General features: G+C 60.0%; 113 protein-coding genes, 4 tRNA genes and 1 other annotated feature (1 of these 118 only partly in view). Of the genes, 51 read left to right on the forward strand and 66 right to left on the reverse strand.

Features of this window, described 5'->3' with window-relative positions:
* Window positions 1-77 (reverse strand) — tRNA-Asp (locus AAIH70_RS02040).
* Between the two features lie 64 nt (window positions 78-141).
* Window positions 142-218, reverse strand: a tRNA-Asp gene (locus AAIH70_RS02045).
* A 272-nt stretch (window positions 219-490) separates the two neighbouring features.
* Here AAIH70_RS02045 and AAIH70_RS02050 point away from each other — a divergent pair.
* Together AAIH70_RS02050 and AAIH70_RS02055 are read left to right on the forward strand one after the other, a co-directional pair.
* A tRNA-Val gene (locus AAIH70_RS02050) sits at window positions 491-566 on the forward strand.
* Window positions 567-753: 187 nt separating this feature from the next.
* A complete protein-coding gene (locus tag AAIH70_RS02055; RefSeq protein WP_165931984.1) occupies window positions 754-1,125 on the forward strand; it encodes a hypothetical protein in 372 nt (123 codons plus the stop codon).
* Window positions 1,126-1,188: 63 nt separating this feature from the next.
* Here the strand turns inward: AAIH70_RS02055 and AAIH70_RS02060 are convergent, their stop codons facing one another.
* The 5 genes from AAIH70_RS02060 to clpP all read right to left on the reverse strand — a co-directional run bounded on the left by AAIH70_RS02060 (window position 1,189) and on the right by clpP (window position 9,171).
* Window positions 1,189-3,378 (reverse strand): esterase-like activity of phytase family protein, encoded by a 2,190-nt coding sequence (locus tag AAIH70_RS02060; protein ID WP_132273197.1) that lies wholly within the window; start codon window positions 3,376-3,378, stop codon window positions 1,189-1,191.
* A gap of 170 nt (window positions 3,379-3,548) precedes the next feature.
* Entirely contained in the window at window positions 3,549-3,827 is a 279-nt protein-coding gene (gene hupB, locus AAIH70_RS02065; RefSeq protein ID WP_132273196.1) for a DNA-binding protein HupB, read from the reverse strand.
* A gap of 306 nt (window positions 3,828-4,133) precedes the next feature.
* Entirely contained in the window at window positions 4,134-6,554 is a 2,421-nt protein-coding gene (lon, locus tag AAIH70_RS02070; protein ID WP_132273195.1) for an endopeptidase La, read from the reverse strand.
* Between the two features lie 414 nt (window positions 6,555-6,968).
* Window positions 6,969-8,246 carry an ATP-dependent Clp protease ATP-binding subunit ClpX gene (gene clpX / locus AAIH70_RS02075; protein ID WP_132273194.1) on the reverse strand — a complete coding sequence of 426 codons (1,278 nt, stop codon included), beginning with the start codon at window positions 8,244-8,246 and terminating at the stop codon, window positions 6,969-6,971.
* A gap of 292 nt (window positions 8,247-8,538) precedes the next feature.
* A complete protein-coding gene (clpP, locus tag AAIH70_RS02080; RefSeq protein WP_132273193.1) occupies window positions 8,539-9,171 on the reverse strand; it encodes an ATP-dependent Clp endopeptidase proteolytic subunit ClpP in 633 nt (210 codons plus the stop codon).
* Between the two features lie 382 nt (window positions 9,172-9,553).
* Here clpP and ggt point away from each other — a divergent pair, with 382 nt between their 5' ends.
* From ggt to AAIH70_RS02100, 4 genes are all read left to right on the forward strand, one after another.
* Complete coding sequence (gene ggt, locus AAIH70_RS02085) at window positions 9,554-11,278, forward strand: gamma-glutamyltransferase (RefSeq protein ID WP_132273735.1); 1,725 nt, start codon at window positions 9,554-9,556, stop codon at window positions 11,276-11,278.
* 55 nt (window positions 11,279-11,333) lie between these two features.
* Window positions 11,334-12,581, forward strand: a complete 1,248-nt coding sequence (locus tag AAIH70_RS02090) for a cytochrome P450 (protein ID WP_132273192.1) — start codon at window positions 11,334-11,336, stop codon at window positions 12,579-12,581.
* 125 nt (window positions 12,582-12,706) lie between these two features.
* Window positions 12,707-13,126, forward strand: a complete 420-nt coding sequence (locus tag AAIH70_RS02095; RefSeq protein ID WP_132273191.1) for a CidA/LrgA family protein — start codon at window positions 12,707-12,709, stop codon at window positions 13,124-13,126.
* Entirely contained in the window at window positions 13,113-13,811 is a 699-nt protein-coding gene (locus AAIH70_RS02100) for an LrgB family protein (protein WP_132273190.1), read from the forward strand. Before AAIH70_RS02095 ends, AAIH70_RS02100 begins: the two co-directional genes overlap by 14 nt.
* On the opposite strand, the gene AAIH70_RS02105 is transcribed toward AAIH70_RS02100, so the two are convergent.
* Complete coding sequence (locus tag AAIH70_RS02105; protein WP_132273189.1) at window positions 13,808-14,605, reverse strand: SDR family NAD(P)-dependent oxidoreductase; 798 nt, start codon at window positions 14,603-14,605, stop codon at window positions 13,808-13,810. The two genes, AAIH70_RS02100 and AAIH70_RS02105, sit on opposite strands and share 4 nt — an antisense overlap.
* 176 nt (window positions 14,606-14,781) lie before the next feature.
* On the opposite strand from AAIH70_RS02105, the gene AAIH70_RS02110 reads away from it, so the two are divergent.
* Window positions 14,782-15,255 carry a MarR family winged helix-turn-helix transcriptional regulator gene (locus tag AAIH70_RS02110; RefSeq protein ID WP_245519111.1) on the forward strand — a complete coding sequence of 158 codons (474 nt, stop codon included), beginning with the start codon at window positions 14,782-14,784 and terminating at the stop codon, window positions 15,253-15,255.
* 49 nt (window positions 15,256-15,304) lie between these two features.
* On the opposite strand, the gene AAIH70_RS02115 is transcribed toward AAIH70_RS02110, so the two are convergent.
* Genes AAIH70_RS02115 through AAIH70_RS02125 form a run of 3 tightly spaced genes read right to left on the reverse strand, consistent with a single transcriptional unit; the run spans window position 15,305 to window position 16,540 of the window.
* Window positions 15,305-15,601 (reverse strand): hypothetical protein, encoded by a 297-nt coding sequence (locus tag AAIH70_RS02115; RefSeq protein WP_245519110.1) that lies wholly within the window; start codon window positions 15,599-15,601, stop codon window positions 15,305-15,307.
* A gap of 37 nt (window positions 15,602-15,638) precedes the next feature.
* Window positions 15,639-15,992 carry a cupin domain-containing protein gene (locus AAIH70_RS02120; RefSeq protein WP_132273188.1) on the reverse strand — a complete coding sequence of 118 codons (354 nt, stop codon included), beginning with the start codon at window positions 15,990-15,992 and terminating at the stop codon, window positions 15,639-15,641.
* Window positions 15,993-15,994: 2 nt separating this feature from the next.
* Window positions 15,995-16,540, reverse strand: a complete 546-nt coding sequence (locus AAIH70_RS02125; RefSeq protein ID WP_245519109.1) for a TetR/AcrR family transcriptional regulator — start codon at window positions 16,538-16,540, stop codon at window positions 15,995-15,997.
* 134 nt (window positions 16,541-16,674) lie between these two features.
* Here AAIH70_RS02125 and bdcA point away from each other — a divergent pair, with 134 nt between their 5' ends.
* Both bdcA and AAIH70_RS02135 read left to right on the forward strand, forming a co-directional pair.
* Entirely contained in the window at window positions 16,675-17,388 is a 714-nt protein-coding gene (gene bdcA, locus AAIH70_RS02130; RefSeq protein ID WP_132273186.1) for an SDR family oxidoreductase, read from the forward strand.
* A gap of 382 nt (window positions 17,389-17,770) precedes the next feature.
* Window positions 17,771-19,354 (forward strand): TerC family protein, encoded by a 1,584-nt coding sequence (locus AAIH70_RS02135; RefSeq protein ID WP_132273185.1) that lies wholly within the window; start codon window positions 17,771-17,773, stop codon window positions 19,352-19,354.
* A 7-nt stretch (window positions 19,355-19,361) separates the two neighbouring features.
* Here the strand turns inward: AAIH70_RS02135 and AAIH70_RS02140 are convergent, their stop codons facing one another.
* The 3 genes from AAIH70_RS02140 to AAIH70_RS02150 all read right to left on the reverse strand — a co-directional run bounded on the left by AAIH70_RS02140 (window position 19,362) and on the right by AAIH70_RS02150 (window position 22,276).
* Window positions 19,362-19,769, reverse strand: coding sequence for a response regulator (locus AAIH70_RS02140; protein WP_132273184.1), 408 nt, complete (start codon window positions 19,767-19,769; stop codon window positions 19,362-19,364).
* A gap of 152 nt (window positions 19,770-19,921) precedes the next feature.
* Window positions 19,922-20,842: a cation diffusion facilitator family transporter gene (locus AAIH70_RS02145; RefSeq protein WP_132273183.1), complete on the reverse strand. Its 921-nt coding sequence runs from the start codon at window positions 20,840-20,842 to the stop codon at window positions 19,922-19,924.
* A gap of 147 nt (window positions 20,843-20,989) precedes the next feature.
* Window positions 20,990-22,276, reverse strand: a complete 1,287-nt coding sequence (locus AAIH70_RS02150) for an O-acetylhomoserine aminocarboxypropyltransferase (protein ID WP_132273182.1) — start codon at window positions 22,274-22,276, stop codon at window positions 20,990-20,992.
* A 161-nt stretch (window positions 22,277-22,437) separates the two neighbouring features.
* On the opposite strand from AAIH70_RS02150, the gene AAIH70_RS02155 reads away from it, so the two are divergent.
* Window positions 22,438-22,887, forward strand: coding sequence for a DUF6455 family protein (locus AAIH70_RS02155; protein ID WP_245519108.1), 450 nt, complete (start codon window positions 22,438-22,440; stop codon window positions 22,885-22,887).
* 65 nt (window positions 22,888-22,952) lie between these two features.
* On the opposite strand, the gene AAIH70_RS02160 is transcribed toward AAIH70_RS02155, so the two are convergent.
* Together AAIH70_RS02160 and AAIH70_RS02165 are read right to left on the reverse strand one after the other, a co-directional pair.
* Window positions 22,953-23,492, reverse strand: coding sequence for a glyoxalase superfamily protein (locus AAIH70_RS02160; RefSeq protein WP_430032944.1), 540 nt, complete (start codon window positions 23,490-23,492; stop codon window positions 22,953-22,955).
* A 191-nt stretch (window positions 23,493-23,683) separates the two neighbouring features.
* Window positions 23,684-24,112 (reverse strand): CoA-binding protein, encoded by a 429-nt coding sequence (locus AAIH70_RS02165; RefSeq protein ID WP_132273180.1) that lies wholly within the window; start codon window positions 24,110-24,112, stop codon window positions 23,684-23,686.
* A 315-nt stretch (window positions 24,113-24,427) separates the two neighbouring features.
* Here AAIH70_RS02165 and rplM point away from each other — a divergent pair, with 315 nt between their 5' ends.
* The 4 genes from rplM (at window position 24,428) to argC (ending at window position 27,441) form a co-directional block, all read left to right on the forward strand.
* Window positions 24,428-24,892: a 50S ribosomal protein L13 gene (rplM, locus tag AAIH70_RS02170; protein ID WP_132273179.1), complete on the forward strand. Its 465-nt coding sequence runs from the start codon at window positions 24,428-24,430 to the stop codon at window positions 24,890-24,892.
* A 2-nt stretch (window positions 24,893-24,894) separates the two neighbouring features.
* On the forward strand, window positions 24,895-25,365 hold the full coding sequence (rpsI, locus tag AAIH70_RS02175) for a 30S ribosomal protein S9 (protein ID WP_132273178.1): 471 nt from the start codon (window positions 24,895-24,897) through the stop codon (window positions 25,363-25,365).
* A 118-nt stretch (window positions 25,366-25,483) separates the two neighbouring features.
* Window positions 25,484-26,434 carry an agmatinase gene (gene speB / locus AAIH70_RS02180; RefSeq protein WP_132273177.1) on the forward strand — a complete coding sequence of 317 codons (951 nt, stop codon included), beginning with the start codon at window positions 25,484-25,486 and terminating at the stop codon, window positions 26,432-26,434.
* Window positions 26,435-26,508: 74 nt separating this feature from the next.
* Entirely contained in the window at window positions 26,509-27,441 is a 933-nt protein-coding gene (gene argC / locus AAIH70_RS02185; RefSeq protein WP_132273176.1) for an N-acetyl-gamma-glutamyl-phosphate reductase, read from the forward strand.
* Between the two features lie 37 nt (window positions 27,442-27,478).
* On the opposite strand, the gene AAIH70_RS02190 is transcribed toward argC, so the two are convergent.
* Entirely contained in the window at window positions 27,479-28,570 is a 1,092-nt protein-coding gene (locus tag AAIH70_RS02190) for a COX15/CtaA family protein (protein WP_430033515.1), read from the reverse strand.
* A gap of 151 nt (window positions 28,571-28,721) precedes the next feature.
* Here AAIH70_RS02190 and AAIH70_RS02195 point away from each other — a divergent pair, with 151 nt between their 5' ends.
* Both AAIH70_RS02195 and AAIH70_RS02200 read left to right on the forward strand, forming a co-directional pair.
* Entirely contained in the window at window positions 28,722-28,937 is a 216-nt protein-coding gene (locus tag AAIH70_RS02195; RefSeq protein WP_430033518.1) for a DUF2842 domain-containing protein, read from the forward strand.
* 123 nt (window positions 28,938-29,060) lie between these two features.
* Complete coding sequence (locus AAIH70_RS02200; protein ID WP_245519107.1) at window positions 29,061-30,311, forward strand: GNAT family N-acetyltransferase; 1,251 nt, start codon at window positions 29,061-29,063, stop codon at window positions 30,309-30,311.
* A gap of 4 nt (window positions 30,312-30,315) precedes the next feature.
* Here AAIH70_RS02200 and AAIH70_RS02205 read toward each other — a convergent pair whose 3' ends face one another.
* Window positions 30,316-32,508 carry a GumC family protein gene (locus tag AAIH70_RS02205; protein ID WP_132273173.1) on the reverse strand — a complete coding sequence of 731 codons (2,193 nt, stop codon included), beginning with the start codon at window positions 32,506-32,508 and terminating at the stop codon, window positions 30,316-30,318.
* A 212-nt stretch (window positions 32,509-32,720) separates the two neighbouring features.
* Between AAIH70_RS02205 and AAIH70_RS02210 the strand changes: the two genes are divergently transcribed.
* From AAIH70_RS02210 to AAIH70_RS02245, 8 genes are all read left to right on the forward strand, one after another.
* A complete protein-coding gene (locus AAIH70_RS02210; RefSeq protein ID WP_132273172.1) occupies window positions 32,721-33,299 on the forward strand; it encodes a polysaccharide biosynthesis/export family protein in 579 nt (192 codons plus the stop codon).
* Between the two features lie 9 nt (window positions 33,300-33,308).
* The gene (locus tag AAIH70_RS02215; protein WP_132273171.1) at window positions 33,309-34,463 is read left to right on the forward strand and encodes a glycosyltransferase family 4 protein; all 1,155 of its coding nucleotides are present in this window, start codon (window positions 33,309-33,311) and stop codon (window positions 34,461-34,463) included.
* 59 nt (window positions 34,464-34,522) lie between these two features.
* On the forward strand, window positions 34,523-36,064 hold the full coding sequence (locus AAIH70_RS02220) for an undecaprenyl-phosphate glucose phosphotransferase (RefSeq protein ID WP_430033521.1): 1,542 nt from the start codon (window positions 34,523-34,525) through the stop codon (window positions 36,062-36,064).
* Complete coding sequence (locus AAIH70_RS02225; RefSeq protein WP_132273170.1) at window positions 36,061-37,356, forward strand: O-antigen ligase family protein; 1,296 nt, start codon at window positions 36,061-36,063, stop codon at window positions 37,354-37,356. Before AAIH70_RS02220 ends, AAIH70_RS02225 begins: the two co-directional genes overlap by 4 nt.
* 53 nt (window positions 37,357-37,409) lie before the next feature.
* Complete coding sequence (locus AAIH70_RS02230) at window positions 37,410-37,703, forward strand: DNA-binding protein (RefSeq protein WP_132273169.1); 294 nt, start codon at window positions 37,410-37,412, stop codon at window positions 37,701-37,703.
* A 123-nt stretch (window positions 37,704-37,826) separates the two neighbouring features.
* Window positions 37,827-37,976, forward strand: a complete 150-nt coding sequence (locus tag AAIH70_RS02235; protein ID WP_165931982.1) for a hypothetical protein — start codon at window positions 37,827-37,829, stop codon at window positions 37,974-37,976.
* Between the two features lie 111 nt (window positions 37,977-38,087).
* Entirely contained in the window at window positions 38,088-38,276 is a 189-nt protein-coding gene (locus AAIH70_RS02240; protein ID WP_132273168.1) for a hypothetical protein, read from the forward strand.
* A gap of 80 nt (window positions 38,277-38,356) precedes the next feature.
* Window positions 38,357-38,433, forward strand: a tRNA-Pro gene (locus AAIH70_RS02245).
* 151 nt (window positions 38,434-38,584) lie between these two features.
* Here the strand turns inward: AAIH70_RS02245 and AAIH70_RS02250 are convergent.
* The 7 genes from AAIH70_RS02250 to AAIH70_RS02280 all read right to left on the reverse strand — a co-directional run bounded on the left by AAIH70_RS02250 (window position 38,585) and on the right by AAIH70_RS02280 (window position 43,629).
* Window positions 38,585-39,067, reverse strand: a complete 483-nt coding sequence (locus AAIH70_RS02250) for a BA14K family protein (protein ID WP_132273167.1) — start codon at window positions 39,065-39,067, stop codon at window positions 38,585-38,587.
* A 143-nt stretch (window positions 39,068-39,210) separates the two neighbouring features.
* Window positions 39,211-39,747 (reverse strand): MerR family transcriptional regulator, encoded by a 537-nt coding sequence (locus AAIH70_RS02255; protein WP_132273166.1) that lies wholly within the window; start codon window positions 39,745-39,747, stop codon window positions 39,211-39,213.
* 130 nt (window positions 39,748-39,877) lie between these two features.
* Window positions 39,878-40,216, reverse strand: a complete 339-nt coding sequence (locus AAIH70_RS02260; protein ID WP_112728403.1) for an integration host factor subunit alpha — start codon at window positions 40,214-40,216, stop codon at window positions 39,878-39,880.
* A 152-nt stretch (window positions 40,217-40,368) separates the two neighbouring features.
* A complete protein-coding gene (locus tag AAIH70_RS02265; RefSeq protein ID WP_132273165.1) occupies window positions 40,369-41,340 on the reverse strand; it encodes a beta-ketoacyl-ACP synthase III in 972 nt (323 codons plus the stop codon).
* Window positions 41,341-41,356: 16 nt separating this feature from the next.
* Entirely contained in the window at window positions 41,357-42,406 is a 1,050-nt protein-coding gene (gene plsX / locus AAIH70_RS02270; RefSeq protein WP_132273164.1) for a phosphate acyltransferase PlsX, read from the reverse strand.
* Window positions 42,407-42,502: 96 nt separating this feature from the next.
* The gene (locus tag AAIH70_RS02275) at window positions 42,503-43,069 is read right to left on the reverse strand and encodes a YceD family protein (RefSeq protein ID WP_132273723.1); all 567 of its coding nucleotides are present in this window, start codon (window positions 43,067-43,069) and stop codon (window positions 42,503-42,505) included.
* Window positions 43,069-43,629 carry a ubiquinol-cytochrome C chaperone family protein gene (locus AAIH70_RS02280; protein WP_132273163.1) on the reverse strand — a complete coding sequence of 187 codons (561 nt, stop codon included), beginning with the start codon at window positions 43,627-43,629 and terminating at the stop codon, window positions 43,069-43,071. Before AAIH70_RS02280 ends, AAIH70_RS02275 begins: the two co-directional genes overlap by 1 nt.
* A 229-nt stretch (window positions 43,630-43,858) precedes the next feature.
* Between AAIH70_RS02280 and AAIH70_RS02285 the strand changes: the two genes are divergently transcribed.
* Complete coding sequence (locus AAIH70_RS02285) at window positions 43,859-44,383, forward strand: outer membrane protein assembly factor BamE (protein ID WP_132273162.1); 525 nt, start codon at window positions 43,859-43,861, stop codon at window positions 44,381-44,383.
* A gap of 76 nt (window positions 44,384-44,459) precedes the next feature.
* Here the strand turns inward: AAIH70_RS02285 and AAIH70_RS02290 are convergent, their stop codons facing one another.
* The 4 genes from AAIH70_RS02290 to ribH all read right to left on the reverse strand — a co-directional run bounded on the left by AAIH70_RS02290 (window position 44,460) and on the right by ribH (window position 49,031).
* Window positions 44,460-46,598, reverse strand: coding sequence for a sodium-translocating pyrophosphatase (locus AAIH70_RS02290; RefSeq protein WP_132273161.1), 2,139 nt, complete (start codon window positions 46,596-46,598; stop codon window positions 44,460-44,462).
* A gap of 246 nt (window positions 46,599-46,844) precedes the next feature.
* Window positions 46,845-48,080, reverse strand: a complete 1,236-nt coding sequence (locus AAIH70_RS02295; protein ID WP_132273160.1) for an MFS transporter — start codon at window positions 48,078-48,080, stop codon at window positions 46,845-46,847.
* 14 nt (window positions 48,081-48,094) lie between these two features.
* A complete protein-coding gene (nusB, locus tag AAIH70_RS02300; protein ID WP_132273159.1) occupies window positions 48,095-48,574 on the reverse strand; it encodes a transcription antitermination factor NusB in 480 nt (159 codons plus the stop codon).
* A gap of 4 nt (window positions 48,575-48,578) precedes the next feature.
* Window positions 48,579-49,031: a 6,7-dimethyl-8-ribityllumazine synthase gene (ribH, locus tag AAIH70_RS02305; RefSeq protein ID WP_132273158.1), complete on the reverse strand. Its 453-nt coding sequence runs from the start codon at window positions 49,029-49,031 to the stop codon at window positions 48,579-48,581.
* Window positions 49,032-49,309: 278 nt separating this feature from the next.
* On the opposite strand from ribH, the gene AAIH70_RS02310 reads away from it, so the two are divergent.
* Together AAIH70_RS02310 and AAIH70_RS02315 are read left to right on the forward strand one after the other, a co-directional pair.
* Window positions 49,310-50,611 (forward strand): PQQ-dependent sugar dehydrogenase, encoded by a 1,302-nt coding sequence (locus AAIH70_RS02310; protein ID WP_132273157.1) that lies wholly within the window; start codon window positions 49,310-49,312, stop codon window positions 50,609-50,611.
* 214 nt (window positions 50,612-50,825) lie between these two features.
* A complete protein-coding gene (locus tag AAIH70_RS02315) occupies window positions 50,826-51,119 on the forward strand; it encodes a hypothetical protein (protein ID WP_132273156.1) in 294 nt (97 codons plus the stop codon).
* A 12-nt stretch (window positions 51,120-51,131) separates the two neighbouring features.
* Here AAIH70_RS02315 and AAIH70_RS02320 read toward each other — a convergent pair whose 3' ends face one another.
* Window positions 51,132-51,713, reverse strand: coding sequence for a thymidine kinase (locus AAIH70_RS02320; RefSeq protein WP_132273155.1), 582 nt, complete (start codon window positions 51,711-51,713; stop codon window positions 51,132-51,134).
* Between the two features lie 86 nt (window positions 51,714-51,799).
* On the reverse strand, window positions 51,800-52,717 hold the full coding sequence (locus AAIH70_RS02325) for a DMT family transporter (protein WP_132273154.1): 918 nt from the start codon (window positions 52,715-52,717) through the stop codon (window positions 51,800-51,802).
* Window positions 52,718-52,965: 248 nt separating this feature from the next.
* On the opposite strand from AAIH70_RS02325, the gene AAIH70_RS02330 reads away from it, so the two are divergent.
* Both AAIH70_RS02330 and AAIH70_RS02335 read left to right on the forward strand, forming a co-directional pair.
* The gene (locus tag AAIH70_RS02330; RefSeq protein WP_132273153.1) at window positions 52,966-53,256 is read left to right on the forward strand and encodes a hypothetical protein; all 291 of its coding nucleotides are present in this window, start codon (window positions 52,966-52,968) and stop codon (window positions 53,254-53,256) included.
* Window positions 53,257-53,394: 138 nt separating this feature from the next.
* Window positions 53,395-53,805, forward strand: coding sequence for a hypothetical protein (locus AAIH70_RS02335; protein WP_132273152.1), 411 nt, complete (start codon window positions 53,395-53,397; stop codon window positions 53,803-53,805).
* Window positions 53,806-53,893: 88 nt separating this feature from the next.
* On the opposite strand, the gene AAIH70_RS02340 is transcribed toward AAIH70_RS02335, so the two are convergent.
* The 9 genes from AAIH70_RS02340 to AAIH70_RS02380 form a co-directional block, all read right to left on the reverse strand.
* On the reverse strand, window positions 53,894-55,837 hold the full coding sequence (locus AAIH70_RS02340; RefSeq protein ID WP_281033568.1) for a methyl-accepting chemotaxis protein: 1,944 nt from the start codon (window positions 55,835-55,837) through the stop codon (window positions 53,894-53,896).
* A gap of 317 nt (window positions 55,838-56,154) precedes the next feature.
* Complete coding sequence (locus AAIH70_RS02345) at window positions 56,155-56,295, reverse strand: hypothetical protein (RefSeq protein WP_165931980.1); 141 nt, start codon at window positions 56,293-56,295, stop codon at window positions 56,155-56,157.
* A 76-nt stretch (window positions 56,296-56,371) separates the two neighbouring features.
* Window positions 56,372-56,995, reverse strand: a complete 624-nt coding sequence (locus AAIH70_RS02350; RefSeq protein ID WP_132273151.1) for a riboflavin synthase — start codon at window positions 56,993-56,995, stop codon at window positions 56,372-56,374.
* Complete coding sequence (gene ribD, locus AAIH70_RS02355; RefSeq protein WP_132273719.1) at window positions 56,995-58,257, reverse strand: bifunctional diaminohydroxyphosphoribosylaminopyrimidine deaminase/5-amino-6-(5-phosphoribosylamino)uracil reductase RibD; 1,263 nt, start codon at window positions 58,255-58,257, stop codon at window positions 56,995-56,997. Before ribD ends, AAIH70_RS02350 begins: the two co-directional genes overlap by 1 nt.
* 59 nt (window positions 58,258-58,316) lie before the next feature.
* Window positions 58,317-58,796 (reverse strand): transcriptional regulator NrdR, encoded by a 480-nt coding sequence (gene nrdR, locus AAIH70_RS02360; RefSeq protein ID WP_132273150.1) that lies wholly within the window; start codon window positions 58,794-58,796, stop codon window positions 58,317-58,319.
* Between the two features lie 19 nt (window positions 58,797-58,815).
* Complete coding sequence (gene glyA, locus AAIH70_RS02365) at window positions 58,816-60,105, reverse strand: serine hydroxymethyltransferase (RefSeq protein WP_132273149.1); 1,290 nt, start codon at window positions 60,103-60,105, stop codon at window positions 58,816-58,818.
* Window positions 60,106-60,306: 201 nt separating this feature from the next.
* Window positions 60,307-61,632, reverse strand: a complete 1,326-nt coding sequence (locus tag AAIH70_RS02370; protein WP_132273148.1) for a L,D-transpeptidase family protein — start codon at window positions 61,630-61,632, stop codon at window positions 60,307-60,309.
* Between the two features lie 260 nt (window positions 61,633-61,892).
* Window positions 61,893-62,945, reverse strand: coding sequence for a DUF6630 family protein (locus AAIH70_RS02375; protein WP_430032970.1), 1,053 nt, complete (start codon window positions 62,943-62,945; stop codon window positions 61,893-61,895).
* A gap of 142 nt (window positions 62,946-63,087) precedes the next feature.
* The gene (locus AAIH70_RS02380; protein WP_132273146.1) at window positions 63,088-63,441 is read right to left on the reverse strand and encodes a hypothetical protein; all 354 of its coding nucleotides are present in this window, start codon (window positions 63,439-63,441) and stop codon (window positions 63,088-63,090) included.
* A 310-nt stretch (window positions 63,442-63,751) separates the two neighbouring features.
* Here AAIH70_RS02380 and AAIH70_RS02385 point away from each other — a divergent pair, with 310 nt between their 5' ends.
* On the forward strand, window positions 63,752-64,717 hold the full coding sequence (locus tag AAIH70_RS02385; RefSeq protein ID WP_132273145.1) for a Bug family tripartite tricarboxylate transporter substrate binding protein: 966 nt from the start codon (window positions 63,752-63,754) through the stop codon (window positions 64,715-64,717).
* A 42-nt stretch (window positions 64,718-64,759) separates the two neighbouring features.
* On the forward strand, window positions 64,760-65,257 hold the full coding sequence (locus AAIH70_RS02390) for a GNAT family N-acetyltransferase (RefSeq protein ID WP_348639716.1): 498 nt from the start codon (window positions 64,760-64,762) through the stop codon (window positions 65,255-65,257).
* 220 nt (window positions 65,258-65,477) lie between these two features.
* Here AAIH70_RS02390 and AAIH70_RS02395 read toward each other — a convergent pair whose 3' ends face one another.
* Window positions 65,478-66,734: a serine hydrolase domain-containing protein gene (locus tag AAIH70_RS02395; protein WP_132273144.1), complete on the reverse strand. Its 1,257-nt coding sequence runs from the start codon at window positions 66,732-66,734 to the stop codon at window positions 65,478-65,480.
* 191 nt (window positions 66,735-66,925) lie between these two features.
* Here AAIH70_RS02395 and AAIH70_RS02400 point away from each other — a divergent pair, with 191 nt between their 5' ends.
* Window positions 66,926-67,333, forward strand: coding sequence for a DUF5086 family protein (locus AAIH70_RS02400; protein ID WP_245519106.1), 408 nt, complete (start codon window positions 66,926-66,928; stop codon window positions 67,331-67,333).
* A 5-nt stretch (window positions 67,334-67,338) separates the two neighbouring features.
* Here AAIH70_RS02400 and AAIH70_RS02405 read toward each other — a convergent pair whose 3' ends face one another.
* Window positions 67,339-67,479 (reverse strand): hypothetical protein, encoded by a 141-nt coding sequence (locus tag AAIH70_RS02405; protein ID WP_165931979.1) that lies wholly within the window; start codon window positions 67,477-67,479, stop codon window positions 67,339-67,341.
* Window positions 67,480-67,610: 131 nt separating this feature from the next.
* Between AAIH70_RS02405 and AAIH70_RS02410 the strand changes: the two genes are divergently transcribed.
* Complete coding sequence (locus AAIH70_RS02410; protein ID WP_132273142.1) at window positions 67,611-68,501, forward strand: LysR family transcriptional regulator; 891 nt, start codon at window positions 67,611-67,613, stop codon at window positions 68,499-68,501.
* Between the two features lie 114 nt (window positions 68,502-68,615).
* Window positions 68,616-69,218: a DUF4274 domain-containing protein gene (locus AAIH70_RS02415; RefSeq protein WP_132273141.1), complete on the forward strand. Its 603-nt coding sequence runs from the start codon at window positions 68,616-68,618 to the stop codon at window positions 69,216-69,218.
* A 104-nt stretch (window positions 69,219-69,322) separates the two neighbouring features.
* Here the strand turns inward: AAIH70_RS02415 and AAIH70_RS02420 are convergent, their stop codons facing one another.
* The 5 genes from AAIH70_RS02420 to AAIH70_RS02440 form a co-directional block, all read right to left on the reverse strand.
* The gene (locus tag AAIH70_RS02420) at window positions 69,323-70,102 is read right to left on the reverse strand and encodes a hypothetical protein (protein WP_132273140.1); all 780 of its coding nucleotides are present in this window, start codon (window positions 70,100-70,102) and stop codon (window positions 69,323-69,325) included.
* A gap of 246 nt (window positions 70,103-70,348) precedes the next feature.
* The gene (locus tag AAIH70_RS02425; protein ID WP_132273139.1) at window positions 70,349-70,729 is read right to left on the reverse strand and encodes a type II toxin-antitoxin system VapC family toxin; all 381 of its coding nucleotides are present in this window, start codon (window positions 70,727-70,729) and stop codon (window positions 70,349-70,351) included.
* Complete coding sequence (locus tag AAIH70_RS02430; protein WP_132273138.1) at window positions 70,726-70,926, reverse strand: type II toxin-antitoxin system VapB family antitoxin; 201 nt, start codon at window positions 70,924-70,926, stop codon at window positions 70,726-70,728. Before AAIH70_RS02430 ends, AAIH70_RS02425 begins: the two co-directional genes overlap by 4 nt.
* 205 nt (window positions 70,927-71,131) lie before the next feature.
* A complete protein-coding gene (gene ldtR / locus AAIH70_RS02435; protein ID WP_207908245.1) occupies window positions 71,132-71,644 on the reverse strand; it encodes a transcriptional regulator LdtR in 513 nt (170 codons plus the stop codon).
* Window positions 71,645-71,884: 240 nt separating this feature from the next.
* The gene (locus tag AAIH70_RS02440; RefSeq protein WP_132273136.1) at window positions 71,885-72,316 is read right to left on the reverse strand and encodes a DUF6163 family protein; all 432 of its coding nucleotides are present in this window, start codon (window positions 72,314-72,316) and stop codon (window positions 71,885-71,887) included.
* Window positions 72,317-72,473: 157 nt separating this feature from the next.
* On the opposite strand from AAIH70_RS02440, the gene hemB reads away from it, so the two are divergent.
* From hemB to AAIH70_RS02455, 3 genes are all read left to right on the forward strand, one after another.
* On the forward strand, window positions 72,474-73,487 hold the full coding sequence (gene hemB, locus AAIH70_RS02445; protein WP_132273135.1) for a porphobilinogen synthase: 1,014 nt from the start codon (window positions 72,474-72,476) through the stop codon (window positions 73,485-73,487).
* A 114-nt stretch (window positions 73,488-73,601) separates the two neighbouring features.
* Window positions 73,602-74,060, forward strand: coding sequence for an RDD family protein (locus AAIH70_RS02450; RefSeq protein WP_132273134.1), 459 nt, complete (start codon window positions 73,602-73,604; stop codon window positions 74,058-74,060).
* 142 nt (window positions 74,061-74,202) lie between these two features.
* A complete protein-coding gene (locus AAIH70_RS02455; RefSeq protein ID WP_132273133.1) occupies window positions 74,203-74,958 on the forward strand; it encodes an arginyltransferase in 756 nt (251 codons plus the stop codon).
* 333 nt (window positions 74,959-75,291) lie between these two features.
* Here the strand turns inward: AAIH70_RS02455 and parC are convergent, their stop codons facing one another.
* Window positions 75,292-77,550 carry a DNA topoisomerase IV subunit A gene (gene parC / locus AAIH70_RS02460; protein ID WP_132273132.1) on the reverse strand — a complete coding sequence of 753 codons (2,259 nt, stop codon included), beginning with the start codon at window positions 77,548-77,550 and terminating at the stop codon, window positions 75,292-75,294.
* Window positions 77,551-77,757: 207 nt separating this feature from the next.
* Between parC and AAIH70_RS02465 the strand changes: the two genes are divergently transcribed.
* Window positions 77,758-78,948, forward strand: coding sequence for a hypothetical protein (locus AAIH70_RS02465; protein WP_132273131.1), 1,191 nt, complete (start codon window positions 77,758-77,760; stop codon window positions 78,946-78,948).
* A gap of 57 nt (window positions 78,949-79,005) precedes the next feature.
* Here the strand turns inward: AAIH70_RS02465 and AAIH70_RS02470 are convergent, their stop codons facing one another.
* Complete coding sequence (locus tag AAIH70_RS02470) at window positions 79,006-80,490, reverse strand: SulP family inorganic anion transporter (protein WP_430032980.1); 1,485 nt, start codon at window positions 80,488-80,490, stop codon at window positions 79,006-79,008.
* A gap of 86 nt (window positions 80,491-80,576) precedes the next feature.
* Window positions 80,577-80,634: a sequence feature (sul1 is cis-regulatory element that is thought to sense ions involved in sulfur or methionine metabolism; They are found in Alphaproteobacteria), on the reverse strand.
* 113 nt (window positions 80,635-80,747) lie between these two features.
* On the opposite strand from AAIH70_RS02470, the gene AAIH70_RS02475 reads away from it, so the two are divergent.
* The gene (locus AAIH70_RS02475; RefSeq protein WP_132273129.1) at window positions 80,748-80,987 is read left to right on the forward strand and encodes an amino acid transporter; all 240 of its coding nucleotides are present in this window, start codon (window positions 80,748-80,750) and stop codon (window positions 80,985-80,987) included.
* 307 nt (window positions 80,988-81,294) lie between these two features.
* Here AAIH70_RS02475 and AAIH70_RS02480 read toward each other — a convergent pair whose 3' ends face one another.
* The 4 genes from AAIH70_RS02480 to AAIH70_RS02495 all read right to left on the reverse strand — a co-directional run bounded on the left by AAIH70_RS02480 (window position 81,295) and on the right by AAIH70_RS02495 (window position 86,994).
* Complete coding sequence (locus AAIH70_RS02480; RefSeq protein WP_132273128.1) at window positions 81,295-81,633, reverse strand: DUF1236 domain-containing protein; 339 nt, start codon at window positions 81,631-81,633, stop codon at window positions 81,295-81,297.
* A 166-nt stretch (window positions 81,634-81,799) separates the two neighbouring features.
* Complete coding sequence (locus AAIH70_RS02485; protein WP_132273715.1) at window positions 81,800-83,863, reverse strand: methyl-accepting chemotaxis protein; 2,064 nt, start codon at window positions 83,861-83,863, stop codon at window positions 81,800-81,802.
* Window positions 83,864-84,089: 226 nt separating this feature from the next.
* Window positions 84,090-85,880 carry an aspartate--tRNA ligase gene (aspS, locus tag AAIH70_RS02490; protein WP_132273127.1) on the reverse strand — a complete coding sequence of 597 codons (1,791 nt, stop codon included), beginning with the start codon at window positions 85,878-85,880 and terminating at the stop codon, window positions 84,090-84,092.
* 214 nt (window positions 85,881-86,094) lie between these two features.
* Window positions 86,095-86,994 carry a bestrophin family protein gene (locus AAIH70_RS02495; protein ID WP_132273126.1) on the reverse strand — a complete coding sequence of 300 codons (900 nt, stop codon included), beginning with the start codon at window positions 86,992-86,994 and terminating at the stop codon, window positions 86,095-86,097.
* 292 nt (window positions 86,995-87,286) lie between these two features.
* On the opposite strand from AAIH70_RS02495, the gene rnd reads away from it, so the two are divergent.
* On the forward strand, window positions 87,287-88,432 hold the full coding sequence (gene rnd / locus AAIH70_RS02500; protein ID WP_132273125.1) for a ribonuclease D: 1,146 nt from the start codon (window positions 87,287-87,289) through the stop codon (window positions 88,430-88,432).
* Between the two features lie 6 nt (window positions 88,433-88,438).
* On the opposite strand, the gene AAIH70_RS02505 is transcribed toward rnd, so the two are convergent.
* The 3 genes from AAIH70_RS02505 to AAIH70_RS02515 form a co-directional block, all read right to left on the reverse strand.
* On the reverse strand, window positions 88,439-88,858 hold the full coding sequence (locus AAIH70_RS02505) for a type II toxin-antitoxin system VapC family toxin (RefSeq protein ID WP_132273124.1): 420 nt from the start codon (window positions 88,856-88,858) through the stop codon (window positions 88,439-88,441).
* On the reverse strand, window positions 88,855-89,118 hold the full coding sequence (locus AAIH70_RS02510; RefSeq protein ID WP_132273123.1) for a FitA-like ribbon-helix-helix domain-containing protein: 264 nt from the start codon (window positions 89,116-89,118) through the stop codon (window positions 88,855-88,857). The genes AAIH70_RS02505 and AAIH70_RS02510 overlap by 4 nt, the downstream gene beginning before the upstream one ends.
* Window positions 89,119-89,211: 93 nt before the next feature.
* A complete protein-coding gene (locus AAIH70_RS02515) occupies window positions 89,212-89,619 on the reverse strand; it encodes a DUF2000 family protein (RefSeq protein ID WP_132273122.1) in 408 nt (135 codons plus the stop codon).
* Here AAIH70_RS02515 and AAIH70_RS02520 point away from each other — a divergent pair.
* The 4 genes from AAIH70_RS02520 to AAIH70_RS02535 all read left to right on the forward strand — a co-directional run bounded on the left by AAIH70_RS02520 (window position 89,618) and on the right by AAIH70_RS02535 (window position 93,880).
* The gene (locus tag AAIH70_RS02520; protein WP_132273121.1) at window positions 89,618-90,511 is read left to right on the forward strand and encodes an AraC family transcriptional regulator; all 894 of its coding nucleotides are present in this window, start codon (window positions 89,618-89,620) and stop codon (window positions 90,509-90,511) included. The genes AAIH70_RS02515 and AAIH70_RS02520 overlap by 2 nt on opposite strands.
* Window positions 90,512-90,668: 157 nt before the next feature.
* On the forward strand, window positions 90,669-92,024 hold the full coding sequence (locus AAIH70_RS02525; RefSeq protein WP_132273120.1) for an esterase-like activity of phytase family protein: 1,356 nt from the start codon (window positions 90,669-90,671) through the stop codon (window positions 92,022-92,024).
* A gap of 147 nt (window positions 92,025-92,171) precedes the next feature.
* The gene (locus AAIH70_RS02530) at window positions 92,172-92,615 is read left to right on the forward strand and encodes an SRPBCC family protein (protein WP_132273119.1); all 444 of its coding nucleotides are present in this window, start codon (window positions 92,172-92,174) and stop codon (window positions 92,613-92,615) included.
* Between the two features lie 257 nt (window positions 92,616-92,872).
* Window positions 92,873-93,880, forward strand: coding sequence for an aldo/keto reductase (locus AAIH70_RS02535; protein ID WP_132273118.1), 1,008 nt, complete (start codon window positions 92,873-92,875; stop codon window positions 93,878-93,880).
* Window positions 93,881-93,953: 73 nt separating this feature from the next.
* On the opposite strand, the gene AAIH70_RS02540 is transcribed toward AAIH70_RS02535, so the two are convergent.
* The 6 genes from AAIH70_RS02540 to AAIH70_RS02565 form a co-directional block, all read right to left on the reverse strand.
* Window positions 93,954-94,451, reverse strand: coding sequence for a hypothetical protein (locus tag AAIH70_RS02540; RefSeq protein ID WP_132273117.1), 498 nt, complete (start codon window positions 94,449-94,451; stop codon window positions 93,954-93,956).
* Between the two features lie 161 nt (window positions 94,452-94,612).
* Window positions 94,613-95,347: a glycoside hydrolase family 19 protein gene (locus AAIH70_RS02545; protein WP_132273116.1), complete on the reverse strand. Its 735-nt coding sequence runs from the start codon at window positions 95,345-95,347 to the stop codon at window positions 94,613-94,615.
* Window positions 95,348-95,454: 107 nt separating this feature from the next.
* On the reverse strand, window positions 95,455-96,975 hold the full coding sequence (ppx, locus tag AAIH70_RS02550; RefSeq protein ID WP_132273115.1) for an exopolyphosphatase: 1,521 nt from the start codon (window positions 96,973-96,975) through the stop codon (window positions 95,455-95,457).
* A gap of 20 nt (window positions 96,976-96,995) precedes the next feature.
* Window positions 96,996-99,188, reverse strand: a complete 2,193-nt coding sequence (locus AAIH70_RS02555; RefSeq protein WP_132273114.1) for an RNA degradosome polyphosphate kinase — start codon at window positions 99,186-99,188, stop codon at window positions 96,996-96,998.
* A gap of 63 nt (window positions 99,189-99,251) precedes the next feature.
* Window positions 99,252-99,971 (reverse strand): DnaA regulatory inactivator HdaA, encoded by a 720-nt coding sequence (gene hdaA / locus AAIH70_RS02560; protein WP_132273113.1) that lies wholly within the window; start codon window positions 99,969-99,971, stop codon window positions 99,252-99,254.
* Window positions 99,968-101,131 (reverse strand): AI-2E family transporter, encoded by a 1,164-nt coding sequence (locus AAIH70_RS02565; protein WP_132273112.1) that lies wholly within the window; start codon window positions 101,129-101,131, stop codon window positions 99,968-99,970. Before AAIH70_RS02565 ends, hdaA begins: the two co-directional genes overlap by 4 nt.
* Before the next feature lie 279 nt (window positions 101,132-101,410).
* Here AAIH70_RS02565 and purM point away from each other — a divergent pair, with 279 nt between their 5' ends.
* Genes purM through AAIH70_RS02580 form a run of 3 tightly spaced genes read left to right on the forward strand, consistent with a single transcriptional unit; the run spans window position 101,411 to window position 103,466 of the window.
* Window positions 101,411-102,484, forward strand: coding sequence for a phosphoribosylformylglycinamidine cyclo-ligase (purM, locus tag AAIH70_RS02570; protein WP_132273111.1), 1,074 nt, complete (start codon window positions 101,411-101,413; stop codon window positions 102,482-102,484).
* On the forward strand, window positions 102,481-103,161 hold the full coding sequence (gene purN / locus AAIH70_RS02575) for a phosphoribosylglycinamide formyltransferase (RefSeq protein WP_132273110.1): 681 nt from the start codon (window positions 102,481-102,483) through the stop codon (window positions 103,159-103,161). The genes purM and purN overlap by 4 nt, the downstream gene beginning before the upstream one ends.
* 59 nt (window positions 103,162-103,220) lie before the next feature.
* Complete coding sequence (locus AAIH70_RS02580; protein WP_132273109.1) at window positions 103,221-103,466, forward strand: type II toxin-antitoxin system Phd/YefM family antitoxin; 246 nt, start codon at window positions 103,221-103,223, stop codon at window positions 103,464-103,466.
* 450 nt (window positions 103,467-103,916) lie between these two features.
* Here AAIH70_RS02580 and AAIH70_RS02585 read toward each other — a convergent pair whose 3' ends face one another.
* Complete coding sequence (locus tag AAIH70_RS02585; RefSeq protein ID WP_430032995.1) at window positions 103,917-104,537, reverse strand: NUDIX domain-containing protein; 621 nt, start codon at window positions 104,535-104,537, stop codon at window positions 103,917-103,919.
* A 40-nt stretch (window positions 104,538-104,577) separates the two neighbouring features.
* Window positions 104,578-106,710: a molybdopterin-containing oxidoreductase family protein gene (locus tag AAIH70_RS02590; protein ID WP_430032998.1), complete on the reverse strand. Its 2,133-nt coding sequence runs from the start codon at window positions 106,708-106,710 to the stop codon at window positions 104,578-104,580.
* A gap of 77 nt (window positions 106,711-106,787) precedes the next feature.
* Here AAIH70_RS02590 and AAIH70_RS02595 point away from each other — a divergent pair, with 77 nt between their 5' ends.
* Window positions 106,788-107,672, forward strand: a complete 885-nt coding sequence (locus tag AAIH70_RS02595) for a 23S rRNA (adenine(2030)-N(6))-methyltransferase RlmJ (protein ID WP_430033001.1) — start codon at window positions 106,788-106,790, stop codon at window positions 107,670-107,672.
* A 34-nt stretch (window positions 107,673-107,706) separates the two neighbouring features.
* On the opposite strand, the gene AAIH70_RS02600 is transcribed toward AAIH70_RS02595, so the two are convergent.
* Window positions 107,707-108,672: a lysylphosphatidylglycerol synthase domain-containing protein gene (locus tag AAIH70_RS02600; RefSeq protein WP_132273105.1), complete on the reverse strand. Its 966-nt coding sequence runs from the start codon at window positions 108,670-108,672 to the stop codon at window positions 107,707-107,709.
* A gap of 135 nt (window positions 108,673-108,807) precedes the next feature.
* Between AAIH70_RS02600 and AAIH70_RS02605 the strand changes: the two genes are divergently transcribed.
* The 3 genes from AAIH70_RS02605 to AAIH70_RS02615 all read left to right on the forward strand — a co-directional run bounded on the left by AAIH70_RS02605 (window position 108,808) and on the right by AAIH70_RS02615 (window position 111,244).
* Window positions 108,808-109,500, forward strand: a complete 693-nt coding sequence (locus AAIH70_RS02605) for a ribonuclease T2 family protein (RefSeq protein ID WP_132273104.1) — start codon at window positions 108,808-108,810, stop codon at window positions 109,498-109,500.
* Window positions 109,501-109,530: 30 nt separating this feature from the next.
* Entirely contained in the window at window positions 109,531-110,127 is a 597-nt protein-coding gene (locus AAIH70_RS02610) for a glutathione S-transferase (RefSeq protein WP_132273103.1), read from the forward strand.
* A gap of 127 nt (window positions 110,128-110,254) precedes the next feature.
* On the forward strand, window positions 110,255-111,244 hold the full coding sequence (locus AAIH70_RS02615; RefSeq protein ID WP_132273102.1) for a Bug family tripartite tricarboxylate transporter substrate binding protein: 990 nt from the start codon (window positions 110,255-110,257) through the stop codon (window positions 111,242-111,244).
* Window positions 111,245-111,430: 186 nt separating this feature from the next.
* Here the strand turns inward: AAIH70_RS02615 and AAIH70_RS02620 are convergent, their stop codons facing one another.
* On the reverse strand, window positions 111,431-112,069 hold the 3' portion of the coding sequence (locus AAIH70_RS02620; protein ID WP_132273101.1) for an outer membrane protein. The gene runs 9 nt beyond the window's last position; only the last 639 of its 648 coding nucleotides appear in the window; its start codon lies beyond the right edge, outside the window; the stop codon is at window positions 111,431-111,433.

Below are 112,069 nucleotides of genomic sequence, written 5' to 3' on the forward strand. Positions count from 1 at the left end.
TGGCGCGAGTGACGGGGCTCGAACCCGCGACCTCCGGCGTGACAGGCCGGCACTCTAACCAACTGAGCTACACCCGCGCATATTTTCTTCGCCTTGCGGCAACTTCTGCATGAGGCAGAAGGTAGACTGAGGAAGAGATAGTGGCGCGAGTGACGGGGCTCGAACCCGCGACCTCCGGCGTGACAGGCCGGCACTCTAACCAACTGAGCTACACCCGCACTTATCTCGAAACGAAGCATCTTTTGGAGAAGCTTCCCTTCATCCGGCGGCCTCAACCGTTCGGATGAGCGCTCACTAAGAGGTTCGCGGACGGGTGTCAACAAGTTTTGACGACAAAAGAATGACGAAATGAACTTTCCCCAGCGAGACAAGGATTTCCCCATATCTGTCGCAAATTTTTCAAAAAAATGGAAAAAGGCTCTTGCGGATTTCCCCGGTTCCGCATATCTCACGGCCACCGACGCGGCGGACATGATCCGGTTGACGCGAAGGGCGATTAGCTCAGTTGGTAGAGCGCCTCGTTTACACCGAGGATGTCGGCGGTTCGAGTCCGTCATCGCCCACCATTCTTTCCCAATTATTCAAGTGACACTTTATAGCATTGAACGGCAATTCTTTTTGCCTGTCGACATGCTGTGAAACACGGTTTGTTTCTAGCTTGCGCTTCGGATAACCCGCTCCTAGGCTTCCAGCCTTTAGGGTGACGGGAATGTATCTTGAGGAAACGCTGATCCGAGCATCTGACCGATCAGCATGGTGGTCGGCTTGGCTCTCGCGATATATCTGTTCCGGCAGGAGGCTGCGCGCCCGCGACAGCACCGCTGGCTGGCCTTTCTGGCCATATATATTTTCACCGTCATATTCTTCATTGCCGCGGCGCGTGGTGTACAGGCCTACCTGAACTGGCGGGTCGATTCGTTTGACCTCAATGGTAACGGTATGATGGAGCCTACGGAGCCATTCGGCACGTATAGCTACCTGCCGTACCATATGATCGCCGACACCGGCAGGGCGATGGTTTTTATCACCGCGCCAATCCTTGCACCCTTCTTCGTGGTGTTCAGCTATGCCCTGTATCGGCTGCTGCGCTTCATGAGCGGCCTTGTTAAAAAACTTGGAGCCTGACAGCAAAAAAAGACCGGGCACGCTCCCGCGCACCCGCCCCCCCCTTCAGGTCCGTGAAGTCGATCAGTTGGTGACCTTGATGTTCACCGGCAGGAACAGCGTCTCGCCTGACGAATCATCCACACCATCGTTATCCGTCACCATGAAGGCCTTGCCGGACTTGTCGAAGGCAAAACCTTCCAGCTTGTCGACGACATAACCGTTGGTGGCGTTCTTCAGGTCCGGCAGGAAGTCGTGGACCTCTTCCTTGGTGACGACCGGCAACTCGCCGCCCAGCTTGGCGGGCTTCAGATCCTTCAGCGAGACGCGGTAGAGCTTCTTAAGCTTGGCGGCGTCGCCGATCAGGTTGTCGCGCTCGACGATATAGAGATGATCGCCGCGAGCGGTGATTTCCGAGAGACCGACCCAACCCTTTTCAGCCTTTTCGAGCGGATAACGGACGGCTGCCCATTCCTTCGATTTCGGCTTGTAGGTGAGAAGCTTGGTCTGGCCCTTCGGGTCATCCTTCCATTCGCGCTGCACGGCCATCCACAGGGTCAGGTCGTCGCCCTTGCCGGTGGTGGTGATGCCTTCCAGGCCAAAGCGGGTTTCGCCGGCCAGCAGTTCGGCCGGGAGACCGATCTCGGTCTTGATCTCGCCCTTGGCGTTGACGTTGTAGAGGCCGTGGCCGACCAGCTTGGAGCTATCCCCTTCCGATGCAAGCCAGAAGCCGCCCTTGCCATCCAGAGCGATGCCCTCGATGTCGAGTTTCTGGGCAGGCTGGCCGTTGCGGGTGATGCGCAGCACGTTGGTGATTTCGGCCGGCTTCTTCGTTGCGTCGATGGTGAAGATCGACGGCTGCATGGCATAGACCGAATCAGACACGGCGTAGAACGTGCCGTCCTTCTCCGCATCGCCGACGAGGCCCGACAGAGCGCCCCAGCCGACAACCTTGCCGTCGATGTCGTTGGACTTCAGCGTCGGATAGGCCTTTTCGCCTTCCGCCAGCTCATAAATCATCACATGCGAGCGGGCGCCGCCGTCTTCGCCGAGGTCGGCTTCGTTGGCGGAAGCAAGCAGGTTGCGGCCCGGAATGGCGACAGCGCCTTCAGGAGAGATGCCCGACGGCAGAAGCTGCACGAGTTCAGGCGTGGCGCCAGTGTCCTTGTAAACGGCGATCATCGAGCCGCGCTCGGACAGCACGAAGAAATACTGCTGGCCATTGAAGACGGCGGCTTCCATGCCTTCCGGCTCGATGCCCTTGTTCTTGGCACGCTTTTCCGGGAAATGGCCGAGGCGGGCGATTTCGTGCTCCAGCGTCATGCCGGCATCGAAAAGAACCTTGCCGGAACGGTCAAAGATGGTGAAGCCGCGCGAACCGCCCTTGTAGTCGCCTTCGTTGGCGATCACGAGACGATCGGTGCCGAGCCACTTGACGGCGTCAGGCTCGCGCGGGACGGCGGTTAGCTTGCCGGTGAAATTCAGCGAACCATCGGTCTTGGTGTCGACATTTTCCAGATCGACGGTGCCGGCAGTAAAGTGGCTGGTGACCTTGGCGGTCTTCGAATCGATGATGATGACGTGGTTGTTTTCCTGCAGCGTCAGGGCAATTTCGCCATTGGCGTTGATGTTGACGAATTCCGGCTCCGGATCTTCCGGCGCAACGGTGGCAAGGCCGGTGACGTTGACGCGCTTGATGCTATCGCAGGCCGGAACGCCGTTCTTCAGGGAGACGATCAGCAATTCGCCGGCCGGAAGCTGCGGCAGGGCGCCGTCATTCAATTCCTCGTCACGCTGGTTTTCGATGGCGATGGCGGCAAATGTACCATCCGGCGCAACAACGACCGAATCGGGCTGGCCGCCGAGATCGCAGGTCGATTCGAGTTTTTTCGACGCAATGTCGATGACACCGAGCTTGCCGGCAGGCTTGGTCAGGTCTTCGGTATTGTCGATGGTGATGAGAGCCTTCGGGCCCGCTGCGGCAACCGAGTTCGGCTCGCCGTCGATGGCGATCGAGCCACCGGCCTTCGGCGCCTTTGCGTCGGTGATGTCGATGAAACCGATCGTGCTGCCTGGCGCGTCGGAATAGATCAGCGTGTTGCCATCGGCAGTCGCGGTGATGATTTCCGACGACGTCGGCTTGTCCTCGCCCTTCGGCAGGTTCTGCGCGACCGGGAACGATGCGATACGGTTAAAAACCTGCTCGGCGCTGGCCGGCACGGCGACCGAAGCGAGCAGCGCGGCCGTAAGCGCGGCGCGGAATGAGATTGTCATGGGACCCCTCCAAGGATGACTGGAAACAGCCGCTTGTGGGTCAGTTGCATGACAGCGCGATGACGCGGGGGCCAGCCCATCGCATTTGCCGGGCTCTTCGCACAGAAAAGGCCCGACTTGCGCCGGGCCTCTCCTTCATTTCGCTGCTGTGCGCAAAGCGCAGCCACAAATTACTTGTTGTTGACGGCGTCCTTCAGGCCCTTACCGGCCGAGAACTTCGGCACGTTACGTGCCGGGATGTCAACTTCCGCACCCGTCGACGGGTTACGGCCCTTGGAGGCTTCGCGGTGCGAAACGGAGAAGCTGCCAAAACCGGCGAGACGGATGTCGCCGCCCTTCTGGAGTTCAGCCTGGACGGTGTCAAAAACAGCGTCGACAGCGGATGCGGCGTCGGTCTTCGACAGGCCAGCCTTTTCGGCAACGGCAGCAACCAATTCGGTCTTGTTCATGTTTCCACCCCTTTCAATGGTTTGAAACGTATCAAGTTCAGCTCCGGGGCGACAATGATTTTGAGCGTCCCCTGCGCACCCAAAAGCTCTGGAAACGCCTGAAAAACAAGGGGGGCGCTGCGACTTTTCACAAAAAAGGCCGGCAAAAAGCCGGCCTTTTCCTCAAAAAATGTAACACGTCGTGCAAAACCGGGAATAAATACCTAATGCGGCGGGAAAGCCCGGAAAATAAGGCTTTTCGGCGACATAAGTGATTCTGCCGGGTAAACATCCCGAAGGTCTGAAATGACCTGCGGGATGAGCATTTTAGTGGGCGATCGTGGTGCCCGATTCGTCCGCACCCTCGACGGTGGCGATCACGGGCGTCTCGATCGAGCCGTCCCATTCGATCGGCTCGGGTTGGCGAACCAGCGCGTGCTTGATCACTTCGCCCATGCGCGAGACCGGAATGATTTCCATGCCGTTCTTCACATTGTCCGGAATATCAGCCAGATCCTTGGCGTTTTCTTCCGGAATCAGCACCTTCTTGATGCCGCCACGAAGCGCTGCAAGCAGCTTTTCCTTCAGACCACCGATCGGCAGGACGCGACCACGCAGGGTGATTTCACCCGTCATCGCCACATCCTTGGACACCGGAATGCCGGTCATGATCGATACGATCGCGGTTGCCATGCCGACGCCGGCCGACGGGCCGTCCTTCGGAGTGGCACCTTCCGGCACGTGGACGTGAATGTCCGACTTGTCGAAGCGCGGCGGCTCGATGCCGAAATCGACGGCACGCGAACGGACATAGGATGCCGCTGCGGAAATCGATTCCTTCATGACGTCCTTGAGGTTGCCGGTCACGGTCATGCGACCCTTGCCCGGCATCATCACGCCTTCGATCGTCAGCAGTTCGCCGCCGACTTCCGTCCAGGCAAGACCGGTAACAACGCCGACCTGATCCTCACCTTCGGCTTCGCCATGGCGATAACGCGGAACACCGAGGTAATCCGAAATGTTGGCGGCCGTGACGGCAACCGATTTCGTCTTGCCCTTGATGATCTCGGTGACGGCCTTACGGGCGAGCTTCATCAACTCGCGCTCGAAGGAACGAACGCCGGCTTCACGGGTGTATTGCTGGCTGATGGCCATCAGGGCATCGTCCGAAACCGAGAATTCGTTCGGCTGCAGGGCATGTTCCTTGATCGCCTTCGGCAGAAGGTGACGCTTGGCGATCTCGCGCTTCTCATCTTCCGTGTAACCGGCGATGCGGATGATCTCCATGCGGTCCATCAACGGACCCGGAATGTTGAGCGTGTTCGCCGTGGTGATGAACATCACGTCGGACAGGTCGTATTCGACTTCCAGGTAGTGATCCATGAAGGTCGAGTTCTGGGCCGGATCGAGCACTTCGAGCAGAGCCGACGACGGATCGCCACGGAAATCCGAACCCATCTTGTCGATTTCATCGAGCAGGAAGAGCGGGTTGGACTTCTTAGCCTTCTTCATCGACTGGATGACCTTGCCGGGCATCGAGCCAATGTAGGTGCGGCGGTGACCGCGGATTTCGGCTTCGTCACGGACGCCGCCGAGCGCCATGCGCACATATTCGCGGCCGGTCGCCTTGGCGATCGACTGGGCAAGCGAGGTCTTGCCGACGCCCGGAGGGCCGACGAGGCACAGGATCGGGCCCTTGATCTTGGTGGCGCGCGCCTGCACCGCGAGGTACTCGACGATACGTTCCTTGACCTTTTCGAGACCGAAGTGATCCAGCTCGAGCAGCTTTTCGGCGGCATTGAGGTCGGTCTTGATCTTCGACTTCTTGCCCCACGGAATGGTCAGCAGCCAATCGAGATAGTTGCGCACGACGGTGGCTTCCGCCGACATCGGGCTCATCTGACGCAGCTTCTTCAGCTCGCCATCGGCCTTTTCACGGGCTTCCTTGGAGAGCTTGGTCTTGGCGATGCGCTCTTCCAGCTCGGCCATCTCGTCGCGGCCGTCTTCGCCGTCGCCGAGCTCCTTCTGGATCGCCTTCATCTGTTCGTTGAGGTAGTATTCGCGCTGGGTCTTTTCCATCTGGCGTTTTACACGCGAGCGGATTCGTTTCTCGACCTGCAGGACCGAGATCTCGCCTTCCATGAAGCCAAGAGCCTTTTCAAGGCGCGTCTTGATGCTCACCGTTTCCAGCATTTCCTGCTTTTCGGTGATCTTGATGGAGAGGTGCGAAGCAACCGTGTCGGCAAGCTTGGAATAATCCTCGATCTGGCTGGCGGCGCCAACCACTTCCGGGGAGATCTTCTTGTTCAGCTTGACATAGTTTTCGAACTCGGAAACCACGGAGCGCGACAGCGCCTCGACCTCGACCGCATCGTCCTGCGGTTCGGCCAGCGTTTCGGCATGGGCTTCGTAAAATTCTTCGCGATCTGTGTATTCGCTGATCTTGGCGCGGGCACGGCCCTCGACCAGAACCTTGACGGTGCCGTCGGGCAGCTTCAGCAGCTGCAGAACATTGGCCACGGTGCCGATCTTGTAGATCGCCGAGGATTCCGGATCGTCATCGCCGGCATTGATCTGGGTGGCAAGCATGATCTGCTTGTCGGAGCCCATGACTTCCTCAAGCGCACGGATGGATTTCTCACGTCCGACGAACAGGGGAACGATCATATGCGGGAAGACCACGATATCGCGCAGCGGCAGGACCGGATAGGTCGCAGGGCTCTGTGCGTCAGACGTCGTATTCGTCATGTCATTTCCTTTCTCGTCCCGTTTCCGGGAGCATGCCCGAGATAAACCCTCAAGCATTTTGGTCTTGCCCAAAGTGGTAACCTACTAGGCTTTTTTCAAGCCATCCAGACCGCGCATGACAAAACTGCGACAGTATTAGAACTGTGGCATGCATTGCTTACGTCAGACTGGAAAGTGTCTGGTCAGTTTTCCGAATGGTTCGCAGGCAGGGCCGGATGGCGGCGCGCCCATTCGTTCGATCGCGGCTCAAGGGCAAGCCTTGCCGGCGGTCTCGTTTCCGATCGCCTTCCCTACCCGAAACACGGGGGAGGAGAACAATCCACCGCGGCGCAAACTCCAGACAAAACGCGCGGCCTTCGGAAACAGTTCGGCGGAGAGGCATGACCTCTCCGCCGTATTCTTGGCGTCACGCCATCAGGCGGAAACGTTGGCCTTCTCGTCCTGACGATCGGCGTAGATGTAAAGCGGACGGGCATTGCCCTTCACCACATCATCCGAGATCACGACTTCACGAACGCCTTCCAGCGTCGGCAGTTCGAACATCGTGTCGAGCAGGATCTTTTCCATGATCGAACGAAGGCCGCGGGCGCCGGTCTTGCGGACGATGGCCCGCTTGGCGATTTCGCGAAGAGCGTCCTCGTGGAAGGTCAGTTCGACGTCTTCCATTTCGAACAGGCGCTGGTACTGCTTGACCAGAGCGTTCTTCGGCTCCGACAGGATCTGGATCAGCGCATCTTCATCGAGATCCTCGAGCGTTGCCAGAACCGGCAGACGACCGATGAATTCCGGGATGAGGCCGAACTTGACCAGATCTTCCGGCTCCAGTTCGCGCAGCACTTCGCCGACACGACGGTCGTCGGGTGCCTGAACACTTGCGCCAAAACCGATCGAGGTCTTTTCGCCACGGGCGGAAATGATCTTGTCGAGACCCGCAAAGGCACCGCCGCAGATGAACAGGATGTTCGTCGTGTCGACCTGCAGGAATTCCTGCTGCGGATGCTTGCGGCCGCCCTGCGGCGGAACCGAGGCAACCGTGCCTTCCATGATCTTCAGAAGCGCCTGCTGCACGCCTTCGCCCGATACATCGCGGGTGATCGACGGGTTGTCGGACTTGCGCGAGATCTTGTCGACTTCGTCGATATAGACGATGCCGCGCTGGGCGCGTTCAACGTTGTAATCGGCCGACTGAAGCAGCTTCAGGATGATGTTTTCAACGTCTTCACCGACGTAACCGGCTTCGGTCAGCGTCGTGGCATCCGCCATGGTGAAGGGAACATCGATGATGCGGGCGAGCGTCTGGGCAAGATAGGTCTTGCCGCAACCGGTCGGGCCGACGAGCATGATGTTCGACTTCGCCAGCTCGATCTCGTTGTTCTTCGAGGCGTGTGCGAGACGCTTGTAGTGGTTATGCACCGCCACAGACAGGATTTTCTTCGCCTGCTTCTGGCCGATGACGTATTCGTCGAGAACCTCGATGATGTCCTGGGGCGTGGGAACGCCTTCGCGGGACTTGTTCAGCGAGCTTTTGTTCTCTTCGCGAATGATGTCCATGCACAGTTCGACGCATTCATCGCAGATGAATACGGTCGGTCCTGCAATAAGCTTGCGGACCTCGTGCTGGCTCTTTCCGCAGAAGGAGCAGTACAGGGTATTCTTGGAGTCGCTGCCGTTGCCGCCGCTGACCTTGCTCATATCACTTTCCTTCCAGCACCGCCGCCCGAACCGTTTCAACACGCGGGCAGACACTTACATCGCCGGCCGGCTGGCCTCCTCATCAGAGGCCTAGCCCGCTTGAACCTTCAAGGGGTACTCTACCGAGCCGGACGACAGTCCTGGACCGGTGGCAACGAAACCCCTTCCAGACCGAATGCTATGTCATAACAATTCAACACAGCCTTAATATGGACTATTAGTTTGTTCCTGGCCAGATTAAAGCCCCTTTTTCGGTCACAACGGGGTGAGACCTGGCCAGGCATAAGACCGTTTACGCGGCCGGAGTAGCTTCGAGTTCCTGACGCGAGGTCAGGATCTTGTCGACGACGCCCCAGGCCTGCGCCTCTTCGGCGTCCATGAAGTGGTCACGATCGAGGGTCTTTTCAATCTCCTCGTAGGTGCGGCCGGTATGCTTCACGTAGACCTCGTTGAGGCGCTTCTTCATCTTCAATATGTCACGAGCATGACGCTCGATATCCGAAGCCTGCCCCTGGAAACCGCCTGAAGGCTGGTGAACCATGATGCGCGAGTTCGGCATGGCAAAGCGCATGCCCTTTTCGCCGGCGCACAGCAGCAGCGAACCCATGGAGGCCGCCTGACCGATGCACAGCGTCGAAACGGCAGGCTTGATGAACTGCATCGTGTCGTAGATCGACATGCCGGCGGTGACGACACCACCCGGCGAATTGATGTAGAGTGCGATTTCCTTCTTCGGGTTTTCAGCCTCGAGGAAAAGCAGCTGGGCGCAGACGAGCGACGCCATGTGATCTTCCACCGGGCCGGTGACGAAGATGATGCGTTCCTTGAGGAGACGCGAGTAGATGTCGTAGGAGCGCTCACCGCGGTTGGTCTGTTCCACGACCATCGGCACCAGAGCCATGGCGGTATCGACGGGATTTCTCATGTCAGTCCTTCACGTGTGGTCCTGGCCTGCGGCAGACCGGGAATCGGTGGAATAAGTCAACTCCCTACATAGAGTGTGGACATACCGCACTTCAAGTCGTGAAGGGCGGATATCCTTAACCGCGTGGGATATCCAGCCTCCGGTGCCGCGTTTTATCTTCCCTGAGAAGGCCGATAGACTTCCAGGGCGTCCGTGCCCACAGACATTCCGGCGAGAATGGTAAAGCGCTGGTGAACGACACCCGCCGTCATGTCGATTTGCGACAGGCCATTGTCAATGCCGACGTGTGGACCACATCCACTTGATATCGATGGAGGGGAAAACCATGCGCAAGGCAACAGCAATCGGCACCATTTTCGCCACGAGCCTGATCGGCACCGGGATGGCGAGCGTGGTATTCGCGCAGCAGGCTTCGGACACGATCGCGCCTGAGCGCGCAACCGGCACAACAGTCGCCAAACGTGTCGAGGCGAAAAATTTCATGGTCGCGGCCGCCAATCCGCTGGCGGCGGAAGCCGGCCGCGATGTCATCGCCAAGGGCGGCAATGCCATTGACGCCATGGTCGCGGTGCAGACCGTGCTCGGGCTGGTCGAGCCGCAGAGTTCCGGTCTCGGTGGCGGGGCATTTCTGGTCTATTACGATGCCGCCTCGAAAAAGCTGACGACCTTCGACGGGCGTGAAAAGGCGCCGATGCAGGCGACGCCAAAACTGTTTCTCGACGACAAGGGTCAGCCGCTGAAATTCATGGATGCCGTGGTGGGCGGTCGCTCCGTCGGTACGCCGGGAACGGTGCGTCTGCTGGAGGATGTTCACAAACGCTACGGAAAGGCTGAATGGGCCAGCCTGTTTTCGCCGGCGGAAAAGCTCGCGACGGACGGTTTTCAGGTCTCGCCGCGACTGGCCGGGCTGATTGCCTCGGACGGCGACCGCTTGAAAAAATACGAAGGGCCACGCGGCTATTTCTTCGATGCATCCGGCGCGCCATTGAAGGCAGGCCATGTGCTCAAAAACCCGGCCTATGCCGAAACGCTTTCCGCCATTGCAAAAGGTGGCGCGGACGCCTTCTACAAGGGGCCGATCGCCGAGGCCATCGTCAAGACCGTGCGGGAGGCGACCGACAATCCCGGCGTCCTGTCTTTGGCCGACTTCGAGAATTACGGCATCAATGAACGCGATCCTGTCTGCGTCACCTATCGTGCGCTCGATGTCTGCGGTATGGGACCGCCCTCCTCCGGCGGCGTGGCGATCGGCCAGATGCTGGGCATGATGGAGAATTTCGACATCAAGAGTTTTGGGCCGGACAATGTGCAGAGCTGGCGCATTCTTGGCGATGCGCAGCGCCTCGCCTTCGCCGACCGCGAGCGTTACCTCGCCGACACCGATTTCGTTCCGCTGCCGATCAAGGGGCTAATCGACAAGAATTATCTCGGCGAGCGCGCAAAACTGCTCGATGGCGACCCTGCCAATCCAAGGGCGCTGGCCAAGGACGCCGTGAAAGCCGGTGAGCCGGCATGGGACCATGCGCTGCTGTTTGGCCGCGATGCGGCGCTGGAAATGCCCTCCACCAGCCATTTCGTGATTGTCGATAAGGAAGGCAACGTGCTGTCGATGACGACGACCATCGAAGGCGGGTTTGGCTCACGGCTGATGACCAATGGTTTTCTGCTCAACAACGAACTGACCGATTTTTCCTTCAAGACACATGATAATGGCCTGCCGGTCGCTAACCGCGTCGAACCGGGCAAACGGCCACGTTCATCGATGGCCCCGACCATCGTGATGAAGGATGGCAAACCGCTCATCGCCATCGGGTCGCCGGGCGGCAGCCAGATCATCGGTTACGTGGCGCAGGCGCTTGTCGCCTATATCGACTGGGGCATGCCGGTGGAGCAGATCGTGGCGCAGCCGCATCTGATCAACCGCTTTGGAACCTACGATATCGAAGCCGGCACGACGGCGGAAAAGTTCGCCGAGCCGCTGAAGGCACTGGGATATGAGGTGAACGCCGGCGAGATGAATTCCGGCTTGCATGCGATCGAGATCACCGGCAACGGACTGGTCGGCAGCGCCGATCCGCGCCGCGAGGGCGTGGCTGTGGGGGAGTGATATCGGTGACCGAACCGGATTGCGTAGCGCCAAAAAAGTGCGCTACGCATTCGACATGAGCACCCTTCCAGATTTCCTCCGCATCGATCCGAAAACCCGCCGCGTTTCGCTTGATGGCCGCACCCCGGATTTTTACAGCGACCCCAACCGGGTTTATGCCGCCCTGCACGCTCACTGTCCGACTTTCTTCTGGGAAGAGCAGCGGCAATGGTTCTTTACCGGCTACGACCATGTGAACGCGCTTTTGCGCGACCGGCGTTTTGGACGGCAGATCCTGCATGTGGCGAGCCGCGAGGAACTGGGATTACCTGAACCGCAGGCGCATCTGAAAAACTTCGATCTGGCGGAACGGCATTCGCTGCTGGAAATCGAACCGCCGGAACACACGCGGCTGCGCACCATGGTCAACCGCGCTTTCGTGTCGCGCCATATCGAAAAGCTGCGGCCGGAAATTGCCGAACTGGCCGAGCGGCTGATCGACAGTTTTGAAACGAACGGGCGTGTCGAACTGCTTTCCGCCTTCGCCGACATCATTCCGGTGACGATGATCGCCCGGATGATCGGCATTCCCGACGAGATGGGGCCGCAGCTTTTGAAATGGAGCCATGCCTATGTCGGCATGTATATGTTCAAGCGCACGGAAGAAGACGAACATGCCGCCGACCGGGCAGCCAAGGAGTTTGCGGCTTACGTCAAAAGCCTGATCACCGAGCGCCGAAAGACGCCGCGCGAAGACCTGCTCAGCCACATGATCCACACCGAACACAAGGGCCAGCACCTTACCGACGACGAGCTGGTATCGACCACGATCGTGCTGCTCAATGCCGGGCATGAGGCGACCGTGCATCAGATCGGCAACTCGGTGCGGGTCATTCTCGAAAGCGGCCTTTCACCGGCGGACCTTTTCCGCGACGAGACGGTGACGGAACGCACGGTGGAAGAGACACTGCGCATCTGCGCGCCGGTACATATCTTTCAGCGCTGGGCGCTGGAGGATGTTGAAATCGACGGCGTATCGCTGAAACGCGGCGACAAGGTCAGCCTCATTCTCGCTGCCGCCAATGTCGATCCGGCAAAATTCAGCGAGCCGCTCACCTTCAAGCCCGACCGGCAGGAGGGCCAGAACCTCTCCTTCGGTGCCGGCATCCATTTCTGCATCGGCGCCCCGCTGGCGCGGCTGGAACTCAACATAGCACTGCCGATCCTGTTTCGTCGCTTGCCGGGATTGCGGCTGGCCGAAACGCCGACGGTGAAGGACGTCTATCACTTTCATGGACTGGAGCGGCTTGATCTCGCCTGGTGAAACCGATCATTCACCAGCCGCCACGCGAAAAACACATGGCTCGTTTGCATTCCGTTCAATTGCCCAAGCCAAACAATATCTTATAGTGCCGAGTTAAGGGAGGATGACGCAACAAGGTCACTCCCATGTCCCGCCGCAAAACCGCAATTCTGTTTCACCGCTCACTGCAAAACAGTCGTGTCGCGCAGGTGGTTTTGCTCGCGCTGATGTGGCTTTTCGGCGAAGCTGTCGCGCGGACGACAGGCATCCCCGTTCCCGGCGCGGTCATCGGGCTTTTCGGCATGCTGGCGCTGCTGGCCAGCGGCGTCATTCGCCTTTCCAGCATGCGCCGTGGTGCGCATGTGCTGCTTGCCGACATGCTGCTGTTTTTCGTGCCTGCCGTTCTGGCCGTTCTCGAACATGGCGAGTTCATCGGGCTGATCGGCCTGAAAATCCTCGCGGTCATTCTGGTCGGCACCATTACCGTGATGTGCATGACGGCGCTTGCCGTCGATGCCGGTTACCGGATGATGCTGGCCATGGAGCATCGCCGTGCCGGCGCTTGATGCGATCCTTACCACCATCTTCTGGTCGGCAGCGACCATCAGCCTGTATTTTCTCGCCAAACGCATCCACCGCCGTTTTCCCATCGCATGGCTTTCACCGTTGGCGACGACGCCGATTTTCCTGCTGGTCATCGCGCTCTGTCTGCACACCAGTTATCGCGAATATATCGGCGCCACGCACTGGCTGATGATCGTGCTCGGGCCGATCACGGTGGCATTCGCCATTCCGATCTACGACAAGCGGGCGATGATCCTGAAATTCTGGCCGGTTCTGCTGTTCGGCATCATCGTCGGCAGTTCGACCGCCATGCTGAGCGCATGGGCGGTCGCGAGCCTCTTGTCGATCGATGGCGCCTTGCGCCTGAGCCTTCTGCCGCGCTCGATCAGCACACCGTTCGCCATGGCAATTTCGGAAAATATCGGCGGCGTGCCGGATCTGACCGCCCTGTTCGTGGTGATGACCGGCGTGCTGGGGGCGGCTTTGGGCGAAACCTTGTTGAGGATTCTGCCGCTCAAATCCTCGCTGGCGCGTGGTGCCCTCTTTGGCATGGGTGCGCATGGTGCAGGCGTTGCCAAGGCCAACCAGATCGGCGCCGAGGAAGGCTCGGTCGCCGGACTTGTCATGGTGCTGGTCGGCCTCGTCAACGTGCTGGCGGCACCGTTGCTGGCGATCGTCCTGCGTTAGGCTGCAACGCCATAACGGGCGGCTGGCTTGTTCAGCGACAGATACGGACCAAGCGCGCCTCTTGCCGCGATATAGGCATCATAAAGTCCGGTATCTTCCAGCGAGGGAATGGTGATCACTTCACCTTTGTCGAAACCCGACAGCGCCGCATCGACCAGATCGCCGACCGCCATCACCTTGTCCTGATCGAGATTGTCGAAGGAATGGCCGACACGGTCAAAAATTTCCGTGCGAGTAAGGCCCGGCAGAACCGCCTGAATACGCACCGGCGTGTTGGCAAGTTCAGTGGCAAGGCCTTCGGTCAGCGCCAGCACAAAAGCTTTCGAGGCGCTGTAAGTGCCGTTGAAAATCTGCGGGGCAAGCGCCACGACTGACGCCGTGTTGATGATCGCGCCCTTGGCCCGCGCAACGAAAGCCCTTGCGGCGACGACGGCCAGGCGATTGGCGGCCAGCACGTTCAGATCGACCATGTGGTCGAGATAATCGAGATCGCCTGACAGCAACGGGCCAGCCGGGCCGATGCCGGCATTGTTGACGAACAGCGTGATCGAAACATCCTCCTGCAGCCGTTTTTCGACAACCGCGACATCCGCCCGCTCGGACAGGTCGGCGCGAAGAACCGTAGCAGCGATGCCGTATTGTGATGCGAGTTTTTCCGCCAGTTCGGCAAGCCGTCCGGCATCGCGGGCGACAAGAACGAGATCATGACCGCGCGCTGCAAGGCGATCGGCATAGGTTGCGCCGATGCCCGAAGAGGCACCGGTAACGAGAGCAGTTCCGAGTTTCGAGGTCATTGTCCATTCTCCTGGGTTCAATTTCGGGCAGCCAAATAATACCGTATCTGGATTTTACTGGCATATACCACTATATTTGGAGAAAGCCGCCCTGATTGCAAGATGGTCACCGGCAATTTTCCGCAGACGAGCAATGCCTCTTGCCGGTCGCAGCGAATGCGGCAATGAAGGATGCCATGGACAGACCTGAAGACAACATCTGGATGCATTGCAGCAGCAGCTCGGTGCGGCGGGCATCGCGGCAGCTGAGCCAGCTCTACGATGACATCATCGGCGGCATCGGGCTGCGCGGCACACAGTTTTCACTGCTGACCCAGATCCTCTACGGCAACGAACCGACCCAGAAGAGTTTGGCGGAGGCGATGGTGATGGATCTTTCGGCGCTCGGCCACACGCTGAAGCCGTTGATCCGCGATGGGCTGGTGGAGCTTGTGCCTGACGAAAAGGACAGGCGCGCCAAACGGGTTCGGCTCACCGACGTTGGGAGCGCCCTTCAGGCCGATCTCGTGGAAAAATGGCGGGAGGCGCAGAGCCGCTTCGATGCCGTTCTGGGCATCGAAAAATCCGAGGAATTGCGCCGGACGCTCGCCTTCATCTCTTCAGCGGAGTTCGCGCAGGCTTTCGAAAAGACAGGAAAAACCGGCGACTGAACGGGCGCCGGTTCAGAGCGGTTCATTGTTAAATGGAACCGCTCTAATTTCACATCCAGCTGCGACCGTCGCCGCCTTCGGCCTGGCAGCCATAGGGCGGAAGCACGTTGCCGAATGTGGCGTGCAGCTTGTCGCAACCCCATTTGCGGATCGGTGTGGGCATATGGCTGTTGAGGGTGATGCCGACTTCGTCATAAGGGCTGTCGGTGTTGCTGACATAGGTGTGCCAGCGGAAGCCGAAAAAACCTCCCATGGCGATGACGATGATCAGTAGCATTCTCAAGAAGCGCATTGCGGCGTCCATATTGTTTTCGATCGCCGTGGTGTAACCCGACGGCTCGGGCATCGACACCCCTCGCCTGAACTTTCCCCCGCTGGGTTTTTCAGAGCCTGATGACATAATCCTTGCGAGTCGTTTCAATCACTTGCCATGTTCCGTTGAAGCCGGGCCGCAGCACCATGCTGTCTCCGGCGCGCAGATGCACCGGCTCACCGCCTTCTTCGGTCACGACAGAATGACCGGCGAGAATGTGGAAGTATTCCCACTCGTCGTAAACGATCCGCCATTTGCCCGGCGTCGCCTCCCACACGCCCGCGTAAACCCCGCCCGGCGCTTCCTCGACATTCCATGTGCGAAAGACGGGATTGCCTTCGATCAGACGGTCAGGCGCGGGAGCGCCCTCCTCCGGTTCGACGACGGAGAGATCGAAGGTCGTGAATTTTTCGGATGCAGCCATGGTCATGTCTCCTCAAGTTCATGGGCAAGCTGGCGCGAAGCAATATCGGCGATGCGCAACAGGCGTTCGGCCGGCAGACCATTGCGGGCGCTGGCTGACAGGCCAGACAGCGTCGCCATAACATAATCCGTCACCATCTCGGCCTGTTCCGGCGCTTGGCAACTCACGCCCGCATGAACCGTGTCATGCGTCAGATCCAGCAGGCGCCGTGCCTGCCGACACGCTTCCGCATCGACACCGCCGCGCGCGCCCTCGATGACCATGCAGCCCGTACCATTGCCGGCGCCGTAATTGCGCGCCGCCTCGGCCAGCAGACGCGCAATCCCCTGCGCAAGCGGCACGTCGGCGGCGAACGGTCCTTCGAGATCGATGCCCTCCAGTTCCGCATACCGTTGCAGAACCTGCCCATAAAGCGCCGACTTGCTGCCGAAGGCCGCGTAAAAACTCGGCGGGTTGATGCCGATCGCGTCCGTCAGGTCGGCAACGTTCAAGGCATCATAGCCCTTTTCGCGAAACAGCGCCTGCGCCTTGGCAAGCGCGTCCTCCATATCGAAAGCACGCGGCCTTCCACGAGACTTTAATATTTTTGTAGTGCACATTACAAAATCCATTGACGGCATACGACCCACTAATTATGTAATGCCTACTACATTAATTCTCAACCCTCGGACGGAGCAATGCGATGACTGATTTTCAGGGTAAGACAGTGCTTGTAATCGGCGGCAGCCGCGGCATCGGTGCAGCCATCGTGCGGCGCTTTGCCGGCGACGGTGCTGATGTGACATTCACCTATGCGGGATCCAAGGATGCCGCCGAAACGCTGGCGGCGGAAATCGGCGCCAAGGCGGTGAAGTCGGATGCGGGCAACCGCAACGAAACGATATCCACCGTCAAGGCAGCAGGCCCGCTCGACGTGCTGGTGGTCAATGCGGGCACGCTGGTTCTGGGCGATCCGCTCGAAACCGATCCTGACGCCGTCGACCGGATGATCGACATCAACGTGCGCGCGCCCTATCACGCCGCCGTCGAAGCCGCCCGGCAGATGCCGGAGGGTGGCCGCATCATCATCATCGGCTCGGTCAATGGCGACCGCATGCCGTTTGCCGGCGGCGCGGCCTATGCGCTCACCAAATCCGCCGTGCAGGGTTTGGCGCGCGGCCTTGCGCGTGATTTTGGCCCGCGGAACGTCACCGTCAACGTCATCCAGCCCGGCCCGATCGATACCGACATGAACCCGGCCGATGGCCCGATGAAGGACACGATGCACGGTTTCATGGCGCTGAAGCGTCACGGCCGACCGGAAGAGATCGCAGGTCTTGCCGCTTATCTTGCCGGCCCGGAGGGTGGCTTCATCACCGGTGCCATGCACACGATCGATGGCGGCATGGGCGCCTGACATATCCTTCAACGCCACGCCGCCGGTCGTCTCCGGCGGCGTGAACAATACCCGAAAAACGCTTCTCACGGAAAATTTTGCGCCGAAGGGATGCAATTGCCGATCGGATCGCTATAGTCGCCGCCCATGGACACCCGATTGCGTGTGTCCGGTTCACCGCGTCGATAAGGTCGATGATGGTTGCGAACCGGACGTTCCCACTTCATGGTCGAGAGATCACCGCGCCCCGCCAAAAGCCGGGGTCGCTTCGTCACGTCATCATCGCAATCGCTGATCGTTTTTCGCTGTCTCGACCCTTGGCCCGGTCCTTAGACAGCGTTTTTTGTTTCCCTTTTCAACCACAGAAGGAACGGCCGCCCGAAAGGGCTGGCGTCATATCATCATGATATTTGAATGGATGTCCGATCCGGCCGCATGGGCCGGACTCGCCACCCTGATCGTGCTCGAAATCGTTCTCGGCATCGACAACCTCGTCTTCATCGCCATTCTGGCAGACAAGCTGCCGGAACATCAGCGCGAGAAAGCCCGCCTGATCGGCCTCAGCCTGGCGCTGGTCATGCGCCTTGCCCTGCTTGCCTCCGTCGCATGGATCGTCACACTGACGGCGCCGCTGTTTACCGTTCTCGGCATTGAGATTTCCGGCCGTGACCTGATCCTTCTGTTCGGTGGCGTGTTCCTTCTGTTCAAGGGAACGATGGAACTGCACGAGCGCCTCGAAGGCCATTCCGGCAACAAGGAAGGCAAGATCGAGCATGCCGTCTTCTGGCAGGTTCTGGTGCAGATCGTCGTGCTCGATGCCGTGTTCTCGCTCGATAGCGTCATCACCGCCGTCGGCATGGTTCAGCATCTGTCGGTCATGATGATCGCCGTCATCGTCGCCGTCGGTGTCATGCTTCTGTGCTCGAAGCCGCTGATGGCTTTTGTGTCGAAACATCCGACCGTGGTCATCCTTTGCCTCGGCTTCCTGATGATGATCGGTTTCTCGCTGATCGTCGAAGGCCTCGGTTTCCATATTCCGAAGGCGTATCTTTACGCCGCCATCGGCTTCTCGGTTCTCATCGAGGCCTTCAACCAGATCGCACGCCGTAACCGCGAGCGGGTTCTCACCACCGGCGACCTGCGCGAACGCACCGCCAATGCCGTGCTGTCACTGCTCGGCAGCCGCCGCAGCGAGGCCTCGCTCGGCGAAACCAATGATGTGATTGCCGAGCGTGCTTCGGAAGGCGAATTGTTCACGCCCGTCGAACACGAGATGATCGAAAGCGTGCTGACGCTGGCCGATCGTCCGGCAAAATCGGTCATGACCCACCGCCTCGACATCGACTGGCTGGATATCGAGGACAGCGACGAGGAACTGCGCCGCAAGGTTCTGGAATCGGGTCACTCCCGCTTCCCCATCGCCCGCGGCAGCCTCGACGAGTTTTTGGGCGTCGCTCTGGCCAAGGACCTGCTGCGCGATTTCATCGAGAATGGCAAAGTGGACTTCGACCGCTCGCTACGCCAGCCTCTGGTGGTGCATGAAAGCGTCAATGCGCTGCGCCTGCTCGAACAGTTGCGCCAGTCGCCGCTGCAGGTGGCGATCGTGCTCGATGAATACGGTTCGGTCGAAGGCATGGTGACGGCCACCGACCTGCTGGAAGCGATTGCCGGCGATTTTGCCGATGACGACGAGGAACAGCTGACCGTCGAGCGTGGCGAAGACGGCTCACTTCTGGTCGATGGCTGGATCGATATCCGCCATGTCTCGAAACTGCTGGAAAGCGATCTCGTCGATGATGCCGACCGCTATTCGACGCTGGCCGGCCTGATCCTCTGGCGCCTCGGCCACATGCCGCAACAGGGCGAGACGGTAACGTTCGGCGACCTCACCTATGAGGTGGTGGCGCTTGATGGCCGCAACATCGACAAGGTGCGCATCCGCACCACCGCATCAATTGCGGCCGAGCCGCTGGAGATGCGCGCGTAAAACGCGATCAAGCTCGTCGGCGAAAGCTTTCATCGCCGACGAGCGCCCTGCCCTTCAGCATCGTTTCAACGGTGGAGAGCATTTTTGCCGCCGTGCAGGGTTTTGCCAGGCAGCGGGCGGTCGGCGGAATATCCGTCAACTCGTCGCCGCAGCGGGCAGAAGAAACGATGACGCCGATATGCGGCGCGCATTCGCTGATCATGCGGGCCAGATCGACGCCAGACAGCGCGCCCGGCATATCGACATCGGTGACGACGAGATCGATATCCTCGTTGAGGCCGAGCTGGCCGATCGCCTCCAGCACGCTTGCTGCTTCCAGCACATCATAACCTGCATCTTCGAGAGCGTCGGCCACCGCAAATCGGATGAGCGCCTCGTCCTCGACCACCAATACCGTGTGACGGATCGTGTTCATGTCCGGTCTCCTCTTGTTCAAGGCCTGGCCTTGTTGAAGGTGACGTATGAACGCATGAGGATGGGAAATGATTACGGCACAGGCTGTGCCATTATGAAACATGGTTAATGCATTGCTAATGAATGCGTTAGGGTCTCACTAACGTTAAGGCCTCAATCCGCCCATTCGGGATCGCTGGTGAAGACGATGGTCAACCACCGGTCCGGGCCTTCGTCACCGATCGCATCGCCGATCTCGTCGCGGATCGCATCCCATTCCGACAGATGGCGGGCCGGCCATTCGGATGGCGCGATAAAGAACAGCTCGATCTGCTTGCCGCGGCCGACGCGCGCGACATAGGCGCGGTAGGAGAGAAAACCGTGGCGCTCGACGATGGCTTGCGCCACCGCATCGACATGGTTCTTCAGCTCGGGCGGCGTCACCAGCAGGATATCGGCCACCGCCTGGCGCACATTGGCGAGCGGCACCGGCGCGATGATCAGGCAGATGAGGGCAAGCGCGCCTGGATCGATATAGGGCGTCAACCAGGTATATTCGGTGCCTTCGATGGCGTGGCCGATACCGAATGCGATCAGCAGCGCCGAGGTCAGCGCTGCCGTCATGCCCCAGGCCTGCGCATCGAGCGCGATGAAGCCGGATTTCAGGCTGCGATTGGCACGCCGGCAGAACAGCCACATGACCAGCGACACCAGAACCGTGACCACGGTAAAGATCAAGGCCGGACCGAAATCGATCGGCCGGCCACCGGCCATCAGGCTGCCGACGGCGCTGATAAACGCGTAGATCGCGGCGCCCATCAGCAGGGTACCGTTGAGGCCGAGCACCATCGGTTCCAGATGCCAGAACCCGACGCTGAAACGGTCGATCAGCCTGCCCTTGGCGGTCGGCTGCGAGGAGGCGATGATGAGTTTCGACACCAGCAGCGCCAGCAGCGTCATGAACGCATCGGTGAGGGAATAAAAGCCGTCGAACACGATGGCAAACGAGCCGGACACGAGGCCGACAGTGATGCCGAATGCCGCAAGCGCGGCCGTGACGGCGATGGACAGCCGAAGGAGTGACTGCTCGCTCACGGGAATTCTCCATTGGAACCGGGGCGCACGCCCCTGTTCCTTCTCTGATTCTCTCTGGGTCAGCGCACCTTAGGCGGCCACCGACACAGCCAGCCGATAGCGGCTGGCTGTGTAGAAATGATTACATGAGCGGCCTCTATAGAAGCGTCAGTTGATTTTTGCCAGTGCCTGCCGGAGGTCGGCGATGATGTCGGCTGCATCCTCGATACCGATCGACAGGCGCACCACATCCGGCCCGGCGCCGGCCGCCGCCTGCTGTTCTTCCGAAAGCTGGCGATGCGTGGTGGAGGCCGGGTGGATGACCAGTGAACGTGTGTCGCCGATATTCGCCAGATGCGAAAACAGTTTCAGGTTTTCCACCAGCGTCTTGCCCGCCTCGTAACCACCCTTGAGGCCGAAGGTGAAGACGGAGCCTGCTCCCTTGGGCGAATAGCGTTTCTGCAATTCGTTGTTCGGATCGTCGGCGAGACCCGCATAACTGACCCAGCCGACCTTTTCCTCGCCCTTCAGCCACTGCGCGACTGCCGCCGCATTGTCGCTGTGTTTCTGCATCCTGAGCGGCAGGGTTTCGATGCCGGTGAGAATGAGAAAAGCGTTGAAGGGCGAGATGGCGGGACCAAGGTCGCGCAGGCCAAGAACACGGCAGGCGATCGCGAAGGCAAAGTTGCCAAACGCCTGATGCAGCACGATGCCGGCATATTCCGGCCGCGGTTCCGACAGCATCGGATACTTGCCGGATTGCGACCAGTCGAACGTGCCGCCATCGACGATGATACCACCCATGGAATTGCCGTGGCCGCCCAGAAATTTGGTCAGCGAGTGGATGACGATATCGGCGCCATGTTCGAGCGGGCGCACCAGATAGGGGCTGGCCATGGTGTTGTCGACGATCAGCGGCAGATCGTGGCGGCGGGCCACTTCGGCAATGGCGGCGATATCGACAAAGGTGCCGTTCGGGTTGGCAAGGCTTTCGATAAAAATGCCCTTGGTGCGGTCGTCAATCTGGGTCTCAAACGTCTGAGGATCAAACACATCGGCCCAGCGCACGTGCCAGTCAAAGTTCTTGAAGGCGTGGCCGAACTGGTTGATCGATCCGCCGTAAAGGCGTTTGGCGGCGATGAAATTGTCGCCCGGCTGCATGATCGTGTGAAAGACCAGCATCTGCGCGGCATGACCGGAGGCGACGGCCAGCGCCGCCGTGCCGCCTTCGAGTGCTGCGACACGTTCTTCCAGCACCGCCTGGGTAGGGTTCATGATGCGGGTGTAGATATTGCCGAATTGCTGGAGGCCGAACAGCGCGGCGGCGTGGTCGCTGTCCTGAAACACGAAGGAGGTGGTCTGATAGATGGGCGTGGCGCGGGCGCCGGTGGTCGGGTCGGGTGCCGCGCCGGCATGGACCGCAAGCGTCGAAAATCCGGGATCGCGTGTCGGCATATTTTTGTCCTCACCTGTTTAGGGCCTTTGCCCGCTTCGTCCCATTTCCGGCATAGTTTTACCAACCCGAGCGGGCGGCGATACACAGAAAATCTCGCCGTTTGATTGTGATCAAGGCATATATTTTCAACAGAACCAATCTCCTTGGAAAGAGAGGAGACATGGCCGTGACCGAGATCGCCAGACCGGATGCCGCCAACCCATATGAACCGGGTCTCGCAGGCCGGTTTCTGCGCTGGTGTGCCAAAGCCTACAATGCCGCATCGGAAGCGGAAGTCATCGCCACGATGGATGAGCGGATGATTTCCGAAATCGCCCGCGATTGCAGCATCTCTTCGCAGGATCTGGTGCGACTGGCGCGGGCGGGACCGGAGGCGGCGGATGAAATGCTGGCGATGATGCGCCATCTCGGCATCGATCCAGTGGAGGTTCTGTTGCAGCACCCGGTTCTGTTTCGCGACATGCAGCTGCGCTGCGCAAAGTGTTCCGCCAAATCGCGCTGTCGGCGCGACCTGAGCAATAGCAATGCGGGCAAACAATTTGGCCAGTATTGCGGCAATTCGGACGAACTGAATGCCATGCGCGCGCAGCCGGATCTGTTGCTGGACTAGGTGTCGGAGGAGACACACGAGGAGGACGAACCTGGCCGGGCATCTGCCCGGCCTCGCTGGCAGCCCTATTCCTCAACAATCTCCATGAAGCGGATTCGGTTGTTGAACGGATCAGTCACGGTCACCTCCAGTCGTCCGTCCACCTCTTCCAGCCCCGGCTTCATATAGCGGTATTTCTTGTCGATCAGCTCTTTCTGGAAGGCGCGGGCACCCTTCATGTAAACGACCGTCGTTCCGCCCGGCGTGGCATCGCCCGCATGTTCCGACAGATGCAGTTGCAGGCCGCCGCGCGACACCTGCGTATAAAGCGGGAAATCCTCGCCGTAACGATGCTCCCAGTCGACTGTGAAACCGAGGAAACCCAGATAAAATTCGTGAGCCTTGGCGACATCGAAGATACGCACGATCGGCACGGTTCGCTCGAAGGTGATGGGACTTTCCGCTGCCCTCGGCTCAAGTTGAGCGCTCAAAATATTCCAGTGCGCCAGCCCGAATTGTCGGGCGACGATTTCCAGAGCTTCGGAATGGGTAATAGAGACGTCGCGGGAGCCAAGTGTCTCCCGCAGAGTTTTGGCCATGGCCTTTGCATCGCGAAGGTCGCGCATGATCCGTTCCTTCGTCAGACGGCGAAGTTTGTCGTCGGTGCCCGCATTGCCAACGCCTTCGCCTGACGGGAAACGTTCAGGTTCGGTGTCTGGGGGCGTTCGCCATGGTTTTTAAACCGCGGGCTGCAGGCCGCCTCCGGCCTTGGTGCCGAGATTAGCGCGAAGGCCGGAGGTGCGCCAGAGACAAAAGGTCAAAGGCCGAGACGCGGATATTCGATGGCCGGGCAGCGATCCATCACCACATCGATGCCAGCCGCTTCGGCTTTTGCCGCAGCCTTGTCGTGACGCACGGAAAGCTGGCCCCAGATGACCTTGGGCTTGGTGTCGAGGGCAATCGACTCGTCCACCACGCCATCGAGATATTCGGCGGCGCGAAAAACATCGACGAGATCGACCGGCTGCGGCACATCGGCAAGCGTCGCGTAAACGGTCTGGCCGAGGATCTGCTTGCCCGCCTGCCCCGGATTGACCGGAAACACCTGGTAGCCCTTGGACAAAAGGAAGGCCATGACGCGGTTGCTGGGACGGTCGGGATTAGGAGAAGCGCCAAGCAGAGCGATGGTTTTGGTGTTCTTGAGGATGCCGGAGATATAGGCGGGTTCATAAGAGTCGTGGTTCATGACGGGTCTCCACCGAATGTCTTTCCGAGTTATATGCGGTTGCGTCAGCGCCGAAACCAGCGGAATTCGTCAATCTTTTGTGTGGTTCTAAAATACCACATAAACAAGCCATTGTTTTTACTACAGTTATTTTCCAGGACGCAAAATCGCTTGTCTTGACGCTCTCCAGCCTCACGCTTATAAGCCGCAGCAGAAATGCGGACCCTTGAGGCCCGCTTTCTTTTTGGTGGCCGCAAGGCACCCAATCCAAGCAACAAGAAACGCCCATCCGACGGATTTATCTGCGGTTACGGGTTCAGAAGAAAGAGTAACACCATGTCGACCTTCGTTCAGAAGCCCGCAGAGGTGGAGAAGAAGTGGATCATCATCGACGCCGAAGGGCTCGTTGTCGGTCGCCTCGCCACCCTCGTTGCCATGCGCCTTCGCGGCAAGCATAAGGCCACTTTCACTCCGCACGTCGACGACGGTGACAATGTCATCATCATCAACGCGGAAAAGTGCGTCTTCACCGGCAAGAAGTATTCCGACAAGAAGTACTACTGGCACACCGGCCATCCGGGCGGTATCAAGGAGCGTACTGCACGCGCCATCATCGAAGGCCGCTTCCCGGAGCGCGTTCTCGAGAAGGCTATCGAGCGCATGATCCCGCGCGGCCCGCTCGGCCGTCGCCAGCTCAAGAACCTGCGCGTTTACGCCGGCTCGAACCATCCTCATGAAGCACAGCAGCCGGTCGCCTTCGACGTGGCTTCGCTGAACAGCAAGAACACAAGGAGCGCCTGATAATGGCCGATCTCTCCTCTTTGAAGGACCTCGCTTCGGCCGAAGGTCAGGCAGCTGCACCGGTTCACGTCCGCAAGGTCGATGCACAGGGCCGCTCCTACGCCACCGGCAAGCGCAAGAACGCCATCGCCCGCGTATGGGTGAAGGCTGGTTCTGGCAAGATCATCATCAACGGCCGTGACTTCACGACCTACTTCGCCCGTCCGGTTCTGCAGATGATCCTGCAGCAGCCGCTGGTCGCAGCAGCGCGTTCGGGTCAGTTCGACATCATCGCTACCGTTGCCGGTGGTGGTCTGTCCGGTCAGGCCGGTGCTGTTCGTCACGGCGTTTCCAAGGCTCTCACCTACTTCGAACCGGGCCTGCGCGCCGTTCTGAAGAAGGGTGGCTTCCTGACCCGCGACAGCCGCGTCGTCGAGCGTAAGAAGTACGGTAAGGCCAAGGCCCGCCGTTCGTTCCAGTTCTCGAAGCGTTAATCGTTTCAGGAATTACGGACTTTTGGAAAGGCGGAGCTTCGGCTCCGCCTTTTTTCGTTTCGGGACTTGTGCTGCTGACATCCGCATTGCACCTTGCCGGTCGATACCGGAGCTAGTCATGCCGTCCAAATCGATCGACAACGCATTCACAGCGAAATCCGTGCGTGGCGCCGCAACCGATCCCACTTATGCCGGGACGCTCTCCTTCATGCGTCGCCGCTACAGCAAGGATGTCGATGGCGCCGATGCGGTCGTGCTCGGCATTCCCTTCGATGCTGCCGTCTCCAACCGACCGGGCGCCCGTTTCGGGCCGCAGGCGATCCGCCGTGCCTCGGCGATTTTCGACAACGATCCGCAATATCCCTTTGCCCGCGATCTTTTCGAAGCGATGGCGGTGGTGGATTATGGTGACGTCCTGCTTGACTATGGCAACCATCAGAAAACGCCCGCCCTGATAGAAGAGGCCGCGGCGGGCATTATTGCCTCGGGCGCGTTTCTCCTGTCGCTCGGTGGAGATCACTTTGTCACTCTTCCGTTGCTGAAAGCTCATGCGGCCAAACATGGGCCATTGGCGCTCGTGCATTTCGATGCCCATCAGGACACCTGGGATGATGATGGCGAACGGATCGATCACGGTTCCTTCGTGGCGCGCGCCGTGCGCGAGGGCCTCATCGATGCAGAACATTCGATCCAGATCGGCATCCGCACCCATGCGCCGGAAGATTTCAGCATCAAGATCCTGCATGGCTATGAGGTCGAGGATCTGAGTGCCCAGCAGATAGCCGATACCATTCTTGCCCATGTCGGCGATCGGCCAACCTACCTCACCTTCGATATCGACTGCCTCGACCCGGCATTTGCGCCCGGCACCGGCACGCCGGTTGCCGGCGGGCCATCCAGCGCAAAAATCCTCTCGGTGCTGCGCAAACTCGGCGCGCTCGACATTCGTGGTGCCGACGTGGTGGAGGTGGCGCCGGCCTATGATCATGCCGATATCACCGCCATTGCCGGGGCAAGCGTTGCGATGTATATGCTCGGGCTGAAAGCGGAGCGTCTCGCTCGGCGTTGAATCTCTACATGAACCGGCTGGGCAACCACTTCCGGCCGCACCTTCAAGCCACTGACTTTTATGGGATAACGACCATGGCAGCAAAGATCTTCATCGATGGCGAACACGGCACCACGGGACTGCAGATTCGCACCCGCATGGCCGGCCGCCGCGACGTCGAGCTTCTGTCCATCCCGGAAGCAGAGCGCCGCAATGCCACGATGCGCGAGGATCTGCTCAATAGCGCCGATATCGCCATCCTCTGCCTGCCCGACGACGCTTCCAAGGAAGCCGTCGCGATGCTGGCCGGCAATAACAATGTCCGCATCATCGACACCTCGACCGCCTACCGCGTCGCGCCGGACTGGGCTTACGGTTTTGCAGAGCTGGACAAGGGCCAGGCGGAAAAAATCCGCTCTGCCCGCCACGTTTCCAATCCGGGCTGCTATCCGACCGGCGCGGTTTCGCTGCTGCGTCCGCTGCGCAATGCCGGTCTGCTGCCGGACGGTTATCCCGTCTCGGTCAATGCTGTTTCCGGTTATACCGGCGGTGGCAAGCAGCTGATCGGCCAGATGGAAGACGCTTCACGCGAGGATGCGGTATCGGCCAACAATTTCCTTTACGGCCTGACGCTCAAGCACAAGCATGTGCCGGAGATGAAAATCCATGGCCTGCTCGACCGCGCGCCCCTGTTCTCGCCATCCGTCGGCCGCTTCGCGCAGGGCATGATCGTGCAGGTGCCGCTATTCCTTGATGACCTCAAGGAGGGCGCAACGATCGAAGGCATCCACAAGGTGCTGGTCGATCATTATGCCGGCCAGGACATCGTATCGGTCGTGTCGCTGGAGGAAAGCGCCAAGCTGCCGCGCGTCGATGCGGAAGAACTGGTCAACACCGACAACATGAAGCTCTTCGTGTTCGGCACACCGGGCGGTGCTCACGTCAATCTGGTGGCGCTGCTCGACAATCTCGGCAAGGGCGCTTCCGGTGCCGCCGTGCAGAACATGGATCTGATGCTATCTGCTTGACGGCGGATATCAGCAACAATCAAAGGCCGTGGTGAACTCAGTTCGCCGCGGCCTTTTCCTTTTCGGCGGGATATTCCCCCACATAACCGCGCCAGTGCACCACGGCGTAACCGAGCACGATCAGCGCCCCGCCCTGATGCGCCAGCGCCAGATCGAGCGGCACCTGCCACAGCAGTGTCAGAATGCCGATCACAGCCTGTGCACAGACCAGCGCGAAGAGAATGATCGAGCGGGTGGCATAGATGCTGGACGGCGCCTTCGACAGCGTGATCAGCATGTGCACAAGCGTTGCGGCAAGGATCAGATAGGCGCCGCAGCGGTGGACGAATTGCACCGTCTTGTGGTTTTCGAACAGGTTGATCCACCATGGATCACGAATGAACAGGTCGGCCGGAATGTAGGCGCCGTCCATCAGCGGCCATGTGTTGTAGCTCAAGCCGGCATCGAGACCGGCAACCAGCGCGCCGAGATAGATCTGGAACAGCGCCAGAAAGGCGATACCGCCGGCTGCCCAGACGGAATAACGCGTCGGCGGCGCATCGCGGCGCTGCGGCGTCAGCCCGCGCATGATCCACATGCAGGCGGCAAAGATCAGACAGGCGATAACGAGATGAGTCGCCAGACGATATTGCGAAACGCTCACGAGCTTGGTGAGGCCGGATGACACCATCCACCAGCCGATAAAGCCCTGAAACCCGCCAAGCGCCAGCGTGCCGACCAGCGGCCAGCGGACCTGTTTTTCAATACGGCCCGTCAGCCAGAAAAAGGCGAGCGGCAACGCGAAGATCATGCCGATGGCGCGGGCGAGAAAACGGTGCGCCCATTCCCACCAGAAGATCGACTTGAAGTCCTCGACCGTCATATGGCTGTTGAGCTGCTCGTATTGCGGAATGCGCTGGTAGAGCTGGAACTCTTCTTCCCACTCGGCGGCATTGAGCGGCGGGATGACGCCGTGGATCGGCTTCCATTCGGTGATGGACAGGCCCGAATCTGTCAGCCGCGTGGCGCCACCGACAAGCACGAGACAGAAAAGCGTCAGGATGACAAAACCGAGCCAGAGGCGCACGGCCTTGCGGTTTTTCGCCAGCTTCGTCGTGTTGCCGGAAAAATCTGTTGCTGCCGAATTCATCACCGACATTCCAATCCGTCCCTGCTGAACATGTTTATGAGCGTCTTGCTGCGCGCTTTTGTCCGTTGCTTTGCCCGATGCCCCGGTGCAAAACAAGTCCTTGGGCTTTGCGGCATGCGGTCGCGGCTTGACGGGAGAGCTTGACGAAAAAATGCATCCGCGCCTCAGAAGCTTTATCGGCACCATCCTCATCATCATTCTGGTGATCGTGTATGCGCTGGCCGCCACCACGGTCGCCTCGCTGCTTCTCGCCACCTCGCCCTGGTGGGTGCATTTCCTGTATTTCCTGCTATCCGGCCTCTTGTGGATCCTGCCGGCCATGGTCATCATCAAATGGATGGCCGGGCCAAGGCCACCGCGTGCCTGACGGTTGCCGACATTGACCCGGCCTTAACCACCCGGATCGGAATCCTCAGCCGGGCGGCGCGCATAAACAGATTGTTGCAACTGGCCCTGTATTTTGCACGCGAATGTGATGGCGGAGATGGGTGTGCAGCGGCCTCAAACCGATTTCGAAACGGTTCTCGACACGACCGCGCCTCCTGCCGGAGCGTATGTCGCCCCGCCGCCATTTCCGCTCGCAAACCTGCGCCTCGATCTGGTCGCCCGGATGGAAGACATCGAAGCCGATTGGCGGCGACTGGAAGCCCTGCCCCGCAATTCCCTCCACCAGGCCTATGACTGGTGCCATGCATGGCACATGGCACACCAAACCCCTCTCCTCCTCGTGCGTGGCCGGATTGATGGGCGGACAGTGCTGATCCTGCCGCTCGAAACGGTGCATGAGAGCGGCGGGCGTATCGCCCGTTTCCTCGGAGGACGGTTCAACAACATCAATAGCGGCCTGCTGGATGACGATTTTCGTTATCTCGATGGCGAAGCGGTGCAGGCGATTGCCGCCATGCTCAAGGCACTATTGAAAGGTCATGTCGATCTGCTGGCGCTTGAAACCATCCCGCTGATGTGGCGCGATGTCGCCCATCCACTGACCGGCCTGCATGCCATAGAGGACGCCAACCGGACGTTTCAGCTGCCCCTTCTTCCCAGCTTCGAAGAGACGCTGGCGCAGGTAAATGCCAAACGGCGGCGTAAAAAATTTCGCGTCCAACAGCGCCGGCTGCAGGAAAAAGGTGGTTACGAGCACGTGATCGCCAGAACGGCCGAGGAAAAGCATGCACTGCTCGAAACCTTTTTCGAACAGAAGGCAGCGCGTTTCCGGCTGCATGGCCTGCCGGACGTGTTTCAGGCACCGGAGAAGAAAGCCTTTTTTCGCAGCCTGATGAATGTTTCCGAGCGCGGCAGTGACACGCCGCTCGAATTGCATGCCATCCGCCTGAAGGGGGAACACGATGGAAAGATCGCCGCCATATCAGGCCTGTCGCGCAAGGGTGACCATGTGATCTGCCAGTTCGGCTCGATCGACGACACATTGGTGCCGGAGGCAAGTCCCGGCGAATTGCTGTTCTGGCTGATGATCGAGCGCGCCTGCCAGACAGGTGCTGCGCTGTTCGATTTCGGCGTCGGCGACCAGCCTTACAAACGCAGCTGGTGTACGGTGGAAACCATCACCCACGACCTGCTGCTGCCGATCAGTGTAAGAGGCTGGCTGATGATGCATCTGCTGGCGGCAAAAATTCGCGCCACGGGCGCCATCAAGCGCAACAAGGCGCTGTATGGCTGGCTGCAGGGATTGCGAGCGGGCAGGCAGGCGCCGCAACCGGCGCCCGCAGAAAACGATTGAGCCCTCAGGCCGCGCGGCTGCTACGACCAGAAGAACGGCCGCCATGCTCGCTGTCGCGGTCGGTCGGCGGCGTCAGCGACGTACCGGCCATGATCATCAGGTTGCTGTAGCCAGCGGTCTCGAAAACTTCCGCCGTGTCGGACAGACGCTTTTCATCGAAACCGGGTGCCGAAATGACGATGTCGGCATCCTTGCCGCGCGTCAGACGCGCCAGATTGGCAATGCCGGCCGGGCCGCATTCGACCAGCACCACATCATAGGCGCTGGCGAGCCCGTCGATAATCATGCCGAGCCGGTCGGCGCCGCGCATGGCGGTGGCACCGTCGGCAGTGCCGCGTGGCACGACATGCGCGTCGGACAGGCGGTCCGGATGGATCGTATCGGCAAAGGCAGCGCTGCCGGTCAGAAGATCGGTGATACCGGCCAAGGTCTTGCCGCTCGCCATCAGGCGCGTCGGGCAGGATGATCCGGTCATGTCGACCAGAACCACCGTGCGTCCGGCTTCCGCCAGTTCGCGCGCCAGCATGACGGTTGCGGTCGAGCCTTCGTCACCGCCCGGAGAGACGGCGACCGCCACCTGCACTTTTTTGCCGATGATATAGTCACGCACGGCCTCGATGCTGAAAGCGTCGTCCTGTGCCTTCACCACTTCGCTGGCGACAACCGCTTCGACTGGCGTCGCGGCGGGCTCCGCAACGACTGCGGTTTCGGCCACAGGCGCAACCACAACCGCTTCCGGCTTGGCGACAGGTTTGGGCGGCTCGATGACACGGGCGCGAGGCGCAACCTCAACCACCTCGGCTTCACTCGGACGCAGGGCACGCCCACCAAACAGCGCGATCAGCAGCACGACGATGGTGCTGACCACCAGCGTTGCCAATGCCACGACGATGGTGATCGGGATGATCTTTGGGAAATAGGGTTCGGCCGGTTCACCCGCTGTGGAAATCACACGGGCATCGGCCGGCGTCGAGCTGCGATCGATACGCGACGTCGCCTCGCGGTAACGGGCGAGATAGGTTTCGAGAAGCTGGCGCTGCGCCGTCGCTTCGCGCTCAAGCGCGCGCAAGCCCACTTCCTCTTCGCCGGCGCGGGCACTGTCCGCCTTCAGGCCATTCAACTGCTGCATCAGCTGTGTTTCGCGCAGACGCCCGACATTCGCTTCGCTTTCGATGCTGGCGAGGATCTTGCGGGTTTCGTTTTCGATCTGCTGGCGGATGCCGGAAAGCTGGGCGCGCAAGCCCTTCAGGCGCGGATGGCCTTCCATAAGCGATGTGGAGAGATCGGAGAGCTGGCCTTGCAGACTGGCTTCGGTTTCCTTCAGCCGCTGGATCATCGCAGAGCCGACGACATCGCTCAGTGAATCGGAGGGACGGCCGGCCTGAAGCGCGGCGCGCACATTTTCAGCGCGTGCCTCGGCATTGGCGCGCTCTCCTCTCACCCGCGCCAGTTCGGCGGAAATGTCGTTAAGCTGCTGGTTGGAAAGATTGCTGGTGTCGCTGGTGCGGAACAGGCCCGACGACGAGCGGTAATCGGCCACCTTCTTTTCCGCCTCGTTGACGCGCTTGGTCAGCGCGGCGATTTCCGGCTCCAGCCACTTGGCGGCTTCCGCATGGCTGTCGAGCTTGGCGCCGCTCTGCATGCTGAGATAGACCTCTGCCATGCGGTTCGGTACGGCGGCGGCGAGTTTCGCATCTTCCGAACTGAATTCGATGGCGATAACGCGCGACCCTTCGACCGGATAGACCTGCAGTTTTTCGCGGAATGCCTTCATCACCCGGTCTTCCGACGGCAAGTCGAGCGGGTTCTGCTTGAGCCCGAGCATGACCAGCGGGTTTGGCATGGAGGAATGCGCGTCCGGATCAAATTCCTTGCGCTCGGTCAGCTTCATTTCGCGCGCGACCTGCTTGATAAGGTCGGTCGATTGCAGGAGCTGCGCCTGGCTCTGGATGTTGAGAGCATCGAGCACCGGATCGTTGGCGCCGGCCGGATCAGGCAGACCGCTCAGCGACGGCGCGCGGTTTTCGATCAGCAGTCGGCTCTCCGCCTTGTAGGCAGGCGTCATCAGGCTGGAGCCCACGAAGGCCAGCACGCCTGCAAGCGCCGTCGCGGTGAGGATCGTCTTCTTGCGCTCCCAGACAGCCGAAAACAGCTGCCCGAGGTCGATATCCACGTCCTGATTGCTGTTTGCTGACATGCCACACTCCGTACTCAGGGACTGCCGATATTGGAAACCAGAGCCGCAACCTAAATGATCATGGTAACTCGACCGTTAATGCCGCACTCCACGAAGTTGTACCTTGAGAAAACATTCCGCTATACACGAATTTCCGCTCCTCTTTACCGGGCATTAACCCTAATGGACCGATAACGACCGCCATGGTTTTATTGCCGGAGCCCTGTCGCGAGATGTCTTTCGTCCGTTCACGATCAAAAATTGCATTGGCCGCAGCACTTGCCGCGACGACAATGCTTGGCGCCTGCAGCACGTATCAGCCGGCACCCAAAAGCTTTCAGGAAGCAACCATCCAGCCCTACCGGCTGGACAGCGGCGACCGCCTGCGCGTCAGCGTGTTCGAACAGACCGGTCTTTCCAATACCTATACGGTCGATCAGGCCGGCTATATCTCCTTCCCGCTGATCGGTCAGGTCGCAGCACGTGGCCAGACCATGGTCGCGCTTGAAGGTGCGATTGCCGCCAAACTCAAGCAGGGTTATCTGCGCGATCCCGATGTCACCATCGAGATGGACCGCTATCGCCCGGTCTTCGTGATGGGTGAAGTCGGCCGCCCCGGCCAGTATTCCTATGTGCCCGGCATGACTGCGCAGAACGCCATTGCCATTGCCGGCGGCTTCACGCCCCGCGGCAACCAGCGCGACATCGACGTGACCCGCAAGATCAACGGGCGCAGCATTACCGGCCGGACATCGATCTCAAGCGCCGTGCTTGCCGGCGACACGATCTATGTCCGCGAGCGTCTCTTCTGATCGCACATCATGACGCCTACGGAGCGCCCTCTCAGGATTATCCACTGCTTCAGGTCACCGGTCGGCGGCATCTTCCGACATGTCCGTGATCTGGTGGAGGAACATCGGGCAGCCGGCCACGAGGTTGGTATTCTCTGTGACAGTTCCACGGGTGGTGCTCACGAGGAGCGGCTGTTCGACACAATCAGGCCGCATCTCTCCCTCGGTCTTATACGCATCCCAATCCGGCGTTCGGTAGCACCGTCGGATCTGAATGCGCTTTATAAAAGCTACAAACACATCAAGAGTTTGCAGCCGGATGTCTTGCACGGTCATGGCGCCAAGGGTGGCGTTCTGGCACGGCTCATCGGCTCAGCCCTGCGGGTAAACAAGTATCGCGTAGCCCGCCTCTATTCGCCCCACGGGGGCAGTCTGCATTATGACCGGGCAAAATTGTCCGGTCGGGTGGTTCTGAAGCTCGAACGGTTTCAGGAGCGTTTTACCGACAGCCTCGTCTTCGTTTGTGAATTCGAGCGCCGCGCCTATGAAACCAAGGTTGGCCCGATCACGACACGGTCGCAGGTGATCTATAACGGCGTGCGCGACGGCGAATTCGGGCCGGTTACGCCGGCGGAAGACTACGCGGATTTCCTCTACATCGGCATGTTGCGTGACCTCAAAGGTCCCGACAAGTTCATCGATGCCTTCGGCCGCACAGAACGTGCTGTCGGGCGCCCCCTCTCGGCCGTGATGGTCGGCGATGGGCCGGATCGCGACCGTTATCACCGGATGATGGCCGAGCGCGGCCTTGGCCGCCGTATCCGCATGCTGGAGGCAATGCCGGCACGGCAGGCGTTTGCACTGGCGCGCAATGTCGTCGTGCCATCCCGCGCCGAGGCCATGCCCTATATCGTCATCGAGGCGCTGGCCGCCGAAAAACCGGTGATCGCCACCCGTGTCGGCGGCATTCCGGAAATTCTGGGGGCCGAAAGTGCCGCCCTTGCCATACCCGGCGATGCGGCGGACCTTGCACATGTGATGGTCGACGCGATGACCAACCCCACCTGGCGCGAAGACGTGATGCCGGCGCCAGACGCCTTCAGGGCGGTGTTTTCAGCCTCTGCAATGGCCGATCAGATGCTGTCGCTATACCGGGACCTGACCGCTCGCATCAGCAACATCTAAACGATTTCTTACCGAATGTTGTGATACATCCTCCGCCAGTGAGGACGAGATCGCACATGATGAGCAAGCTCGAAGGACAAGAGCAGTTCGATATCGAGGCATTGCGCCGCCGTGTTTCGGATGGCGTTGCCTCCACACCTGATCCGCACGAGCCGGTGGAACTCAACCCGCTCGCCCGTCAGGTTGCCGAACAGTTCCGCGACGAAAACTATTCCCCTTCCATGCTGATCGGCCAGTATCGTCTGGTCGAATTCCTGCTGATGCTGGCGGTCGGCCTGATGGCCGAACTCTTGTTCGGCCCGGCGGAACGGTCACTCGCCATTCGTTTTTCCGTCATCGGCGCCGGCGCGGCACTCGTCGTGCTGCTGTTGCAGCTTGCCGACGCCTATCAGATCCCCAGTATCCGCGCACCCGGCCGCACACGCATGCGCCTGCTTGGCAGCTGGGTCATCGGCGTGGCTATCAGCACCGGCATTCTCTTGGCCGCAGATGGCGCTCCGACGATCGTGGGCCTGATCGTGTGGCTGGTCGGCGGGGCTTGCGTCCTGCTGATAGAACGTTTCCTTACCGCTTTCGCCATCCGCAACTGGGCTCGCAACGGCATCATGGAACGCCGTGCCGTTATCGTCGGCGGCGGCCAGCCGGCCAAGGAGTTGGCGCGTGCGCTCGAGCGCCAGCCCGATAACGATATCCGCATCTGCGGCATCTTCGACGATCGCGGCAGCGACCGCTCGCCCGAAGTCGTCGCCGGTTATCCGAAACTCGGCACCTTCGCCGAACTGGTGGAATTTTCGCGTCTCGCCCGCATCGACATGCTGATCATCGCGCTGCCGCCGACGGCAGAAGATCGCATCCTGCAACTGATCCGCAAGCTCTGGGTGCTGCCGGTCGATATCCGCCTTGCCGCACATGCCAACCGCCTGCGTTTTCGCCCGCGCGCCTACAGCCATGTCGGCGCCGTGCCGATGTTCGACATTTTCGACAAGCCGATCCGCGACTGGGATTCGGTTGCCAAACGCGCCTTCGACATCTTCTTCTCGATGCTTGCCATCGTCTTCCTTTGGCCGGTCATGCTCAGCGTGGCACTGGCCGTGAAACTGACCTCTGCCGGCCCGATCCTGTTCGTGCAGAAGCGTCACGGCTTCAACAACGAGATCATCAACGTTCTGAAATTCCGCTCGATGTACACGCATCTGGGCGATCCGACCGCAAAGCTTGCGGTCACCAAGGGCGATCCGCGCGTGACGCCGGTCGGCCGGTTTATCCGCAAATCCTCGCTCGACGAGTTGCCGCAGTTCTTCAACGTGCTGCGCGGCGACCTTTCGCTGGTCGGCCCACGCCCGCATGCGGTTCAGGCCCAGACCGGCGACCGCAAATATGTGGATGTCGTCGAAAGCTATTTTGCCCGCCACCGCGTCAAGCCCGGCGTGACTGGCTGGGCTCAGATAAACGGCCTGCGCGGCGAAATCGACACCGATGAGAAGATCCGCGCCCGCATCACCTATGATCTCGACTATATCGAGAACTGGTCGCTGCTCTTCGATCTGAAGATCCTGTTCCTGACGCCGATCCGGCTTCTCAATACGGACAATGCCTATTGAGCGCGATCGTTGACAGCCCGGCACGCCCCTTTCGGCCGCAGCTTGCGGCTCTGCGGATCTGCGGTTCCATGCTGGTTGCCCTCGGGGTCTTCCTGTCAGGCTTCGTCATTTCCGAGCCCGCCCCTTATGAACTGGTCATGGCAGCGCAGATCGCGTTGTGGTTTCTGCTCGGCCTGAAAATCTCGCGCGCCAATGCGCCTCTTCTGGTCCTGCTTCTGCTGTTCAATGTCGGCGGCATGTTTTCGCTGACGGTGATGAAGGATATTTCGGGCGGGCCGATGTATGTCGCGGTGTCGCTCTTCCTGGCGTTAAGTTCCGTCTTTTATGCCGCGATTATCGAAGACGAGCATCGCCGGCTGGCGCTGATCTTCAAGGCATGGGTGGCAGCGGCGGTAATCACTTCCATGCTTGGTATTCTGGGTTATTTCCATGCCCTGCCCGGCTTCGAGGTTTTCACGCTTTACGACCGTGCCAAGGGGGCCTTTCAGGACCCGAACGTGTTTGGTCCCTATCTGGTGCCTCCTGCCCTCTATCTGATCTATCGCCTTTTGAGCGGCAAGCTGATTGAAGCACCGCTCGACATTGCCGGCCTGATGGTGCTTTCGCTGGGCGTGCTGCTTTCCTTCTCGCGTGCCGCCTGGGCGCTGTTTGCCTTCTCGGCCATCGCCCTCGTCGCCATCATGCTGCTGAAGGAGCGCACAGGCGCCTTTCGCCTGAAAATCCTGTCCCTGTCGATTGCCGCCATTCTGGTGATGACGCTCGGCATGGCCGCCGCCATGCAGTCGAAAAAGGTCTACAACCTGTTCGAGAGCCGCGCCAAGCTGGTTCAGGAATATGATGGCGCCCGCCTTGGCCGCTTCGAGCGCCACAAGATGGGTTTTCTAATGTCGATGGAGCGCCCGCTCGGCCTCGGGCCGATGATGCTCGGAAAAATGTTCGGCGAGGATGAACACAATATCTGGCTGAAATCGCTGACCACTTACGGCTGGCTTGGTTTCGTCTGCTACATCATCCTGATCTGGTGGACACTGATCATCGGTTTCCGCAATCTTCTGCGCGACCGGCCGTGGCAGCCCTATCTGATGATCGCCTGGGTGATGGTGGCCGGCCACGCCCTGATCGGCAACGTCATCGACATCGACCACTGGCGGCACGTTTATATCCTGTTCGGTATCGTCTGGGGCTGTGCGGCACTGGAAAGCCGCCACCAGCGGGCTGAACGCGAAAAGCGGGCTCGGCCACCGGCAAGCGGCTCGGCCGCACAGGCGGAACGCTCCCTGCTCGATTGCTGAACCGGGGCAAGCGCAAGCCTTGACTTCGCTGCGATCGTCTCCAGTTTCCCCTGATGCTGACAGTTTCCCAACTCCGCGCCGGGCGCGCCATGATCGGTCTGACGGTGGACGAGCTTGCCGCCCTCACCGGCCTTTCCGCCAGCGACATTTACGAAGCCGAAAAGGGTGAGACGTTCTCTGACGCCTTGCTCGCCAGCCGGCTGCAATCGGCACTCGAAAGCCGCGGCATCGTGTTTCTGGCCGCCGGCCAGGAAGATGCTTCGATTGGACCCGGCATCCGCCTGCGCAGTGGAACTGCCGACGAAGGTCTTCGTCCCGAGCGGCTGAATGCGACCAACGACGACTGACACTCGTCCCTCGCGTAAATCTTTCATCATGCTGGAACATTTTGGCACGACCGCCGTTGTCGCGGGCAAATTGTGTAACGCATGTCGCGCCATTTACCGCGTCAATGCCAAAGGAGTAATCGCATGTCCCGCAATAACGGCCTCTACCTCATCATCGGCGCACTCATCATCGCCGTGGTCGGGCTTGGCGCTTACGTCGTCAACGAAGAGAGCAAGCCGAAGGGCGTCGAACTCAGCATCGGACAGGACGGCGTGAAGGTCGAAGAAAACTGATCGCCTGGACGGCTGTCATCCGCATTTTACGAAAATGCTCTAAACTCCCCGGAACAAAATGCGCGGATCGTCGTTGACGCCGCGCATCACAATAAGAAATGCGGGAACTTCATGAGCACACATCTCTCCGGACAATCCATCGAAAGCAATACAGTCCGCAAGGTCTGGAACGTCAGTGAATTCGCCAAGCGCTATCGCCTTGACGACAGGGAAGAGAACCGTCTCGTACGGCTGCTTGGGCAATTTGCATCCGAGCAGGAGTTGCTGATGAACGCCACCCGCGCGCCGCTTTACCGCTGAACTATTTGCAATCGTGGCGATTTGCTCTTGCGTGCATCGTGGCGAGCATTTATGGAGGTCTTGCCTCGCAAGAGGCAGGTCGGGGCGTAGCGCAGCCCGGTAGCGCACTTGACTGGGGGTCAAGGGGTCGCAGGTTCAAATCCTGCCGTCCCGACCAATTAAACTCTTGATGTTCCCCAGCAAAATTTCAAATCTTTAAAATCCTCTTCGTGAACCGCGGAAGCAACTAACCGTTTTCAGTTGCTGATCCTGATCACAAAAAAACGGCCCGCTTTCGCGAGCCGTTTCTTTGATGATTCGAGTTCACCTCAGTAAGGCGAATAGCACCGCTGGCGCGGGCCGTTATAGGGCTGGAACGTGTTGTCATATGCCCGGTACGAGCGATAGCGGTTGGCACACCACTGTGTGTGCGAGCTTGCGCCCTGGTAATATCGCGGTGCCGGTGCATAACGCGGCTGCGAGTTGGCAATGGCGCCGCCGACGATCGCGCCAAGCGCAAGACCACCGATTATGGCACCCGCGTTGTTGCGGTGATGGCGGCGGTAATAGCGGTTACCGTAACGACGGTCGCGGTCCCAGCGGCGGTCGCGATCCCAGCCACGACCACGATCCCAGCCGCGGCCGCCATGGCGCCATTCACGCCGGTCACCCCAATACTGGACAGTCTGAACATCCGTCGTCTGCTGCTGCTGAACCTTAGGCGCAGATGCTACCGACGGGAAAGCCTGTGCAGGTGCGACACCCATAAATGCCGTTGCAACAGACAGGGCGATGATCGCGAGTTTTTTCATTTTCATCTTCCTCACCTAGCTATTTGATGAGGATATGGTCGCTTTTTGGCGATGAACCAGCGGTGAACGAACAAAAAAACGTGTTCACACCATCGGGAACTCCACGTGAACTCGAAAATAGACTTCCGTTTTTGTAAAATCCGTCAGCGGACCTGATCGAGCAGCCGCTTGCATTCGAGAAGGTCGAACAATGCTTCCTGAAGCAGCGCCCGGTCTTCCTTGCCGACGGAACTCTTGCCGACGGAGATTTCCGGCAGATCGTCGCCTCCCCCGCCGAAACCGAAGAAGCGACCGCTCGGCTTGGCCTTGGGGCGGCCGACAATCTGGTCTTCGTCGGGATTGGCGACCCGCGGTTCGGCGGCGGCCTTTTCGCCATTCGCCGCCATGATCGCTTCCATCGTGGCGAGATCGCCGGATGCGATGGCGGAGACGAACTTGTTGCCGTTTGTCTTCAGAAGCTTCTGCACGCCCTTGATCGTATAACCGTGATCATAGAGCAGGTGCCGGATGCCCTTCAGAAGATCGATATCGTCGGGACGGTAATAACGGCGCCCGCCGCCACGTTTCATCGGCTTGATCTGCGGAAAACGGGTTTCCCAGAAGCGCAGCACGTGCTGCGGCAGGTCGAGATCGTCTGCGACTTCGCTGATGGTGCGAAAGGCGTCAGGGCTCTTGTCCAAGGGGCTCGTCTCCGGCGGCATGCCGCATACACCAAAGGGGCAGCAGCAGTTTCACGATTCGTCACATAACAACGGTTCGGGCGCCCGGTTTCAAGCACCCGCTCACGTTTGCCACAGGAGATGCGGAAGGTCAGGCTGCCGGGTTGGCAGGCTTCTGCTTGTTCTTGCGCTGGGTGTGGGCTTTGAGAATACGCTGCTTGAGCACGTTCGAGGCCTTGAAGGTCATCACGCGGCGTGGCGAGATCGGCACTTCTTCACCCGTCTTCGGATTGCGGCCGATACGCTCGTTCTTGGCGCGAACCTGAAAAGTCGCGAAAGAAGACAGTTTTACCATCTCCCCGCGCACGATCGCGTTGCAGATTTCGTCGATGACGGTTTCGACAAGCTCAGCAGATTCCGTCCGAGAGAGCCCGACCTTGCGAAAAACCGACTCCGCCAAATCTGCTCGCGTCACTGTCTTACCGGCCATGACCCCCGCCCATCAGAAATTATTGTTATCAAAGCAGAAGGGAGCTTATGTTTCTTGGCGGCGGCGGTCAAGCGTCTGCTTCCATTCGCTTATCCGTCGCTTGGCTAAGGTATCTCCCGTTTCTTTTACGCATATGGGGCGCTGTCTGCAGATTACCAGCGGACGAGCAAGGCACCCCAGGTAAAGCCACCACCCATGGCTTCCAGCATGACCAGATCGCCCTGCTTGATACGGCCATCACCGGCGGCGACGGAGAGTGCAAGCGGGATGGAAGCGGCCGACGTATTGCCGTGCATATCGACCGTCACCACGACCTTTTCACCCGGAATGCCGAGTTTCTTGGCCGAACCATCGATGATGCGGCGGTTGGCCTGGTGCGGCACCAGCCAGTCCAGCGTTTCGGCCGTCGTGCCGGTGGCTTCGAAGGCAGCTTCGATGACGTCGGTGATCATGCCGACGGCGTATTTGAAGACTTCGCGGCCTTCCATGCGCAGATGACCGACGGTGCCTGTCGAGGACGGGCCGCCATCGACATAGAGCTTATCCTTGTGCGAGCCGTCAGAGCGCAGATGCGCGGTCAGCACGCCGCGATCGGAAATCGCGCCCTCGCCTTCCTGCGCTTCCAGAACCAGCGCGCCGGCGCCATCACCGAACAGCACGCAGGTGGTGCGGTCGTTCCAGTCGAGGATGCGGGAAAATGTTTCGGCGCCGATGACCAGCGCACGCTTGGCAAGGCCGGCGCGCAAATGCGCATCAGCCGTCGCCATGGCGTAGACGAAGCCCGTACAGACGGCCTGCACGTCGAAGGCATAGCCCTTGGTCATGCCGAGGCGGTGCTGGATGTTGACGGCAGTCGCCGGAAAGGTGTTGTCCGGCGTCGAGGTGGCGACGATGACGAGGTCGATATCGTCGGCCGTCAGGCCGGCGCGCTCGAGGGCGGCGCGGGCCGCTGCCTCGCCGAGCGAAGCGGTCGTTTCGCCTTCCCCGGCGAGATATCGCTGCCGGATGCCGGTGCGCTGAACGATCCACTCGTCCGACGTTTCGACCATGCCTTCCAATTCGGCATTGCTGACAACCCGTTTCGGAAGCGCTGCCCCGAAACCGCGTACCACTGAACGGATCATGCTTTCTGTCCTGTCCTCACGCAGCTTCTTCTGGGCCCTGATCGGGCTGATGCTTGGCGTGATATGTTTTCAAGTCCTGCGCGATCTTTTCGTTCAGGGCGTTTCTGACCATGTCGTAACCGACGTCGATCGCGGCGGCATAACCTTCCGCATCGGTGCCGCCATGGCTTTTGATGACGATGCCGTTCAGGCCGAGGAAGACGCCGCCATTGACCTTGCGCGGATCCATTTTTTCGCGAAGGCGATCGAAAGCGCCCTTGGCGAACAGATAACCGATCTTGGCCAGCAGCGTGCGCGACATGGCGGCGCGCAGCAGTTCGGCGATCTGGCGGGCAGTGCCCTCGGCAGTCTTGAGAGCGATATTGCCGGTAAAGCCTTCGGTTACGACGACGTCGACCGTGCCCTTGCCGATATCATTGCCCTCGACGAAACCGCGATAATCGATGGTGGTGAACCCAGCTTCGCGAATCAGGCGACCGGCTTCCTTGACATCTTCCTGGCCCTTGACCTCTTCGACGCCGACATTGAGCAAGCCGACGGTCGGGCGCTCGATCTCGAACAGGGCGCGCGCCATGGCGCCGCCCATGACGGCGAAATCGAGAAGCTGCTGGGCATCCGCACCAATGGTGGCGCCGATATCGAGCACGATGCTTTCGCCGCGAAGCGTCGGCCAGATGCCGGCGATGGCCGGGCGATCGACGCCATCGAGCATGCGCAGGCAGAGTTTCGCCATCGCCATCAAGGCGCCAGTATTGCCGGCCGAGATGGCGACATCCGCCTCACCCTGCTTCACGGCATCGATGGCGCGCCACATGCTGGAGACGTTGCGGCCGCGACGCAGAGCCGCTGACGGCTTTTCGTCCATGGCAACGGCGACATCGCAATGATGGAAGACCGATTTTTCGCGCAGTTTGGGATGCTGGGCGATAAGTGGCTCGCAGACATCCTTCTGGCCGTAAATCAGAAACATTGCCTCGGGATGACGCTCGAGCGCCTTGGCGACGCCCGGTATGACGACCGAAGGTCCGGCATCGCCACCCATGGCATCGATTGAGATTCTGATCACGCTTGGTTTTTTCCTTCTGTTTCGCCTCAGGCGAAATCGCGGCCAAAACAATAAATTTCGGCTCGCATATAACTCAATTATGTCGAAAGCGAAACGCTACTGCCCGTTTTTCCAGTCTTTCAGGGCAGCGAAGGGCGATGGGCGCTTGCTGACTTCTTCATCGCCCATTTCGATATGATCGGCAAATTCCGCACCCTGCTTGCGCGGATAGGGATCAATGGCCAGCGCCACGAACTCGCTGATGATGGGGCCAACGTCGAGCGTATCGCCGGCAAAGGTTTCCGGAAGGTCCGGACCATCGGGATCGAGCACCATTTCAGCCGTCGTGCCGGTGGCGACGCGGGCAAGCTTTGAGCCTTCCGGCACAAAAATCTGCTCAAATTCCTCTTCGATCCTGGTTTCGATCGGATCAAGCGTCACCACGCATTCCTGCGTCAGTCTGGCGCTCACCTTGCCCCTGACGCGGATACCGTCGCGCTTCCAGCGATTGATCTGCAATTCGGCCGAAAGCGCTTCGACCGAAACGACCTTCCACGCCTTGGCAAGTTCAACCAGCTCGCGATTATCGGCCTCGGCCTTGACCGAGATGGCATTGGTCGAGACGTGACCAACCTTGACGCCGTAGGAGAAAGGCGGCTTTTCTTCGTGAATATCGTTCTGCATCATGCCTCGCTTCCCGGCCTGCGCAACTGCGCATTTCCACGGGAAATATCTTGTTCATCCAGAGCCGCAAGATCGGCGTCTGCCTTGCCCATCCAGCGCGCCAGACCATCCATGGCCACAGGCGTCGGGGCGGGCGCGCCCTCTTGCGTTTCAGGGTATATATTCCGTCTCAGCGCTTCCGCCAATGCCGTCTCGTCTTTTGCGTCGAGCGCTGCGGCATAGGCTTCAAGACGACCATAAAACATGCCGGCCAGTTTTTTCATGCGTTTGGGCACGCCCTGGTCGCCGATCCCGAGTTCGCGAATGGAATGATCGATATCCTGAAAGAAGGCATCGACGATTTCCTGCGCGATTTCCTGCCCGCTGCGCGGCGATGTCCGGGTGCGACGAAAAAACAGGATCATCACGATCGACAGCATTTCGAACCGACCCATGACGGTGTCCGGCACGCCAAGATCGGTATAGAAATACGGATCGCGCGCGGCGGCGGTCAGCGTCGCATATTGCCGGTCGACAATTGCGCGGTTCTGGTTGTTTTTTCCGAACAGACCGAAAAACATGAGAAATCCCGTCAAACATCGCCAGCAAAAGCGCCCGTCCGGATGGCGGCCGTGTTGCATGCAAACGAAAGCTGGTTTACCGAAGCAGGCACGAATTGCAACGCCGTTCAGCGGAACGCGGCAAAGCGACACCCAAGTGGCCGTGGACGACCAAGGTTATGGTCCTGTTCGCGGAATAGCCACAATGCTGTGTGTAGCAGGGGAGCCGGTTTGCGGCGAGGTGGAAGACATGAGGACTGGTGTGAAGAAGCGCGTTTACGGGCCCGACATGAAACTGATGAACAAGACCGCAATCGCGCTCGTCATCGCAACGCTTGGCCTTTCCGGCTGCACCACGGGTATCGGCGATACGATCTATAGCGGTTATGTCGTCGACAAGCAGGCGCTCGATCTGATCCCCGTCGGCTCAAGCCGCGAACAGGTCATGCTCAGCATGGGCACGCCGTCGACCACGGCAACCTTCGACAACGAAGTCTTCTATTACATCTCTCAGGTTCGCCGCCGCAGCGCCGCCTTCATGAAGCCGCGCGTGGTCGACCAGACCGTTGTTGCCGTCTATTTCAACAAGGATGGCGTCGTTGATCGCCGCGCCAGCTATACGATGCAGGACGGCAAGGTGTTCGACACCATCTCGCGCACCACGCCGACAGGCGGCAAGGATCTGACCTTCCTGCAGCAGCTGCTGACCGGCGGTTCCGGACCGGGTGCAGCCGCAGCCGCTGCCCGCAACATATTCCAGCAGGCACAGCCGTAACCACGGCTTGAAGCTTCAAGGAAAAGCCCGCGAAACCATATGGTTCGCGGGCTTTTTTGTGTTTTCGATTCGCTGTTCAGTGGGCGAGGATTGCCAGCAGGAGAAGAGCGACGATGTTGGTGATCTTGATCGCCGGATTGACGGCCGGACCCGCTGTATCCTTATAAGGGTCACCGACCGTATCGCCAGTCACCGAAGCCTTGTGGGCATCGGAGCCTTTCAGGTGGCGCTGGCCGTCCTTGTCGACAAAACCATCCTCGAAGCTTTTCTTGGCGTTGTCCCAGGCGCCACCACCCGAGGTCATCGAGATCGCCACGAACAGGCCGTTGACGATGACGCCGAGCAGCGAGGCGCCGAGGGCGGCAAAGGCCGAAGCCTTGGAGCCGGAGATCAGAAGCACGCCGAAATACACGACAACGGGTGCGAGAACCGGCAGCAGCGACGGGATGATCATCTCGCGAATGGCGGCCCGCGTCAGAAGATCGACGGCACGGCTATAATCCGGCTTTTCCGTGCCCTGCATGATGCCCGGCTTTTCGCGGAACTGGCGACGGACTTCCTCGACGATCGAGCTCGCCGCTTTTCCCACCGCCGTCATGGCGATGCCGCCGAACAGGTAGGGAATGAGGCCGCCGAAGATGAGGCCGGCGACGACGTAAGGGTTGGACAGACTGAAGGAAATGTCGCCAATGCCCTCGAAATACGGATATTGCGACGGATTGGCGGCGAAGAACTGCAGGTCGTTGGAATAGGCGGCGAACAGGACGAGCGCGCCGAGACCGGCTGAGCCGATGGCATATCCCTTGGTGACAGCCTTGGTGGTGTTGCCGACCGCATCGAGCGCATCGGTTGCCTTGCGCACTTCCGGCGGCAGGCCAGACATTTCGGCGATGCCGCCGGCATTGTCGGTGACCGGGCCAAAGGCGTCGAGCGCAACGATCATGCCGGCAAGGCCGAGCATGGTGGTAACGGCGATGCCGGTACCGAACAGGCCGCCGAACTGGTAGGTGGCTATGATGCCACCGCAGATGACGATGGCCGGCAGTGCTGTCGATTCGAGCGACACGGCAAGCCCCTGAATAACGTTGGTGCCGTGACCGGTGACCGACGCCTGCGAGATGGAATTGACCGGGCGCTTGTTGGTGCCGGTATAATATTCGGTAATCACCACGATCAGTGCCGTGACGATCAGGCCGATAATGCCGCAGACGAACAGGTTGCCGCCGGTAATATCCTGACCGGCGACGGTGCCGATCGAACCCCAGCCGACGGTGACGGCAGTGGCGGCCGCAAGGCCTGCAATCGACAGCAGGCCGGTTGCGATCAGGCCCTTGTAAAGAGCGCCCATGATCGAGCCGTTGGGGCCGAGGCGCACGAAGAACGTGCCGACGATCGAGGTCAGGATGCAGACCGCGCAGATGGCCAGCGGATAAAGCATGGCGGCACCAAGCGTCGGCGTGCCGGTGAAGAAGATCGCAGCCAGAACCATGGTGGCGACGACGGTGACGGCATAGGTCTCGAACAGGTCGGCCGCCATGCCGGCGCAATCGCCGACATTGTCGCCGACGTTATCGGCGATGGTGGCCGGGTTGCGCGGATCGTCTTCCGGAATACCGGCTTCGACCTTGCCGACGAGATCGCCGCCGACATCCGCGCCCTTGGTGAAAATGCCGCCGCCGAGGCGGGCAAAGATGGAAATCAGCGACGCGCCGAAGCCGAGCGAAACGAGTGCATCGATGACGGTGCGCGAACCGGGTTCATGCCCGAGGCCCGCCGTCAGGATGGCAAAATAGATGGAGACGCCGAGAAGGGCGAGCCCCGCCACAAGCATGCCGGTGATGGCACCGGATTTGAAGGCGATGTCGAGGCCGGCGGCAAGGCTGACGGACGATGCCTGCGCGGTGCGGACGTTGGCGCGCACCGAGACATGCATGCCGATAAAGCCGGCAGCACCCGACAGCACGGCACCGATGACGAAGCCGAAAGCGGCAAGGCCGGTCAAAAGCAGCCAGACGGCAACGGTGACGACGGCGCCGACAATGCCGATGGTGATGTACTGGCGGGTGAGATAGGCCTGTGCGCCTTCGCGAATATAACCTGCGATTTCCTGCATGCGGGCATTGCCCTGATCTGCGGCGAGAACCGATCGTGTCGCCCAGACGGCGTAGACGATCGATAGAAATCCGCAGATGATTACCCCTGTAAGCACTGTCATTCGTTTTTCCTCTCCAAAAAACGCAACGCCAAATATGCATAGGTATGGCGGGCAGAAACGCCCGGTCGCTGCACCCTCCCCTCCCAAGGACGGCAAAGCAGCGCGACCGGGAGATTGCTGTGCGCGCGAAGGTGCGTCAAGCCCTCGTGCACAACCGTCCGGGAGCGGATGCGTCATGCGAGGTCGAGCAGGCTGTGATGTCGTTGATGATCGTCAGGCAGGCGCTGACTGCGATGCCGGGACAGTTCAGGCCGGCTGGCGGCGCTGTAGCCTCAGAAGGTTGAGAACCAGAAACAGGCAGGCGATTGCCACCGGCCAGATGGCGAGGTTCATGACCGACCAGCCAAAGGCGGTGAAAACCTTGCCGGAGGAAAACGAGGCAAGTGCCACGGCGGCGAACAGGACGATATCGTGAAACCCCTGCACCTTGTCGGCTTCCGACGGGCGATAACTGGAGGCGACGATGGCGGTCGAGCCGATAAAGCCGAAGTTCCAGCCCACGCCCAGCAGCACCAATGCGGCCCAGAAATTCCACAGCTCAACGCCCATATGGGCGACAACCGCACAGGCCATGAGGATGAAAAGCCCGGCGATGACCAGCTTTTCCGCACCGAAACGGGAGATCAGCATGCCGGTGAAAAAGCTTGGCGCGAACATGGCAAGCACATGCCACTGAATGCCGAGTGTGGCCATTTCGGTGGGGAAACCGCAGCCGATGACCATGGCGAGCGGTGCGCCGATCATCACGAAATTCATCAGCGAATAGGTGCCGATGCCACAAAGCATGCCGGTGAGGAAGCGCGGCGTGGCGACGATCTGCCGCAGCGGACGGGCCTGTTCGGCATGGCCTGACGGGGCTGTAGGCGCCGGAAGCTTCAGGAAAAACAGAATGCCGATCGACAGAATCGCCAGCGGCACGATGGCGAGAAAGGTGCCGGCGAAGGTGAAGGGCTCAAAGATATCCTTGGCCCAGATGGCCAGTTGCGGACCTATGACGGCGGAGACGACCCCTGCCCCGAGAATCCACGAGATCGCTTTGGCCTTAAAAAAGGACGGCGAAGCATCGGCAGCGGCAAAGCGGATTTTCTGGGTAAAGCCGCCGCAGGTGCCGATCAGCGTCAGCGCTGCGGCAAACAGCCAGAAATCGCCGCGCAACAGGGCAACGGTGGCAAGCGCGCCACCCATGGCACCGATGATAGCACCGAACATGAAGGCATGCTGCCGGCCGAGGCGGCGGGCGAGAATGGCGATCAGCACAGCGCCGAGCAGCGTACCGATATTGAAGCCGGTGACCGGCAGCGTCGCCAGCGACTTGTCGAGGCTCAACAGCTGATAACCGGCAAGCGAGCCGATCGAAATCGTCAGCGGCGCAATGGAGCCGAGAATGGCCTGTGTACCGGAGAGAATGAAAACGTTGCGTCTGGCGGTTTTCAGCTGGCCTTCGAGACCATGCGAACTACCGGTTGCCCCAGACGCATCCATCTTTTTCTTCCCCGTTACTTTCTGGTGTCGCCCCGGATCTGTTTTGCGAGACGATCGAGAACCGCGTTGACGATCTTGGGTTCTTCACCCTCGAAGAAGGCCTGAGCGATTTCGACATATTCCGTTACGATGACCGCGACTGGAACGTCCTTGCGTTCGATCAATTCGAACGTGCCGGCACGCAGCATGGCGCGCAGGGTCGAATCGAGACGCGACAGCGGCCAGTCTTCCTGAAGCGCGGAACGCAGCATCGGGTCGATCTTTTCCTGATCGCGGACGACGCCGGCGACGATGGAGCGGAACCACGAAGCATCGGCCTTCAGGTAGGTATCGCCGTCGAGTTCCTGGCCGAGGCGGTGCGCCTCGTATTCGGCGACGACTTCGAGCACGCCGGTGCCGCCGATATCCATCTGGTAAAGCGCCTGAACGGCGGCAAGACGGGCAGCGCCGCGCTGGTTTGCCGGCTTGACCGGCTGGTCGAGATCACGTGCCATCGTATCAGCCCGCCAGCTTTTCGCGCAGGGCGATCATGGTGAGTGCGGCGCGGGCGGCAAAACCACCCTTGTCCTTGTCCGAACGGCGCACGCGGGCCCAGGCCTGCTCATCGTTTTCAACGGTCATGATGCCGTTGCCGATGGCGAGCGATTCCGACACGGCCAGATCCATCAGCGCACGCGAGGATTCGTTGGCAACGATATCGAAATGGTAGGTCTCACCACGAATGACCATGCCGAGCGCGACAAAGCCGTCGTAGAACTTGCCGTCGTTTTCAGCTGCATCGAGCGCCATGGCAATCGCCGGCGGGATTTCGAGCGCACCGGGAACGGTGATCACATCATAGGTGGCGCCGGCAGCGGTGATGGCAGTGGTGGCGCCATCGAGCAGCGCATCGGCCATGTCGTCGTAAAAACGCGCCTCGACGATCAGAAGATGAGGGTTTTCCGTAGGCATTTGCGATGTCCTGATAATGAAGGCGACGCACGCGCGCCGCGAATTGGCCGGGTCAAACCATGTCACACGCTGATTGGCAAGCCTTTTTAGCCATGGCTGCCCCGTACTCTCTGCATGCTTGCGCTTTGGCAAGACGGTTGGCAAGCGCATTCGATGTGGCTTCGAACGGAGCGGCGTCCGCCCCTGGTGATAATTCTCCCCATCCTCTGGTTATGCCCGGAAAAAGGCATTAGCTTCCGGCTCCGACCTATGTTTCTCCGCAAATCCTGAGGCAACCCATGGCCGAACCTTCTCTTTTTGCCCGTTTTGTCGCTCTTGTCGGCCAATGCGCCGTGGCCATTCGCCATTCGGGCGATGGCTTGCGGCAGCCGGTCTACGGCACGACGCCGGCCATTCCGGTCGCCAAGCCGCAGGGCAAGATACCGACGCTGAAAATGCCGACCGCCAGGGGCTGGGAAGGCGACCACAAGCCGACGGCCGCCAAGGGGTTGAAGGTCAACGCGTTTGCGCGCGGTCTGGTGCATCCGCGCAATATGCATGTCCTGCCCAATGGCGATGTGCTGGTGGCGGAATCGATGGGCGAGCGGGGCACGCCACGCGGCCTGTTCGAACATGCGATGTCGGCGACAATGCAGCGGGCGGGCGCTGCCGGCGAAAGCGCCAACCGGGTGACGCTGCTGCGCGATGCCGATGGCGACGGCGTGGCCGAGCAAAGTTTTGCCTATATCGAGAACGTGCGGCAGCCTTTTGGCATCGCGCTGGTCGGCGAGACACTTTATGTCGGCGCCAGCGATGCGCTGCTGGCCTACCCTTACGAGGCGGGCGCCACAAAGATCACACAGGCCGGCAAAAAGCTGATGGATCTGGTGCCCGGCGGGCACTGGACGCGCAATCTGATCGTCAGCCAGGATGGGACCAAGCTTTACGTGGCCGTCGGATCACTGACAAATATCGCGGATGGCGGCATGGCGGTGGAAGAAAACCGCGCCTGCATTCACGAATACGATCTCGCAACAGGCCAATCGCGCATTTTTGCCGGTGGCCTGCGCAATCCCGTCGGCATGGCGTTTGAGCCCGAGAGCGGCATGCTCTGGACCGTCGTCAACGAGCGCGACGGGCTGGGTGACGAGACGCCGCCCGACTATCTGACATCGGTGCGTGACGGCGGCTTTTACGGCTGGCCCTTCTGTTACTGGGACCGGGTGGTGGACGACCGCGTGCCGCAGGACACCGCAAAGGTGGCCGCAGCGCTGCAGCCCGACTATGCGCTGGGCGGGCACACGGCGTCGCTGGGGCTTTGCTGGCTGCCGGAAGGAACATTGCCGGGCTTTCCGTCGGGCATGGCGATCGGCCAGCACGGCTCGTGGAACCGATCGAAACTTTCCGGCTACAAGCTGGCCTTCGTCGCCTTCGAAAACGGCAAGCCGGTCGGCCTGCCGCGCGACATTCTGAGCGATTTTCTCTCGCCCGACGAAAAATACTCCTATGGCCGCCCGGTCGGCGTGGCGCTGGCCGCCGATGGCGCGGTGCTGATGGCGGATGATGTCGGGGATGTGATCTGGCGCGTGACGGCAGCGTGAGGGAGGAAGGCAGTCATTTTACAAACTCCAGCCATCGATCCTGCGCAATCCATGGTCAAAACGCAGTTGTCGCAACCGTTATCGATTGCCCGCCATCCGTGAATGCGCAAGACTTGTCCTTCATCAACGCGGCACTAGAAACAAATGCGGTCGACTGACATTCTTCTAAAGCCCACAGTCGCACCGAATGACAACACCGAAGGAGATTTCCTGGATGAGTGCCAAACTTGGCCCGCATGTACAAATGGTCAAACTCGCTCGCGAGATGGCGCTGAGATACCAGAAGGACAAGAACCTCTCGCTGGAGCCGTTTTTGTCCCACTATCTGGACGAGGTCGATGTCAATATTGCTTCCGATACTTTCGACCATCTGGGCTTCATGGAAAGTATCCGCGATGAAATTCAGCCGGGGCCGCAGGTTGCTGCCGATGATCGCCGGACAGCGTTTTTACGGGCCGCTGCCGAGGCGCTCGATGCGCGGGCTGAACGGCATGAACTGGAAGGCTGAAACTTTGCCGGTCTATTCGCCGCTCATCTTTTCTTCCCAGTGGCGGCGGCAGAGCGAGACGTAACGGTCATTGCCGCCGACTTCCACCTGCGCGCCTTCTCGCACCACCTCGCCATCCGCACCGACGCGCACGACCATCGTCGCCTTGCGGCCACAATGGCAGATGGTGCGGACTTCGCGCAGCTCGTCGGCGATCGCCAGCAGTTCGTGCGAACCGGGAAAAAGCTTGCCCTGAAAATCGGTGCGCAGGCCATAGGCCATCACCGGAATGCCGATACGATCCGACACGCGGGCAAGCTGCCACACCTGCTCGGCCGACAGGAACTGCGCCTCATCGATGAAAACGCAAGTGATAGGCTCTTGGCCGTGCATCACCTCGATCTGGGCGTAAAGATCGTCGCTGGCGCGGAAAGGGATGGCTTCAGACGACAGGCCGATGCGCGACGCCACCTTGCCGGTTCCGGCGCGATCATCGAAGGCGGCGATGAAAATCACCGTGCGCATGCCGCGCTCCCGGTAATTGTAGGAGGCCTGCAAGAGCATGGTCGACTTGCCGGCATTCATCGTCGCGTAGTGGAAATAGAGCTTGGCCATGCCGGTGTTTTGGTCCGTACCGGCGACGGTTGAAAGATGGCCGGCGCAAAAACCACAGGAAATTGCAACCGGCCGGGGCTCCGCCCTCAGCCGTGGCTGGAATTGTTGGGCACCAGCGGCTGCTCGTCCTTCACCTTGGCGCGGTGGAAGATGAACAGGCCGGAAAGCACGATGATGGCGGCACCCACGAGTGTGTGTATCTCGGGAAACTCCCCAAAAAACGCCCAGCCGAATACGATAGCCCAGAGCAGCAGCGTATATTGCAGCGGTGCCAGAACCGAGGCCGGTGCCAGTTTCAGCGAGCGGGTGATCATCAGATGCGCCGAGCAGGACACCACGCCGAGCAGAAGCAGGGCGAGCAGCTGTTCCAGACTGAACGGAACCCAGGTGCCGATACAAAGAACAGCACCGGTGACGAGGCAGCCGAGTGTCTGCCAGGTGACGAGCGTGGTATCGGAGGTGGAGCGCAAAACGCGGCCGAGCACCATGGACAGCGCGAATGACAGGCTGCCGACCAGACCAAAAATGGACGGCCAGGACAGCATCGCTTCCGACGGGCGCAGCGCGACCAGAACACCGATAAAACCGATGGTAACGGCCAGCCAGCGGCGCCAGCCGATACGTTCACCCAGCAGGAAATGCGAGATTGCCGCCACATAGATCGGGCCGGCCATGTAGAAGGTCATGACATCGGCGAGCGGCAGATAGACCACTGCGGCATAAAACAGGCCGGTATCAGCCGTCGCCATGACGACGCGGGCAAGCTGCAGATGCGGCTTCTCAACCGTGACCAGGGAGGAGAGCGGACGGCGGGCGAGCATCGGGCCGAGCACGAAAAAGGCGCCGAACGAGCGCATCAGCAGGACCTGTCCCACGGAAAAGCTGGCAACCAGCCATTTGCCCATGGCGTCGTTCAAGGCGAACATGAGAATGCCGACGAGCATCAGGGAGATGCCGACCAGAACGGCGTTGCCGCCGACGGCCGAAGCCGCTGTTTTATTCATGACAGGAAGGCGCTCCAGGACGCCGGTTGCGACACGGTTTCAGGGCAAGGACGTTTTACGGTTTGCCGGCCGTTTCGACGCTTATTTTATCGGCGGCTGATACTCCGCTTGCGGGGCCGCCGCAAGGGGGATTAATGAGGCGAGAAGACGCAGTAAAGAGCCGATCGGTCCAGCAAGGTCAGCTATCTGTCATACTTGTGCAGTCATTATCGAATCCCCAGTTACCGGAAAACCCTCAGGAGATTTGATTGTCCGACTTCATCAGCTACCTCTTCGCCATCTTCGTCGTCACACCGTTGCAGGCGGAGTTGAGCGATCGGCTGCCAACGCCTGAGCTGATGGATGCGGCAAGGACTTGTATCACCAGCGAAGGCCCTCGCCTGTTGCAGATGGCGCAGGACAACTGGGGCTGGGCTGCGGCCAATGGCCTTGGCGTCGCTTTCGGCATGGTCGATCCGGTGACGCTGTTGTCCAACGAAGACGAAAACTGCCGCCTGGTGCGCGTGGCGCTGGAAAATAAAGATAGCGCCGACGCCTGATATTACCTTGATACCCTGCCCGTCCGGCAGGGTATTCTTCCCCTATTTGTCAATGTGCAAGAAATACGGCTTGCAGAACCGACATGTTCTCCTAGTTTCCCCGACCGTTATGCATTGTTTTGATCACGGGGTTGGGAAATGAGACTTTTTTGCCTTTCGCTGGCAGCAGCAGGTTTGATGGCGGGAGCCGCCAGTGCTGCCACCTGCGACACGAATTTCAAGGTCAGCGGCGTGCCGATGCTGTCGGCGATGAGCTACCGCACTTTCGAAGTGTTTCCGAAGGCGAAGGCGCCGGCCATGCTGCAGAAGCTGGCGCAGGCCGTATCCGCCGAAGGATTTGACGGCGTGAAGATCGATAAGGGCCTGTCCTCAATCAACGCCTTTCAGGAAACCACCGGTTCCGGCCGCATCCAGACGCTGCGGGTTGTTGCTCGCCAGCAGGGCGCCAATGTGCGCGTCGATGCCATTTTCGACATTCAGGCCGGTCAGGTAACCGACAAGAAAATCGTGCGCGAAGGCCTTTGCAACATTCTGGCCGGCGCCCACTAAGCTTCTGGCATTTCTTAAAAAATAAAAGGCCGGACGAGCGATCGTCCGGCCTTTTGCGTTATTCAAAATCGCTTGTGAAAAGTCCTTATCAAAATTCTTCCCAGGCATCGCCAGAGGGCGCGGCGGCGACAGCTGCCCTACCGCCGGAAACGCGACGCGCCAGATTGTTGACCATCTGGCGGGCGGGAGATGCGACCGGGCGCGAGGCATGCGATGCGGCCTGCGGTGTAGCGGCCGCACCGCTGCCGAGGTTGAACTGGCCGAGCAGATGCGTGAGTGCTGCGGCTTCGCTGGCGAGGCCGTGGCTGGCGGCGTTGGATTCCTCCACCATCGCGGCATTCTGCTGGGTGCTCTGGTCCATGGCATTGATGGAGGTGTTGATCTCCTGAATGCCGGTGGCCTGTTCGCGCGCGGCCTCGATGATGGCGCGCACCAGCGTGGAGATTTCCTTGACCTCGTCCTGAATGGCTTCCAGCGCTTCGCCGGTTTCACCAACCAGATCGACACCGGTGCGGACGTGGTTGCCCGACTTGCCGATCAGCACCTTGATCTCGCGGGCGGCAGTGGCAGAACGCTGGGCAAGCTCGCGAACTTCCTGGGCGACAACGGCAAATCCCTTGCCGGCTTCCCCTGCCCGTGCGGCCTCGACGCCGGCGTTCAGAGCCAGCAGGTTGGTCTGGAAGGCGATATCGTCGATGACGCCGATGATGCTGGAGATTTCACTGGAGGAGGTTTCGATTTCTTCCATGGCGGAAACCGCCTTGCGGACGACGTCACCGGAACGTTCGGCTTCGGTGCGGGCCTTCTCGACCAGCACGCCGGCTTCTTCAGCACGCTTGGCGCTATCGCGTACGGTGGTGGTGATTTCCTCAAGGGCTGCAGCTGTTTCTTCCAACGAGGCTGCCTGCTTTTCCGTGCGCTTGGCCAGATCGTCGGCGGCAGAGCGGATTTCGTCGGCACCCGAGGAGATGGCCGTGGCATTGCCGCCAACCGTCTTCAGTGTCGCCTGCAGTTTTTCCAGCGAGCCGTTGAAATTGCCGCGCAGCATGTCGAGGTGATCGACGAACGGCTGGTTGATGCGATAGGCGACATCGCCATCCGACAGACGCTGCAGCCCAAGCGCCAGCGCATCGACCGCAATTTTGGTGTCGGCGGCATCCTTGGCCTTGGCGGCGTCGCGGGCGCGGGTTTCCTGTTCCGACTGGCTGCGGCCGGCATCGGCTTCGCGGGTCAGGCGGGCGCTTTCAAGTGCCTGGCCACGGAAAATGGACACGGCCTTGGCCATCTGGCCAACGGCATCCTTCCGGCCTTCGCCCGGAATTTCAGCGGCGGTATCACCTTCGGACAGCGACACCATGCGGGCATTCAGACGATTGATCGGGCCGACGATGCTGACAGTGGCGATATAGAGGCCGAACAGGACAACGGCCACGATGGCGAGACCGAGAGAAACAAGACCGGTCGTGATGGTGGCGCCGGTTTCGCCATGCAGCTCGGCGGTGCCGGCATCGACTGCCTTCATCAATTCATCGTTGCCATTGGCAAACAGCGGCAGTGTCGCCATGACCTTGGCGCCTGCTTCACGCATGACGGTACGGGCCTGCACCGTCTGACCGGCCTGCGCGAGTTCGATAACGCGCTTTCCCATCTGGTCGAATTCATCCACCGCCTTCAACATGGCAGCGACTGCCGGACCGCGCGTCGGCACCAGTTCGGCCGTCTTGTTGACGCGTTCCTTCATCAGGACGAAGTCGCCCTGGTATTTCTTGACCGCAGCGGCGAATTCAGGCGAAGCCGGATCGTTGACCAGCATGAGGCCGAGCTGAAAGCCCATCTGCAGCAGACCACCGGTAGCGCGTGCGTTGAGCGTCGCGGCCATGCTCTCGTGGCTGATGAAATTCGTGTAACGCGTGTCTGCATCCCTGAACTGGGCACTGACATAGGCGAGGCCGGCGAAGGCGATAACGCCCATCAGGGCGATCAGCGCAACGATCTTGGTGCGGATCTTTGCATTATCGAGATATTGCAACATGGCGGGTTCCGAATGGCGCACAGACGACCACGCCCGGCCACGCAGGGAGCGGCCGATTTCAGGAAGATCTGTCGATGAAAATTGCTTGCATGGCAGCCGCTATCGCATACATCGCGACCCTAATCCCCTTACTGCCGACACTATAACTAGTCAGAGCGTGGTTTAAATTTGATTAAACGAAAATTCATAAGCATTAATTTTATCAATACATATAGTCACTTACGAGATATTTTCGGAATATCGCAATCTCTTGTAGAAATAACAGCAAAAATCCTGCCACCCAATGGTTGCAGGCGAATGTTCAATCGGAATAATACTCAGTTTCTGACGGGAGATGTAAAGCTTGACTGCGCGTAATCCCGCGATTTCGCGGCACCGGGCATGGATGGCAAGATATAGGTGGCGGCGACAGCCAAAAGCGCCACAGCCATGGACGTGGAAATCAGAACCAGCTTCATACTTGCCTCCTCCTTGGCGAAGTCACCCGTAACGACCGGCGACGCGATAAGTTCCGGAGGAGGCAGAAGCTGACGTTTAAGACTGCGGCTGAGGCTGCGGGAACTCCGCCAGACGGGCAGCGTAACGCGCCATGGTATCGACCTCGAAATTCACACGGTCGCCGGCCTTGCGCTCGCCCCAACTGGTGACGCCGAGCGTGTGGCGGATGAGGAGGATGTCGAAATCAGCGCCATTGACGGCATTCACCGTCAACGACGTGCCATCCAGCGCGACGGAACCCTTTGGAGCCACGAACCGAGCCAGATGCTCGGGCGCGCGCAGACGGATACGTACGGCTTCGCCTTCCGATTCGACCGAGAGAATTTCGGCGGTGCCATCGACATGGCCGGAGACAATATGGCCGCCGAGTTCGTCACCGATCTTGAGCGCGCGCTCCAGATTGACCTTCGTACCCTGGTTCCATGAGGCGATGGTGGTCAGGCGCAACGCCTCTTCCCATGCCTCGACCTCGAACCAGCGCTCGTTGCTGCCCTCGCCCGGAAGACCGGTGACGGTGAGGCAGACGCCCGCGTGAGAAATCGACGCGCCCATATCGATGGTCTTGGGATCATAGACGGTATCGATGCGCAGTTTCACACCTTCATCCATCGGTGTGACAGCGGAGACGGTGCCAACATCGGTAACGATACCAGTGAACATCAGGCGGACCTTTCGTATTCGAAGCGGCGATCGGCCCCGACCGGGGCGCTGCCGAGAGACATGAAGCTGGCCGGGATATCGGATGGCGTCAGCGGCGATTCAAGACCACCTTCACCGACGATCGTGTCGCTTACATAAAGGACGATGCGATCGACGAGATTTTCCGCGAGGAAGGCGCTGGCGACCGTGGCACCACCTTCGACGAGCAGCGTGGAGATACCGCGGGTGGCGAGGGTTTGCAAAAGGGATGTGAGAGTGGCGGCGTGCAGGTGGGTGATCGGTGCCATGCCATTGCCGTCGCCGACAAAGTCCCCCTCTGGCCTGCCGGCCATCTCCCCCACAAGGGGGGAGAAGACGTGCGGGGCCGTGCTGCCCGAATGGGGCATATCAGGCGCGACTGGGTTAAGCCCTCCCCCTTGTGGGGAGGGTTGGGAGGGGCCTTTGGCAGACTGATCGTGATCCTCGCATCGACATGATCGGGAGTGGTTGCCCAGCTCATCGACGGCACCTTCCGACAACAGGCCAGAGAGGGGTAACCCGCCCACAGCGGCCACGATCACCGGCACCACGTCCGCTGTCTGCGCCAACCGCGATGTCTGCGGAAACCGTCCGTCCCGATCAAGCACGATGCGGACCGGCGAGCGATCCTCCAGGCCCGGAATGCGCACCGTCAGTTCCGGATCGTCGGACAGTATCGTGCCGATGCCGACAAGGATGGCGTCGTTTTCGGCGCGCAGATGGTGAACCTCGGTACGTACCTCCGGGCCGGTAATGGAGATTTCCTCGCCGCGGCGACCGAGCATGCCATCGGCGGAAACAGCAAGCTTGAGAGTGACATAGGGCCGGCCGTTCGTCTGGCGCATGAGGTAACCGGCAAGCGCCCGCCTGCCCTCTTCCTCCAGCAATCCGGTTTCGACCGTAATTCCGGCATCGGAGAGTATTTTCAGCCCCTGCCCCGCGACGCGCGGATCGGGATCGGTGACGGCGACGACGACGCGGGCGACGCCGGCATCGACCAGCGCATTGGCGCAGGGCGGCGTGCGGCCCCAATGGGCGCAGGGTTCCAGCGTCACATAGGCGGTTGCCCCCCTCGCCTTCTCGCCCGCAACGGCGATGGCCTGGGTTTCGGCATGCGGCCGGCCACCGATTGCGGTAACCGCCGAGCCGACGATCGCGCCATCCCTGACGATGACGCAGCCGACGGAAGGGTTGGTTTCGGTGAGGCCGGTGTGCCTGCGCGACAACCGGATCGCTTCTTCCATGAAGCGGCGATCATCGGCCGATGTCGCTTCGGCCTCGCTGTTCGCGCCGGCCGTCACGATCAGGGATCCACGACGCTGTCGCGGCCGATCTTTGCGTTGATCTCGGCGATGACCTTTTCGAAATCCTCGGCATGCGAGAAATCGCGATAGACCGAGGCGTAACGCACGAAGGCCACGTCATCGAGGCTCTTGAGTGCTTCCAAGACCTGCAGGCCGATTTCTTCCGACGAGATTTCCGCTTCGCCGGAGCTTTCGAGACGCCGGACAATGCCGGACACGGCGCGTTCGATGCGGTCGGGATCGACCGGACGTTTGCGCAGTGCGATCTGGAACGACCGCACCAGCTTGTTGCGGTCGAACAGGGCCTTGCGGCCGGCTTTCTTGACGACCATCAGCTCGCGCAGCTGCACGCGTTCGAACGTTGTGAAACGTCCGCCGCAATCCGGGCAGATACGACGCCGGCGGATGGATGTTGCATCCTCCGCCGGGCGGCTATCCTTCACCTGCGTGTCTTCGGATCCGCAAAAGGGGCAGCGCATTCGCGATCAGTCCTCAAAATTACATGTACGGGTACATGGGGAAGCGTTCGGTCAGTTTCATGACCTTCTCGCGCACACCGGCTTCGACGGCAGCATTGCCCTCGTCGGAATTGGCGACCTTGAGGCCATCCAGAAGCTCGACGATGAGATTGCCGATCTCGCGGAACTCGGCTTCCTTGAAACCGCGCGTCGTGCCGGCCGGCGTGCCGAGGCGGACGCCGGAGGTGACGAAGGGCTTTTCAGGATCGAACGGGATGCCGTTCTTGTTGCAGGTGATGTAACCGCGACCGAGAGCAGCTTCGGCGCGCTTGCCGGTGGCGTTCTTCTTGCGCAGGTCGACCAGCATCAGGTGGTTGTCGGTGCCGCCCGAGACGATGTCGAGGCCGCCGGCCACCAGCGTTTCCGACAGTGCCTTGGCGTTCTTGACGATCTGGGCCGCGTAATCCTTGAAATCAGGCTGCAGCGCTTCACCGAAGGCAACGGCCTTGGCGGCGATGATGTGCATGAGCGGGCCGCCCTGCAGGCCGGGGAAAACGGCCGAATTGAACTTCTTTGCCAGATCCTCGTCATTGGTGAGGATCACGCCACCGCGCGGGCCACGCAGCGACTTGTGGGTCGTGGTGGTGGCAACGTGGCAATGCGGGAACGGCGACGGGTGCTGGCCACCGGCAACGAGACCGGCAATGTGCGCCATGTCGACCATCAGGTAGGCGCCGACCGAGTCTGCGATCTCGCGGAAACGCTTCCAGTCCCAGATACGGGAATAGGCGGTGCCGCCGGCAATGATCAGCTTGGGCTTGGTTTCTTCGGCCTTGCGGGCGACTTCATCCATGTCGAGCAGGTTGTCGCCTTCGCGCACGCCGTAGGAGACGACGTTGAACCATTTGCCGGACATGTTGACCGGCGAACCGTGGGTCAGGTGACCACCCGAGTTGAGGTCGAGGCCCATGAACGTGTCGCCCGGCTGCAGCAGCGCCAGGAACACGGCCTGGTTCATCTGCGAACCCGAGTTCGGCTGGACGTTGGCGAAGTTGACGCCGAACAGTTTCTTGGCACGCTCGATGGCGAGTTCTTCGGCGATATCGACGAACTGGCAGCCGCCGTAATAGCGCTTGCCCGGATAGCCCTCGGCATACTTGTTGGTCATGATCGAGCCCTGGGCTTCGAGCACGGCGCGCGAGACGATGTTTTCCGAGGCGATCAGCTCGATCTCATGACGCTGACGACCGAGCTCCTTGCCGATTGCGCCAAAGATTTCAGGATCGGTTTCGGCCAGCGGGCGGGAAAAGAAAACGTCGGTCGTCGACATATGCAAAGCTCCTCGAAGGGGTGGGCAAGCGATGTCAGGCGTATTAGCGGGCTGGCGACATCAGGGCAATACGGTGAACGACATTTGCAGGCCTGATGACGATTGGCGGTGCATATCTTTGCCGTCAGCCCTGCCGAAAATCAAAACGCCCTCCCGCAAAAACGGAAGGGCGCCTGACGATTGGCAAATATCGGCGACCGATTATTGCGGCAGCATATCGCTTTCGGTCAGCGCACCCTGGCGTTGCTCGACGCCGGTCGTGGTCTGCAAGGCCAGTTCCTGGCTGCCGTCCTGCTGATAGATATCGTCGCGGAACTGCACGACACGGTCCTTGGCTGACCATGCGGTGATGTAGACGATATAGACCGGCACTTCCTGCGCCAGCTTGATCGGCGTGTTCTGGCGTGTGGCGATGACGCGTTCCATTTCCTGACGCGACCAGCCGGGCGTGTCGCGCAGAAGCCAGGCATTGAGATCGCGGACGTTCTGGATACGCATGCAGCCCGAGGATTCGAAACGAATGAGCTTGTTGAACAGGCCCTGCTGGGGCGTGTCGTGCATGTATTCATTGTTCGGGTTGTGGAAGTTGATTTTGGTGGACGCCATGGCGTTGATCTTGCCCGGATCCTGGCGGAACATCAGGTTCGGCGCCTTTTCCGCATGCCAATCGACCGTTTCCGGTGCAACTTCCTGACCGCGACCGTCGAAGAGACGGATCTGGTTGCGGGTCAGATATGTCGGGTCCTTGCGCATCAGGGGCACGATATCCTTGACGATGATCGAGCGTGGTGCTGTCCAGTAAGGATTGAGGATGACCTCATAGACCTTGGAATTGATGACATGGGTCGGTCGGTCGATACGGCCGACAACGGCGGTGTTACGCAACGCCACGCGATCGTTTTCCACGGCTTCCACATAGGCGCCCGGAATGTTGACCATCATGTATCGGCTGCCGAGATCGCCCGACATCGACTGCAGGCGGATGAGGTTGGTTTCGAGCTGCGACAGACGCGTGCGGGCCGGAATATTCAGCGCCTTGACCGAGAATTCGCCAAGAACGCCGTCGGCAGGCAGGCCGTGACGCGACTGGAAGCGCTTGACCGCGCCATCGACATAGCTGTCGAATGCCGACGAGATACCGGCCTGACGCGACAGGTCGCCGGAAATCATCAGACGCTGGCGCAGCTGCTGCACGGCCGGATCATTGACGCCGAGACGCAGGGTCTGGCCGGAATTGACCTCAGGCCAGCCACCGTTCTGGACGATGCCCTGGTATTCCATGATGGCTGTCTGGATGTTGGTCGGTCCAGAGGGGCCGAGAACCGGGTTGTTCGTGCTGACGCTGGTGCTGGTGCTCGAACGGGCATCGAACTGGTCGTCCCAGCCGCCGCGGCGCGGCGCGTTGATCAGATCATCGATCGCCGATTGTGCAAGTGCTGGCGCCGCAAGGGCAGCAGCACCGGCCGAAACCGCCGTGCGCAACATGGTGCGGCGGGAAATCAGTTCAGATCCAATCTTCTTCGACATTTTCCTGTCCATCTCATCCGTAGGCATAAGGCAACACCCCTAAACGGATATGGTTAAAAATCGTTGCGTCCGCCGCAGCGGTTAGGCGCGGAAAACAAACGCAAGACGGGCTTTGTGTAGCTTGGCGGTCACATAGCAATATGGCCGATTCGTGTCAGCAAAACTTGCACTCACGCTGGCGTGTTGAGACGTGACCGGAAGGACACAGAAATGCTGCGGCGCAGCGTCAAAAGCTGGATGGCTTTCAGAGCTTCGGTCAATCAGCGGGAAAACATCGTCATGATGCGCCCGAACCAGCCTTTTCCACCGGCTTGCGGCGAAGGAAAGACATCGACCACCAGCCCGATCATTTTCCCAAGGGATACGAGCCTCTTTGCCTTCCGGCTGTCCGCAAGAGTGAAGACATAGTTGTCGCCGCCGCTATCGATCAGAAGGATCTGCAGTGCCAGTCTTTCGAGCTGACCCGACGCCTTGGCCAGCCAATCATCCGTGGCCGACATGACTCCGTCACCGCCAAGATCAACGCGATCCTCGGTATCGGGGCGTTCGGTCTTCAGAAGACGATTGATGCAAAATTCCACCTCGTCACCCTCAGTCTTCCAATCGACGACACATATGTGGTGGCTTCTGTAAAAATGGCTATCGCTGTCCATCAGCAGCGATAGCCACGTAAACTCGCGGCAATCGTCCAGCGTCATGTTGTCAAGGAGCCCATGCGTCCGCAGGTAATTTTGAGGATTGTAGGCGGCGAACATCAGGTGATCATCGATGAAAGCACGCGTCTCCTTGGTGCTGCCGCCCAAAACAGTGCAAAATTGCCCGAGACTGTTCCAGTCCAGTTCCTGACGGCTGACGTGTTGAAGCTTATGCTCTTCGGTGGCATCAGCCATATGATGGCGGGTGATATGCCGTTCGACGGCAAGAAAAGCAGTTTCCACCCTTTTTTGCATCGCAGGTTCCGTCACAGGCCGCCAATAGGACTGGATCTCCGCCAGGGTCGGCGGCCTTCCCTCGATCTCGATCCAGGGCGATTTTCGTGAACCGCGCTCGAAAAAACGCGCATCGACCATGCCGCCGACCAACACAAGCACATAGGTCACGTCGTCATCGTCCTCACCGCGGATTTCGATCGAACGCGCAACATAAAAGCCCTTGTAAGCTTCCACCTCCTTCTGCCGAATCGAGAAACTCGGTGTGCCGCTGACGCCGCTGGAACCGATGACGGACGCTGTCAGAAGACGTTCGATCCTGTCTGTGGTGACCACTTCGGATGGGAGGGGAGATAAAGGAAACCTGTCTTCGTAATACGGCATGTCGGGTAAAATCCGGGCTTATGAAATGCGGCAGGCGGTCGTCGCAGCTCTCAATCGTGCCAATGATCTATGGCCGCTCAGGCAGATGACAATGCAGATTTTTTCGCCTCATCCTCAACACCTGCGCAGAAAGCTCTTGCCATCAGTTCAGCTCGATTTCCGGCGGATACTGGCGGAAGCAGTCCTTGGCGATCACCTGAACCTGCGCCGGCCGCTCCAACATCATTTCGCTCAGGATATCCATCGTCTGCTGGATACGATCATCGGGAGCCAGCGCGTCGGTGGAAACCGCCGCCTCCTGCGGCCGGATGTCGGCCCGCGCCGCCGCCTTTTTCTCCTCCAGCTGCCGTTCCTTGAGGTCATCGTCGGCATAGGCATAAGCCATCACCGTGAACACGGCGACGCAGGTTTCAGCACCGGACGTGGGCAGATCCGCAGCAGGCGCCTGCCCTTTGGCCGGGAGCGTCGAAACGCCAAAGGCGCAGACGAGCGCCAATGCGGGTCCAAGCCAAAGCCAACGCTGTAAAATCGGTGAACGTGAAGTGGACGGCATGTTTGTCGCTATTCGTGTCTGGTTTGCGCCGCGATCCATCAGCGCAGTTCGCCGCCTGACAGATAGTTTCAGTCGGCGTCCACCACAATCGGCAAACACAACATGTCCACACCCGCGAGTGGCAACAATGAGATAATATGACTTATGCTTGCATTTGTCACAATTCTCACGGACAGTGCTTTTTGCGTCCGCTCTCTCGGGGAGGAGTTCGAGGGGGCAGATGAGGCATGACCATCAAAAGGGAGGGTGTTTCATGAAATTTTCGCGTCTTTTCATGCTTGCGACGGTTGCAACGGTGTTTTCCACCTTTGCCAGCGCGCAGGATTATCCGTCAAAAACGGTGACGATCATCGTACCATTCGCGGCCGGTGGTAATACCGATGCATTTGCGCGGCTGGTCGGAGAGCGGCTCGACCAGCGGCTGGGGCAACGTTTCATCGTTGAAAACAAGCCGGGAGCCGGTGGCAATATCGGGCTTGGCGAATTGGCGCGCGCCGAACCGGACGGTTATACGATCAGCATGGGCACGGTCAGTTCCAACGCCATCAACCAGACGCTTTTCAAGGAACTGCCCTATGACAAGGCGAAAGGTTTTGCGCCGATTTCGCTGATCGCCACCCTGCCGAACGTGCTGGTGGTGAACCCGAAGATCGAGGCAAAGACGGTGCCGGAACTGATCGCCTTCCTGAAGACCAAGCCCGGCGAGATCAGCTACGCCTCTTCCGGCATCGGCACGTCTATCCATCTGGCCGGCGAGCTTCTGTCTACCAAGGCGGGCGTGAAGATGAACCATGTTCCTTATAAAGCCAGCAATCAGGCGATCATGGATGTGGTGGCGGGCCATGTGGACATGATGTTCGACAACATTCCGACCGCCGCCCAACAGGTGAAGGCCGGCAATGTGCGAGCGCTGGCCGTGACCAGCCTCGAAAAAGCCGAGCTTCTGCCCGACGTGCCGACCATGGCGGACACCATTCCCGGTTTCGAGGCGACCTCCTGGCACGGCCTGTTCGCACCGGCAGACACGCCGCCGGAGATCGTGGAAAAGCTCAGCCGCGAAGTGCAGGCGATCATTGCCGATCCGCAGATGGTGGCCAAGATCAAGGGCATGGGTGCCACGCCGGTCGGCAATACATCCGCGGAGTTCAAGACCTTCATTGCCGGTGAAACGACGAAATGGGCCGAGGTCATCAAGGCCGCGAATGTTCCGTTGCAATAAACATCAATACCGGCCGGGCCAAAAACCCGGCCGGTTCCCGTCTTGACCACAGGCGCGCAATCGTTCGACATTGGCATCATGCAAATCAGAACCGCGACACCAGACGATGCGCCCGCGATGAGCGCCATGCTGCAATTGCTCGTTCAAGCGGGCAAACGCATCTCCCCTGCCCACGAGGCCTTTGTGCTGTCGCATTACATCGGGAACCCCGACGGCATTCGTTGTTCGTTGGCGGAGGACGATGATGGCTCGGTTCTCGGTTTTCAGTCGCTGGTTCTTGCGCGCGACGGCAACCGGTATGGCACGCCGATCGGCTGGGGGATTATCGGCACGCATGTCTCGCCACTTGCCGCGCGGCGCGGTGTGGGGCGACAATTGTTCGAGGTGACAGAGCTTGCAGCTGCCGCCGCTGGTCTGGAAAAGATCGAAGCGTTCATCGGCGAGAAAAATGCCGAGGGGCAGGCCTATTACGAAAAAATGGGCTTTGTGACCTACCGGCTGGCCGAGGGTGCGGTGTGCAAATGTTATGAGGTGGGGTGAGCGGCCGAGTCAGCGGGTACCACAAGGCAAAGCCTCCCATGACTTACCCTTTCGGACGGCTATCATTTATGGGCACGCAGGATGCAGCATAGACCCTTCTCCCCGCAGGCGGGGAGAAGGGATATGACGTACCGCCCTTAAGCCGCAATATGCGACAACCTTGTCCTCAAGAGTGAGATTTACCTGGCCCCAGCGCTCTGCCACATGCAAAGCCCCCGCCTCACTTCACACTGGCAACGATCGCGTCGAAAAACGCCATCGGGTCGATCGCTTCCTTGTCGGTCGGCTTTGGTTCGGCCGCCGTTTGGGCGATCACCACGTTATGGGCCGGATTGATGTAGACATATTGCCCCTGGATGCCGACGGCGCTGAAAGCTGCATCCTTCTTGGCGGCGTCGGTCCAGCCGGTCCACCACATGTAACCATATTCCAGCGCCTCGCCGCCTTTCAGCGTTTTCGGCGTGCTCGCCTCCTTCACCCAGCCATTCGGCAACACAACTTTTCCGCCGGCCTTGCCGTCTTCCAGCAGGAACTGGCCGAACCGGGCGAAATCGCGCAGCGTGGCGCTGAGGCCGCTGCCGCCGATTTCTATGCCATCGGGCGATTCCAGCCACCATTTGGCATCGGCTTCCATGCCGTAGGGCGTCCAGATCTTTTCCGAAAGGTAATCGGCCAGCGGCTTCTTGATGGCGCCGTGCAGGATTTCGGCCAAAACCTGGGTTTCACCGGTGCTGTAATTGTTGACCGTGCCAGGATCAGCCGCACGCGGCAGTTTTGCCATCACATCCATGGCGCCACCGGCCTTCTGGGCGATCTGCGCCTTCAACAGGGCGCGGCGGTCGGATGCGGGATCGGTGTATTTCTCGTTCCACTTGACGCCGGAGGACATCATCAACACATCGCGGACACTGACGCCGTCATAGGCGGTGCCCTTCAGCCGTGGTACGTAAGCGACGACATTGTCGTCGAGGCTCTTGATCAGCCCGTCCTTGACGGCGGCTCCGACCAGCGTCGAGGAAATCGACTTGGCGACCGACATCGACATCCACCGCGTCTTTTGCGTATTGCCGCGCTGATAGGTTTCATAGACGACCTTGCCATCCTTCAGCACGATCAGGCCTGTGACCTGATTGAGGGCAAGATAATCGAAAAGGTCGTAAGTTTCGCCATCCACTTCGGCGCTGACCTTGCCGAGTGGCTTGTCCGACTTGGAGAGTTCCGATGGCTTGCCGCCGGCCTTGACGGTGCGGGTCGGAAACAGTCGGTCGATATTGCGGAAGGTGCTGACGGCAAGATCGGGCGTCAGTGCGCCGTCATAGACCTGCTCCACCGTACCGATCGACTCGTCGGCATGCGGATAGGCTTCTTCGGCCGCAGCATTGTGTGGACCGGCGAACAGCGCGGCGGCAGCGAAAGCCGGAGCGATGCGGACGGTATCAAGCAGGATGCGGCGAAGAGAGATGTTTGGAGCAGGCATTCGGTTCCTCCCAGAGTGCGCTTTCGGCTCTTGTGCCGGCCCCGATGCACGTTGGCAAAAGCCGCATGAACGGGCTTTTCGGCGGGCGGCATGGATGTTGATATAGCCGCCGGTTCCGCCATATCAACGGCGGCGGATGCCGCTTTTGGACGAGGACGCGAGGGAGGATGAGGATGCCGGGATATTTGCGGATGGCTATGGCGCTTGCCGCCGTCTGGCTGATGGGCACGGTATCCGTGCAGGCACAGCAGATGCGCCAGGAGGATGTCATCCTCTCGGTATCGGGCAATACCATCCGTTGGGCCGCGGTCTACAAGCTTTTACCGGAACCGGCCGATGATCCCTATTTCCATGTGCGGGTGTTCGAGCGCAGCAAAGGCTGGGAGCCGTGGCGCTATACGCAACTGGCCTTCCACATGGCGGTGACACGCCAGGCGCTCGACAACAGCCGAACAGACCAAAAGGCAAAAACATACAATTACAAGGATGTGGAGATTCTGGGGGCTTATCGCCGCTGGCTGGACGACGCGTCAGCGCGTGAAGCGGTGCCTGTCTGCCGGACGGATATTCTCGACTGCATCCGCCGGCTCAAGCGTTAAGCCCGTCAGCGACCGGCAATGGCGTAATTCGCATCTGCCACCATTTGCGGGCGATTGTCGGGCACGTTCTGGGCGGCAAAAACCAGCGCTACCAGAAAAGCCAGCCTCCATGCGATGCCGCGTAACAGACCTTCCGAAGCGTTCATGACCATTCTCTCCTGAAAAAGCATGACGCCATTGTCCGCCAGCCGCGACTTTGCACAATGCGGAAGATACAAGGAGAGGCTTCGGATAATCCGAAGGGTCTGAAACCGGACCATCAGACGGGAGGAAAACCATGCGCTTCGACCTGACGGATCTGCGGCTGTTTCTGCATGTGGTCGAGGCGGAAAGTATCACGCAAGGCGCCGAGCGGGCCGGCATGGCGCTGGCTTCGGCCAGCGCGCGCATCCGCGGCATGGAAGAGACGAGCGGCACTCTGCTGCTCGACCGTGGTCCACGCGGCGTGCGCGCCACACCGCCCGGCGAGGCGCTTGCCCACCATGCCCGCATCGTGCTCGGCCAGATGGAACAGATGCGTGGCGATCTGCAGCTTTATGCGCGCGGCCTGCGCGGGCATATCCGCGTGTGGTCCGGCCGCGCCGCCATGGCGCACCTGCCCGGTGCGCTGCGTTGTTTTCTGGTCGATTATCCGGCGATCGACATCGATCTCGAAGAGAGGCAGAGCGTCGATGTGGTGGCAGCCGTGGCCGGTGGGCTGGCGGATCTCGGCATTGCGGCCGACACGACCGACACAGGATCGCTGGAAACGAGGCCTTTCGAGGTGGACAGGCTTGTGCTGATCGCGCCGCACGGCCACAGGCTGTGCAGGCGGCAATCCGTGGCGCTGCGCGAGGTTCTGGACGAACCATTCGTCGGCCTGCCCGCCGACAGCGCATTGCAGGGGCATCTGGCCACGCATGCGGCGCGTGAAGGAAAACCATTCAAGCTGCGCATCCGCCTCGACAGTTTCGAGGACATCTGTTCGATGACCGGCAGCGGCGTGGGACTGGCGATCGTGCCGGAGATCTATGCGCAGAAATACCGCGAGGAAAGCGGGCTTGAGATTATCGCACTATCGGACCCATGGGCTTTGCGACACCTGCTGATCTGCGCCCGCAGCTTTGCCGCGCTTCCGGTGCATGCCCGCAAACTGGTCGATTATCTGACAGGTTCTGTCGCGAAATGAGTCATTTCCCGACTTGATAAAAGATCAATTTTTATATTCGTTCATAAACCTAAATTATTGCGGCGACTGTATTTCTGCCGGCTGATTGTAGATGAATATGGACCGAGCACTTCTATGCCGTTTGCAAATAGCGAAAACTCCAGGAACTTCTTTGCGTTTCTGGACCTCTATTACGAACACTCCAGAATATGCGGCGACGACCAGGTAATCGACTGGCTGGAAAAGCGTGGCAGCGATCCGGATTTCTGGCATGAGACGGCGCTCACCTGGCACTGGGAAGCCGGGGTGGATATTCTGCACTGGATCATTCGGCAGCCGACCTGCGAAATGGCAACCGCCTCATGGATCCTGATTGAAGCGCTGTCCGAGGGCGATCTTTACCCGACTGCCGCCGATTACGTTGCTTCCGATCTCGCGTTTTTCGACATGTGCCGGGATATCACGGAGCGCTGGCGCGCCGGTTTCTATACATCGAACCGCCTCGGCTTCACCAAGCAGCAGGCCATCAATTTCGACCAGAGCGTCGCGGCCTTCAACCGCCAGCGCCTGCTCATCGGCAATCCATCCCTTTGGCAATTGCCGCGCGCCGCCTTCGGCCCGTTCAAGGGCGCTCAAGCCATATCCGCGAAGGATGCCGTGTTCGAGCGCGGACAGTTGCGCATGACCATGCAGCATTTTTCCGAAACGCATAAGGGCGCGTTGAAACTGCCGAAATAAGACGGCGCGCGCGCCGCAAAGCTCACATGCAAATGCCGCCCGTCATTGCTGACGGGCGGCATTTTCGTGTTTGACAGGGTGTGATCAGGCCCGGTGCGGCGCCCTCAGACGCAGGGCGAAGGCCCGGCATCGGTGGCGAGATAGGGTTTCAACTCTTCAGGTGCGTCATTCTGAAAGTCGGCCCTGGAGATCAGCGACACCTCGGAGAAGGCGCGCAACTGTTCGCCGAGGATGGGCGGCACGATCTGCGCCGGCAGCCGGGCAGTTTTGGCGATGGCAAGCTCGGTCCCGGCCGGATCGGACGTCGCCATGTCAGGCAGCAAATCGACAGCGCCTCTGCGGATACGAACGAAATCCTCGAGACGCGCCACGATGCGGTCCTTGTAGGGTGTCTCACACAGCCGACCTTTGAACACCTGCATGGAACAGACGAGAAAACGCGCCGCCGTTTGCGGGTGCAGCGGCACTTCACCGTGTTTGGCAGCATAATGTGCGGCATTGCCATTGAGGCGCGTCAGGCAGCTTTCATACAGTTCGCGGTCCATCGCATCGGGTCCTTGCGAGGTCATGGTCATCTTGACCATCATTGCCATCGGACCCGCCAACAGGCCGTCCGGCGCATTCGGTCCGTAGGAACGGTCGAACATTTCCGGTTCGTAAGCAAAGATCCGGATGTTTGGCCCTTCCGATCTGGCCGGAGCAAACGCCCTGACCACATCGCCCGCGAAGAAACAGACACCAGTAAAAACCGCTACCGCGACACCGAGCGCCAAACGCACATCGCCGCGCGAGAGGCGCCAGTCCCCCGAGGCATCCTGGCGCATGGCGCGATAATCATCGATCGGTCGATCCAGTTCGGATACGCCCTTCTTGCCGAATTTCATTGGCACCCCTGCCCTTGCGAAAATTTCCGCTACGAACAGAATACCCCGCAGCCTGCTGAGCAAACCACAAATTCAATTAGAAAATTGACAGAATAAACGGCGCAATTTTTATTATTCTCAAAACAATTCATCGGCACTTTTGAGCCGTTGCTTCCACACAAGATGAAATATCATCTCTTCGCCACGCCATCCCGTTTTCTTTCTGCCTCGACATGAGAGATATGAAGCGTTCCCGCTCAGGATGGATCAGCCCGCAATCTGCGGCCGATATAGCTGGGCCCCACCTTTTTCGGCAGCGGAAAGAAGGCGTCGATCGCGCGTCCACAAGCTTGCGTGAGGGGTAAACAGAACTGAACCAAGAATGTGAGAATCCGTATAACCGATGCCCATGCTGAACAGAGCTAAACGGTCAATCATCGTCAGAACGTCGCCATGTGTAACAACGATCGCCTTCCGCTGAGCGGCCAGCAAAGCAAGTACATTCTTGCGATCATGCAGACTGCCGAGCGCCAGTTCGCCGATAATTGCCGGATGGATGAGCAACCGGTCATCCTTCAGAATATTGTTCAATTCCGGCTCTCCATGCCGGAAATGGTCGATCCAGATCGACGTGTCGACGAGGATCACCTTGTGTCAGCAACCCGTTGACGGGGCGCCGCCTCCGCGTCCGGCATCGTGCCGCCAAGACTTGCAAGCTTCTTGCCGGTTTCGACACGCACCAGCGTTTCGAGCGCCTGACGAACCAAAGCCGATTTCTCTTGCGTGCCCGTTAGCAGCCGCGCCTCTTCGATAAGCGTATCGTCAATGTCGATTGTCTGGCGCATCCAGCCTCTCCACCGTTTCACGGTGAAAATATCACCATCACGCCGTCAAATCCATGTCTGTCAGGCGTGCGGGCTGCACGCGAAAAACCGGAGGCGCAGGGGCGCATCCGGTATTGATCGCATCTGGAGGTGTTTTGTTTTTGTTGCCGGTGGCCGGCCCGTGGATGGGCCTGGCCGCGCAGAGAGTTGTCGCGATGGCGACCGATTACATGCGGTAGGCGATCGAGTCGTTCCAGAAACGGTCGAGGCGCTGCAGCAGCTTGTTCATCTGCGAAAATTCGCCTTCGCCGATGCCGCCGACCTTTTCGATCGAGCCGATGTGGCGATCATAAAGCTTGGCAACCGTTTCAGCGATTTCCTGGCCTTCCTTGGTCAGGCTGATGCGAACCGAGCGACGGTCGATGCGCGAACGCTGGTGGTTGATGAAACCGAGGTCTACCAGCTTCTTGACGTTGTAGGAAACGTTCGAGCCGAGGTAATAACCACGCGAGCGCAGCTCGCCGGCGGTCAGTTCGGAATTGCCGATGTTGAACAGCAGGAGTGCCTGGACGGCGTTGACATCGTCGCGACCCTGACGGTCGAACTCGTCCTTGATGACATCGAGAAGGCGGCGGTGAAGACGCTCGACCAGATGCAGGGATTCCATGTAAAGACCACGGATAGAGTCTTCATGCGGATTGGCGACTGCCGCAGCCTGCGGCTTGATTTTTGCGTTCAACATTTCTTGCCTCACTGTTTTGTTTGGCGGTGTGTTTGTTTGTTCCCGCCTTGTGAGAGACACTATCGAATGCGCATAAAATTCGACTTAAAACACACGGCTAACAGCCGGTAAACGCACATTTCCCCATTGTGGCGCGGGTGGGGCAGAAGCCGCGTTAAGCAAATCAGCCCTATGTTTTTCAATGGCTTATCGGAAAATTTCGATCCAATTTTAACGAAAATTGCTTGGGAAAGCTGGTTAATCAGTCGTTACCCGCTCGGCATTTTTGCGGGTTTCGAGGTAAATCGCGACACGAAAGAGCACATAAAGGGCGATCACCAGCGCATGCATGAGGCTGATGAGAAGGCCATGTCCAAAGATTTCCGGCCAGACTTGATACATCAGCAACTGGGTGCCGGCCGCCAGCGCCCAGAGAACCGGCCCCCAGGACACGGCAAGCCACAGGCCAAGCGACGCGACCGGGAAAAGCATGGCCAAAGTGGAGGCCGCCGCACGCCATGGAAAGCTCAACAGATCGAACCGGCCGCGCCCGCCAAAACTGTAGCCGGTGATCATACCCCAGTATTGCAAGCCGAACCAGAAACAGGACACGGCGACAAGCCGCAGGAAAGCGACGTAAAGCAGTTGCGTCAGCGAACGTTTCGGGCGGCTCAGAGAATCAGGTTCCATGCTGCGGACGATAGCCGCGGTTCCCGCGGATCGCCAGAGCCCTGCGATCGCTGCCTATGTCGTGAGTGCATACAAGATGCGGTGTCAGATCAATTCGCAAAACGCAGGTCGCATGATATGGGATCGGCAACATATCAAGAAGAGTAAGAGGCATATCATGTCCGACAAGACACATCTGGTGGACGAAATCACCGGACACCGCCGCATGCGGCGCAACCGCAAGGCCGACTGGACACGTCGGATGGTTCAGGAGAACCGCGTGACGGTGGACGACCTGATCTGGCCGATCTTCATCGTTCCGGGTACCAATATCGTCGATCCGATCAAGGCCATGCCCGGCGTCTTTCGCCTGAGCGTCGACAAGGCAGTGGAAGCGGTGAAAGAGGCAGCAGATCTCGGCATCCCCGCCGTTGCCCCCTTCCCCGATATCGAAATGGACCTGCGCGATGCGACCGGCTCCGGCATTCTCGACCCGAACAACCTGATCAACCGCTTTACCAGCGCGGTCAAAAAGTCGGTTCCCAATATCGGCGTGATCAGCGATGTGGCGCTCGACCCCTTTACCAGCCACGGCCATGACGGCATTTTGCGCGATGGCGTGATCCTCAACGACGAAACGGTCGATCAGGTGGTGAAGGCGGCGATCCTGCAGGCCGATGCCGGCTCCGACATCATCTCGCCGTCGGAAATGATGGACGGCCGTATCGGCGCCATCCGTCGCGGGCTGGATGCGGCAGGCCATCAGGATGTCGGCATCATGTCCTATGCGGCGAAATTCTCCTCCGGCTTTTATGGCCCCTATCGCGAGGCGATCAATACCGGTGGCCTGCTGAAGGGCGACAAGAATTCCTATTACGTCTCGCCCGCCAATGGCACCGAAGCACTGCGTGATGCGGCGCTGGATGTCGAGGAAGGCGCCGACATGCTGATGGTCAAGCCCGGCCTGCCCTATCTCGATATCTGTTGGCGCGTGAAGGAAGCGTTCGGGCTTCCGACCTATGCCTATCAGGTGTCCGGCGAATATTCGCAGATCAAGGCCGCTGCCATGCAGGGCTGGATCGAGGAGGAACGGGTGATGATGGAAACGCTTCTCTGTTTCAAGCGCGCCGGCTGCGATGGTATCCTGACCTATTTTGCCGTGGACGTGGCAAAAAAGCTCGCCAAGGGTTGAGCGCGCGCTCCCATATATACAAAGAGCCTCTGACCGGCGGACTTGTGCCGCCGGTTTTCTCCACCATATCTGTTATGGTAAAATCCCGTATCGGGAAAAGGAGAAGACAAGACCATGAGCCTCGATCCCAACACTGCCGTCGTCGCACCTGAAGACTGGCGCGCCTATAGCGGCGTGCTGATGCGGCGCTCATTCGCCTTCATCCTCGATTATCTGATCGTGCTGCTGTTGTGCATTCCAGCCGCCATCATCGTGTTTTTCCTCGGCGTGCTGACGCTGGGGCTCGGTTTCATGCTTTACCCTGCCCTGTTCGTCATCGTGGCGCTGCTTTATTTCGGCATGACGCTCGGCGGCCCGGCCCAGGCCTCCCCCGGCATGCGCGCCGCCGGCATCACCATGTTGCGGCTCGATGGCCGTCGCATGGATTTCATGACCGCCATGGTGCACACGGTGCTGTTCTGGCTGATCAACTCGTTCCTGACGCCGCTGATCCTGCTGGCCGGCCTGTTCACCGACCGCTCGCGGCTGGTGCATGACTTTCTGCTCGGCACGGTGATTGCACGCACAAGCTGAGCCTTAAACAGGCCTGAATTAAAACTTTTGATGACCTGTCATGCGGGCAGCACTGCCCGCATGTTGACGTTTTGCGAACTTAGGTCATGCTAATGGTATTCGTTGCAACGCACACTTGTCAGAACCAGGGCTTCGACCAGGGATGAACTCGCAGATTTCGCCATCACCGCAGTTCTATCTGACGGCTCCGGCAGCGTGTCCCTACCTTCCGGGTGAATTCGAGCGCAAGGTGTTTACCCACCTCGTCGGCCCACGCGCGGCCGAGATGAACGACCTTCTGACCCAGGGCGGTTTCCGCCGTTCGCAGAACATCGCCTACCGCCCGGCCTGCGAGGCCTGCCGCGCCTGTGTTTCGGTACGCATTCTCGTCGACCAGTTCGAGCCGAGCCGGACTATGCGCCGTGTGTTGTCCGCCAATAGCGATATCACCGCAGAGATTTATCCGGCCCAGCCCTCCACCGAACAGTTTTCGCTGTTCCGCACCTATCTCGACAGCCGCCATCAGCGCGGCGGCATGTCCGACATGTCGGCGCTCGATTATGCGATCATGGTGGAAGACACGCATGTGAACACCCGCGTGATCGAATACCGTCGGCGCGTGGAGGGTGCGGGCATCGGCGCCGCCAAGGGCGAGCTTGTCGGTGTGGCACTGACCGACATGATGAGCGACGGGCTTTCGATGGTCTATTCGTTCTTCAATCCAGAACTGGAAAAGCGTTCCTTCGGGACCTTCATGATCCTCGACCACATCAACCGCACCCGCACGCTCGGCCTGCCGCATGTCTATCTCGGCTATTGGGTGAAGGGCTCAGCGAAGATGGGCTACAAGACGCGGTATCAGCCACAGGAACACCTGACGGCACGAGGCTGGGAATTGTATTCGGAGGATGAGGGGTAAGCCCCCTCAAAATCGGTGAGGATTAACGCATCGTCATTCCCAAGGAGGCGATTGAGCCTTTTGGGTGGAAGGCCGATCAGCCGGCTCGAATTGCATGCGGAAGTATCATGGCGTTTTGACAAGGCTGGCGGATAGTTGATGCTGCTTGAGGCAGCGCCGGTGCAACACCATCTTCTCCCCATCGGGGAGAAGTGCCGGAGCGATAGCGAGGCGATGAGGGGGCTGCTCAGCCGGTCGCCTAACGATCCCCCTCATCCGACCCTTCGGGCCACCTTCTCCCCGATGGGGAGAAGACAGTGAGGAGAACGCGGAGGCCTCACATAACGGTGTCAATCACCCAGCAAACTTACCACTGCGCGGAAAGCCCTTTGGCACCGTACGACCGGCCGTGGCGCGGTCGGCCTGCCATTCGACAAGCTCGTCCTTCGTCTTGCTAAACTGCCGGCCGGCACTGTCTTCCCAGGTGAGGCCCGCCTCAATGGCAAAACATTTGACGTCGGAAATGCCGCCGTCCTTGTAGCGCTGCAGGCGCACGCCCTTGCCGCGGGTCATTTCCGGCAGCTGCGCCAGCGGGAAGACCAGCATCTTGCGGTTTTCGCCGACGACGGCGACGTGATCGCCCGAAACGGGGATGACCAGCTTTGTCTCGTCAGGCATGCCGACATTCATGATCTGCTTGCCCTTGCGGGTGTTGGCGATCATTTCGCTTTCGGCGACGACAAAACCGTTGCCGGCCGTCGATGCGAGAATGTGTTTGCGCGAGGAGTCGTAAACGAAGGCCGTCAGAACGTCCTGATCGTTTTCCATGTCGACCATGATGCGGATCGGCTCGCCATGGCCGCGACCGCCCGGCAGCTTGTCGGCGCCGAGCGTATAGACCTTGCCGCCGGTAGTGATCAAAAGCAGCTTGTCGGTGGTCTGCGCCGGGAAGGCCAGTTTCGGCCCGTCGCCTTCCTTGAAGGTCAGCGTCGACGTATCGGCGATATGGCCCTTGAGAGCGCGGATCCAGCCCTTCTGGGAGATGACGATGGTGACCGGTTCTTTTTCGATCATCGCCTGCTGGATGGCTTCAATATCGGCTTCTGGCGCGTCGGCAAACTGCGTCAGGCGGGCGAACGGCTTGCCCTTGCCCTTGGCAAAGTCCTTGCGGACCTTCTGGATCTCGGTCTCCACGACCTTCCACTGCTGTTCGTCGGAGCCAAGCAGCGCCTCGATGCCGGCCTTTTCCACGGTAAGCTCATCGAATTCCTTGCGGATTTCGAACTCTTCCAGCTTGCGCAAGGAGCGCAGACGCATGTTGAGGATGGCTTCAGCCTGGATGTCGGTGAGCCCGAAGCGGGCGATCATCACCTGTTTCGGCTCATCCTCCTCGCGGATGATGCGGATTACCTCGTCGATATTGAGGTAGGCGACCAGGAAACCGCCGAGCAGTTCCAGACGACGGTCGATCGCGGCCAGACGGAAGTTGGAGCGACGGATCAGGACGTCCTTGCGGTGCGCCAGCCATTCCGTCAGCACCTCGTTGAGCGCCATGACCCTGGGCACCTTGCCCATGGACAGCACGTTCATGTTGAGCGGGAACCGGTTTTCCAGATCCGTCAGCTTGAACAGCGATTCCATCAGAAGCGTCGCATCGACGGTGCGGTTTTTCGGCACCAGCACGACGCGGACGTCCTCGGCCGATTCGTCACGCACGTCTTCCAGAAGCGGAAGCTTGCGGGCGATCAGCAGTTCGGCGATCTTTTCGATCAGGCGCGATTTCTGCACCTGATAGGGGATTTCGGTGACGATGATCTGGTAGCCGCCACGGCCGAGATCTTCCATCTCCCACTTGGCGCGCACGCGAAAACCGCCGCGGCCGGTCTTGTAGGCCTCGATGATCGATTCACGGCTGTCGATGATGACGCCGCCGGTCGGCATGTCCGGACCGGGGATGAATTCGACCAGCTTTTCGACCGTCGCATCCGGATGTTTGATCAGGTGCAGCGCGGCGTCGCAAAGTTCGTGGGCGTTGTGCGGCGGAATGGAGGTTGCCATGCCGACGGCGATACCGGAGGAACCGTTGGCCAGCAGGTTCGGGAAGGCACCGGGCATGACGACCGGTTCGCTGTCTTCCTCGTTATAGGTCGGGCGGAAATCGACGCTGTCCTGATCGATGCCTTCCAGAAGCAGCGCCGCCACCTCGGTCATGCGCGCTTCGGTGTAACGATAGGCGGCAGCACCATCGCCGTCGATATTGCCGAAGTTGCCCTGGCCATCGACGATCGGGTAACGCTGCGAAAAATCCTGCGCGAGACGCACCAGCGCATCATAGACCGACTGGTCGCCATGCGGGTGGAACTTACCGATGACGTCACCGACGATACGGGCGCATTTCTTGAAGGCCGAATTTGGCCGGATGCCCATTTCGCTCATCGCGTGGATGATGCGGCGATGCACTGGTTTCAAGCCGTCGCGAACGTCCGGCAATGCGCGGTGCATGATGGTCGATAGCGCATAAGCGAGGTAGCGCTCTTCCAGCGCCGCCTTCAGATCGACCGGCAGAATGTGGTCGTCGCCATCTTCTGGCGGCGGTGTCAGACTTTTTCCCATGCCGCTTGACTAGCGGAAAGCCCGATTCCCGGCAACAAAGCCAGAGAATCAGACTGTGGAGAACCTTGGGCTTCGATCACCTAATATCCGACCCTGCCACAAAAACGTCCAGATAGACTTCACAGAGAGATATCGACGCTTTATTGGCGCGTTCCACAAATGCCATAGAATTTTCAGGCAGATACCTGCCTCTCGAGGAGATTATCCATGCGTTACACGACTTCGGCCAAGTTGTTTGCGGCCGGCACTGCCCTGTTTGCTTTTACCTCGCCGGCACTGGCGCTGGATGGCAATGATCTCGTCAACAAACTCAACGCCGCGCTCAACGCACAGAACGGAATGGGCATCGTTGCCGGATCGATCACCGTCGATGGATCGGACGTGACGCTCGCCGACAGCCGCTTCGAACTCGGCAACGGCCAGGGCAACCTGCCGCTGGGTACCATCGAGCTTGAAGGCGTCGAAGAAGATACCGGCGCCTATACGATCGAAACCGTCACCTTCGATGACATCGACATCACCAAGGAAAACTTCGTGGTGACGGCCTCGGACCTTTCCATTTCCAACATGCGCATCCCCGCCGACAACAAAGGCGATACGACCGATGCCGTGCTGTCCTACGAAGAAGCCGCCGCCGGCCCGTTCGAGGTCAAGATGGACGGCAAGAGCATTGTATCGGTCGGCTCTTCGAAGATGAGCACGGAAGTGGCCAGCGACAAGAAGTCGATGAAGTTCGATGTGCAGGTTGCCGATATCGAAGCTGATCTCAGCACGATCCAGGATCCGCAGGCTCGACAGACTGTTGCCGATCTCGGCATCACTGATATCGACGGCAACATGAGCATGACCGGCAGCTGGGACGTGGTTCCGGGCACGCTGGCGCTTGAGGAATACGCCTTCGACTTTGCCAATATCGGCCGCCTGAACATGGCCTTCAGCCTGTCAGGCTATACGCTCGATTTCATGCGCGCGGTGAACGAGACGGCGAAGAAGGTGGAAGCCAATGCCAATAACGAGCAGGCACAGCAGGCCGCAGGCCTTGCCATGCTGGGCCTGATCCAGCAGCTCAGCTTCAACAGCGCCGAAATCCGCTTCGATGATGCCGGTATCACCACCAAGGCGCTCGACGTTGCCGCCAAGCAGCAGGGCACGACCGGCGACCAGCTGGCGCAGATGATCAAGGCCATGGCGCCGATGATGCTGGCTCAATACAACATGCCGGAACTGCAGAAGGCTCTGACGGAGGCGCTCAACGCCTATCTCGACAAGCCGGGCAGCTTTACGATCAGTGCCAAGCCGGAAAAATCCGTTCCGGTTCCGACGATCATGGGTGCCGCCATGGCTGCACCGAACACGATCCCGCAGGTTCTCGGCGTCAAGGTGACCGCGAACGACTAAACTTCTGGCTCAAACCAGTTGGAGAAGCCCGGCAAGCGACTGTCGGGCTTTTGCGTTTCAGTGGGTGGGTGATCCGAGCGAGGCATGATCCTTGTCGTGCAGGGCAAAGCGATCGATCATGCCGGCACTCGCCTCGTTGGCACCGACGACCGCGACCGCGACGCCGCGATGGCGGAATTTGAGGACGACCTGATCAAGTGCGCCGACGGCAGAGATGTCCCAAAGATGGGCGCGGGTGACATCGATGACGACACGTTCGGGCGTTTCGGTGAAATCGAAGCCGCCGACAAGGGCCTGCGACGAGGCGAAGAAGATCTGGCCTTCGACGCGGTAGGTGCGCTGCCTGCCGTCCTCGGAAAGCTCGGAAGACACGCGGAACATGCGCGCCACCTTGCCGGCAAAAAACACGCCCGATAGCAGCACGCCGACGATGACGCCCTTCGACAGATCATGCGTGGCGAACACGGTGGCGACCGTGGCCAGCATGACGATGGACGATGTGCCGGGATTGCGTTTGAGATCGACGATCGATTTCCATGAAAACGTGTTGATCGACACCATGATCATCACCGCCACCAAGGCTGCGACCGGCACGACGCGCAGGATATCGTCGAGGACCAGCAGCAGGACGAGCAGGAAGGCGCCCGCCACGAAGGTGGAGAGACGGCCACGACCGCCCGACGAAACGTTGATGACCGACTGGCCGATCATGGCGCAGCCGCCCATTCCGCCGAACAGGGCGGAAACGATGTTGGCCGTGCCCTGTCCCAGGCATTCACGGCTCTTGCTGCTTGTCGTATCCGTCATGTCATCGACGATCTGCGCGGTCAGCAGCGACTCCAGCAGGCCGACGGCGGCGAGCGCCAGCGAATAGGGAAAGATGATTTTCAGTGTTTCGAAAGTGAGCGGCACCTGCGGCCAGGTGAAACCCGGCAATGCCGTCGGCATGGCACCGAGATCGGCGACGGTGCGGACCTCGATGCCGAAGGCAAGCGCGCCGATGGTGACGACAACAATGGCGACCAGCGGCGACGGCACGGCCTTGGTCACATAGGGAAAGAGATAGATGATGGCGAGGCCGATAGCGATCAGCGCGTAGGTGATGTGCGGCACATTGGTGAGCTGCGGCAGCTGCGCCATGAAGATCAGCACCGCCAGCGCATTGACGAAACCGGTCATCACCGATTTCGAGACGAAGCGCATCAAACGACCGAGCTTCAACAGGCCGGCAATGATCTGGAGGATGCCCATCAGGATGGTTGCGGCGAACAGGTACTGGATGCCGTGATCGCGCACCAGCGGCGCCATCAACACGGCGGTGGCGGCGGTGGCAGCCGAGATCATCGCCGGACGACCGCCGCAAATGGCGGTGACGCAGGCGATCAGCACCGAGGCGAAAAGGCCGACGGCGGGATCGACACCGGCGATGACCGAAAAGCCGACGGCTTCGGGGATCAACGCAAGCGCGACGACGACACCGGAGAGGATGTCGCCACGAATGTTGGAAAACCATTCACGGCGGTAGGCAGACAATGAAAACATGGGTTTGGATTTTTCGCAAAAGGGAGCGCATCCGCCGGGAAGAAATCCTGGTGTGACTACTGTCTTGGATAAGGCTGAATGCTTTGCGTTGTCCGGCGGATCGGCGGCCGGAAGAGCCACCCGGGAGTTTCACCCGAGTCCTTGTGGTGAGCGAGCTATAACGGTGAACCGGGCAAATGCCAAGTGCGGGATGTGGCCCTTGAGGCGGAAGGGTTTGCGGATAAGGTGTGGTGGGGATTTCGGAGGGGGATGGGGTGATGGATGAGGATGCGCAGCGGAAACTGGTGAATAACGAGCGGTTGAAGCTGCTTGCGACGTTTGTGAATGGGATAGGCGTTGCGACATTCGCGGTGGGTGGATTGGCACCGATGATTTCAGGCTTTTACGCGGAAGCCGGGATAACCGTTTCTGTCCTACTCACGAGCACAGTTTGTATTCTTGGCGCTTTCGCCTTACATTATGCGGCGAGCCGGTTTCTCAGGAGGTTGGTACCATGACGTTTTTGCAAATAGCTTCGATGCTACTGATGCCTGTTTCTGGCCTACTTTTCGCGGGAGTCGCGCTTTATATCGTCAACCGCAAATTCGGGCCTGGCTACAAGGACTGATCACCGCTTACGCAGGCCAAATGACCGATATCGACTTCTTGCTGCTTCCACTACCAACAGTTAGCAAAGCAATTTTCTGCCTTTTCGTCTTCTATTGGCTATACCGCAAATTCGGTTGAACGCCGAATTGCGGCAAGACGGCCGGAACCGCTGACGCGATCCCGGCCCTACTTTCAATTTAATCTGCTCTCAGCAAATTATTCCAGAACCTGGATGACCGTATGCGTCTGCGGATCAACGATCACGCGGCGTTCGTTGACGATCGTGTAGCCGTAATCGCTATAACCTTCGACAGGACGAACCTCGACGCTTTCCGGCAGAACGCGGCCGACGAGTACGTCACCTTCGTAAGGCACCGATTCAACCGGTTGCTGCTCCATCACATAGGTGCGGACTTCGCCGGGCAGGACACGGGTAGTCGACTGGGTGACGACAGGATCGGTCGGCTCCTGCTGGATGATCACGGTGCTCTGTGCATAGGCCGAAGCCGAAAGAGCGAGAAATGCTGCGGTAGCAGCCATGGTAAACTTGCGCATATTGCTTCTCCCTTGAGCGAATTGCTGCGGTAGAAACACCCTTGCGCCAATATGGTTCCGCTTTTCTGCCTGCCCCATTTGGACAGATATCAAGGCAAAGACGCCACAATACAAAAGAGCCGCCCGGTTTACTTGCGGGCGGCTCCGGTTATTTCATGCGCTGCTTTTATGCCGCGCGGCTGCCGCGAAACTCTCGGGCCTCGACTTCCGTCAGCTTGAACATGCCGACCAGATCGCGCAGGCGCTGGGCCTCGTTCATCAGCAGTGCGCTGGCCGCATTGTTTTCTTCCACCATCGCGGCGTTGTGCTGGGTATTCTGGTCGAGAAGATTGACGGCGGTATTGATCTCGCCAAGACCGACCGACTGTTCGCGGGCGGACAGCGCGATCGCTTCCACTTCGATATTGATGGCCTCGACACGACTGCCGATGCCGGTCAGGGCCTCGCCGGTCTCGCGAACCGAACTTACGCCGTCCTTCACTTCGACGCCCGACACGCGGATCAGTTCCTTGATCTCGCGCGCCGCATCGGCAGAACGACCGGCGAGTGCCCGTACTTCCTGCGCGACGACGGCGAAACCACGACCGGCCTCGCCTGCCCGTGCGGCCTCGACGCCGGCATTGAGTGCCAGAAGGTTGGTCTGGAACGCGATCTCGTCGATGACGCCGATAATGCCGGCAATGCGTGAGGACGACGCCTCGATGCGGCCCATGGCTTCCAGCGCTTCGGTGACGAGAACCCGTGTCTTGCCGGCCGAGACGTTGGCTTCACCGGCAATGCGATTGGCATCTTGCGAGCGCTTTGACGAATTTCGGACATTTGCGGTGATCTGTTCCAGCGCCGACGCTGTTTCTTCCAGCGAGGCGGCCTGCTGTTCGGTACGGCTGGAGAGATCGTTGGCGCTGCCGGCGATTTCGCGGCTGCCGCCGTCGATCGCATGGGCAGCATGGGCGATAGACGCCATGACTTCGCCGAGACGGGCGACGGTCTGGTTGAGATCACGACGCAGGTTTTCGAAATCCGGCGCAAAAGGTTCGGTCAGTTCGAAGGCGAGATCACCGGCGGCGAGGCGGCGCAGGCCTTCTGCCAGACCTTCGGTGGCCTGCATCAGGCGTGCACGCGCTTCGGCCTCGGCCTGTTGTTGCAGGCGAAGACGCTCGCCCTCGGCATTGGCGCGGGCGTCGGCCGCTTCTTCTTCCAGACGCCGGTTGGCGATCGCGGCTTCGCGAAAGGTGTCGAGTGCGCCGGCCATGGCGCCAAACTCGTTGCGACAGTTGAGCGAGGGGATCACCAGCGCGGTTTCGCCGCCGGCAAGCCTGCGCATGGCGGCCGTCATGGCAACGACCGGTCGGGTGATCGAACGGCCGATCAGCCAGACACCGAGGCCGAGAAGGATAACGGCAGCACCGATGAGGCCGGCGGCGATCATCAGATTGCGCGCGGCAACACGGGCATTTTCGGCAAGTGTCGCATCCCGCTTGGCTTCATAAGCAGAGCTGACAGCCTGAACCTGCGGTTCCAGCGCCTGATAGGCAGCCGATACACTCTTCTGGCTCTGCGCTTCCTTCAGGCTGGCCTCGGCATAGAACCGGAAGGCCGAGCGGTAGACTTCCAAAGCATCCATGACGCGACTGCGCTGCGCGCCGGGGCGAAAGGCTTCCTTGATCAGCGCCGTAAACGTTTCGGCCTCCGCCGCATGTTTTTCCAGATAGGATGGCGTGCCGCGCAGGATGAAATCCTTCTCATGACGACGCAGCATCAGCATGCTGGCACGGATGCGAGCATCCTCGACGGTTTCCAGACGCTGCTCGATGGAATGAACGGCGGAGCGCATGGCGCCTTCAAGGCCGCTATTCTGGTCGAGGCCGAGTTCTTGATTGTCCTTCACCAGCGTTGCAAAAGTCGCCTCATAGGCGGTCAGGCCGGTGTCCAGTTGGTCGAGCTGTCCGGCAAGCTCCCGACTTGCCGCCGAACGCAGGCCTCCGAGAAAGCCGCGAACATCAACCGTGGCGGCTGTAAACTTGTCGGCTGCGGCCATATCCTTGTGCAGCAGGAAATATTGCTCCCACAGCAAACTGTCGCGCACGCTGTCCGACATTTTTGCCACCTCGGCCTGACGCTGCGAAAGCGCCTCGGCAGCGGACCGGTAACCGGCTTCGATCTGGCGCTGGCCGAGAAAGATCGCGGCAATGGCGGTGATGCCGGCAAGGGCCAGAACGGCCAGAAGCATCACACGATGGGAAATCCGGAGATTGGAGAAAAAGGCCAAAGCTGACACCCCGTGCAATTGAATGTGCCAGTGTAGTGACAGTCAGGTTTTAATGAAGCTTCAAAACCGAGGTGAAATTACAATGACAGTTTTATGACAGTGGATAACGGGGATTGTCGATACACAAACGGCGACCCGAAGGCCGCCGTCGCAATACTTGATATTCCGTCGGATTTACTGACGAATGTCAGTCTTTCTTGACCGGCGGGATCGGACGGATCGCCAGTTCGCGCAGCTGGGCTGGCTGGGCTTCCGAAGGAGCACCCATGAGCAGATCCTGCGCCTGCTGGTTCATCGGGAACAGCGTGATTTCGCGCAGGTTCTTGGCACCGGTCAGAAGCATGACGACGCGGTCGACGCCGGCTGCCATGCCGCCGTGCGGAGGTGCGCCGTACTGGAAGGCGCGGTAGAGGCCGCCGAAGCGGTCTTCCACGTCCTGCTGAGACAAGCCGACCATTTCAAAAGCCTTGACCATGACTTCCGGCAGCTGGTTACGGATCGAGCCCGAGGCGATTTCGAAACCGTTGCAGACCATGTCGTACTGGTAGGCCTTGATCGTCAACGGATCCTGGTTTTCCAGTGCGTCGAGACCGCCCTGCGGCATCGAGAACGGGTTGTGGGCGAAGTCGATCTTCTTGTCTTCCTCGTTGTATTCGAAGAACGGGAAGTCGACGATCCAGCACAGCGCGAACTGGTCCTTGTTGGACAGACCCAGTTCGTCGGCAGCGCGGTTACGGGCTTCGCCTGCGAACTTGTAGAATTTTTCCGGTTCGCCGGCGACAAAGAAGCAGGCATCGCCCGCTTCGAGGCCAAGCTGGGTGCGGACGGCTTCGGTACGCTCTTCGCCGATGTTCTTGGCGAGCGGGCCGGAACCGGCGATCTTGCCGTCCTCTTCCTTCCAGAAGATATAGCCGAGACCCGGCTGACCCTGGCCCTGCGCCCAGGCGTTCATGCGGTCGCAGAATGCGCGGCTACCGCCGGTCTTGGCCGGGATCGCCCAGATTTCGACCTTCGGGTTGGACGCGATCATGCCGGCGAACACCTTGAAGCCGGAACCGGCGAAATGTTCGGTAACGGCTTCCATCTCGATCGGGTTACGCAGGTCCGGCTTGTCGGAACCGTATTTGCGGATCGCGACGTCATACGGGATGCGCGGGAATTCCTGGGTGACCGGCTTGCCGTCGGCGAACTCTTCAAAAATGCCGCGCATGACCGGTTCCATCGTCTCCCAGACTTCTTCCTGGGTGACGAAGCTCATTTCGAGGTCGAGCTGGTAGAATTCGCCCGGCAGGCGGTCGGCGCGCGGGTCTTCATCGCGGAAGCACGGCGCGATCTGGAAATAGCGGTCGAAACCGGCCACCATCATCAGTTGCTTGTACTGCTGCGGCGCCTGCGGCAGCGCGAAGAACTTGCCGGGATGAATACGCGACGGGACGAGGAAGTCGCGCGCGCCTTCCGGCGAGGAAGCGGTCAGGATCGGCGTCGAATATTCGGTGAAGCCACCGGCCGTCATTTCGCGGCGCATGGCGGCGATGATCTGGGTGCGCTTGACGATGTTCTTGTGCAGCGTTTCGCGGCGCAGATCGAGGAAGCGGTACTTCAGGCGCACGTCTTCCGGATATTCCGGCTCGCCGAACACCGGCAGCGGAAGTTCCTTGGCAGCCGAGAGAACCTCGATTTCCTTGGCGTAAAGTTCGATTTCGCCGGTCGCCATGGTCTTGTTGACGGTGTCTTCCGAACGCGCCTTGACCACGCCATCGATGCGGATGACCCATTCGCCACGGACGATTTCGGCAGACTTGAAGGCCGGGCTATCCGGGTCACAGACGACCTGGGTCATGCCGTAATGGTCGCGCAGGTCGACGAACAGCACGCCGCCATGGTCGCGGACACGATGAACCCAGCCGGAAATGCGGACATTGGAGCCGACATCCGACTTGCGGAGGGCTGCGCAGGTATGGCTACGGTAACGATGCATGTCTTTTATCCTGGACTGATGCTTTTAACGGCCTTTTCAGGGCGCACGAAGCAGCCCGGCCGAAATCATGGAAAATCGGCGCGAAAAGCGCATGGGCAGTCCGATTTGTCAAGGGTTGCGGCCGCAGGGCGGTGCCGTAACGCAGCGGTTGTTGCCGCCGCTACGATCGACCGGGCAGGAACGATAGGCCCTCACCCGGCCGGTATTTGCAATTCTACCAGAGAACGTGCTCGACCGGCTGCACCGGTTTTGACGCCCCTGTCCTGCCCAGCAACTGCTCCAGATCGATCTGGATGGTACGCGTAATCGAGGTCAGCGGCACGTCGTGGGCGCGGTTGGCAAACGGGTTCTGCAGGTCGGCGCCAATGCGGTCCATGGCCAGCAGCATGAAACCGACGGCGGTGGAGGCGAGCGGCGTGAAGATGGTGAGGCTGTCGACCAGACCGATCGGCAGAAGGATGCAGAAGAAATGCACGAACAGCGTCGGGTAATAGCCGTATTCGCGCGGCAGCGGCGTGTTCTTGATCCGCTCCATGCCACCTTGGGCATTGCTCATGTCGACCAGAATACGCTCGATCTGGACACGACGGAAGCTGTCGATCCAGCCGTTCTTTTCCGCTTCCGCCAGCATGGCGCCTGTGCCGTTGAGAATGGCATTGGGGATGTTGGAAAAATTCTGCAATTTTTCGCATTCGTCATCTGGTAGAAAATCGGCGATTTCTTCGCCGACAGGCTGTCCGCGCAAATGACAGCGCAGCGCCTGGACATAAGCAATCTGACGCAGGACAAGATCGTGACGCAAGCGCTGGCTTTCCGGCCTGTCGTCGATCAGATGCATGACCTCACGGCCATAGGAGCGTGAGGCATTGACCATGGCGCCCCAGAGCGTGCGCCCTTCCCACCAACGGTTATAGGCATTGTTGTTGCGAAAGCCGAGAAACAGGGCGAGTGCCGAACCCAGAAGGCTCATGGGCAGGACCGGCAGGTTGAGCCACGGATGCGGCAGATAGACATAAGCCAGCGTGACGGCGATATCCCATACGAACAGCAGCGCAAGCGGCCAGCCGATGTAACCGAGCATACGATGCAGACGGGCGGATTGGGGCAAGACCATGAAACGCTTCCTCATTCACCGACATTACATTCGAATGTTCGAACATAGTGTGCAATGCAGCAAGAACGAGGTGCGATGCAATATTCCGATTAAATTCGGTGTTATATGCAGAGTGCGCTTACCGCGTTCATCCAGGCACAGATGACCGTCGAAACCGCAGGTTTCGTCTGTTTATAGTGAGTTCGTGACGCCTTATGGCAGTTTCACATCACATCGGCACCGCTTGTGGTTGACATAAGCGGTTGAAAGGGAAAGGAAGGTTGATCCTTTATTTCCCCGCCTGACGAAGACCATGATCGAAACCACTGCTGCCCTTGAAGAAGCCTGCATCCAGCTGGCAAAGTCGGAATTCATCACCATCGACACGGAGTTCCTGCGGGAAACGACGTTCTGGCCGGAACTGTGCCTCATCCAGATGGCAAGCCCGGATCTGGAGGTGATCGTCGATCCGCTGGCCAAGGGCATCGACCTGAAACCGTTCTTCGTGCTGATGGCCGACACCTCGGTGGTGAAGGTGTTTCATGCCGCGCGTCAGGATATCGAGATCATCCACCATCTCGGCAATCTCATTCCGCAGCCGATCTTCGATACGCAGGTGGCCGCCATGGTTTGCGGTTTCGGCGACAGCATTTCCTATGACCAGCTGGTCAACCGCATCAAGGGCGTGCAGATCGACAAGTCGTCGCGCTTCACCGACTGGAGCCGCCGTCCGCTGACCGAAAAGCAGCTGGATTATGCCGCTGCCGACGTCACACATTTGCGCGATGTCTACCTGTCGCTGAAAGAGCAGCTGGAACGTGAAGGCCGCGCGCTTTGGGTGAGCGAGGAAATGGCGGTGCTGGAAAGCGCCTCCACCTATGACATGCATCCGGACGATGCCTGGCTGCGCCTGAAATCGCGCCTGCGCAAGCCGACGGAACTGGCCATCCTGAAATTCGTGGCCGCCTGGCGTGAACGCGAAGCCCGCAGCCGCAATGTGCCGCGCTCGCGCGTTCTGAAGGATGACGGTATTTTCGAAGTTGCCCAGCAGCAGCCGAAAGACACCGAGGCGCTCGGCCGTCTGCGCACCATTCCAAAAGGCTGGGAGCGCTCTTCTTCGGGTGCGGCGATCATCGAAGCCGTCAATGCAGCCCTTGCACTGCCCAAGACCGACATGCCGCATGCGCCCAAACACGTGCATGTGCCGGAAGGCACTGCCGCTGCCGTGGAGCTGCTCAAGGTTCTCCTGAAACTGGTATCCGACCGTCAGGGCGTGGCCGCAAAGATCATCGCCAATAGCGACGATCTCGAAAAGATCGCGGCCGAGGGCGAGAATGCCGAAGTCGGCGCGCTTTCAGGCTGGCGTCGCGATCTGTTCGGCGATGTGGCGCTGAAACTGATCAATGGCGGCGTGGCCCTGCGCTTCGTCAACAAGAAGGTCGAGGCGGTCGAGCTTTAAGGCCGCCTAAATAACCCATGGATTGATGACCGATACACCCGCCGCCACGAACGGTGCGGTGTCGCGCGTAGCGACGGTGAAGTGGTGTGCCTGCGCGATTGCGGCGATCTGGCCGTCGGCGATGTGAACGGTTTTTCCGTGAACGCTCGCATATGCGACTATTCGGCCATAAATTCGCGCCGCGCGCTCGTCGAAAGAAAGGATGCGCCCGGCAAGATACCGCTGCAAAATCTGCTGCATCCCTTGCCGGAGAGCGCTCTTCCGGTGCCCTTCGGGAAGTCGTTCGATACCAAACATGATTTCGCCGAGGCTAATGGCCGTGGCATAGAGCGATCGCCTTTGCTGACGGTCGATCCATGCCTGAACCTGATGATGCGCATCGGTCTTGGCGACTTCTGAGATCACATTGGTATCGAGAATGATCATTCAAACGATGGACCTCTCGCCGGAGTTTGATCGCGCGAAAAATCAATATCCGCCAATTCCGGAAATTTTTCGCCCAACCGCCGGAGAGCGGTGCCAAGGCCAACCTCAGGCTCGTCATCCTCGGCCTCAGCCGTTTTACCGAGTATCTCCTGCAAGATCCGCTGAGCCTCCTCCTCCACCGTCGTACCGTTGTCGACCGCGCGCGCCTCGAGCTCGCGCGTGGCTTCTTCAGACAGATTTCTGATCGTGATGGCATTCATTGTCACACCTCCGATCCGTGAATGGCCGAGACGTAAATCATAAGCCCCGGCCAAAATCTTTGCAATCCAAGGCTTTTGAGGGGGATTACTGCCCTATGGGTGCATCCTGGCACCCTTGGTGATCTTGTCGACCACCTTCTTGTCCGCCCTCAGCGCGATACCGACCAGCTTTGCGCCCTCGGGGCCGAACTGTGCAAACACTTCGCGGTTGGCGGCATCGTGGCCGGTCGAGAACATTTCCTCGATATAGGCGGACGTCGTCACCTCATGGTCGAGCGCACGCTTGTGGATGCTGCGCAAAGTCTCCTGATCGGTGGCAAGCACCACCACCGGCTGGATGCTCATCGGATTGTAGACATGGCCGGCAGCATCCCGGTATGGTTCGCCGATGATCGCCGGCGACTGGGCGACGATGCCGCTTGTCAGAAAGGCGGTGACGTTGAGCTTCTGCCAGGTGGCGAGGTCATCGCGGATAACGATCGCGATCTTGGTGTCGAACATGCGGGAAAACTCCGTTCAGGGTATCGAAAGAACCGAACACCTAGCGCCGGTCGCTGCAGGTGGTCTTGAACGTTCGTGCAAGCCCCGTTTTGCCGACGGCCTGCGGATCGCCATGCCGTCGCGCGGTGTCGAGCGCATCGAGGCGCGCTTTCACGGCAACGGCTTTTCGCCGCACCGGCACGACACCTATGCCCTCGGCCTCACCCTGCATGGAGTGCAGACCTTTCGCTATCGCGGCGTCGAGCGGTTCAGCAATCCCGGCAATGTCATCGTGCTGCATCCCGACGAGCTCCATGACGGTGCGGCCGGCACCGAGGACGGGCTGATCTACCGGATGATCTATCTGCCGCCGGAGCTGATCGGCGCCGTCGATGGCCATCGAACCGCCCTGCCCTTCGTCGCCGATCCCATCGTGGCGGATGCGGGCCTCTGGCAGGCGCTGGCCGACATTCTCGCCGATCTGGACGAGGAACCCGGCGATCTCGCCATGGACGATGTGGTGATGCGGGTGGCCGCCGGCCTTTGCCGACAGGCGGGAGCGCCGCGCAAGGTGATCAAAACGTCGGCGCAATCAGCAGTGCTGCGCGCCCGCAATTTCATCGAAAGCCAGTGCGGCGAGCTGGTGCGCTCCGAGACGCTGGAGGCGGAAACCGGGCTCGACCGCTACGAACTGGCGCGACAATTCCGCCGGCTGCTCGGCACCAGTCCGCACCGCTATCTCATCATGCGGCGGCTGGAACGGGCGAAACGAGCGATGGCAGCGGGTGACGGACTGGCGAGTGCGGCAGCCGATGCCGGCTTTGCCGATCAGGCGCATTTCACCCGCCATTTCCGCAAAACGTTCGGCATGACGCCGGGACGCTGGCTGGCATTACGCAATGATGCGCCGTAACGGCCGCATTCAATCAATATCTGCGCAAGCCCTTTAAAAGTTTTCGAAAATCCTGCCATCAAACCTTCATCGAACTGTCAGATGACGATCACTTGCGCGTCATGTGCGATGCGTAATCCGATCCTGTGTCCGAGACTTAACCCCCACAGGTGATCCCATGACCCGACTTCTTCTCAGCACAGTCGCGCTTGCAGCGCTGTTTGCCGGAACCGCTTTTGCAGACGACAAGGAATTTCCGGCAAAGCTCGCCGGCCAGGCCATCCTGCCCGCCAACACGGTGACGGCGGCTCCTTCGGATGCACCCGAATTTCTGAAGACCTCCGGCAAATTTACGGCGCCGGGCAAGCGTACGGAAAAACTCGGCACCGTTGATGGCAAGGACGGCGCCCGCGTAACAGACGTCAAGCTGCCATTCGATGGCCAGCCGATCCAGGGTTTTTCGGGCATCAAGACGATGGCTGACGGCACGTTCTGGACGCTGTCGGATAACGGCTTTGGCTCCAAGGCGAATTCGTCGGACGCCATGCTGTTCCTGCATCAGGTGAAATTCGACTGGGCGACCAACAAGGTCGAAGTGGTCAAGAATATCTTTCTGTCCGACCCGAACCGCATCGCCCCCTTCCCGATCGTCATGGAAGGTTCCGACAAGCGTTACCTGACGGGTGCCGACTTCGACATCGAATCGATACAGCCGGTGGCTGACGGGTTTTGGCTCGGCGAAGAATTCGGTCCTTACCTGATCAAGGTCGATGCGCTCGGCCAGCTGACCGATGTCGTGCCGACCATGGTGGACGGCAAGCCGGTCAAGTCTCCCGACAACCCGACGCTCGCCATGCCGGCCAACCCGACTGCAAAGATGCCGGTGTTCAATTTGAAGCGCTCCGGCGGTTATGAAGGCATGGCCATGTCGAAAGATGGCGCCAAGCTTTACGGTCTGCTGGAAGGCCCGCTGTTCCTCGAAGACGGCAAGGTGGAGCAGGCCGATGGCCGCACCGCATTGCGCGTCATCGAATTCGATATCGCTTCGAAAAACTGGACGGGCCGCTCCTGGCTTTATCCGCTGGCCGAAAAGGGCGTGGCGATCGGCGATTTCAACATGATCGACGACACGACCGCCCTCGTCATCGAGCGCGACAACGGCGCCGGCATCAAGGACAAGGTCTGCGCCGATCCGAAACAGCCGAAGCCGGATTGTTTCGATGCCCCGGCCGAGCTGAAGCGCGTCTACAAGATCGAGATGAGCGACGCCAATGTCGGCAAAGCGGTGCGCAAAATCGGTTATATCGACCTGATGAATATCAAGGATCCGGACAACAAGAAAAAGGCCGGCTCCAGGGATGGCGTCTATGACATGCCGTTCGTGACGATCGAGAATGTCGACGTGGTCGATGCCACCCATATCGTCATCGGCAATGACAACAACCTGCCCTTCTCCGCCGGTCGGGCTGTCGACAAGGCAGACAACAACGAATTCAGCCTGCTGGAAGTCGGCGAGTTTTTGTCGGCGAAGTAAGTCGAAGACATCGTGACCTGGAACGCCCGGTGAAAGCCGGGCGTTTCTGTTTGCGGCCCAGAAAATAATTCGTGCGGCATTGTCGGGCCGGCGGTTTATCCTTCGTCCTTGGGCGGAAGCAATGGTTCAACACAGGAGGATCAGACCATGCCAAGCACGATCAAGCTGCACCACGTTCTCGCCGCCAAGCCGGAAAAGGTTTACCGCGCCTTTGTCGAGGCAGACGCACTGACCAAATGGTTTCCACCCAACGGCTTTACCTGCACCGTGCATCATCTGGATGCCAAGGTCGGCGGCACGTTTCGCATGTCGTTCCGCAATTTTACCACGGGTGAAATCCATGCCTTCGGCGGCGAGTTCCTTGAACTCGTACCCGGTGAGCGGTTGCGCTACACCGACAGCTTTGAAGACCCCAACATGCCGGGCGTGATGGAGGTGACGGTGACGCTGAAAGACGTGTCCTGCGGAACGGAAATGCATATCACCCAGGCCGGCGTGCCGGACTTCATTCCCGCCGAATCCTGCTATCTCGGATGGCAGGAATGCCTGGCGAACCTGCATCGGCTGGTGGAGCCCAATATCGAGCAATAGGCCACAGCCTGCGCCTCCGGGATACTTCTGAAAAGCGGCCTGTGTCTGCAATATCTGCAAACGCAGGCACCCAGCCTCGGGCCACATACCGGAGCGATTTTTCCTCAATGGCACTGAGGTCGATGTGGACGTGGTTGACGCCCTTGACCAGCTACCCCACTTCTAAAAGCTCAGGTTCAGAGATCAACAGTTTGGACGGGCGGGCCACTTACGCGGCCACTCCCAAAAAACTCCGCTGAAAAAGAGGAAAGAACATCATGGCCCTCAAGGATATTCTGCCAAGCCGTATCGGCTTCGGCTCGGCACCGCTCGGCAACATGTTCCGCGACATTCCCGACGACGAGGCGCTGGCCACTGTCGAAGCCGCCTGGAACGATGGCATCCGCTATTACGACAACGCCCCCTTTTATGGTGCAGGCCTTGCCGAAATCCGCATGGGTGAAGCGCTCTCCGGCAAGCCGCGCGACCAGTATGTGATTTCCACCAAGGTCGGACGCGTGATCCTCGACGAGATCGAGGATGTCAGCGCCCGCGATCAGGGCGAAAAGGGTGGCGTGTTCAGCCACGGCCTGCCCAACAAGGTGGTCAACGACTACAGCCACGACGCGACGCTGCGCTCCATCGAGGACAGTTTGAAGCGTCTGAAGACCGATCATATCGAGATCGCCTTCGTGCACGATCTGGCACAGGACTTCTGGGGCGATCGCTGGCTCGAAAAATTCGAGGAAGCCCGCAACGGTGCCTTCAAGGCGCTGGACCGGCTGCGCGACGAAGGGGTGATCAAGGCCTGGGGTCTTGGCGTCAACCGCGTCGAGCCGATCGAACTGGTGCTGGAACTGGACGAACCGAAACCGGACGCCTTTCTGCTGGCCGGCCGTTACACGCTGCTCGACCATGACAAGGCGTTGCAGCGGGTGATGCCGATCGTCGCCGAGCGTGGCCTCGGCGTCGTGGTTGGTGGGCCTTACAGTTCGGGTGCGCTCGTCGGCGGGCCGAATTTCGAATATGCACCGATCAAGCCGGAGATGAAGGCAAAGATCGCCAGCATCAAGGCGATCGCCGACCGTCACGGCGTCAGCATGAAGGCGGCGGGGCTGCAGTTTTCGCTGGCCACCCCGGCGGTCGCGGCCGTCATTCCGGGAGCAAGCCAGCCCTCGCGCATTGCCGAGGACAGTGCCGCCTTCAACGAAAAGGTCCCGGCCGATTTCTGGCAGGAATTGCGCGCCGAAGGTCTGGTCAATCCGCAGGCGCCGCTGCCGGCCTGACATGCGGCGGGCATCCGGGCCGCATCTCGGAAGCGTGGCCCGGACAGATGCCGATAAATCATCGGCGTTGTGCTCAGATCGCGGTCGGCTGGAACATGTAACCGCGTTCGGCATCCGTGTCGAAACGCCCCAGATTTCGCACGCATTGTGGAGCCTCACCCGAAACACCGGCCGATATGACCAAGCCACCGGGTCCGGCTTGCGAAACGGAGACGGTCTTAACCGGCATGATATTGCCGGCGAGGTTGAGCCGATAATGCCCGAAACGGTCGCTCAGGCGCAGATCACCATCACCGAGCTCACAGACATCGATGCGTGACGCACCGCCGGTGTCGGTGGAAAGCTCGCTGACACGCTTGCTGCCATCCGCCATGACGACAGTCAGGACACGACGATATTCGGCAAGATAGGGATGGATGACATATCGTTCGAGCGTGATGGAAAGCGCGCCGACCTTAGCCTCGGTCCTGTCCGCCAGCGGGTAATCGCCGCGACTGATACGCCAGCCATCATAGAGAACAGAACCGGCAATCAGCAGGATCGGAATCGCGGCGACAGACAGCAGGGACACAAGCAGTATTCTTTTCGCGCCAAACCTCATCGACCTGTCCAATCCCCGTCTCAATGCCATCATCCCCTTGCCGATCGGCGCCATGCCGGGGTCGCCTATCCAACCCATGTCAGAAGCGATGCGGCAAACATGCGGCGTCACACCCTGCAGGTCAATCCGCGTCAGACGGAACGACGCTGGCCTGCCAATGTCCTTGGCAAAGGCGCAGCAAAGCGGATAGGCTCCAGAACGGGCATCAGCGCTGCGACGTTGTTCAGGCGGCTCAGCATCGGATCATGGCCCGTCATGCGCGTCACGTGATCGGAAATGCTGACGCGGTGACCTTTCCATTTTTCCACGAAACCATGGAAATTGCCGGCATCCGCCTGCGGGGTAAGCCCCCTCCAGTTCCAGAAAGCGGCAAGAATGGCGGGCTGGAAACGCGGCTCAGCCGCCAGTTCCGGCCGGTTGACGAGATCGAGGCCGCAACGCTGGCCCACTTCCCAATATTCATCACGACCGATAATCTGCGGCCCGCCGCGTCCGATGAAACGCGAGCCGTCGTTCGTACCGCGACCATTGCCCATGCAGTCGCCGTAAATGTCGTCGATCGCCTTTTTCTGCCAGCCGTATCCCATCCCGTAAGCCTTGCGGACGGCAGCGGCATCGGGGAAACGACCAGGCCAAGATCTGGCCACGCCGTCTGCTGAATAATAGATATCTTCGGTGAGGTTTTTCAGGCTGAAGCCATCGCACTCATGCTTGACGTTGGCCAAGGCATAGGCAAGCCGCGTGCGGCTCAATGTTATGCCGGCGGCAGCCAGCAGCGGCGCTCCGTCGAGAAAGGCTTGAATGATCGCATTCGGGGCTCGCGGGAAAATCGCGCGCCAGTCTGCCCCCCGCAGCACCAGCACCATTTCAGTTGGATCCTTGCAAAAACAAATGTGACATTATCACATATTGTCATTGCGCGCGAGTTTAATCGCTTAACCCCTGCCCCCTGCGAAGAGGGCAGAGCCATGTTCTATTCGTAGCGGAAAGCCAGACGCTTGCCGGTCAGTTTGGCAAGCTGTTGCAGGCGACCGTCCAGCCGCTCACCGGCAAAGTTGCGGTAAGCGTGCGGCACCACGAATTCGAGGTCGATATCCGACCTGTCGGAGGGGCGGAAGCTGAGATGATTGACAAGGCCCGGCATGGAGGCCGAGAACAGGTAGACCACCCGAAGCAGGCCGCCCAGCAGCTTTGCCAGTTCCAGCAGGCGTGGCGTGCCGATCGCCGCCAGCGCGCCGGTGGCACCGTTGTCGCTCAGGCCTTCGAAACGGTAATAGTTGGCAAGCGCGATATAGGCGCGGCCGGCATGGGTGATGCCGGTGAAGGACGAATGCGCGATGATGTTGAGCGCCTGCAGGCCGCGGTAATCCGGATGCGCACGCCAGCTGATATCTGCCAGCAGGCAGGCGGCGCGGCGGTAACGGCTCTCCTCGTCGCTTTCATCAATGCCGAACACCGGCACCATGCGGCCGGTCCATTCGGCAAGCTCACGCGCGTGTTCGGGCGAACGGGCACGCAGGATGGCAAGCTGGTCGGCTGCGACGAGCAGAGGATCGGATGCCTGCTCTTCCGGCGACAGTTTTGAATAGAGATACCCTTCGCGCACCCCTTGGGCAGACACGATGATGCTCGAGGGCTTCATGATATCGAGCACTTCCTGCATGGCGACGGCGCCAAAGGGCAGAAGAGCGCGACGATTTTTGGAAACCGACTGCCATGCCGGGCTCTTTGCGGCACTGCCGTCGACGATTTCCTTCAGGAAGGCCTGCATTTCGGCCAGCGATAGTTCGTAGCCCTGCATCATGTGCAGCGGATAACCGCGCATTTCCATGTGCAGTTTGGCGACGTTGCGCCATGTACCGCCGACCGCATAGAAGGTGCGCCCCTCGCCCTTCGCCAGAAGCTTTGCCGACTTGACCTGGCTGCGTGCGAAGGCGCGTGCCTTGGCGATCGAACCGCCGGAATATTCCGACAGGCGCAGGCCGCCGAGCGGCAGGGTGATGCCCTTGCCGAGTTCGTGGTCGTGGATATCGATCAGTTCCAGCGAGCCGCCACCGAGATCGCCGGCAATGCCGTCGGCATGGTGGAAACCGCTGGTAACGCCGAGCGCCGAATAATAGGCCTCTTCCTCGCCGGACAGGACCTGCGGCTTCTGGCCGAGGATCTCCTCGACATTGCGGATGAATTCAGGCCCGTTGGAGGCTTCGCGGGCAGCGGCGGTGGCAAGGACGTAAATCTCCTTTGCCCCGGCCTGCACCGACAGCGCCTTGAAGCGGCGCAGTGCGGCAAGCGCGCGATCGACCGCTTCGCTATCCATGCGGCCACTCGAACCCAGCCCCTTGCCGAGGCCACACAGCACCTTTTCGTTGAAAAGGGTGGTTGGGGCGCGGGAAAGGCCTTCGTAAATGACGACGCGAACGGAATTCGAGCCGATGTCGATAACGGAAACAGGAGCGCTACCTTGAACGCGCCCCTGAGCTTCTGTTCGTACCATGCGAGCCTATAATTTGGGCCTTATTTCTTTCGTCCGGACATGACGCCCGCGATCAGTTTCGGCGCACTCGACTTCAGGGCTTCCCCACGTCCAGAAAGAGACGGGTTGGTCATGAAATACTGCTGGGCGTTGAAAGGTTCCTCTCCATGACGAACCTCCATCCGCCGCGATGTGCCGTCGGGCAATATCTCGTAGCTCTGCTGGTTGTCAATGAGATTGCCCAGCATGATCTGTGAAAGAACCTGTTCATGCACGGTGGGATTGAGCAGCGGCACCAGCGTTTCGACACGACGGTCGAGGTTGCGCGGCATCATGTCGGCCGAGCCGATGTAGACGAGTGCCTTTTCCGAAGGCAGGCCAAAGCCATTTCCGAAGCAGAAGATGCGGCTGTGCTCGAGGAAGCGGCCGACGATCGATTTCACCCGGATATTGTCGGACAGGCCCTTCACCTGCGGGCGCAGGCAGCAGATGCCGCGGATGACCAGATCGACATCGACACCGGCATGGCCGGCGCGGTAAAGCGCATCGATGATCTCCGGATCGACCAGCGAGTTCATCTTCATCCAGATGGCGGCCGGGCGGCCTTCCTTGGCGTGAACGATCTCTTCCTCGATGTGACGCAGGATGCGCGGACGCAGCGTATAGGGCGAAACGGCCAGCTTCATGCTCTCGGTCGGTTCACCGTAGCCGGTGATGAAGTTGAAGATGTTGGCCATGTCGTGGCCGATCTTCGGATTGCAGGTGAAGAAGGACAGGTCGGTGTAGATCTTCGCCGTGACCGGGTGGTAGTTGCCGGTGCCGAGGTGGCAATAGGTGCGCAGCTTGCCGTCTTCACGGCGCACGACCATCGACATCTTGGCATGCGTCTTCAATTCGATGAAGCCGAACACGACCTGCACACCGGCGCGCTCAAGGTCACGCGCCCAGCGGATGTTCGCCTCTTCGTCGAAACGCGCCTTCAGCTCCACCAGAGCGGTGACCGACTTGCCGGCTTCGGCGGCATCGATCAGGGCTCGGACGATGGGGCTGTCGTTGGAGGTTCTGTAGAGGGTTTGCTTGATGGCGAGGACGTCGGGGTCGCGGGCCGCCTGCAGAAGGAACTGCACCACCACATCGAAACTTTCGTACGGATGATGGACCACCATGTCCTTTTCGCGGATGGCGGCGAGGCAGTCTCCGGCGTGTTCGCGGACGCGTTCGGGAAATCGCGCATTGTAGGGCAGAAATCGCAGGTCATCGCGCGGCGCCTTGGCGATCTCGGAAATGGTGTTGAGGGCGAGCAGGCCCGGCAGAACGGCGACGCGGTTTTCCGGTACGCCGAGCTCCTGCACCACGAACTGGCGCAGAGAGGCCGGCATTTCCGAATCCGTCTCGATGCGGATGACCTTGCCGCGACGGCGGCGTTTCAGCGCCGTTTCGAAAAAGCGCACCAGATCTTCGGCTTCTTCCTCGACTTCCAGATCGCTGTCACGGATGAGGCGGAACGTGCCGGCGCCCTTGACCTCGTAGCCGGGGAAAAGACGGTCGGTAAACATGCTCACCACGTCTTCAAGCGTGATGTAGCGCACCGTCGTGCCGGCATCGGGCAGACGGATGAAACGATCGAGCGTGGTGGGCAGACGCAGCAGACCCGTCATCGGCTCCTTGCCGTGCTTGCTGTCCAGCTGCAGGCCCATGGTGAAGCCGAGGTTCGGAATGAACGGGAACGGATGTGCCGGATCGATGGCGAGAGGCGTGAGGACCGGGAACAGATCCTCCTCGAAATCGGTGGCAAGCCACGTCCGGTCCTCTTCCGACAGGGCTGCCGGACGCACAATCAGGATATCTTCCCTGGCAAGATATTGCTGCAGGACGGCAAGCGAGGCCTGCTGTTCCATCTGCAGATTGTCGATTTCCTTGAGGATTTCTTCCAGCTGTTCGGCAGGCGTCTTGCCGTCGGGGCTGCGCACCAGAATGTTCTGGCGCACCTGACCTTCGAGGCCGGCGACACGAACCATGAAAAATTCATCGAGGTTGGCAGCCGAAATCGACAGGAAGCGGATGCGCTCCAGCAGCGGATGATCGGTGTTCAACGTCTCTTCGAGGACGCGGCGGTTGAACTGCAGCCAGGAAAATTCACGGTTGATGAAGCGTTCGGGGCTGGCCATCAGTTCCTCGAAGCTCGGGCTCGCCTCTACTTCACTGGCTTCATGCGTATCGGCGATCTGGTCCATGCCCCGTCCCTCATATGTTATGCCTTGCGGCCGTATAACGTTTTGACGACGGAACTGTGACAGTCAACCGTCCCCGTCGTCGCTGGCACCGTCTTCGCCGAAGGTTTCCAGCACCTCCGCAGCAAGGCTGCGACTGATGCGGGTACCGCGGGCAAGCGCCAGCCGATCGATCTGATCCACCACCTGCTGTGCTGCGGCCAGCGACCGTTCCATCCTCGCCACGATATACGCGACAATCTTGTCATCGATATTAAGCTGGCGATCCGCAAACAATTTGACGATCACCTGCGCCAGCAGTTCCTCATCCGGCTCGCCGATCTCGACGATCGTTGCAGCTTTCAGGCGTGAGCGCAGATCCGGCAGGGTGACATTCCAGGCCGACGGCCATGTCCGCGAGGTCATCAGCAGGCTGGAGCCGTTTTCCCGCACGCTGTTGATGACGTGAAAGAGCTCGGTGTCGTCAAAACCGCGACGATCGACATCCTCGAACAGGACCGGGCCACCGGCCGCCACCAGATTGGCATTCTCCCCGGGGACCGGATGAATGTCGCTGGCGCCGCTTTTCTGCCGCCAGATGCTGGCGAGATGCGTCTTGCCGGAACCGGCAGGGCCGGCAAGCACGATCACCGGCGATGGCCATGCGGGCCAGCTATCGACAATGGCAACGGCTGCGCTGACCGGGCCGGAGACCAGCAGGTCATCGCGGCCCGTTGCCGGATCGTGGGAAAAGGATAGCGCCAGCTGCTCGCTGCGCTTTGGCGTCTGCCGGTCGTTTTCGGTCATTCTGGTTTCTGGACGGTAATCTGGGCGGTGCCAGCATGATCCACCGCGTGGGATTTGTCTTCCTCCCACGGCAGCGTTTCGGAACGCCCGTAATAAATATCGCTGTCAAGGTATCGCGACAGCACGAAGCGGACAAGCACCCCGACCATGGCGGCGGCCGGAACGGCGACCAGAAGCCCAACGAAGCCGAACATGGCGCCAAAGGCGAACAGCGCAAACATCAGCCAGACTGGATGCAGGCCGACGCTGGAGCCGACCAGCTTTGGCTGGAGAATATTGCCCTCGATGAACTGGCCGAGGAAGAACACGCCCGCCGTGGCGATGATCCAGGTATATTCCGGCCAGAACTGTACGAGCGCCACACCGACCGACAGGACAAGGCCGATCAGCGAGCCGATATAGGGGATGAACGAGATCATGCCGGCGACGAAACCGATCAGCAGGCCGAAGTTGAGGCCGACCGCCGACAGGCCAGCGGCGTAAAAGATGCCTAGGATGAGGCAGAGCGAGCCCTGGCCGCGGATGAAGCCCGCAACCGAGCGATCCATCTCACGCGCCAGCTGGCGCACCACCTGCACCTGATCGCGCGGGATCCAGCTGTCGACCTTGTTGACCATACGGTCCCAGTCGAGCAGCAGGTAGAAGGCAACGACCGGGGTGACGATCAGAAGCGAGACGACATCGATGATCGCCTTGCCGGAATTCCACACCTGCGCGAACAGGGTGCCGATGAAACCAGCGCCCTGGCTCAGGACTTCGGAAAAGTTCTGCTTGACCGTTTCGATCTGGCTGGTGACCCAGCCGGGAAGGAACGAGGTTTCGGGACTGGAGAGGATCTGCTGCAGCTGGGTGATATAACCCGGCATGGCGGCGGCGAACTGGCTGAACTGATTGACGATGACGGGGATGACCAGCATCAGCGACAGCGCAAAGATCAGCACGAAACTGACAAGGATCAGTACCGAGGCCATCATGCGGCTCAAGCCACGACGTTCCAGCCAGTCGGCGACCGGATCGAGGAAATAGGCGAGCGCCATGCCGGCCACGAAGGGAAGCAGGATCGAGCGGAAGAACCACAGGAACACCACGAACATGACGAACACGCCGAGCCAGAAATAGATATGGCGCCGGAGGGTGGTGCCGCTGATATGATAGGCCATAAGGTGTCCTCTCGGCTTTGTTCGATGCCTTGGGATATGAAGGTGCCGCTCCCCAAGGTCAAGCTTGTGCACCCGTATGAGGCCACAGCTGTGGATCACGCCCATGAAATGCCTGTGAACGGACTGTAAAACCCTGCGGAAAAGCGTGCGGTGCTTGCATCCTGCGGCCCATCGTGCAATTGCGGGCCTAATTGTTTATGCATGCCCCTGACCGGGTTTCGCTTTGCTATCCGTGAGCGTTTCCGGCAGACATGCGATGGTTTCAGTGGAGAACATGCGATGAGCGAGGCGGGCAAGAACGGTCTCACCTATAGCGATGCGGGCGTCGATATCGATGCGGGCAATCTGATGGTGGAAAAGATCAAGCCGGCAGTGCGCTCGACGCGCCGTCCCGGCGCTGACGGCGAGATCGGCGGCTTCGGCGGCCTGTTCGACCTCAAGGCCGCAGGTTTCAACGACCCGATCCTGGTGGCCGCCAATGACGGCGTCGGCACCAAGCTGAAGATCGCCATCGACGCCAACCGCCACGACACCGTCGGCATCGACCTCGTCGCCATGTGCGTCAACGACCTCGTGGTGCAGGGCGCCGAGCCGCTGCTCTTCCTCGATTATTACGCCACCGGCAAACTCGACCCGGAACAGGGTGCGGCGATCGTTCTCGGTATTGCCGAAGGCTGCCGTCAGGCAGGCTGCGCGCTGATCGGCGGCGAGACCGCCGAAATGCCGGGCATGTATTCCGAAGGCGATTACGACCTCGCGGGCTTTGCCGTCGGTGCCGCCGAACGTGGCAAGCTGCTGCCGGCCGGCGATCTGGCCGAAGGCGACGTCATTCTCGGCCTCACCTCTTCCGGCGTTCATTCCAACGGCTTTTCGCTGGTGCGCAAGATCGTTTCTCTCTCCGGCCTCGGCTGGGATGCCCCTGCCCCGTTCGCGGACGGCAAGACGCTCGGCGAAGCGCTGCTGACACCGACCCGCATCTATGTGAAACCGCTTCTGGCCGCGATCCGCAGCACCGGCGCCCTGAAGGCGCTTGCCCACATCACCGGCGGAGGTTTCCCGGACAATATTCCGCGCGTCCTGCCCGACCATCTGGCCGCCGAAATCGAACTTTCCAACATTCCGGTTCCGCCGGTCTTCTCGTGGCTGGCCAAGACGGGTGGCGTTGCGCCGAACGAAATGCTGCGCACCTTCAACTGCGGCGTCGGCATGATCGTCGTCGTTGCGGCTGAAAACGCAAAGACCGTGACCGAGGCGCTGGCCGCTGAAGGCGAAACCGTCGTGCAGCTCGGTCGCATCATCGCCCGAGAAGAAGGCGGTGCCGGCACCGTCTACAAGGGCACGCTTAGCCTATGACATCGGCTGTAACGGTTTCGGGTCGCAAACGCGTCGTCGTGTTCATCTCCGGCGGTGGCTCCAACATGGTGTCGCTGGCCGATGCCTGCGCGAGTGAAGGTTTTCCGGCCGAGATCGTTGCCGTCATCTCAGACAAGCCGGATGCCGGCGGCCTCGCCAAGGCCGCCGCTCGCGGCATCATGACCCGCGTGTTCGAACGCAAGGCCTATGGCAGCAAAATCGAACATGAAACGGCAATCCTTGAAGCGCTCGAGGTGATCAAGCCGGATATCATCTGCCTTGCCGGTTACATGCGGCTGATCTCGGGTGATTTCATTTCCCGTTACGAAGGCCGGATCATCAACATCCACCCTTCGCTTCTGCCGCTGTTCGCCGGTCTGCACACCCACCAGCGCGCCATCGATGCCGGCATGAAGATCGCCGGCTGCACGGTGCATTTCGTCACCGAAGGCATGGACGAAGGCCCGATCGTGGCGCAGGCGGCGGTGCCGGTTCTGTCCGGTGACACATCTGATACATTGGCCGCACGCGTGCTGACCGTGGAGCACAAGCTCTATCCGCTGACGCTTAAGGCGCTGGCCGAAGAGCGCGTGAAGATGGAAGGCGGCAAGGCCGTTTCTGTCGCGAGCACGGACGTTTCCCGCGCGGACCAGCGGATCGTTTCCGCCGGTCTCTGAGCCGCGATTGACGGTTTTTCGTGCCGGTTCTATCCTATGGCATCAGGTGGAGCAGAGCGATGACGATCACGGTCAATGTCGGCGATGCCGATCTCAATGAATTGCTGGCAAAGGTGGAAGCCGGCGAGGACGTGGTCCTCGTCCGCGATGGCGTGCCGGTGGCGCAGGTAACGAGCCTAGCGCAACCGGCTTTCGATCCGGAGGCGCGACGAAAAGCTATTGAGGAAATCAAGGCTTTTCGGGCAAACATGCCGCGCGTGACGCAAGAAGAGATCGCGGAATGGAAGGCAATCGGCCGCAAATGATGGCCGGTTTCGTCATAGATGCCTCAGTCGTTTGCACTTGGGTATTGCCGGACGAAGCTTCTCCAACGACAGATGCACTTCTTGAGCGAATAGAACTGACGGGCGCCACTGCGCCCGATTTGCTGTGGCATGAAGTGCGCAACGTGCTGATGATGGCACGGCGGCGAAACCGCATAACATTCAATGCCGTTACGGCTGGGATGATAAAAGTTCGCAACCGTCCGGTGTACACGCGTGTTATAGAAGGCGACGAACCAATTCACCCTCGCCGAACACCACGGTCTCACAGCCTATGACTCCGCCTATCTCGCGCTGGCCATAGACCTACACTTGCCGCTTGCCACGCTCGACAAACAACTGCGGGCGGCAGCGGCACGGGAAGGTGTGATTCTGCTGGCCTGATGGTATAGCCTTACCCCGAGTTGCTCACGCTACTCAGACGCCCTTGCCTCAGCCAAGATTGCCGGACGAGAGCGCAGCACGGTTGATCATCGCCCATTGCAGCGCGACGATGGTCTTGGCATCGGTAATCTCGCCGGTGCTGATCATACGATAGGCCTCGTCAAGGCCAAGCGTGACGACCTCGATATCCTCGCCTTCACCGGCAAGCCCACCGCCCTGCCCGAGCTTGTGAGTGGCATCGATGCTGGCGGCAAACAGCGACAGCTTTTCCGTCAGTGCACCGGGCGTCGGGTACATCTCGCAAATATGATGCACTTCATCGATCTTGAAGCCGGTTTCCTCCATTGCCTCGCGAACAACCGCCTCGGCAGGATTTTCACCCTCATCGATCAGTCCGGCCGGCAATTCCAGCATGAAGGCAGCATCGCCATTGACGAAGGCGCCGGCACGAAACTGGCGCACCAGAACGACCGTGTCGTCCTTCGCATCATGAAGCAGAATGGCGGCGGCACTACCATGATCATGGACTTCGCGATGAACGGTCACGAGGCTGCCATCCCGCATGTGCTGTTCAAACGTCAGTTTTTCCAGACTTACAAAGCCCTTGTAGAGCGTTTCGCGGCCAATCAGGCGCACGCGTTCGGTTTCGGAAGTGTCGATGTCGATCATGTCCGTTCCTGTGATTCCATTTGGGCATGATGATGCAGGATCAGCCCTTGCGGAGCCAGACCCGATTGTCGTGAAATGCGGCACCGCCATAGGGCGCAACGGCATCGGCGCCGGTCAGTACATTGATGCCCTCGCCATCGAGATGCGCCGAATTCGGCCACAGCCCCTCAGCCACCAGCACACCCGCCCGCGCACCCGCAACGATGCGGGCATGCAGCCGGATATCGCCACGGCAGTTTCCGATGTGCACGATATCGCCGTCAGCGATGCCGAGGCGTTCGGCGTCGGATGGCTCGATCATCACGTCGGGCCGCCCCTCCTTCTGCACAGAGCCCTTTGTCTCTGTGAAAGAGGAGTTGAGAAAGCTTCGCGCAGGCGACGTGGCGAGGCGGAAAGGGTGCTCCTCGTCCGGTGCCTCGATCAGCTCGACATGATCCGGGAAGATCGGAAGATTGGCGACGGGCCCGAGCGGCCCGACATTTTCCGGCGGCTTGTCCGGTGAAGGACCGTTTGCCCAGTCGGGGCTGAAGCGGAATTTGCCGTCATCGTAGCCGAAGCCGTTGAGATAATGCGCGGTTTCGAAATCCGGCTGGGCGTCGATCCATTTGTCGCGCGCCAGATCGTCGTAACCCGGCCAGCCGCTGTCGGAGAGAATGCGGTCGATATGGCTGCGCTCATCCTCACCGAAACCGGGACAGTGGTCGATGCCAAGGCGTTTGGCCAGTTCCTCGATGACGAAGAGGTTGGTGCGCACGCTCGGAGGCGGCTCGACGAGTTTGGGGCCGAGCAGAATGTGCATGTGGCCGCCGCCACGATAGAGATCGTCATGTTCGACGAACATGGTGGCCGGCAGGACGATGTCGGCGACCTTCGCCGTATCGGTCATGAAATGCTCGTGCACCGCCACGAACAGATCATCGCGCATAAAACCGTCGCGGACGAGGCGTTGTTCGGGCGCAACATTCATCGGGTTGGTGTTCTGGATCAGCAGCGCATCGACCGGGCCGCGATGCCGCAGCGCCTCGGCATCGCCGGTCAGGACGCGGCCGATCTGCGACTGGTCGAGCATGCGGATATCGGGATCGACGAAAGCCGTGCCCATCAGGTGCGATTTGTCGAGATGATAGATGGCGCCATTGTTGTGAAAGGCGCCGCCGCCCTCGTATTGCCAGGAGCCGAGCACCGTGGCGATGGAAAGTGCCGCATGCATGGCGGCGGTGCCGTTGCGCTGGCGGGCAAAACCGTAACCGAGCCGGAAGAAGGTCTTTTTGGTCGTGCCGATCAGCCGGGCAAAAGCCTCGATCTCTTCGACCGACAGACCTGCGATGGCGGATGCCCATTCCGGCGTGCGGGTTTTCAAATGCGCTTCGAGACCGGCAGGATCGTCGGCAAACTTTTCCATATAGGCGCGGTCGGCATGACCATCGCGAAAGGCGATGTGCATGACGGCGCAGGCGAGCGCCGCATCAGTGCCGGGGCGCACGGTCAGCGCCATGTCGGCCTGTTTCATGGTCGGGTTGTCGTAAATGTCGACGACGACGATTTTTGCGCCGCGTTCCTTGCGGGCTTTTATCGCATGGGTCATGACGTTGACCTGCGTGGAGACGACGTTCGAGCCCCAGATCACCACGCAATCGGCCTTGCCGATCTCGCGCGGATCTGGGCCGCGCAGGTCGCCGGTGCCCATCACATAACCGGTCCAGGCCATGTTGGTGCAGATCGTGCCGAAAAAGCCCGAATACTTTTTGGCATGGCGCAGACGTTCAATCGAGTCGCGCTGCACCTGCCCCATCGTGCCGGCATAAAAATACGGCCAGACTGCTTCCGAGCCGTGGCGCGCCTCGGCCTTGACGAAAGCGTCGGCAATCTCGTCGAGCGCCGCCTCCCACGAGATCTCTTGCCAGTTGCCATCGCCCTTGGCCCCTGCCCGTCGCTGCGGCACCATCAGGCGGCCGGGATGGTAAAGCCGCTCGGCATAACGCGCGACCTTGGCGCAGATGACGCCGGCCGTATAACTGTTGTCGGCCGAGCCGCGTACCCGTCCGATCTTTCCGTCAGCAGTGATATCGATATCGAGCGCGCAGGCGGAGGGACAGTCGTGCGGACAGACCGTGTGCGCCACGGAATTGTGGCCGGGCAGGTGTCGAGTGGAGATGGGCGTCGCAATGTTCATCGGATTTCTATATGGCATGGGCAGGCACGCAAAAAGCAAGATTTGCGGCTCATCAGTTTTATTCATCCGGAGCAGCCATGAACTACCGCCACATCTACCATGCCGGCAATTTTGCCGATGTTCTCAAGCATGCGGTGCTGGCGCAGCTGGTCATCTATATGCAGAAGAAGGACAAGGCCTTTCGCGTGCTCGATACGCATGCGGGTATCGGCCTGTACGACCTGTCTTCGGAAGAAGCGCAAAAGACCGGCGAATGGCGCGACGGTATCGGCAAGGTGATGGCGGCGGAATTTTCGCCGCAGGTCGCTGCGGTGCTGAAGCCTTATCTGGATGCCGTGCGCGAGCTGAACCCCGATTTCGACAAAAACGGGACGCTCAAACTCTATCCCGGCTCGCCAAAACTTTCACGCATGCTGTTTCGTCCGCAGGACAGGCTGGCGGCGATGGAACTGCATCCCGACGACTTCAACCGCCTTTCGCGCCTGTTCGAAGGTGATTTCCAGACCCGCGTCACCGAACTCGACGGCTGGCTGGCGCTCGGCGCGCATCTGCCGCCGAAGGAAAAACGCGGTGTCGTGCTGGTCGATCCGCCCTTCGAGATCGAAGGCGAATACGAGCGCCTCGCCAAGGGACTGGCCACCGCGTACCGGCGTTTTCCGGGCGGCACCTATTGCCTGTGGTATCCGTTGAAAAAGGGCGCGCCGATCAAGGCGTTTCACGAACAGTTGCAGGCACTCAACATTCCAAAAATGCTGTGCGCCGAACTGACGGTGATCAGCGACCGTGAAGCGACCGGGCTGAATGGTTCAGGCGTCATCGTCGTCAACCCGCCCTTCACGCTGAAGGACGAGCTGCATCTGGTGCTTCCAGCGCTGAAGGAGGCCATGGCGAAGGATCGTTATGCCTCGCAACGCGCCTTCTGGCTGCGCGGCGAAGAGGTTATCGAACGCGACGAAGACTGACGAAAAGGCGCCCCTGGAGGCGCCTTTTCTCTGTTCAGCTCTCGTGCTGTTCGCCACGCCGCAAGTCCGGCGGGTTGTTGGCCTTGAACTGTGATCGTTCGAAGATCAGGATCACCACCAGTGCCATGATGAACGGGATGATCAGGTAGAACAGCCGGAAGACCAGCAGGGCAGCAATGACATCCGCCTGGTTCATGTCCGGCAGGCCCATAAGGAACACCAGTTCCAGCACGCCCAGGCCACCCGGCGCATGCGAAAGCAGTGCTGCCGAGAACGAGATCAGAAAAATTCCAAGCACGATCATGAAGCCGGGATTGCCGGCTTCCGGCAGCGCGAAATAGATGATGCCGGCAGCACCGATCAGCTCGATGGGAGCGATCAGCAATTGCGGAAGAACCACCTTCGGGGCCGGATAGAAGATGTTGATCGAGCCGAGCTTCAGCGGCTTCAGCTTCATGAAGCTTGCCACGACATAAAGACCGATCAGCGCCAGGATGAGAACACCCGTCGCAGCCGACGCCTCGACCGGCACCAGATCACCAAAACGTTCGATCAGCTCCGGTTCATAGACCAGAACCAGACCGGCCAGAAGCAGCGTGCCGAGGATGAATGTGAAGGAGCAGACGGCAATCAGCACGCCGATCTCCGAAGGGGTCATGCCACGCGTCGAATAGGCCCGGTAACGCACGACGGCACCCGAAACCACCGAGGCGCCGACATTGTGCGACAGGGCGTAGGTGGTGAAGGAGCAGATGGTGATGAACCACCAGTCGATTTTCCTGCCGAGATGCATCAGCGCGATGCGGTCATAGCCTGCCAGCGCCGCATAGGCGACCAGCGTGCACAATGCCGCCAGAAACCAGTCCATCATGGGGATGGCGATAAAACTGTCCCACAGATCGTCGAGAGACAGGCCGCGCAATTCCTTGTAGAGAAGCCATGCCGAAAGCGCTATCGTCAGCGCACCCACGGTCGGCCATAGGTATTTCTTGAATGTCATTAAGCCGTTTCGCTCTTCACTCCTCACCACGGCCACAACGTGCAGCCGCCCGCGAAGCAGCAGCTTAGCCGCCAAGTTCCTAACCATTCAACCTTTCCCACGCATTGATGTTCCAGAGACCGGGATTTTTCGACCATGACGAGGAAATTTTTCGCTGCCATCCGGATCGCAGCCACAGCAATGCTGGCATTTTCATCTGTTTTGACGCTGGCGACAGACGTTTCGTCACAGGAGCGCAATCGCCCGCGCGGGCAAGCAGGCGTGTTTGATTTCTATGTCCTGTCGCTTTCGTGGTCGCCAACCTTCTGCGACACGCAAAGAGGCGGACGTAACGCGCAACAATGCGGTGGGGACAAGGATTTCGGCTTCATCGTGCACGGGCTGTGGCCGCAATACGACCGCGGATATCCGGAATTCTGCACCACCGGCGAAGCTGGCCGCGTGCCGAACCAGCTGGGCGAACCGCTGTTCGATATCATGCCGTCGATGGGGCTGATCGGCCACCAGTGGCGCAAGCATGGCGCCTGCAGCGGGCTTTCGCAGCGTGATTATCTGACCGCGATCCGCACCGCGTATGATCGCGTAAAAATGCCCGCCGGGCTCGCCGATCCGGCAAAGGCCCAGACGACCTCTGCCAAGGCAATCGAAGAAGCGTTCATTGCGGCCAATCCCGGCATGCAGCCGCAGGGCGTCGCCGTCACCTGCGAGCGGGACAAGCTGGAAGAGGTTCGTATCTGCATGACCAAGGATTTCGGTTTCCGCACCTGCCCGGAAGTCGATCGGCGCAGTTGCTCTCTATCCCGCGTCAGCGTGCCGCCGGCACAATAATTTTCTGATCTCCAACATGGTATTCTCGCAATGAAAATCCTTTATTCGCCCGCCTCTCCCTATTCGGCGAAATGCCGCATGGCCGCCCGTTATCTCAGCCTCGACGTTGAAGAAGTGAAGACGGAAACCGGGCCGGAACCGTCTGAACTGATCGACAACAATCCGCTTGGAAAAATTCCGACGCTGCTCACGGCCGATGGCCGCGCCGTGTATGACAGCGTCGCCATCATGTCCTATCTCGACCGCCTGTCCGGCAATCGGCTTTATCCGAAAAAGCACGAGAAGCGCACCGATGCGGAAGTGCTGGAAGCGCTGTGCGACGGCATCACCGATTGCCTGCTCGCCATCGTCTATGAGCGCCGTTTTCGCCCGGAAGACAAGATCCACCAGCCGTGGATCGACAAGCAGTGGAGCAAGGTCACGCGTGGCCTCGATCATCTGGAAAAGAACCTGCCGAAGACCGGCAAAAAACTGAACGGCGGCCATTTTTCGCTGGCGGCGCTGCTCGGTTATCTCGACCTGCGCTTTGCCAGCCAGTGGGAAGAGGATCGCCCGTTTCTCGCGGCATGGCGCGAAACCTTCGCCAAGCGTTTTGGCGATTACAACGAGATGAAGTCGAACGGCTGAGCCGGCCTGCTCTTCACTGAAGACCTCTATACGACCTTAGGATGAGGGCGGGCTGCAAAAGCTTGCTCTCATCCCCTCCTCCGCTACTATCGCGTGAGCGGCGGGAGGCCGCGATGGAGGAAATTTCATGACACACTCTGCGTTCACGCGGCGGACAGCGCTTGCGCTTGCCGGTACAACACTGGCTCTGATGTCGCTCGGTTCGACCGCACAGGCTAAAGACTTTCCAAACAACACCATAACGCTGGTGGTCCCCTTTGCCGCGGGTGGCTCCACCGATGTGGTCGGCCGCGTGGTTGCGCAGAAGATGGGCGAGATCCTCGGCCAGCAGGTGGTGGTCGAAAACGTGGCGGGCGCCGGCGGCAATCTCGGTGCCGACCGCGTGGCGCGCGCCGAACCGGATGGTTACACGATCCTGATGGGCACCGTCGCAACACATGCCCTCAACCCGCTGATCCTGAAAACAAAACCATACGATCCGGAAAAGGATTTTGCGCCTGTTTCGCTACTGGTCGTGGTGCCGAACGTGCTGGTGGTCAATCCGGAACTACCGGTCAATTCGGTGCAGGAACTGATCGATCTCCTGAAGAAGGAGCCGGACAAATATTCCTACGCTTCATCCGGCAACGGCACGCCGCTGCATCTGTCAGGCGAACTGTTCAAGTCGATGACCGGCACCACCATGCAGCACGTTCCCTACAAGGGTGCCGGGCCGGCCTTGAACGACCTGATCGGCAACCAGATCTCGATCATGTTCGATAACCTGCCCTCCTCCTCCGGCCACATCAAGGGCAAGACACTGAAGGCGCTGGGTGTCACCACCAAGGAACGTGCGCCGTCCTTCCCCGACGTAGCCACGGTCGCCGAAACCGTGCCGGGTTACGAGACCTATACGTGGAATGCGCTCTTCGCACCGGCAGGCACGCCGCCGGAAGCCGTCGCCAAACTCAACGAGGCGGCCAATGCGGCGTTGAAGGACCCGAAAGTGGCGGAGCGCATGAAGGAATTCAGCGCCACCATCGTCGGTTCGACGCCGGAAGAGCTCGGCAAGCATGTGACAGCGGAACTGGCCAAATGGGGACCGGTGGTCAAGAACGCCAATATCCAGATGGATTGAGCCACGGCAAAACGCTCCTTCGTCATCCTCGGCCTTGTGCCGAGGATCCGACCACGGTGCCACAAATTCACCGCGGCAGATGCTCGGGACAGGCCCGAGCATGACGATCGCATTTGTTGAATTCGAACATGCAAAAGGCCGGGAGCTTTCGCTCCCGGCCTCTCAAAATCAATCCGAAGGATCGGATCAGAACTTCATGCCGATACCGACCTTGACGCTGTTGTCGTCAAAACCACGCGAGTAGGTGGTGCCGCCGACGTTGAAGTCTTTCTTCTGGTAATCGGTGTAGCGGTATTCGACGCGAGCGGTGATGTTGTCGGTCACCATCGTTTCGACACCGGCGCCAACCGTGTAGCCGACTGCGGTCTTGTCGTCAGAACCGGCAGCGTTGGATACCTTGTTGTTGGCAGCAGCAACACCGGCCGTACCGTAAACGAGAACCGGGCTGAGGTCGTAACCGACGCGGCCGCGAACGGAACCGTTCCAGCCTTCCTTCATGTCGACGCCGTTACCGGCGTAACCCTTCTGGTCAGCCATGCCGACGTCAGCTTCGACGCCGTAGACGACCTGGCCGCTCTGCCAGTTGTAACCGGTGTAGAGCGAACCGCCGAAACCGTCGGCCTTGCTGTCGGCGTCGCCGCCGCTTGCCTTGCCGGCGAAATCGTAGTTGCCGGTGGCGCCGAGGTAGTAACCCGACCAGTTAGCAGCCGGAGCCGGCTGGTCCATGGCAACCGGTGCTTCCGGGATCTGCTCGACAGCGTCAGCAGCCTGGGCAGCCGAAACTGCGATGAGGCTTACGCCGGAAACGATGATGGAAGCGATAAT

The sequence above is a fragment of the Neorhizobium sp. BT27B genome (assembly GCF_050455485.1).
Lineage (GTDB): Bacteria > Pseudomonadota > Alphaproteobacteria > Rhizobiales > Rhizobiaceae > Neorhizobium.

Bases quoted from the DNA above. Each gene is read 5' to 3' on its own strand.
- AAIH70_RS02310 (WP_132273157.1), top strand. From the start codon at position 49,310: ATGGCCGAACCTTCTCTTTTTGCCCGTTTTGTCGCTCTTGTCGGCCAA.
- AAIH70_RS02125 (WP_245519109.1), bottom strand. From the start codon at position 16,540: ATGGAGGACGCGCTTGCCAAGGCGCAGGCGCTGTTTCGCGAAAAGGGC.
- AAIH70_RS02555 (WP_132273114.1), bottom strand. From the start codon at position 99,188: ATGGACCAGATCGCCGATACGCATGAAGCCAGTGAAGTAGAGGCGAGC.
- clpP (WP_132273193.1), bottom strand. From the start codon at position 9,171: ATGAGAAATCCCGTCGATACCGCCATGGCTCTGGTGCCGATGGTCGTG.
- AAIH70_RS02615 (WP_132273102.1), top strand. From the start codon at position 110,255: ATGACACACTCTGCGTTCACGCGGCGGACAGCGCTTGCGCTTGCCGGT.
- AAIH70_RS02250 (WP_132273167.1), bottom strand. From the start codon at position 39,067: ATGAAAAAACTCGCGATCATCGCCCTGTCTGTTGCAACGGCATTTATG.
- AAIH70_RS02140 (WP_132273184.1), bottom strand. From the start codon at position 19,769: ATGAACACGATCCGTCACACGGTATTGGTGGTCGAGGACGAGGCGCTC.
- AAIH70_RS02155 (WP_245519108.1), top strand. From the start codon at position 22,438: ATGGCCGTGACCGAGATCGCCAGACCGGATGCCGCCAACCCATATGAA.
- aspS (WP_132273127.1), bottom strand. From the start codon at position 85,880: ATGCATCGTTACCGTAGCCATACCTGCGCAGCCCTCCGCAAGTCGGAT.
- AAIH70_RS02320 (WP_132273155.1), bottom strand. From the start codon at position 51,713: ATGGCCAAGCTCTATTTCCACTACGCGACGATGAATGCCGGCAAGTCG.
- AAIH70_RS02295 (WP_132273160.1), bottom strand. From the start codon at position 48,080: ATGGATGCGTCTGGGGCAACCGGTAGTTCGCATGGTCTCGAAGGCCAG.
- AAIH70_RS02580 (WP_132273109.1), top strand. From the start codon at position 103,221: ATGACGATCACGGTCAATGTCGGCGATGCCGATCTCAATGAATTGCTG.
- AAIH70_RS02410 (WP_132273142.1), top strand. From the start codon at position 67,611: ATGCGCTTCGACCTGACGGATCTGCGGCTGTTTCTGCATGTGGTCGAG.
- rpsI (WP_132273178.1), top strand. From the start codon at position 24,895: ATGGCCGATCTCTCCTCTTTGAAGGACCTCGCTTCGGCCGAAGGTCAG.
- AAIH70_RS02455 (WP_132273133.1), top strand. From the start codon at position 74,203: ATGAACTCGCAGATTTCGCCATCACCGCAGTTCTATCTGACGGCTCCG.
- AAIH70_RS02120 (WP_132273188.1), bottom strand. From the start codon at position 15,992: ATGGCTGCATCCGAAAAATTCACGACCTTCGATCTCTCCGTCGTCGAA.
- AAIH70_RS02220 (WP_430033521.1), top strand. From the start codon at position 34,523: ATGAGCAAGCTCGAAGGACAAGAGCAGTTCGATATCGAGGCATTGCGC.
- argC (WP_132273176.1), top strand. From the start codon at position 26,509: ATGGCAGCAAAGATCTTCATCGATGGCGAACACGGCACCACGGGACTG.
- lon (WP_132273195.1), bottom strand. From the start codon at position 6,554: ATGACGAATACGACGTCTGACGCACAGAGCCCTGCGACCTATCCGGTC.
- AAIH70_RS02115 (WP_245519110.1), bottom strand. From the start codon at position 15,601: ATGCCCGAGCCGTCGGGTTACACCACGGCGATCGAAAACAATATGGAC.
- AAIH70_RS02535 (WP_132273118.1), top strand. From the start codon at position 92,873: ATGGCCCTCAAGGATATTCTGCCAAGCCGTATCGGCTTCGGCTCGGCA.
- AAIH70_RS02520 (WP_132273121.1), top strand. From the start codon at position 89,618: ATGCGGGAAAACTCCGTTCAGGGTATCGAAAGAACCGAACACCTAGCG.
- AAIH70_RS02165 (WP_132273180.1), bottom strand. From the start codon at position 24,112: ATGAACCACGACTCTTATGAACCCGCCTATATCTCCGGCATCCTCAAG.
- AAIH70_RS02430 (WP_132273138.1), bottom strand. From the start codon at position 70,926: ATGCGCCAGACAATCGACATTGACGATACGCTTATCGAAGAGGCGCGG.
- AAIH70_RS02585 (WP_430032995.1), bottom strand. From the start codon at position 104,537: ATGATCGACATCGACACTTCCGAAACCGAACGCGTGCGCCTGATTGGC.
- hupB (WP_132273196.1), bottom strand. From the start codon at position 3,827: ATGAACAAGACCGAATTGGTTGCTGCCGTTGCCGAAAAGGCTGGCCTG.
- AAIH70_RS02340 (WP_281033568.1), bottom strand. From the start codon at position 55,837: ATGTTGCAATATCTCGATAATGCAAAGATCCGCACCAAGATCGTTGCG.
- AAIH70_RS02205 (WP_132273173.1), bottom strand. From the start codon at position 32,508: ATGTCAGCAAACAGCAATCAGGACGTGGATATCGACCTCGGGCAGCTG.
- AAIH70_RS02240 (WP_132273168.1), top strand. From the start codon at position 38,088: ATGAGCACACATCTCTCCGGACAATCCATCGAAAGCAATACAGTCCGC.
- AAIH70_RS02610 (WP_132273103.1), top strand. From the start codon at position 109,531: ATGAAAATCCTTTATTCGCCCGCCTCTCCCTATTCGGCGAAATGCCGC.
- AAIH70_RS02230 (WP_132273169.1), top strand. From the start codon at position 37,410: ATGCTGACAGTTTCCCAACTCCGCGCCGGGCGCGCCATGATCGGTCTG.
- AAIH70_RS02600 (WP_132273105.1), bottom strand. From the start codon at position 108,672: ATGACATTCAAGAAATACCTATGGCCGACCGTGGGTGCGCTGACGATA.
- purN (WP_132273110.1), top strand. From the start codon at position 102,481: ATGACATCGGCTGTAACGGTTTCGGGTCGCAAACGCGTCGTCGTGTTC.
- AAIH70_RS02260 (WP_112728403.1), bottom strand. From the start codon at position 40,216: ATGGCCGGTAAGACAGTGACGCGAGCAGATTTGGCGGAGTCGGTTTTT.
- bdcA (WP_132273186.1), top strand. From the start codon at position 16,675: ATGACTGATTTTCAGGGTAAGACAGTGCTTGTAATCGGCGGCAGCCGC.
- AAIH70_RS02055 (WP_165931984.1), top strand. From the start codon at position 754: ATGGTGGTCGGCTTGGCTCTCGCGATATATCTGTTCCGGCAGGAGGCT.
- AAIH70_RS02475 (WP_132273129.1), top strand. From the start codon at position 80,748: ATGGATGAGGATGCGCAGCGGAAACTGGTGAATAACGAGCGGTTGAAG.
- rplM (WP_132273179.1), top strand. From the start codon at position 24,428: ATGTCGACCTTCGTTCAGAAGCCCGCAGAGGTGGAGAAGAAGTGGATC.
- AAIH70_RS02395 (WP_132273144.1), bottom strand. From the start codon at position 66,734: ATGCCTGCTCCAAACATCTCTCTTCGCCGCATCCTGCTTGATACCGTC.
- AAIH70_RS02195 (WP_430033518.1), top strand. From the start codon at position 28,722: ATGCATCCGCGCCTCAGAAGCTTTATCGGCACCATCCTCATCATCATT.
- AAIH70_RS02275 (WP_132273723.1), bottom strand. From the start codon at position 43,069: ATGCAGAACGATATTCACGAAGAAAAGCCGCCTTTCTCCTACGGCGTC.
- ribH (WP_132273158.1), bottom strand. From the start codon at position 49,031: ATGCCTACGGAAAACCCTCATCTTCTGATCGTCGAGGCGCGTTTTTAC.
- AAIH70_RS02150 (WP_132273182.1), bottom strand. From the start codon at position 22,276: ATGCCGACACGCGATCCCGGATTTTCGACGCTTGCGGTCCATGCCGGC.
- AAIH70_RS02110 (WP_245519111.1), top strand. From the start codon at position 14,782: ATGGACAGACCTGAAGACAACATCTGGATGCATTGCAGCAGCAGCTCG.
- AAIH70_RS02450 (WP_132273134.1), top strand. From the start codon at position 73,602: ATGAGCCTCGATCCCAACACTGCCGTCGTCGCACCTGAAGACTGGCGC.
- AAIH70_RS02345 (WP_165931980.1), bottom strand. From the start codon at position 56,295: ATGAAGCTGGTTCTGATTTCCACGTCCATGGCTGTGGCGCTTTTGGCT.
- AAIH70_RS02565 (WP_132273112.1), bottom strand. From the start codon at position 101,131: ATGGCCTATCATATCAGCGGCACCACCCTCCGGCGCCATATCTATTTC.
- AAIH70_RS02405 (WP_165931979.1), bottom strand. From the start codon at position 67,479: ATGAACGCTTCGGAAGGTCTGTTACGCGGCATCGCATGGAGGCTGGCT.
- AAIH70_RS02480 (WP_132273128.1), bottom strand. From the start codon at position 81,633: ATGCGCAAGTTTACCATGGCTGCTACCGCAGCATTTCTCGCTCTTTCG.
- AAIH70_RS02105 (WP_132273189.1), bottom strand. From the start codon at position 14,605: ATGACCTCGAAACTCGGAACTGCTCTCGTTACCGGTGCCTCTTCGGGC.
- hdaA (WP_132273113.1), bottom strand. From the start codon at position 99,971: ATGACCGAAAACGACCGGCAGACGCCAAAGCGCAGCGAGCAGCTGGCG.
- AAIH70_RS02160 (WP_430032944.1), bottom strand. From the start codon at position 23,492: ATGCGCGACCTTCGCGATGCAAAGGCCATGGCCAAAACTCTGCGGGAG.
- AAIH70_RS02265 (WP_132273165.1), bottom strand. From the start codon at position 41,340: ATGATCCGTTCAGTGGTACGCGGTTTCGGGGCAGCGCTTCCGAAACGG.
- AAIH70_RS02285 (WP_132273162.1), top strand. From the start codon at position 43,859: ATGAGGACTGGTGTGAAGAAGCGCGTTTACGGGCCCGACATGAAACTG.
- AAIH70_RS02235 (WP_165931982.1), top strand. From the start codon at position 37,827: ATGTCCCGCAATAACGGCCTCTACCTCATCATCGGCGCACTCATCATC.
- ribD (WP_132273719.1), bottom strand. From the start codon at position 58,257: ATGGAAGAAGCGATCCGGTTGTCGCGCAGGCACACCGGCCTCACCGAA.
- AAIH70_RS02400 (WP_245519106.1), top strand. From the start codon at position 66,926: ATGGCTATGGCGCTTGCCGCCGTCTGGCTGATGGGCACGGTATCCGTG.
- AAIH70_RS02485 (WP_132273715.1), bottom strand. From the start codon at position 83,863: ATGCTTCTGGCCGTTCTGGCCCTTGCCGGCATCACCGCCATTGCCGCG.
- AAIH70_RS02505 (WP_132273124.1), bottom strand. From the start codon at position 88,858: ATGATCATTCTCGATACCAATGTGATCTCAGAAGTCGCCAAGACCGAT.
- hemB (WP_132273135.1), top strand. From the start codon at position 72,474: ATGTCCGACAAGACACATCTGGTGGACGAAATCACCGGACACCGCCGC.
- rnd (WP_132273125.1), top strand. From the start codon at position 87,287: ATGATCGAAACCACTGCTGCCCTTGAAGAAGCCTGCATCCAGCTGGCA.
- AAIH70_RS02510 (WP_132273123.1), bottom strand. From the start codon at position 89,118: ATGAATGCCATCACGATCAGAAATCTGTCTGAAGAAGCCACGCGCGAG.
- AAIH70_RS02325 (WP_132273154.1), bottom strand. From the start codon at position 52,717: ATGAATAAAACAGCGGCTTCGGCCGTCGGCGGCAACGCCGTTCTGGTC.
- nusB (WP_132273159.1), bottom strand. From the start codon at position 48,574: ATGGCACGTGATCTCGACCAGCCGGTCAAGCCGGCAAACCAGCGCGGC.
- AAIH70_RS02060 (WP_132273197.1), bottom strand. From the start codon at position 3,378: ATGACAATCTCATTCCGCGCCGCGCTTACGGCCGCGCTGCTCGCTTCG.
- AAIH70_RS02375 (WP_430032970.1), bottom strand. From the start codon at position 62,945: ATGCCGTATTACGAAGACAGGTTTCCTTTATCTCCCCTCCCATCCGAA.
- AAIH70_RS02215 (WP_132273171.1), top strand. From the start codon at position 33,309: ATGACGCCTACGGAGCGCCCTCTCAGGATTATCCACTGCTTCAGGTCA.
- AAIH70_RS02095 (WP_132273191.1), top strand. From the start codon at position 12,707: ATGTCCCGCCGCAAAACCGCAATTCTGTTTCACCGCTCACTGCAAAAC.
- parC (WP_132273132.1), bottom strand. From the start codon at position 77,550: ATGGGAAAAAGTCTGACACCGCCGCCAGAAGATGGCGACGACCACATT.
- AAIH70_RS02590 (WP_430032998.1), bottom strand. From the start codon at position 106,710: ATGAACATTGCGACGCCCATCTCCACTCGACACCTGCCCGGCCACAAT.
- AAIH70_RS02440 (WP_132273136.1), bottom strand. From the start codon at position 72,316: ATGGAACCTGATTCTCTGAGCCGCCCGAAACGTTCGCTGACGCAACTG.
- AAIH70_RS02420 (WP_132273140.1), bottom strand. From the start codon at position 70,102: ATGAAATTCGGCAAGAAGGGCGTATCCGAACTGGATCGACCGATCGAT.
- AAIH70_RS02525 (WP_132273120.1), top strand. From the start codon at position 90,669: ATGACCCGACTTCTTCTCAGCACAGTCGCGCTTGCAGCGCTGTTTGCC.
- AAIH70_RS02545 (WP_132273116.1), bottom strand. From the start codon at position 95,347: ATGGTGCTGGTGCTGCGGGGGGCAGACTGGCGCGCGATTTTCCCGCGA.
- AAIH70_RS02605 (WP_132273104.1), top strand. From the start codon at position 108,808: ATGACGAGGAAATTTTTCGCTGCCATCCGGATCGCAGCCACAGCAATG.
- ppx (WP_132273115.1), bottom strand. From the start codon at position 96,975: ATGGTACGAACAGAAGCTCAGGGGCGCGTTCAAGGTAGCGCTCCTGTT.
- AAIH70_RS02210 (WP_132273172.1), top strand. From the start codon at position 32,721: ATGTCTTTCGTCCGTTCACGATCAAAAATTGCATTGGCCGCAGCACTT.
- AAIH70_RS02090 (WP_132273192.1), top strand. From the start codon at position 11,334: ATGAGCACCCTTCCAGATTTCCTCCGCATCGATCCGAAAACCCGCCGC.
- glyA (WP_132273149.1), bottom strand. From the start codon at position 60,105: ATGTCGACGACCGACGTTTTCTTTTCCCGCCCGCTGGCCGAAACCGAT.
- AAIH70_RS02315 (WP_132273156.1), top strand. From the start codon at position 50,826: ATGAGTGCCAAACTTGGCCCGCATGTACAAATGGTCAAACTCGCTCGC.
- AAIH70_RS02290 (WP_132273161.1), bottom strand. From the start codon at position 46,598: ATGACAGTGCTTACAGGGGTAATCATCTGCGGATTTCTATCGATCGTC.
- purM (WP_132273111.1), top strand. From the start codon at position 101,411: ATGAGCGAGGCGGGCAAGAACGGTCTCACCTATAGCGATGCGGGCGTC.
- AAIH70_RS02495 (WP_132273126.1), bottom strand. From the start codon at position 86,994: ATGGTCTTGCCCCAATCCGCCCGTCTGCATCGTATGCTCGGTTACATC.
- ggt (WP_132273735.1), top strand. From the start codon at position 9,554: ATGGCGAGCGTGGTATTCGCGCAGCAGGCTTCGGACACGATCGCGCCT.
- AAIH70_RS02350 (WP_132273151.1), bottom strand. From the start codon at position 56,995: ATGTTCACTGGTATCGTTACCGATGTTGGCACCGTCTCCGCTGTCACA.
- speB (WP_132273177.1), top strand. From the start codon at position 25,484: ATGCCGTCCAAATCGATCGACAACGCATTCACAGCGAAATCCGTGCGT.
- AAIH70_RS02465 (WP_132273131.1), top strand. From the start codon at position 77,758: ATGCGTTACACGACTTCGGCCAAGTTGTTTGCGGCCGGCACTGCCCTG.
- clpX (WP_132273194.1), bottom strand. From the start codon at position 8,246: ATGAGCAAGGTCAGCGGCGGCAACGGCAGCGACTCCAAGAATACCCTG.
- AAIH70_RS02530 (WP_132273119.1), top strand. From the start codon at position 92,172: ATGCCAAGCACGATCAAGCTGCACCACGTTCTCGCCGCCAAGCCGGAA.
- AAIH70_RS02415 (WP_132273141.1), top strand. From the start codon at position 68,616: ATGCCGTTTGCAAATAGCGAAAACTCCAGGAACTTCTTTGCGTTTCTG.
- AAIH70_RS02385 (WP_132273145.1), top strand. From the start codon at position 63,752: ATGAAATTTTCGCGTCTTTTCATGCTTGCGACGGTTGCAACGGTGTTT.
- AAIH70_RS02470 (WP_430032980.1), bottom strand. From the start codon at position 80,490: ATGTTTTCATTGTCTGCCTACCGCCGTGAATGGTTTTCCAACATTCGT.
- AAIH70_RS02595 (WP_430033001.1), top strand. From the start codon at position 106,788: ATGAACTACCGCCACATCTACCATGCCGGCAATTTTGCCGATGTTCTC.
- AAIH70_RS02515 (WP_132273122.1), bottom strand. From the start codon at position 89,619: ATGTTCGACACCAAGATCGCGATCGTTATCCGCGATGACCTCGCCACC.
- nrdR (WP_132273150.1), bottom strand. From the start codon at position 58,796: ATGCGCTGCCCCTTTTGCGGATCCGAAGACACGCAGGTGAAGGATAGC.
- AAIH70_RS02190 (WP_430033515.1), bottom strand. From the start codon at position 28,570: ATGAATTCGGCAGCAACAGATTTTTCCGGCAACACGACGAAGCTGGCG.
- AAIH70_RS02335 (WP_132273152.1), top strand. From the start codon at position 53,395: ATGAGACTTTTTTGCCTTTCGCTGGCAGCAGCAGGTTTGATGGCGGGA.
- AAIH70_RS02370 (WP_132273148.1), bottom strand. From the start codon at position 61,632: ATGTCGAAGAAGATTGGATCTGAACTGATTTCCCGCCGCACCATGTTG.
- AAIH70_RS02280 (WP_132273163.1), bottom strand. From the start codon at position 43,629: ATGTTTTTCGGTCTGTTCGGAAAAAACAACCAGAACCGCGCAATTGTC.
- AAIH70_RS02135 (WP_132273185.1), top strand. From the start codon at position 17,771: ATGATATTTGAATGGATGTCCGATCCGGCCGCATGGGCCGGACTCGCC.